Annotated in this window: 115 protein-coding genes, 2 tRNA genes and 2 pseudogenes (2 of these 119 cut by a window edge); 63 read left to right on the plus strand and 56 right to left on the minus strand. The window is 61.8% G+C overall.

Annotation, left to right across the window (positions count from 1 at the left end; all coding sequences use genetic code 11):
- The 4 genes from NGM68_RS11125 to NGM68_RS11140 all read left to right on the plus strand — a co-directional run.
- Positions 1–142 carry the final stretch of an HVO_0476 family zinc finger protein gene (locus tag NGM68_RS11125; RefSeq protein WP_252698199.1) on the plus strand. The gene continues 512 nt to the left of window position 1, outside the view, so 142 of the gene's 654 nt are visible here — the last part of the coding sequence; its start codon lies off the left edge, out of view; the stop codon is at positions 140–142.
- A 1-nt stretch (position 143) separates the two neighbouring features.
- A complete protein-coding gene (locus NGM68_RS11130; RefSeq protein ID WP_252698200.1) occupies positions 144–794 on the plus strand; it encodes a protein-L-isoaspartate(D-aspartate) O-methyltransferase in 651 nt (216 codons plus the stop codon).
- Positions 795–931: 137 nt separating this feature from the next.
- Positions 932–1,891: a class I SAM-dependent methyltransferase gene (locus tag NGM68_RS11135; protein ID WP_252698201.1), complete on the plus strand. Its 960-nt coding sequence runs from the start codon at positions 932–934 to the stop codon at positions 1,889–1,891.
- 53 nt (positions 1,892–1,944) lie between these two features.
- Complete coding sequence (locus NGM68_RS11140) at positions 1,945–2,676, plus strand: protein-L-isoaspartate O-methyltransferase family protein (protein WP_252698202.1); 732 nt, start codon at positions 1,945–1,947, stop codon at positions 2,674–2,676.
- Between the two features lie 93 nt (positions 2,677–2,769).
- On the opposite strand, the gene NGM68_RS11145 is transcribed toward NGM68_RS11140, so the two are convergent.
- From NGM68_RS11145 to NGM68_RS11155, 3 genes are all read right to left on the minus strand, one after another.
- The gene (locus NGM68_RS11145) at positions 2,770–3,222 is read right to left on the minus strand and encodes a DUF7382 domain-containing protein (RefSeq protein WP_252698203.1); all 453 of its coding nucleotides are present in this window, start codon (positions 3,220–3,222) and stop codon (positions 2,770–2,772) included.
- A gap of 208 nt (positions 3,223–3,430) precedes the next feature.
- Positions 3,431–5,551 carry a bacterio-opsin activator domain-containing protein gene (locus NGM68_RS11150; protein WP_252698204.1) on the minus strand — a complete coding sequence of 707 codons (2,121 nt, stop codon included), beginning with the start codon at positions 5,549–5,551 and terminating at the stop codon, positions 3,431–3,433.
- A gap of 298 nt (positions 5,552–5,849) precedes the next feature.
- Positions 5,850–6,287, minus strand: a complete 438-nt coding sequence (locus NGM68_RS11155) for a hypothetical protein (protein WP_252698205.1) — start codon at positions 6,285–6,287, stop codon at positions 5,850–5,852.
- A gap of 105 nt (positions 6,288–6,392) precedes the next feature.
- Between NGM68_RS11155 and NGM68_RS18250 the strand changes: the two genes are divergently transcribed.
- Positions 6,393–7,730 carry an ATP-binding protein gene (locus NGM68_RS18250; protein WP_311136037.1) on the plus strand — a complete coding sequence of 446 codons (1,338 nt, stop codon included), beginning with the start codon at positions 6,393–6,395 and terminating at the stop codon, positions 7,728–7,730.
- A 49-nt stretch (positions 7,731–7,779) separates the two neighbouring features.
- Here NGM68_RS18250 and NGM68_RS11165 read toward each other — a convergent pair whose 3' ends face one another.
- Together NGM68_RS11165 and NGM68_RS11170 are read right to left on the minus strand one after the other, a co-directional pair.
- Positions 7,780–8,385: a hypothetical protein gene (locus NGM68_RS11165; protein ID WP_252698206.1), complete on the minus strand. Its 606-nt coding sequence runs from the start codon at positions 8,383–8,385 to the stop codon at positions 7,780–7,782.
- Positions 8,386–9,065: 680 nt separating this feature from the next.
- Positions 9,066–9,138, minus strand: a tRNA-Asp gene (locus NGM68_RS11170).
- 355 nt (positions 9,139–9,493) lie between these two features.
- On the opposite strand from NGM68_RS11170, the gene NGM68_RS11175 reads away from it, so the two are divergent.
- The 10 genes from NGM68_RS11175 to NGM68_RS18195 all read left to right on the plus strand — a co-directional run bounded on the left by NGM68_RS11175 (position 9,494) and on the right by NGM68_RS18195 (position 20,012).
- Positions 9,494–9,721 carry a DNA-directed RNA polymerase subunit H gene (locus NGM68_RS11175; RefSeq protein WP_252698207.1) on the plus strand — a complete coding sequence of 76 codons (228 nt, stop codon included), beginning with the start codon at positions 9,494–9,496 and terminating at the stop codon, positions 9,719–9,721.
- A complete protein-coding gene (locus tag NGM68_RS11180; protein WP_252698208.1) occupies positions 9,722–11,290 on the plus strand; it encodes a DNA-directed RNA polymerase subunit B'' in 1,569 nt (522 codons plus the stop codon).
- A gap of 3 nt (positions 11,291–11,293) precedes the next feature.
- Complete coding sequence (gene rpoB / locus NGM68_RS11185; protein WP_252698209.1) at positions 11,294–13,123, plus strand: DNA-directed RNA polymerase subunit B; 1,830 nt, start codon at positions 11,294–11,296, stop codon at positions 13,121–13,123.
- Between the two features lie 3 nt (positions 13,124–13,126).
- Entirely contained in the window at positions 13,127–16,090 is a 2,964-nt protein-coding gene (locus NGM68_RS11190) for a DNA-directed RNA polymerase subunit A' (protein WP_252701417.1), read from the plus strand.
- A complete protein-coding gene (gene rpoA2 / locus NGM68_RS11195; protein ID WP_252698210.1) occupies positions 16,083–17,288 on the plus strand; it encodes a DNA-directed RNA polymerase subunit A'' in 1,206 nt (401 codons plus the stop codon). Before NGM68_RS11190 ends, rpoA2 begins: the two co-directional genes overlap by 8 nt.
- 107 nt (positions 17,289–17,395) lie before the next feature.
- Positions 17,396–17,815, plus strand: coding sequence for a NusA-like transcription termination signal-binding factor (locus NGM68_RS11200; protein ID WP_252698211.1), 420 nt, complete (start codon positions 17,396–17,398; stop codon positions 17,813–17,815).
- Positions 17,816–18,011: 196 nt separating this feature from the next.
- Complete coding sequence (locus tag NGM68_RS11205) at positions 18,012–18,440, plus strand: 30S ribosomal protein S12 (protein WP_252698212.1); 429 nt, start codon at positions 18,012–18,014, stop codon at positions 18,438–18,440.
- Between the two features lies 1 nt (position 18,441).
- Positions 18,442–19,050 (plus strand): 30S ribosomal protein S7, encoded by a 609-nt coding sequence (locus NGM68_RS11210; protein ID WP_252698213.1) that lies wholly within the window; start codon positions 18,442–18,444, stop codon positions 19,048–19,050.
- Between the two features lie 111 nt (positions 19,051–19,161).
- Positions 19,162–19,725: a HalX domain-containing protein gene (locus NGM68_RS11215; protein ID WP_252698214.1), complete on the plus strand. Its 564-nt coding sequence runs from the start codon at positions 19,162–19,164 to the stop codon at positions 19,723–19,725.
- A 158-nt stretch (positions 19,726–19,883) separates the two neighbouring features.
- Positions 19,884–20,012 (plus strand): DUF7503 family protein, encoded by a 129-nt coding sequence (locus NGM68_RS18195; protein WP_256469879.1) that lies wholly within the window; start codon positions 19,884–19,886, stop codon positions 20,010–20,012.
- 6 nt (positions 20,013–20,018) lie between these two features.
- On the opposite strand, the gene NGM68_RS11220 is transcribed toward NGM68_RS18195, so the two are convergent.
- Positions 20,019–22,091, minus strand: coding sequence for a CHAT domain-containing protein (locus tag NGM68_RS11220; RefSeq protein WP_252698215.1), 2,073 nt, complete (start codon positions 22,089–22,091; stop codon positions 20,019–20,021).
- Between the two features lie 43 nt (positions 22,092–22,134).
- Positions 22,135–22,851: a DUF7504 family protein gene (locus NGM68_RS11225; protein ID WP_252698216.1), complete on the minus strand. Its 717-nt coding sequence runs from the start codon at positions 22,849–22,851 to the stop codon at positions 22,135–22,137.
- A 408-nt stretch (positions 22,852–23,259) separates the two neighbouring features.
- Between NGM68_RS11225 and NGM68_RS11230 the strand changes: the two genes are divergently transcribed.
- Entirely contained in the window at positions 23,260–26,313 is a 3,054-nt protein-coding gene (locus NGM68_RS11230) for a PAS domain-containing sensor histidine kinase (RefSeq protein ID WP_252698217.1), read from the plus strand.
- A gap of 143 nt (positions 26,314–26,456) precedes the next feature.
- Here the strand turns inward: NGM68_RS11230 and NGM68_RS11235 are convergent, their stop codons facing one another.
- Positions 26,457–27,227, minus strand: coding sequence for a DUF5781 family protein (locus NGM68_RS11235; protein ID WP_252698218.1), 771 nt, complete (start codon positions 27,225–27,227; stop codon positions 26,457–26,459).
- Positions 27,228–27,516: 289 nt separating this feature from the next.
- Here NGM68_RS11235 and NGM68_RS11240 point away from each other — a divergent pair, with 289 nt between their 5' ends.
- From NGM68_RS11240 to NGM68_RS11250, 3 genes are all read left to right on the plus strand, one after another.
- Positions 27,517–29,703, plus strand: a complete 2,187-nt coding sequence (locus NGM68_RS11240; RefSeq protein ID WP_252698219.1) for an elongation factor EF-2 — start codon at positions 27,517–27,519, stop codon at positions 29,701–29,703.
- A 310-nt stretch (positions 29,704–30,013) separates the two neighbouring features.
- Positions 30,014–31,498, plus strand: coding sequence for an NCS2 family permease (locus NGM68_RS11245; protein WP_252698220.1), 1,485 nt, complete (start codon positions 30,014–30,016; stop codon positions 31,496–31,498).
- An 83-nt stretch (positions 31,499–31,581) separates the two neighbouring features.
- The gene (locus NGM68_RS11250; RefSeq protein WP_252698221.1) at positions 31,582–31,836 is read left to right on the plus strand and encodes a glutaredoxin family protein; all 255 of its coding nucleotides are present in this window, start codon (positions 31,582–31,584) and stop codon (positions 31,834–31,836) included.
- Between the two features lie 85 nt (positions 31,837–31,921).
- Here the strand turns inward: NGM68_RS11250 and NGM68_RS11255 are convergent, their stop codons facing one another.
- The 5 genes from NGM68_RS11255 to NGM68_RS11275 all read right to left on the minus strand — a co-directional run bounded on the left by NGM68_RS11255 (position 31,922) and on the right by NGM68_RS11275 (position 37,070).
- On the minus strand, positions 31,922–33,355 hold the full coding sequence (locus NGM68_RS11255) for a pentapeptide repeat-containing protein (protein ID WP_252698222.1): 1,434 nt from the start codon (positions 33,353–33,355) through the stop codon (positions 31,922–31,924).
- Positions 33,356–33,560: 205 nt separating this feature from the next.
- Positions 33,561–33,734 (minus strand): DUF1059 domain-containing protein, encoded by a 174-nt coding sequence (locus NGM68_RS11260; RefSeq protein ID WP_252698223.1) that lies wholly within the window; start codon positions 33,732–33,734, stop codon positions 33,561–33,563.
- Positions 33,735–33,895: 161 nt separating this feature from the next.
- Positions 33,896–34,363, minus strand: coding sequence for an SHOCT domain-containing protein (locus NGM68_RS11265; RefSeq protein WP_252698224.1), 468 nt, complete (start codon positions 34,361–34,363; stop codon positions 33,896–33,898).
- Between the two features lie 74 nt (positions 34,364–34,437).
- A complete protein-coding gene (locus tag NGM68_RS11270) occupies positions 34,438–36,534 on the minus strand; it encodes a DHH family phosphoesterase (RefSeq protein WP_252698225.1) in 2,097 nt (698 codons plus the stop codon).
- A 266-nt stretch (positions 36,535–36,800) separates the two neighbouring features.
- Positions 36,801–37,070, minus strand: a complete 270-nt coding sequence (locus NGM68_RS11275; protein WP_252698226.1) for a hypothetical protein — start codon at positions 37,068–37,070, stop codon at positions 36,801–36,803.
- Between the two features lie 300 nt (positions 37,071–37,370).
- Here NGM68_RS11275 and NGM68_RS11280 point away from each other — a divergent pair, with 300 nt between their 5' ends.
- From NGM68_RS11280 to NGM68_RS11290, 3 genes are all read left to right on the plus strand, one after another.
- Positions 37,371–38,093, plus strand: coding sequence for a metal-dependent hydrolase (locus tag NGM68_RS11280; protein WP_252698227.1), 723 nt, complete (start codon positions 37,371–37,373; stop codon positions 38,091–38,093).
- A gap of 58 nt (positions 38,094–38,151) precedes the next feature.
- Positions 38,152–38,643 (plus strand): SHOCT domain-containing protein, encoded by a 492-nt coding sequence (locus tag NGM68_RS11285; RefSeq protein WP_252698228.1) that lies wholly within the window; start codon positions 38,152–38,154, stop codon positions 38,641–38,643.
- A 92-nt stretch (positions 38,644–38,735) separates the two neighbouring features.
- Entirely contained in the window at positions 38,736–39,131 is a 396-nt protein-coding gene (locus tag NGM68_RS11290) for an OsmC family protein (protein WP_252698229.1), read from the plus strand.
- Positions 39,132–39,157: 26 nt separating this feature from the next.
- Here NGM68_RS11290 and NGM68_RS11295 read toward each other — a convergent pair whose 3' ends face one another.
- Both NGM68_RS11295 and NGM68_RS18405 read right to left on the minus strand, forming a co-directional pair.
- Positions 39,158–39,541, minus strand: coding sequence for a DUF8050 family protein (locus tag NGM68_RS11295; protein WP_252698230.1), 384 nt, complete (start codon positions 39,539–39,541; stop codon positions 39,158–39,160).
- Positions 39,502–39,630 (minus strand): annotated as a pseudogene (locus tag NGM68_RS18405) (hypothetical protein); the annotation flags it as partial. The pseudogene NGM68_RS18405 and the gene NGM68_RS11295, both read right to left, overlap by 40 nt.
- 135 nt (positions 39,631–39,765) lie before the next feature.
- On the opposite strand from NGM68_RS18405, the gene pcp reads away from it, so the two are divergent.
- The 3 genes from pcp (at position 39,766) to NGM68_RS11310 (ending at position 42,139) form a co-directional block, all read left to right on the plus strand.
- Positions 39,766–40,392 (plus strand): pyroglutamyl-peptidase I, encoded by a 627-nt coding sequence (gene pcp / locus NGM68_RS11300; RefSeq protein WP_252698231.1) that lies wholly within the window; start codon positions 39,766–39,768, stop codon positions 40,390–40,392.
- Positions 40,393–40,475: 83 nt separating this feature from the next.
- On the plus strand, positions 40,476–41,645 hold the full coding sequence (gene thrC / locus NGM68_RS11305) for a threonine synthase (protein ID WP_252698232.1): 1,170 nt from the start codon (positions 40,476–40,478) through the stop codon (positions 41,643–41,645).
- A gap of 206 nt (positions 41,646–41,851) precedes the next feature.
- Positions 41,852–42,139 (plus strand): DUF5808 domain-containing protein, encoded by a 288-nt coding sequence (locus NGM68_RS11310; RefSeq protein ID WP_252698233.1) that lies wholly within the window; start codon positions 41,852–41,854, stop codon positions 42,137–42,139.
- A 150-nt stretch (positions 42,140–42,289) separates the two neighbouring features.
- On the opposite strand, the gene NGM68_RS11315 is transcribed toward NGM68_RS11310, so the two are convergent.
- Complete coding sequence (locus NGM68_RS11315) at positions 42,290–43,138, minus strand: lipoate--protein ligase family protein (RefSeq protein ID WP_252698234.1); 849 nt, start codon at positions 43,136–43,138, stop codon at positions 42,290–42,292.
- A 241-nt stretch (positions 43,139–43,379) separates the two neighbouring features.
- Between NGM68_RS11315 and NGM68_RS11320 the strand changes: the two genes are divergently transcribed.
- Together NGM68_RS11320 and NGM68_RS11325 are read left to right on the plus strand one after the other, a co-directional pair.
- Complete coding sequence (locus NGM68_RS11320) at positions 43,380–44,282, plus strand: serine/threonine-protein kinase RIO2 (protein ID WP_252698235.1); 903 nt, start codon at positions 43,380–43,382, stop codon at positions 44,280–44,282.
- Positions 44,283–44,459: 177 nt separating this feature from the next.
- Positions 44,460–44,987 carry a hypothetical protein gene (locus tag NGM68_RS11325; protein WP_252698236.1) on the plus strand — a complete coding sequence of 176 codons (528 nt, stop codon included), beginning with the start codon at positions 44,460–44,462 and terminating at the stop codon, positions 44,985–44,987.
- 112 nt (positions 44,988–45,099) lie between these two features.
- Here NGM68_RS11325 and NGM68_RS11330 read toward each other — a convergent pair whose 3' ends face one another.
- From NGM68_RS11330 to rtcA, 4 genes are all read right to left on the minus strand, one after another.
- Positions 45,100–46,521: a dihydrolipoyl dehydrogenase family protein gene (locus NGM68_RS11330; protein WP_252698237.1), complete on the minus strand. Its 1,422-nt coding sequence runs from the start codon at positions 46,519–46,521 to the stop codon at positions 45,100–45,102.
- A gap of 175 nt (positions 46,522–46,696) precedes the next feature.
- Positions 46,697–47,842: a hypothetical protein gene (locus tag NGM68_RS11335; protein ID WP_252698238.1), complete on the minus strand. Its 1,146-nt coding sequence runs from the start codon at positions 47,840–47,842 to the stop codon at positions 46,697–46,699.
- 154 nt (positions 47,843–47,996) lie between these two features.
- Complete coding sequence (gene kdgK1 / locus NGM68_RS11340; protein WP_252698239.1) at positions 47,997–48,950, minus strand: bifunctional 2-dehydro-3-deoxygluconokinase/2-dehydro-3-deoxygalactonokinase; 954 nt, start codon at positions 48,948–48,950, stop codon at positions 47,997–47,999.
- A 118-nt stretch (positions 48,951–49,068) separates the two neighbouring features.
- The gene (gene rtcA, locus NGM68_RS11345) at positions 49,069–50,178 is read right to left on the minus strand and encodes an RNA 3'-terminal phosphate cyclase (protein ID WP_252698240.1); all 1,110 of its coding nucleotides are present in this window, start codon (positions 50,176–50,178) and stop codon (positions 49,069–49,071) included.
- Between the two features lie 151 nt (positions 50,179–50,329).
- Here rtcA and NGM68_RS11350 point away from each other — a divergent pair, with 151 nt between their 5' ends.
- The 4 genes from NGM68_RS11350 to NGM68_RS11365 all read left to right on the plus strand — a co-directional run bounded on the left by NGM68_RS11350 (position 50,330) and on the right by NGM68_RS11365 (position 53,385).
- Positions 50,330–51,628: an MFS transporter gene (locus tag NGM68_RS11350; RefSeq protein ID WP_252698241.1), complete on the plus strand. Its 1,299-nt coding sequence runs from the start codon at positions 50,330–50,332 to the stop codon at positions 51,626–51,628.
- Between the two features lie 55 nt (positions 51,629–51,683).
- The gene (locus NGM68_RS11355; RefSeq protein WP_252698242.1) at positions 51,684–52,223 is read left to right on the plus strand and encodes a GNAT family N-acetyltransferase; all 540 of its coding nucleotides are present in this window, start codon (positions 51,684–51,686) and stop codon (positions 52,221–52,223) included.
- Positions 52,224–52,373: 150 nt separating this feature from the next.
- Positions 52,374–52,727, plus strand: a complete 354-nt coding sequence (locus tag NGM68_RS11360; RefSeq protein ID WP_252698243.1) for a hypothetical protein — start codon at positions 52,374–52,376, stop codon at positions 52,725–52,727.
- Between the two features lie 124 nt (positions 52,728–52,851).
- A complete protein-coding gene (locus NGM68_RS11365) occupies positions 52,852–53,385 on the plus strand; it encodes a hypothetical protein (protein WP_252698244.1) in 534 nt (177 codons plus the stop codon).
- A gap of 182 nt (positions 53,386–53,567) precedes the next feature.
- On the opposite strand, the gene NGM68_RS11370 is transcribed toward NGM68_RS11365, so the two are convergent.
- Positions 53,568–54,866 carry an RNB domain-containing ribonuclease gene (locus NGM68_RS11370; protein WP_252698245.1) on the minus strand — a complete coding sequence of 433 codons (1,299 nt, stop codon included), beginning with the start codon at positions 54,864–54,866 and terminating at the stop codon, positions 53,568–53,570.
- A 96-nt stretch (positions 54,867–54,962) separates the two neighbouring features.
- Between NGM68_RS11370 and NGM68_RS11375 the strand changes: the two genes are divergently transcribed.
- Both NGM68_RS11375 and NGM68_RS11380 read left to right on the plus strand, forming a co-directional pair.
- Positions 54,963–56,048, plus strand: coding sequence for an ABC transporter ATP-binding protein (locus NGM68_RS11375; RefSeq protein WP_252698246.1), 1,086 nt, complete (start codon positions 54,963–54,965; stop codon positions 56,046–56,048).
- Positions 56,045–56,860: an ABC transporter permease gene (locus tag NGM68_RS11380; RefSeq protein ID WP_252698247.1), complete on the plus strand. Its 816-nt coding sequence runs from the start codon at positions 56,045–56,047 to the stop codon at positions 56,858–56,860. Before NGM68_RS11375 ends, NGM68_RS11380 begins: the two co-directional genes overlap by 4 nt.
- Before the next feature lie 18 nt (positions 56,861–56,878).
- On the opposite strand, the gene NGM68_RS11385 is transcribed toward NGM68_RS11380, so the two are convergent.
- Entirely contained in the window at positions 56,879–57,166 is a 288-nt protein-coding gene (locus tag NGM68_RS11385; RefSeq protein WP_252698248.1) for a DUF7562 family protein, read from the minus strand.
- Between the two features lie 151 nt (positions 57,167–57,317).
- Here NGM68_RS11385 and NGM68_RS11390 point away from each other — a divergent pair, with 151 nt between their 5' ends.
- Positions 57,318–57,797: an RNA-binding protein gene (locus NGM68_RS11390; RefSeq protein ID WP_252698249.1), complete on the plus strand. Its 480-nt coding sequence runs from the start codon at positions 57,318–57,320 to the stop codon at positions 57,795–57,797.
- Positions 57,798–57,854: 57 nt separating this feature from the next.
- Here NGM68_RS11390 and NGM68_RS11395 read toward each other — a convergent pair whose 3' ends face one another.
- Both NGM68_RS11395 and NGM68_RS11400 read right to left on the minus strand, forming a co-directional pair.
- Complete coding sequence (locus NGM68_RS11395) at positions 57,855–58,616, minus strand: DUF1028 domain-containing protein (RefSeq protein ID WP_252698250.1); 762 nt, start codon at positions 58,614–58,616, stop codon at positions 57,855–57,857.
- A 79-nt stretch (positions 58,617–58,695) separates the two neighbouring features.
- The gene (locus tag NGM68_RS11400) at positions 58,696–60,231 is read right to left on the minus strand and encodes a S8 family peptidase (RefSeq protein WP_252698251.1); all 1,536 of its coding nucleotides are present in this window, start codon (positions 60,229–60,231) and stop codon (positions 58,696–58,698) included.
- Between the two features lie 189 nt (positions 60,232–60,420).
- Here NGM68_RS11400 and NGM68_RS11405 point away from each other — a divergent pair, with 189 nt between their 5' ends.
- Positions 60,421–60,777, plus strand: a complete 357-nt coding sequence (locus NGM68_RS11405; RefSeq protein WP_252698252.1) for a cell division protein SepF — start codon at positions 60,421–60,423, stop codon at positions 60,775–60,777.
- 58 nt (positions 60,778–60,835) lie between these two features.
- Here NGM68_RS11405 and ilvA read toward each other — a convergent pair whose 3' ends face one another.
- Complete coding sequence (gene ilvA / locus NGM68_RS11410) at positions 60,836–62,047, minus strand: threonine ammonia-lyase (protein WP_252698253.1); 1,212 nt, start codon at positions 62,045–62,047, stop codon at positions 60,836–60,838.
- A gap of 351 nt (positions 62,048–62,398) precedes the next feature.
- On the opposite strand from ilvA, the gene NGM68_RS11415 reads away from it, so the two are divergent.
- Positions 62,399–63,796: an MATE family efflux transporter gene (locus NGM68_RS11415; protein ID WP_252698254.1), complete on the plus strand. Its 1,398-nt coding sequence runs from the start codon at positions 62,399–62,401 to the stop codon at positions 63,794–63,796.
- A gap of 157 nt (positions 63,797–63,953) precedes the next feature.
- On the opposite strand, the gene NGM68_RS11420 is transcribed toward NGM68_RS11415, so the two are convergent.
- Together NGM68_RS11420 and NGM68_RS11425 are read right to left on the minus strand one after the other, a co-directional pair.
- Positions 63,954–64,901 carry a formyltetrahydrofolate deformylase gene (locus NGM68_RS11420; RefSeq protein WP_252698255.1) on the minus strand — a complete coding sequence of 316 codons (948 nt, stop codon included), beginning with the start codon at positions 64,899–64,901 and terminating at the stop codon, positions 63,954–63,956.
- Positions 64,902–65,085: 184 nt separating this feature from the next.
- Positions 65,086–65,685: a DUF8159 domain-containing protein gene (locus tag NGM68_RS11425; RefSeq protein WP_252698256.1), complete on the minus strand. Its 600-nt coding sequence runs from the start codon at positions 65,683–65,685 to the stop codon at positions 65,086–65,088.
- A gap of 89 nt (positions 65,686–65,774) precedes the next feature.
- Between NGM68_RS11425 and NGM68_RS11430 the strand changes: the two genes are divergently transcribed.
- On the plus strand, positions 65,775–67,037 hold the full coding sequence (locus NGM68_RS11430) for a cation:proton antiporter (RefSeq protein WP_252698257.1): 1,263 nt from the start codon (positions 65,775–65,777) through the stop codon (positions 67,035–67,037).
- Between the two features lie 190 nt (positions 67,038–67,227).
- Here the strand turns inward: NGM68_RS11430 and NGM68_RS11435 are convergent, their stop codons facing one another.
- Positions 67,228–68,223, minus strand: coding sequence for a radical SAM protein (locus tag NGM68_RS11435; RefSeq protein ID WP_252698258.1), 996 nt, complete (start codon positions 68,221–68,223; stop codon positions 67,228–67,230).
- A 210-nt stretch (positions 68,224–68,433) separates the two neighbouring features.
- Entirely contained in the window at positions 68,434–68,754 is a 321-nt protein-coding gene (locus NGM68_RS11440; protein ID WP_252698259.1) for an antibiotic biosynthesis monooxygenase family protein, read from the minus strand.
- Between the two features lie 292 nt (positions 68,755–69,046).
- On the opposite strand from NGM68_RS11440, the gene NGM68_RS11445 reads away from it, so the two are divergent.
- The 5 genes and pseudogenes from NGM68_RS11445 (at position 69,047) to NGM68_RS11465 (ending at position 72,868) form a co-directional block, all read left to right on the plus strand.
- Positions 69,047–69,877 (plus strand): helix-turn-helix transcriptional regulator, encoded by an 831-nt coding sequence (locus tag NGM68_RS11445; protein WP_252698260.1) that lies wholly within the window; start codon positions 69,047–69,049, stop codon positions 69,875–69,877.
- Between the two features lie 109 nt (positions 69,878–69,986).
- Positions 69,987–71,429 (plus strand): FAD-binding oxidoreductase, encoded by a 1,443-nt coding sequence (locus NGM68_RS11450; RefSeq protein ID WP_252698261.1) that lies wholly within the window; start codon positions 69,987–69,989, stop codon positions 71,427–71,429.
- Positions 71,422–71,868 carry a rhodanese-like domain-containing protein gene (locus NGM68_RS11455; RefSeq protein WP_252698262.1) on the plus strand — a complete coding sequence of 149 codons (447 nt, stop codon included), beginning with the start codon at positions 71,422–71,424 and terminating at the stop codon, positions 71,866–71,868. The genes NGM68_RS11450 and NGM68_RS11455 overlap by 8 nt, the downstream gene beginning before the upstream one ends.
- 12 nt (positions 71,869–71,880) lie before the next feature.
- Positions 71,881–72,474 (plus strand): annotated as a pseudogene (locus tag NGM68_RS11460) (GNAT family N-acetyltransferase).
- A gap of 190 nt (positions 72,475–72,664) precedes the next feature.
- Positions 72,665–72,868, plus strand: coding sequence for a DUF1330 domain-containing protein (locus NGM68_RS11465; protein WP_252698263.1), 204 nt, complete (start codon positions 72,665–72,667; stop codon positions 72,866–72,868).
- Between the two features lie 363 nt (positions 72,869–73,231).
- Here NGM68_RS11465 and NGM68_RS11470 read toward each other — a convergent pair whose 3' ends face one another.
- From NGM68_RS11470 to NGM68_RS11495, 6 genes are all read right to left on the minus strand, one after another.
- On the minus strand, positions 73,232–74,839 hold the full coding sequence (locus NGM68_RS11470; RefSeq protein ID WP_252698264.1) for a spermidine synthase: 1,608 nt from the start codon (positions 74,837–74,839) through the stop codon (positions 73,232–73,234).
- Positions 74,840–75,008: 169 nt separating this feature from the next.
- Positions 75,009–76,208: a redox-regulated ATPase YchF gene (locus NGM68_RS11475; protein ID WP_252698265.1), complete on the minus strand. Its 1,200-nt coding sequence runs from the start codon at positions 76,206–76,208 to the stop codon at positions 75,009–75,011.
- 85 nt (positions 76,209–76,293) lie between these two features.
- Positions 76,294–76,569 carry a hypothetical protein gene (locus tag NGM68_RS11480; protein ID WP_252698266.1) on the minus strand — a complete coding sequence of 92 codons (276 nt, stop codon included), beginning with the start codon at positions 76,567–76,569 and terminating at the stop codon, positions 76,294–76,296.
- A 98-nt stretch (positions 76,570–76,667) separates the two neighbouring features.
- Positions 76,668–77,438, minus strand: coding sequence for a hypothetical protein (locus NGM68_RS11485; protein WP_252698267.1), 771 nt, complete (start codon positions 77,436–77,438; stop codon positions 76,668–76,670).
- A 253-nt stretch (positions 77,439–77,691) separates the two neighbouring features.
- The gene (locus NGM68_RS11490; protein WP_252698268.1) at positions 77,692–78,666 is read right to left on the minus strand and encodes an ArsA family ATPase; all 975 of its coding nucleotides are present in this window, start codon (positions 78,664–78,666) and stop codon (positions 77,692–77,694) included.
- 7 nt (positions 78,667–78,673) lie between these two features.
- Positions 78,674–78,970, minus strand: coding sequence for a DUF7990 family protein (locus NGM68_RS11495; RefSeq protein WP_252698269.1), 297 nt, complete (start codon positions 78,968–78,970; stop codon positions 78,674–78,676).
- Positions 78,971–79,073: 103 nt separating this feature from the next.
- On the opposite strand from NGM68_RS11495, the gene NGM68_RS11500 reads away from it, so the two are divergent.
- Positions 79,074–80,363 (plus strand): CobW family GTP-binding protein, encoded by a 1,290-nt coding sequence (locus NGM68_RS11500; protein ID WP_252698270.1) that lies wholly within the window; start codon positions 79,074–79,076, stop codon positions 80,361–80,363.
- 51 nt (positions 80,364–80,414) lie between these two features.
- Here the strand turns inward: NGM68_RS11500 and NGM68_RS11505 are convergent, their stop codons facing one another.
- Positions 80,415–80,732 (minus strand): hypothetical protein, encoded by a 318-nt coding sequence (locus NGM68_RS11505; protein ID WP_252698271.1) that lies wholly within the window; start codon positions 80,730–80,732, stop codon positions 80,415–80,417.
- A 58-nt stretch (positions 80,733–80,790) separates the two neighbouring features.
- Between NGM68_RS11505 and NGM68_RS11510 the strand changes: the two genes are divergently transcribed.
- A complete protein-coding gene (locus NGM68_RS11510) occupies positions 80,791–81,021 on the plus strand; it encodes a DUF8107 family protein (protein ID WP_252698272.1) in 231 nt (76 codons plus the stop codon).
- Positions 81,022–81,265: 244 nt separating this feature from the next.
- Here the strand turns inward: NGM68_RS11510 and NGM68_RS11515 are convergent, their stop codons facing one another.
- On the minus strand, positions 81,266–81,487 hold the full coding sequence (locus tag NGM68_RS11515; RefSeq protein ID WP_425493564.1) for a DUF8007 family protein: 222 nt from the start codon (positions 81,485–81,487) through the stop codon (positions 81,266–81,268).
- Positions 81,488–81,611: 124 nt separating this feature from the next.
- Here NGM68_RS11515 and NGM68_RS11520 point away from each other — a divergent pair, with 124 nt between their 5' ends.
- Positions 81,612–81,998, plus strand: a complete 387-nt coding sequence (locus NGM68_RS11520) for a cupin domain-containing protein (RefSeq protein ID WP_252701418.1) — start codon at positions 81,612–81,614, stop codon at positions 81,996–81,998.
- A gap of 5 nt (positions 81,999–82,003) precedes the next feature.
- Positions 82,004–82,639 carry a DUF8052 family protein gene (locus tag NGM68_RS11525; protein ID WP_252698274.1) on the plus strand — a complete coding sequence of 212 codons (636 nt, stop codon included), beginning with the start codon at positions 82,004–82,006 and terminating at the stop codon, positions 82,637–82,639.
- Between the two features lie 245 nt (positions 82,640–82,884).
- Here NGM68_RS11525 and NGM68_RS11530 read toward each other — a convergent pair whose 3' ends face one another.
- The 3 genes from NGM68_RS11530 to NGM68_RS11540 all read right to left on the minus strand — a co-directional run bounded on the left by NGM68_RS11530 (position 82,885) and on the right by NGM68_RS11540 (position 86,891).
- Positions 82,885–84,735, minus strand: coding sequence for a carbon starvation CstA family protein (locus NGM68_RS11530; protein WP_252698275.1), 1,851 nt, complete (start codon positions 84,733–84,735; stop codon positions 82,885–82,887).
- A gap of 301 nt (positions 84,736–85,036) precedes the next feature.
- Entirely contained in the window at positions 85,037–86,110 is a 1,074-nt protein-coding gene (locus tag NGM68_RS11535) for a pyridoxal-phosphate-dependent aminotransferase family protein (RefSeq protein WP_252698276.1), read from the minus strand.
- A gap of 115 nt (positions 86,111–86,225) precedes the next feature.
- Positions 86,226–86,891 carry a class I SAM-dependent methyltransferase gene (locus tag NGM68_RS11540; RefSeq protein ID WP_252698277.1) on the minus strand — a complete coding sequence of 222 codons (666 nt, stop codon included), beginning with the start codon at positions 86,889–86,891 and terminating at the stop codon, positions 86,226–86,228.
- A gap of 108 nt (positions 86,892–86,999) precedes the next feature.
- On the opposite strand from NGM68_RS11540, the gene NGM68_RS11545 reads away from it, so the two are divergent.
- Positions 87,000–87,662, plus strand: a complete 663-nt coding sequence (locus NGM68_RS11545; protein WP_425493618.1) for an HAD family hydrolase — start codon at positions 87,000–87,002, stop codon at positions 87,660–87,662.
- A gap of 528 nt (positions 87,663–88,190) precedes the next feature.
- Here the strand turns inward: NGM68_RS11545 and NGM68_RS11550 are convergent.
- The 4 genes from NGM68_RS11550 to NGM68_RS11565 are packed head-to-tail and all read right to left on the minus strand — an operon-like array spanning position 88,191 to position 89,998.
- Positions 88,191–89,228 (minus strand): tyrosine-type recombinase/integrase, encoded by a 1,038-nt coding sequence (locus NGM68_RS11550; RefSeq protein WP_252698278.1) that lies wholly within the window; start codon positions 89,226–89,228, stop codon positions 88,191–88,193.
- Positions 89,225–89,464, minus strand: coding sequence for a hypothetical protein (locus tag NGM68_RS11555; RefSeq protein ID WP_252698279.1), 240 nt, complete (start codon positions 89,462–89,464; stop codon positions 89,225–89,227). Before NGM68_RS11555 ends, NGM68_RS11550 begins: the two co-directional genes overlap by 4 nt.
- Entirely contained in the window at positions 89,457–89,747 is a 291-nt protein-coding gene (locus NGM68_RS11560; protein WP_252698280.1) for a hypothetical protein, read from the minus strand. The genes NGM68_RS11555 and NGM68_RS11560 overlap by 8 nt, the downstream gene beginning before the upstream one ends.
- A complete protein-coding gene (locus tag NGM68_RS11565) occupies positions 89,744–89,998 on the minus strand; it encodes a DUF7389 domain-containing protein (RefSeq protein WP_252698281.1) in 255 nt (84 codons plus the stop codon). The genes NGM68_RS11560 and NGM68_RS11565 overlap by 4 nt, the downstream gene beginning before the upstream one ends.
- 646 nt (positions 89,999–90,644) lie before the next feature.
- Between NGM68_RS11565 and NGM68_RS11570 the strand changes: the two genes are divergently transcribed.
- Positions 90,645–90,893, plus strand: coding sequence for a winged-helix domain-containing protein (locus tag NGM68_RS11570; protein WP_252698282.1), 249 nt, complete (start codon positions 90,645–90,647; stop codon positions 90,891–90,893).
- On the opposite strand, the gene NGM68_RS11575 is transcribed toward NGM68_RS11570, so the two are convergent.
- A complete protein-coding gene (locus NGM68_RS11575) occupies positions 90,894–91,688 on the minus strand; it encodes a hypothetical protein (RefSeq protein ID WP_252698283.1) in 795 nt (264 codons plus the stop codon).
- A gap of 340 nt (positions 91,689–92,028) precedes the next feature.
- Between NGM68_RS11575 and NGM68_RS11580 the strand changes: the two genes are divergently transcribed.
- Complete coding sequence (locus tag NGM68_RS11580; RefSeq protein WP_252698284.1) at positions 92,029–92,424, plus strand: type IV pilin domain-containing protein; 396 nt, start codon at positions 92,029–92,031, stop codon at positions 92,422–92,424.
- An 11-nt stretch (positions 92,425–92,435) separates the two neighbouring features.
- Positions 92,436–92,939, plus strand: coding sequence for a type IV pilin domain-containing protein (locus tag NGM68_RS11585; RefSeq protein ID WP_252698285.1), 504 nt, complete (start codon positions 92,436–92,438; stop codon positions 92,937–92,939).
- A gap of 165 nt (positions 92,940–93,104) precedes the next feature.
- Here the strand turns inward: NGM68_RS11585 and NGM68_RS11590 are convergent, their stop codons facing one another.
- Positions 93,105–93,524: a hypothetical protein gene (locus tag NGM68_RS11590; RefSeq protein ID WP_252698286.1), complete on the minus strand. Its 420-nt coding sequence runs from the start codon at positions 93,522–93,524 to the stop codon at positions 93,105–93,107.
- 221 nt (positions 93,525–93,745) lie between these two features.
- On the opposite strand from NGM68_RS11590, the gene NGM68_RS11595 reads away from it, so the two are divergent.
- Positions 93,746–94,333 (plus strand): tyrosine-type recombinase/integrase, encoded by a 588-nt coding sequence (locus tag NGM68_RS11595; RefSeq protein WP_252698287.1) that lies wholly within the window; start codon positions 93,746–93,748, stop codon positions 94,331–94,333.
- A gap of 51 nt (positions 94,334–94,384) precedes the next feature.
- On the opposite strand, the gene NGM68_RS11600 is transcribed toward NGM68_RS11595, so the two are convergent.
- Both NGM68_RS11600 and NGM68_RS11605 read right to left on the minus strand, forming a co-directional pair.
- On the minus strand, positions 94,385–95,215 hold the full coding sequence (locus NGM68_RS11600) for a hypothetical protein (protein WP_252698288.1): 831 nt from the start codon (positions 95,213–95,215) through the stop codon (positions 94,385–94,387).
- A 161-nt stretch (positions 95,216–95,376) separates the two neighbouring features.
- A complete protein-coding gene (locus tag NGM68_RS11605; protein WP_252698289.1) occupies positions 95,377–95,565 on the minus strand; it encodes a DUF8053 family protein in 189 nt (62 codons plus the stop codon).
- Positions 95,566–95,686: 121 nt separating this feature from the next.
- On the opposite strand from NGM68_RS11605, the gene NGM68_RS11610 reads away from it, so the two are divergent.
- The 9 genes from NGM68_RS11610 (at position 95,687) to NGM68_RS11645 (ending at position 102,010) form a co-directional block, all read left to right on the plus strand.
- Positions 95,687–96,121, plus strand: coding sequence for a DUF8023 family protein (locus tag NGM68_RS11610; protein WP_252698290.1), 435 nt, complete (start codon positions 95,687–95,689; stop codon positions 96,119–96,121).
- A gap of 13 nt (positions 96,122–96,134) precedes the next feature.
- Positions 96,135–96,260, plus strand: coding sequence for a hypothetical protein (locus tag NGM68_RS18200; RefSeq protein WP_256469881.1), 126 nt, complete (start codon positions 96,135–96,137; stop codon positions 96,258–96,260).
- On the plus strand, positions 96,261–96,800 hold the full coding sequence (locus tag NGM68_RS11615) for a hypothetical protein (RefSeq protein WP_252698291.1): 540 nt from the start codon (positions 96,261–96,263) through the stop codon (positions 96,798–96,800).
- On the plus strand, positions 96,800–98,734 hold the full coding sequence (locus NGM68_RS11620; RefSeq protein WP_252698292.1) for an Env/VP5 family phage fusion protein: 1,935 nt from the start codon (positions 96,800–96,802) through the stop codon (positions 98,732–98,734). The genes NGM68_RS11615 and NGM68_RS11620 overlap by 1 nt, the downstream gene beginning before the upstream one ends.
- Positions 98,735–98,736: 2 nt before the next feature.
- Entirely contained in the window at positions 98,737–99,294 is a 558-nt protein-coding gene (locus NGM68_RS11625; RefSeq protein WP_252698293.1) for a DUF8063 family protein, read from the plus strand.
- Positions 99,291–100,085 (plus strand): hypothetical protein, encoded by a 795-nt coding sequence (locus tag NGM68_RS11630; RefSeq protein ID WP_252698294.1) that lies wholly within the window; start codon positions 99,291–99,293, stop codon positions 100,083–100,085. Before NGM68_RS11625 ends, NGM68_RS11630 begins: the two co-directional genes overlap by 4 nt.
- Positions 100,082–100,291: a hypothetical protein gene (locus NGM68_RS11635; RefSeq protein WP_252698295.1), complete on the plus strand. Its 210-nt coding sequence runs from the start codon at positions 100,082–100,084 to the stop codon at positions 100,289–100,291. Before NGM68_RS11630 ends, NGM68_RS11635 begins: the two co-directional genes overlap by 4 nt.
- Positions 100,288–101,469 carry a hypothetical protein gene (locus NGM68_RS11640; protein ID WP_252698296.1) on the plus strand — a complete coding sequence of 394 codons (1,182 nt, stop codon included), beginning with the start codon at positions 100,288–100,290 and terminating at the stop codon, positions 101,467–101,469. Before NGM68_RS11635 ends, NGM68_RS11640 begins: the two co-directional genes overlap by 4 nt.
- A gap of 157 nt (positions 101,470–101,626) precedes the next feature.
- Positions 101,627–102,010, plus strand: a complete 384-nt coding sequence (locus NGM68_RS11645; protein WP_252701420.1) for a PD-(D/E)XK family putative nuclease — start codon at positions 101,627–101,629, stop codon at positions 102,008–102,010.
- 53 nt (positions 102,011–102,063) lie between these two features.
- Here the strand turns inward: NGM68_RS11645 and NGM68_RS11650 are convergent, their stop codons facing one another.
- The 6 genes from NGM68_RS11650 to NGM68_RS11675 form a co-directional block, all read right to left on the minus strand.
- The gene (locus NGM68_RS11650) at positions 102,064–102,564 is read right to left on the minus strand and encodes a hypothetical protein (RefSeq protein ID WP_252698297.1); all 501 of its coding nucleotides are present in this window, start codon (positions 102,562–102,564) and stop codon (positions 102,064–102,066) included.
- A 756-nt stretch (positions 102,565–103,320) separates the two neighbouring features.
- The gene (locus NGM68_RS11655) at positions 103,321–104,985 is read right to left on the minus strand and encodes a DUF7845 domain-containing protein (protein WP_425493565.1); all 1,665 of its coding nucleotides are present in this window, start codon (positions 104,983–104,985) and stop codon (positions 103,321–103,323) included.
- A 393-nt stretch (positions 104,986–105,378) separates the two neighbouring features.
- The gene (locus NGM68_RS11660; RefSeq protein ID WP_252698298.1) at positions 105,379–105,585 is read right to left on the minus strand and encodes a sigma-70 region 4 domain-containing protein; all 207 of its coding nucleotides are present in this window, start codon (positions 105,583–105,585) and stop codon (positions 105,379–105,381) included.
- Positions 105,575–105,943, minus strand: a complete 369-nt coding sequence (locus tag NGM68_RS11665) for a hypothetical protein (RefSeq protein WP_252698299.1) — start codon at positions 105,941–105,943, stop codon at positions 105,575–105,577. The genes NGM68_RS11660 and NGM68_RS11665 overlap by 11 nt, the downstream gene beginning before the upstream one ends.
- Positions 105,940–106,176: a DUF7563 family protein gene (locus tag NGM68_RS11670; protein WP_252698300.1), complete on the minus strand. Its 237-nt coding sequence runs from the start codon at positions 106,174–106,176 to the stop codon at positions 105,940–105,942. Before NGM68_RS11670 ends, NGM68_RS11665 begins: the two co-directional genes overlap by 4 nt.
- Positions 106,177–106,344: 168 nt before the next feature.
- Positions 106,345–106,418, minus strand: a tRNA-Tyr gene (locus tag NGM68_RS11675).
- Between the two features lie 117 nt (positions 106,419–106,535).
- On the opposite strand from NGM68_RS11675, the gene NGM68_RS11680 reads away from it, so the two are divergent.
- The 3 genes from NGM68_RS11680 (at position 106,536) to ftsZ (ending at position 108,699) form a co-directional block, all read left to right on the plus strand.
- A complete protein-coding gene (locus NGM68_RS11680; RefSeq protein WP_252698301.1) occupies positions 106,536–107,102 on the plus strand; it encodes a double zinc ribbon domain-containing protein in 567 nt (188 codons plus the stop codon).
- A gap of 215 nt (positions 107,103–107,317) precedes the next feature.
- On the plus strand, positions 107,318–107,497 hold the full coding sequence (locus NGM68_RS11685; protein ID WP_252698302.1) for a ribbon-helix-helix domain-containing protein: 180 nt from the start codon (positions 107,318–107,320) through the stop codon (positions 107,495–107,497).
- Between the two features lie 2 nt (positions 107,498–107,499).
- Positions 107,500–108,699 (plus strand): cell division protein FtsZ, encoded by a 1,200-nt coding sequence (gene ftsZ / locus NGM68_RS11690; protein ID WP_252698303.1) that lies wholly within the window; start codon positions 107,500–107,502, stop codon positions 108,697–108,699.
- Positions 108,700–109,099: 400 nt separating this feature from the next.
- Here the strand turns inward: ftsZ and ncsA are convergent, their stop codons facing one another.
- Together ncsA and NGM68_RS11700 are read right to left on the minus strand one after the other, a co-directional pair.
- The gene (ncsA, locus tag NGM68_RS11695) at positions 109,100–110,068 is read right to left on the minus strand and encodes a tRNA 2-thiolation protein NcsA (protein ID WP_252698304.1); all 969 of its coding nucleotides are present in this window, start codon (positions 110,066–110,068) and stop codon (positions 109,100–109,102) included.
- Positions 110,069–110,274: 206 nt separating this feature from the next.
- Positions 110,275–111,404 carry the 3' portion of a TIGR00341 family protein gene (locus NGM68_RS11700; RefSeq protein WP_252698305.1) on the minus strand. Its footprint extends 250 nt past the window's final position, so only the last 1,130 of its 1,380 coding nucleotides appear in the window; its start codon lies beyond the right edge, outside the window — the gene reads right to left on this strand; its stop codon occupies positions 110,275–110,277.

Raw genomic sequence — 111,404 nt, forward strand, 5'->3', positions numbered from 1 at the left:
AATCGACGCGTTCGTCGTCCGCGGCGATGCGGCGGGCTACGACCGTGATCGGTACGAGATGCCTGGCGACAGTGTCCCCGCGAAGGACGCCAAACGGATCTACGCCTACGACGAGACGAGCAGCGCCTGGTCTGCGTGGTAAGATGAACGATGGGGGTGTCGAAGACGACCGACGTAACGACCGCGAACGGATGGTCGACATCGTCGCCAGCCACACCGACATCGAGGACGACCGCGTACTGGACGCGCTTGCGGTCGTTCCGCGCCACGCATTCGTTCCTCCCGGCCGTCGGGCCAACGCCTATGACGACCGCCCGCTGCCGATCGGCGACGGGCAGACGATTAGCGCCCCGCACATGGTCGCCATCATGGTCGACCGTCTCGCACTCGAGCCTGCCGATCGAGTTCTCGAAATCGGTACCGGCTGTGGCTACCACGCGGCGGTTACCGCCGAATACCTCGACTCCGGGACGGTGTACAGCGTCGAGTACAGCGACGACCTCGCCGACCAGGCTCGCTCGACCCTCGAGCACCTCGGCTACGATAACGTCGAGGTTCGAACGGACGACGGCCGGGAGGGCTGGCCCGAACACGCACCGTACGACGCGGCCTACCTGACCTGTGCCGCCCCGTCGTTTCCCGACGCCGTCGTCGAGCAGGTTCGACCCGGCGGCCGACTCCTCGCCCCGCTCGGTACTGGCAGCCAGACGCTCGTGTTCGCGCGAAAACGCGAGGACGACACGCTCGAGAAACGTGATGGCGAGGCCGTTCGGTTCGTCCCGATGCGTGGGTAGCCGGGTCGAGTGGTTCTCGAGCGGTGGATATCGAGTGGGTCTCGAGTGGTGCGCATCGAGGGGTACGTAACCCGCACACGCACGGCCGAATAGGTGGGTTTTCGATCCTGGAACTCTCGCGCTTATACACCCTCGTCATGTCTACTCCCACTCCATCCCTCGAGGTACTGCTCCTGTTGCGTGCCGCCCGCGAAACGGGTGCCCTCGAGGCGCTGATGACCAGCGCGGAAACGCCCGAAGCACTCGCCGCCGAGACGGATCTGACGCCCCGAGCAGCGACGACACTCGTCTCCGTTCTCGAAACCGAGGGGTTTCTCGAGCGGGTCGACGATACGTACGAGCCGACGAACCGCTCGCTCGGCTTCCTGGCAAAAACGGACGTGCGATCGATCGGATCGCTGCCGGCGACGCTCGATCGACTCGATCGCAGTCTGGAACTCGCGTCGACCATGCGGGGTGACGATCCCGATGCGATGACGGACATCGAACGGCGCAACCGCCTCGGCGCACTGGCGGCCGTCGACGAATCGACCGTCCGGGCGATTGTCACCGAACTGGTTCACGTCGCGCCGGACGCACGGCGGGTGCTCGAGATCGGCGGCACACCGGGTCGACACGCAGCCGAGTTTGCCGCCCGTGGGTTCGACGTGACGGTGTACGACCGGCCCGAACACCTCGTGGCTTCCCGTGGTGTTCTCGCCCCTGCGGACGTCGAGACCCTCGAGGGGACGATCCCCGATGGACTGGCTGATACCCTCGCAGGTGTCGATCGATTCGACCTCGTCACCGCGGTCGAGCAGAGCCATCGCTTCGGGCCGGACGCGAACGAACGACTCATCGAAGCGGGCATCGGCGTGCTACGGCCCGGTGGTTCGCTGGCGCTGGTGACACCACTCGAGGGAGATGCCGCGAGTCGGGCGACCGTCGACGCGCTCACAACGACTGTCGAGGGACGCTGTCACGCGTCTGAAACGTACCGAGGGTGGCTCGAGACGGCGGGGCTCGAAGCCGTCTCAATTCGTTCGGTTCCGGGTGCGGCGGTGCACGTCGTCACCGGTCGAAAACCGGATGCCACCTTCCCTGCTGGCGGTCAGTAGGTCGCTACTCGCGCAAGCGAGTCCTTGATTACCGTCGCGCTGATAGCCTGCCTATGGAGCTGTCGGTACTGCGGGAGGACATGGTCGACGGCCTCATCCACGAGTCGAAGGGCGTCCTCGAGGACGAGGCGGTCGCCGCCGCGATGAGTGACGTCCCACGCCACGCGTTCGTCGACGACGACCGGGCAGCGTACGCCGACCGCGAGCACGAGGTGCTCGGCACTCGCGTGCTCGCACCCAGCACGGTCTGCCAGCTTCTCGAGTCGCTCAACCCTCGACACGGCGATTCCGTCCTCGTCGTCGGCGTCGGCGTCGGCTACACGGCCGCCGTCCTGGCTGAACTCGTTGGAGAGACGAACGTCCACGCCGTCGACATCGCGCGGCCAGTCGTCTACGAAGCCCGAAACAACCTCGAGCAGGCCGGCTACGGGGGTGTCCTCGTCGACTGTCGAGATGGGGCCCGTGGTCTCCCCGCGTACGCGCCGTTCGATCGGATCCTCGTGGAAGCAGCGACGGTTGCACCACCCCGGCCCCTGCTCGAGCAACTCGGAGACGGTGGCCGGCTCGTCTATCCACACGGAAGCCAGCCCCAGCATCTCGAGGCCGTCGATGCCGATGGAACGACCGAGCAGTTCGGAGTTGTCTCGTTCGAGCCGTTGCTCGTCGACGGCGAGCAGACCGGTGCGGTCGAACGAAATCGGATGGCTCGAGAGGACGTCGAACACGCGACTCGACGGGCGGCCTCACGAACTGGGTGGGAGCGTGAGTGGATCGAGTGGGACTAAGAGCGATTCCTGGATCCTGGGGCTATCGAGCGCTCCCGCTTCCGCTCGAGTGCCTCGACAGTTCCACGAATCACTATAACCCGAGGCCGAATGTTAGTTCTCGATGACGACGATCTCGGTGTTGTCCTGTTCGTTCACGTAGTCGGTGTTCGTCGGTGGGACGACGTCGATCGCTAACGAGCCGGTTCGCTGGCCCTGTCTGAGTTCCGGGTCGAGCGAGAGCGTTACCGTCCCATCGACGCTCGTCTCGCCTTTCACGGCGGTGTCGAGCCACGCATCGTCGCTCATGACGATGACGGTCGCGTCCTCGACCGTGTTCCCATCCTCGCCGACAACCGTCAACTGGACGTCAGTCGTCGTGCCCGCATCGATCGTCACGGGATCGACCTCGACGTCGACTTCGGTTTCCGCGAGCGTGCCGATTCCGCCGAGCATGCTCATCATGATGGCTAAACTGGCGACGCCGACGACGAGGACGATGATCAGGCGGATCGGCAGCCCCTCGATCGCTCGCTCGTCGCTGGCAAATCGGGTGAATGTTCGCATAGCCCGTTTGGCCGCCCTCTGGTATATAAACTCCCGACTCGATGGTGACATCGCTCAGCGAACTGATCCGCGTTAAAAGTGGGGTGGGGGTTTGGGGGGGGGGGGGGGGGTGGCGACAGTCTGTCTCAGATCGCCAAGTAATCGTATGGATGGGAGGTGGTTAAAAATACTGTCTAATCGTTTCGTACCTCTTAATTGGGATCACTAATTAATTAGAGTCGTCGTCGAACACCATCGAAACCAGCTTTCGCTGGGCCGCTCGCAAGTGGTAGTGGTACGTCGGCGGCGTGATGTCGAGGGCGGCCGCGAGGTCCTCACCGGTACTTTCGCGTGGCCACTTGAAGAAACCGCTATAGTGGGCCGCCTGAATAGCCGCTCGCTGTTTGTCGGTCAATCGATCCTCCAGGCGGGACTCGAGTTCCGGCACCGAGGTCGTCGATGTCGTTTCTCGTCTGGCGGTCAACTCCGTCTCCGGGTAGCGCTCCTGGATCGATTCGATAAGCGAACGCGTATCGATCTGGCCCGGTACCGAGAGGACGATGGCGGTCGAGCCGTTGGTCGTCGTCGCGGCGGTGACGCGGGCGTCGTACTCCCGAAGGGCCTCGATAAAGGGAGTCGGCGCCGTCGTACACTCGAACAGGCTCGCGTCTTCGCCCGCAGAGACGACCGAAATCGACTCGATCGCCGCCCACTCGGTGGCCAGCTCGAGCACGCCGTCGACCGGCGGATCGTCGATCGAGACGAACAACACGGTTTCGTCGGCTCTGTCGATGATGCCTTCGAGGGACACGGTGCGTCCGATAGCCTCGCTGATGCGATTGAACAACAATCGCTGACTCGCACACTCGAGTTGGATCTCGAGTCGGCTATCGGTCAACATCGCCTGGGTTCGCTCGACCGACCGAATCGCGTGGCCGATCGTCTCCCCCAGTTCCCCCAGCACTTCTCGCTCGCTCTCGCTGATCGCGTTCGCCTGCGGGGCGTGAACCACGCAGGCTCCGTATTCACGTTCGGCATCCACCAGCGGGACGGCGATCACCGTCTGGTAGCCGTAGGTGAGCGCGCCTTTTCGCCGATCGTTCCACTCCGGATCGTCGAGAACGTTCTCGACGACCTGAACGGATCTGGTCTCGAGGGCGCGGTCGATGAGCGTCGACTCGGGGGCAAGGGTTCCCTCATCGCGAAGCCGGTCGATGTAGGTCACGTCGATCCCCTCCCAGACGATCGGTGATGGAGGCGTCTCCTCGCTCGAGGCGACCCAGGCACACAGATATCGATCCGTATCTGCGAGTCGCTCACAGACCGTTTGCTCGATGTCTTGGCGTGTCGACGCCTGGGCGATACCCCGGTTGATCGCCCGGACGATCTCGTTCGTGTGATTCAGTCTCGTTAGCTCCTCGTTTTGCTCGGTGAGCGTCCGGTCGTGCTCGCGGAGCAACTGTTCGCGCTCGGCCCGGTCGAGGGCAGCCTCCGTGTTCGCCCCCAGAATGTAGAGCAACTCCCGCATCGTCTCGTCGAACCCGTCAGTGTGTTCACTGGCCGCGGCGACGACGCCGTGGGTGCCGAGCGGGACGATGAGTTCGCTCCGGCTGAGCGGTTCGAACGACGCGCCGCTGGCTTCTGCGTCGACGGTCGGATAGTACGCCGGTTCCCCCTCTGAAAACACCTCCCAGATCAGGCCGTCCCCTCGGCCGATCGAGGGTTCGGGTGTCAGCCGCTGGCGCGTTTCGGCCGTCGACGCGACGTGGGACAACGACCCTGCCGTCGGTTCGAACTGATAGGCGGAGACGATCGGTACCTCGAGGATCGTCCCGGCCGTATCGACCGTTGCCTGATAGATTTCGGCTTTCGTCCCCGCGCGCATGAGGTCGCGCGTCGTTTCGTGAAGCGTCGTCAGCGTTCGTTCGTACCGCCGTTCGCTCTCCCGGAGCTCGGTCTCCGTTCGGTACTGTGAGACGGCGTTCGTGATCTGATTGGCCAACAGCGTAAAGCGGTCGCTTCCTGGCTTCTTCTGGAGGTACTGGGTGACTCCGGCCGCGATCGCCTCGCTCGCTATCTCTTCCGATCCTTTCCCGGTGAACAAAATAAAGGGGAGATCCGGATCGCGTTCGCGAACCGCCTCGAGAAACTCGAGTCCGTTCATGCCGGGCATGTCGTAGTCGCTCACGATGCAATCGATCGGCTCGGCGTCGAGGGTTTCGAGTGCCTCGGTGGCTCCGCCGACTGCCGTTACTTCGAATCGGCTCTGCTCGCGCTCGAGCATCGTCGCGGTCAGGTCGGCGAACCCGGACTCGTTGTCGACGGCGAGGACGGTGATTGGTTCGGTCACCGAGGATCACCGCTGATTCGCCGTCGCAGTCGCACTCGTACTCGACGTCGCACGGCGAGGGACGGACGTACTCTCCGACGGTGACAGTCTCGACGCACCACGACTCTCATCAATGAGAGGAAAACGGGCACCCTACAAAACTATTAGGTAGTTTGACCGTGGCGGTGTGCTGTCACTCGATTCTGCTCGAAGTGCCGGTGCGTGTAGAGTAGTGCGTATCAGGGATTGTAGAGTAGTGCGTATCAGGGAGTGATGTATGGTGCGTATCAGTGAGTGAGCCGTGGGTGAAGTGAACGCCTCAGATCCGCTGCCTGCTCGTGAACTCGCGCCAGTGTCGTAGCCCCCAGATGCCGAGGCCGGTACAGATGAGCGCCGCTGCCAGAAAGTAGACGATCAGGTGTGAGGAGACGAGTTCGCTCGGATTCCGTACGCCATAGGAAACGCCTTCGGTCGCGAACGCGACCAGTATACCAGCCCCGAGGGCGATACCGGAAGAGGCGATGAGAACGGTGAGTCCATCGACGTTCCCTTCGTCCAGCCGCCAGAGTGCGACGATGAACGCGATCGCGGTCGCCAGCACGTAGTACGGGACGCGACCGTTCGAACCCGCCGTATCGCCCGAGAGCAATGCCACGAGTCCGACGAACCCGGCAGTGAGAACGAGCGTGAACCCCATGACGACGAGAAGGATGCGTTCTGGAAGCCGATTGCGTAGCGATTCGACGTTCATAGTCATACCGTGTGTGGTGAGCCAATGGGTAAAAAACCTCTAGGCGAGCGTGACAGTCACCGAACGGGCACGAAACATTTAACTGATGAGTACGTACCCGGTCAGTATCCGATGGCCAAATCGATGGAACGGTTCACGGTTTCGAACGACGGCTTCGCCCTTCCCGTGACAGACGTCCTGACGGGGCGAGGGTTCGTGACCGGAAAGTCCGGCAGCGGCAAGTCGAACTCCGCCAGCGTGGTGGCAGAAGAGCTGCTTGACCGGGAGCTGGGGCTGTTGATCATCGACACGGACGGGGAGTACTACGGCCTGAAAGACGCGTACGACCTGATTCACTTCGGCGGTGACGATAGCTGTGACGTACAGATCGGCGTCGAAGACGCACCACAGGTGGCCGAAGTCGCCCTCGAAGACAACGTCCCGGTTATCCTCGACGTCTCGGCGTACATGGACGAGGACGAGTCGCGCGAAATCCTGTACGAAGCGATCAAAACGCTGTTCGTCGAGGAAAAGAAACACCAGAAACCGTTCTTGCTCCTCGTCGAGGAAGCCCACGAATTTATCCCGGAACGCGGTGCGAGCGACGACCTGTCCGAGATGCTCATTCGGGTGGCAAAGCGCGGGCGAAAACGCGGTCTCGGCATTCTCGGCATGTCACAGCGTCCGGCCGCCGTCTCGAAAGACTTCATCACGCAGTGTGACTGGATCGTCTGGCATCGACTCACCTGGGACAACGACACCGCCGTCGTCGATCGTATTCTGGGCGAGGAGGCCGCCGAGACGGTGCAAACGCTCAACGACGGGGAAGCGATCGTTCTCAGCGACTGGGACGAATCGGTTCAACGCGTCCAGTTCCGGCGCAAACGGACGGCGGACGCGGGATCGACACCGACGCTCGAGCGGGCCCGCGGCTCGAGCGCGGAACGGAGCGAACTGATTCGTCGACTCGGTGGGGAGGTCGACTCCGAGGGGCGTCCTGACGACGAGACTGTTCCCTCGGAGGAGCCTCCCGACACGGAGGACTCGAGCGATAGCGAGACCGAACTGCCGACACAACACACGTACGACGATGGTGACGCGACGCCGGTTGCACACGAGCAACCGGCTCGACGCGACCCACACCGCGTCGCCTCCCACCCGCCCAGGAGAGAGACCACCACTCGCGACCGCCGTCTCGGCCGGAACGATCCGGAGGAGTACGATCCGGTGTGGGAAGTCGGGGACATGGTGATCCACCTGTACGAGGGGATCCGGCGACGCCATCGACGCTTCGTCCACCGTGTGGAAACGGTGTTGGTATCCCGGTTTGGGCCAACGACCTACGTCGAACCGGCCCAACGTGGCGTCTCTCCGTCCCGATCGGCCCGCGTCTGTTCGGTGGTTGCCAGCGTTCTCGTCGTCTCGTTCTATCTCGCAGTGGTACTCCTGTTGATCGCGCTGGTTTCGTAAGAAGGAGTTCGCCGTTTTTCGGCCCAGCGATGGCGTGGTGAGTGTCGGCTTATTCGGATTTGTCCTCGAACGTCCGATGAGAACGGGCGGCGTAGACCGGGCCGGCGACGGTCGACGAGAGCACGATTGCGATGATGAACCCCCCACACAGCGCAGCGAGTGAGTACGTGGCGAGTTGGCCCTCGACGTATAGCTGGAGACACCAGCCCACGAACAGGACGAGCGCTCCGCCGAGGATATACGTGAACGGGTTGGGATTCCACGCGGAGTCGCTATAGGTGCGCCAGCGCGCGTCGCTACCCAGACGGGCGGTCGACCACGCCGAGAGGAAGAGGAGCGTACCGAGGAGCACGTAGGCGACGACGCCAGCGATCCCGCCCGCTCCCGTATCGAACACGCCAGGGCCCAGGAGTATCGCTATGGCGACGTACGCAACAGCGAGCACGAACGGTGCCAGTAACACCCGGTCGTCGACCGGTGATGCGACCGCGCGCCCGCTGACCGATGTGTCACCGTCTTCGGCTCGAGCACGCAACTCGCCGATCTCGATGCCGATTCGGCGCTCCGTGATGTCCGTGAACCGAAGACAGCTTTCCCCGTCTTCGGAAGACGTGCGTCGAACCCCCGACGGGCTGTCGTTTTCGGTTCTTGTCACGGCAGATCACCCGCGTTCGTGCCGTCGGTAGTGGCCCACGTTTCTCGATTGGATCGATACGGCTGTATGGTGGTCTCTTCCCCCGCTCCCCAGGGATGTACGTCGTCGGTTTCTGGTGGCTTCGGTGATGACATGGTTCTCTCTGTGTTGTCACCGGCGTCCGTCCGCGTGTCGATAACCGCCGGACGAAGTTGCCACTCCACGCAACAAGGCTTATTACGGTGGAGAGAGAAAACCAAGGTGTTCCACTCCCTTCGGTTTTCTCGGTGGTGATTTTCTTCTAGCCTCGGCCAAATGGATACACACTCGCTTTAATCTTATTACATTATTATAACATGTGTGCGAGCATGCAATTGGTTCTCTGTGAATCTTTCTCTCGGAGTCATAGGCGTCTGGTGGTTTTTCTGGAACTCCTTGTCTTCGGGAATCCAACTACTCTGTAAATGATATATTGGCTAGCACGACGGTTCCACGCCGAGTCCAACGGAACGAACTCGGATCGTAAGGAGAACCCCCTCTCGCGTTCCTGCTCGAGGCGGGGATTGAGTCGCGATCGTAAGTGATGATTCGGATTACGGGCGATGATTCGCGATCCGGGCGAGCTGCTCCCTGACGTCCGTTCCAGTGGATGGGTCGACAACCAGCGCTCTCTCGGCTCGTGAACGTTGAGATCGGAAAAGCGCCCGAGGCGGGATTTGAACCCGCGTCACGACCGTGACAGGGTCGTATGATGGGCCACTACACCACCCGGGCTTGCTGCAACTCATCGTTTCCCGGTCGGAGTATTAAGGCTTTCCAATCACTGCCGCTGTGGTAGGCCGAACCGCAACACGATTGACCGATGTGGGCGGGCGTCTCGAGCCACCGCGCGTCCGACACACCGACTCCGTCGCCACATAGTTTGGTGAGGTGTCACGTCTCCACAAAGGTTTTGGCGGGTCGTGCGATAGCTACCCATATCTGCGTGGCCGAGTCGATTCGAATCGGCCAGTCCGGCTAGGCGTGCCTGCGGAGGGCAAGTTAGAAACCGTTAAATGCCCTCCGCCGATACGTCCCTGTAGTATCTCGTGACAGCCGCTTCTCTCCCGGTAGGCCGGACCAACAACACATGGTAGACGTAAGCCAACACGAACTCGTGCCAGAGCACACCATCCTCGACGAAGACGTTCTCGAGGACGTGCTCGACGAGTACGACATCGACCGCACAGACTTACCAAAGATCAAACGCACGGACAAGGCGCTGCCCGACGAGGCCGAGGTCGGCGACGTCATCAAAATCGTGCGAAACTCTCGAACGACGGATCAGGCCGTCGTATACCGACTCGTGGTGGAATAAATGGAACTGGATCGAACACTCAGACGGGACATTTCGCGGGAGTATTTTTCGAAAGAACGCCTTGCAGAACACCATTACCGCTCGTTCAATGCGTTTTTGACGCGCGGGATGCAGGAGGTCGTCGACGAGAAGGCGACGATCGACACGGACATCGGCGACAAAGAGGGCGAAGAGCCGGTGCACGTCGAACTCGGTGACGTCCGCGTCGTCACGCCGCGTGTGCGCGAGGCCGACGGCTCCGAGGAGTTGCTCTACCCCCAGGAGGCACGTCTGCGCAACATCACCTACTCCGCGCCGGTGTTCATGGAGATGAGCATCGTCAAGGGCGAGGAGGGAGACCAGCGTGTCGTCGACTCCACCGAGACGAAGATCGGTCGGATGCCGATCATGGTCGGCTCCGAGAAGTGTAACATCGCGGGCTTCTCCGATCAGGAACTGATCGAGATCGGCGAAGACCCGGCCGACCCCGGCGGCTACTTCATCGTCAACGGCTCCGAGCGCGTGTTGATGACCAGCGAAGACCTCGCGCCCAACAAGATCCTCGCCGAATACGACACGAAGTACGGCGACGAAATTCAGGTCGCCAAGACGTTCTCCCAGCGACGGGGCTACCGTGCACTCGTCCTGTGTGAACGGACGCGAAACGGGTTGCTCGAGGTATCGTTCCCGTCAGTCTCGGGCTCGATCAACTTCGTCACGCTCGTGCGCGCGCTCGGGCTCGAGTCCGACGAGGAGATCGTCCACAAGGTCTCGAACGACCCCGAGGTCGTCAAATACATGCTCGAGAACCTGGAGGAAGCAGAAGTCCAGACGAAAGAGCAGGCGATCGAGGCGCTCGGGAAGCGCGTCGCGAGCGGCCAGGGGAAAAACTACCAGCTCAAGCGGGCGAACTACGTAATCGACCGGTACCTCCTCCCGCACCTCCACGAGGACGGCGTCGACGAGGAGGACGTTCGGATCAACAAGGCCCACTACCTCTGCCGGATGGCAGAAGCGTGTTTCGAACTCGCGCTCAACCGCCGCGAATCCGACGACAAAGACCACTACGCGAACAAGCGCCTGAAGGTCAGCGGCGACCTGATGCGTGATCTGTTCCGGACGGCGTTGAACAAGCTGGCCCGGGACGTGAAGTACCAGCTCGAGCGGGCGAACATGCGAAACCGGAACCTGTCGGTGAATACGGTCGTCAGATCCGACGTGTTGACCGAGCGTCTCGAGCACCCCATCGCCACCGGGAACTGGGTCGGCGGTCGTTCGGGCGTCTCACAGCTGGTCGATCGAACTGACTTCATGGGCGTCCTTTCACACCTGCGTCGCCTGCGCTCGCCGCTGTCGCGCAGCCAGCCCCACTTCGAGGCGCGTGACCTGCACGCGACCCAGTGGGGTCGCATCTGTCCCTCCGAGACCCCGGAGGGGCCGAACTGTGGACTGGTGAAGAACTTCGCCCAGGCGATGGAACTCTCCCAGCACATCGAGGACGAACAGGATCTCAAACGAGAGCTGGCGTCGATGGGTGTCGAAGGCATTCCGGGTATCGAGGGCGTCGAACGAACAACTGCGGACGACTAACACATGAGTAGCCAACAACGAGAAGCCAAGGTGTACGTCAACGGGTCGCTGGTGGGTACCCACCCGAACCCGAACGAGCTAGCCGAACAGATTCGCGAAGCGCGACGCATCGGAGACGTCTCCGAGATGGTGAACGTCTCAGTGAAAGAGCGCACCCGCGAAGTGATCGTCAACGCGGACGCGGGACGCGCCCGCCGACCACTGCTGGTCGTCGAGGACGGCGAACCGCGCATTTCGGACACCGAGATCGAGGCGCTCCGAGACGGCGACCTCGAGTTCGAGGATCTGGTCGACCACGGCTACGTCGAGTTCATCGACGCCGAGGAGGAAGAGGACATCTACGTCGCCGTCGACGAGGATGACCTCACCGACGATCACACGCACCTCGAGATCGACCCCTCACTTATTTTCGGGATCGGTGCCGGGATGATTCCCTACCCGGAGCACAACGCCAGCCCCCGTATTACGATGGGGGCGGGGATGGTCAAGCAGTCGCTCGGGCTTCCATCGGCGAATTACCGAATCCGACCGGATACACGCCAGCACCTGCTGCACTACCCGCAGCTGTCGATGGTCAAGACCCAGACGACCGAGCAGATCGGGTTCGACGAGCGTCCCGCGGCGCAGAACTTCGTCGTCGCCGTCATGAGCTACGAGGGGTTCAACATCGAGGACGCGCTGGTCATGAACAAAGCCAGCGTCGAGCGTGCGCTCGCTCGCTCGCACTTCTTCCGCACCTACGAGGGTGAGGAGCGACGCTACCCCGGCGGTCAGGAGGATCGATTCGAGATTCCGAGCCAGGATGTCCGTGGCGCTCGTGGCGAGGAGGCCTACACCCACCTCGACGACGACGGCCTGGTCAACCCCGAAACGAACGTCGACGAGAACTCCGTGTTGCTGGGCAAGACGTCCCCACCACGGTTCCTCGAAGAACCCGACGACATGGGCGGTCTCTCGCCCCAGAAACGCCGGGAGACGAGCGTCACGATGCGTTCGGGCGAATCCGGCGTGGTCGACACGGTCACCCTGATGGAAGGTGAGGACGGCTCGAAGCTCTCGAAGGTGTCCGTCCGTGATGAGCGGATTCCGGAACTCGGAGACAAGTTCGCCAGCCGCCACGGCCAGAAAGGGGTCGTCGGCCACCTGGCACCGCAGGAGGACATGCCCTTCACCGAGGAGGGGGTCGTCCCCGACCTGGTCGTCAACCCGCACGCCCTGCCGTCGCGGATGACCGTCGGCCACATCCTCGAGATGATCGGCGGCAAACTCGGTGCGCTGGAGGGACGTCGCGTCGACGGAACGCCGTTCCTCGGCGAGGACGAGGACGAACTGCGCGGCGGACTCGAGGAGAACGGGTTCAACTCCGCGGGCAAGGAGGTCATGTACTCCGGCGTCACCGGCGAGAAGATCGAGGCCGAAATCTTCGTGGGCGTCATTTTCTACCAGAAACTGTACCACATGGTCTCGAACAAGCTGCACGCCCGCTCGCGCGGGCCGGTGCAGGTGCTGACGCGCCAGCCGACCGAGGGTCGTGCCCGCGAAGGTGGGCTGCGTATCGGTGAGATGGAACGTGACGTGTTCATCGGCCACGGGGCGGCCATGACGCTGAAAGAACGCCTGCTCGATGAGTCCGACCGCGAGTTCATCCACATCTGTGGACAGTGTGGAATGAGTGCCGTCGAGAACGTCGAGCAACGACGCGTGTACTGTCCGAACTGCGACGAGGAGACGGACATCCACGAGATCGAGATGAGTTACGCGTTCAAGCTCCTGCTCGACGAGATGAAAGCACTGGGAATCGCCCCACGACTCGAACTGGAGGACGCCGTCTAAATGATACGAAACAGCACACCGAAAGACATCGGATCGATCAACTTCGGGCTCATGGAGCCCGAGGAGTACCGGGAGATGAGCGCGACGAAGATCATCACCGCAGACACCTACGACGACGACGGCTTCCCCATCGACATGGGGCTCATGGATCCCCGTCTCGGCGTCATCGACCCCGGGCTCGAGTGTAAGACCTGCGGCAAACACTCGGGGTCGTGTAACGGCCACTTCGGCCATATCGAACTGGCGGCGCCGGTGATCCACGTCGGATTTACGAAACTCATCCGCCGACTCCTTCGTGGGACGTGTCGGGAGTGTTCACGACTCCTCCTGACCGAGGACGAAAAAGCGGAGTTCCGCGGACAGATCGAGGAGTACCGCAAACTGGGCCACGACCTCAACGACGTAACGAAGGCGGCGATTCGCCAGGCACGAAAGAAGGATCGCTGTATGCACTGCGGTGAGGTTCAGTACGACATCGAACACGAGAAGCCGACGACCTACTACGAGGTACAGCAGGTTCTCACCAGCGAGTACTCCCAGCGCATCGCCGGTGCGATGCAGGGCAACGAGGAGGAAGGCATCGATCGAACGACGCCGGACGAGCTGGCCGATAAAACCGACATTGATCTCACCCGAATCAACGAGATCCTTTCGGGATCGTTCCGCCCGCGCGAGGGTCAGCGAAAGGCCATCGAGAAGGCCCTCGACATCGACCTGACCGAGGAGGATACGAACAAGCTGATGCCCTCGGACATCCGGGACTGGTTCGAGGCCATCCCCGACGAGGACATCCGCGTGCTCGGGATCGACGCCGAGCGCTCTCGACCGGAGTGGATGATCCTCACCGTCCTCCCCGTTCCACCGGTTACCGCTCGCCCGTCGATCACCCTCGACAACGGCCAGCGCAGCGAGGACGACCTCACCCACAAGCTCGTGGACATCATCCGGATCAACCAGCGGTTCATGGAGAACCGCGAGGCCGGTGCGCCACAGCTGATTATCGAAGACCTCTGGGAGCTGTTGCAGTATCACGTCACGACGTTCATGGACAACGAGATTTCGGGGACGCCGCCGGCTCGTCACCGTTCCGGACGCCCGCTCAAGACGCTCTCCCAGCGTCTGAAGGGCAAGGAGGGCCGGTTCCGTGGCTCCCTGTCGGGGAAGCGTGTGAACTTCTCGGCTCGTACCGTCATCTCGCCCGACCCGACGCTCTCGCTGAACGAAGTCGGTGTGCCGGATCGCGTCGCGACGGAGATGACCCAGACGATGCTCGTCACCGAGCGCAACGTCGAGGAGGCTCGACGCTACGTCGCCAACGGCCCGAACGGTCACCCCGGTGCGAACTACGTGCGCCGACCGGACGGTCGCCGACTCAAAGTAACCGAGAAGAACTGTATGGCGCTCGCTGGCATGTCCGAGGAGGGCGGACTCGAGAGCGCCCAGACGGTCGGACCTGGATGGGAGGTCAACCGGCACCTGATCGACGGCGACATCGTTATCTTCAACCGCCAGCCGTCGCTCCACCGGATGTCGATCATGGCCCACGAGGTCGTGGTTATGCCGTACAAGACGTTCCGACTGAACACCGTCGTCTGTCCGCCGTACAACGCCGACTTTGACGGCGACGAGATGAACATGCACGCCCTCCAGAACGAGGAGGCCCGCGCCGAGGCGCGCGTACTCATGCGCGTGCAAGAACAGATCCTGAGCCCGCGCTTCGGTGAGAACATCATCGGCGCGATCCAGGATCACATCTCCGGGACGTACCTGCTGACGAAGGACAACCCGCGATTCAACGAGACGCAGGCACTCGACTTGCTCCGGGCGACCCGGATCGACGAACTGCCCGAACCCAGCGGGATTGACGACCAGGACGAACCGTTCTGGACGGGCCGAGACGTCTTCTCCGAACTGCTGCCTGACGACATGCACCTCGAGTTCACGGGCACCGTCGGCGACGACGTCGTCATCGAGGACGGCCAACTCGTCTCCGGGACGATCGCGGAGGACGAAGTCGGCGAGTTCGGTGGCGAAATCGTCGACGCGATCACCAAGCAGTACGGCAACACTCGTTCGCGGGTGTTCATCAACGAGCTGTCGACGCTTGCGATGCGGGCGATCATGCACTTCGGGTTCTCGATCGGGATCGACGACGAGACGATCCCCGCGGAGGCCGAAGCCCGCATCGACGAGACGATCGAGGACGCATACGATCGCGTCGCGGAATTGATCGAGGCCTACGAGCGCGGCGAACTCGAGAGCCTGCCCGGTCGGACGATCGACGAAACCCTCGAGATGAAGATCATGCAGACGCTCTCGCGTGCGCGTGACAACGCGGGGAACATCGCCGAAGAGCACTTCGAGGGCGACAACCCGGCGGTCGTCATGGCCGAGTCCGGGGCGCGTGGCTCGATGCTCAACCTGACCCAGATGGCCGGCTGTGTCGGCCAGCAGGCGGTTCGAGGCGAGCGCATCAATCGCGGGTACGAGAACCGGACGCTCAGCCACTACAAACAGAACGACCTGTCGGCGGAGGCTCACGGTTTCGTCGAGAGTTCCTACACGGTCGGTCTCGGCCCACGGGAGTTCTTCTTCCACGCGATGGGTGGCCGCGAAGGGCTGGTCGACACGGCAGTCCGGACGTCGAAGTCCGGCTACCTGCAGCGCCGTTTGATCAACGCCCTGTCGGAACTCGAGACCCAGTACGACGGTACCGTTCGGGACACCTCCGACACCATCGTCCAGTTCGAGTTCGGCGAGGACGGCACCTCGCCCGTGCTCGTCTCCTCCGGCGAGGATCACGACGTCGATGTCGAAGGAATCGCCCAGAAGGTACTCGACGAGGAGTTCGACTCCGCGTCCGAGCGAGAGGCGTTCCTCGCCGGCAAGCAGACCGAGACGAACCTTTCGGAGCACGCCGACAGTCGTCGTGTCGCCCCGCCCGAGGAGGTGACCTCCGATGACTGATACGAAGACCGTCTTCACCCAGGACTACGACGTCTCCGACGACGTCATCGCCGTCGTCGAGGACAGCGAACTCCCACGGCGACTCAGAGACCGCGTCTACGGGGCGCTCGAGGAACGTGGCGACGTCACCGCCGAGCAGGCCCAGGACGTCATCACCGCCGTCGAAAACGACTACGTCGAGACGCGGGTCGATCCGCTCGACCCCGTGGGCACCGTCAGCGCCCAGTCGATTGGGGAGCCAGGGACGCAGCTGACGATGAACACGTTCCACTACGCGGGTGTCGCAGAGATCGACGTCACGCAGGGGCTGCCTCGGCTGATCGAGCTGGTCGACGCCCGGAAGACGCCCGACACGCCGATGATGACCGTCCACCTCGAGGACGAGTACGCGACCGAGCGCGAGAAGGCTCACGAGGTCGTCTGGAAGATCGAGGCCTCGAAAATACTCGCGCTTGGTGACGTGTCGACGAACGTCGCCGACATGCGCGTCCAGATCTCGCTGAATCAGGACACGCTCGAGGAACGGATGATCACGGCCGAGGAGGTCGCCGAAATCATCCAGGACAGCCTGGGCGTCGAGACGGTACAGCAGGGGACGACCGTCGAGTTCGGCCCCGAAGAGCCCTCTTACCGCGACCTCCTCCAGCTCGTCGAGGAGCTTCGCGACATCACGTTCAAGGGAATCGAGGATATTTCGCGGGTCGTTATCCGCCGAGAAGAGATGGACGACGACACCGAGGAGTTCGTCCTCTACACCGAGGGATCGGCCTTCGGTGACGTGCTCTCGATCGAGGGCGTGGACGCCTCCCGGACGACGTGTAACAACATCCACGAGATCCACCGCAACCTCGGCGTCGAGGCCGCTCGCGAGGCGATCATCGAGGAGACGAACAACACGCTGGCCGAGCAGGGTCTCGACGACGTGAACGTCCGTCACCTGATGCTGGTCGCCGACATGATGACCAACGAAGGGACGATCGAATCGATCGGCCGCCACGGCATCTCCGGGTCGAAAGACTCCGTGCTCGCACGAGCGGCGTTCGAGGTGACGGTCAACCACCTGCTGAACGCGGCGATCCACGGCGAGATCGACGAACTCCACGGCGTCACCGAGAACGTCATCGTCGGCAAGCCGATCAAACTCGGCACCGGTGACGTCGACCTTCGGATGGGATCGTCGCCGAACAAGGCGGACTGAGACGAACCGTTGTAACGGTTCTCGAGGTGATTGCCACTGTGTGTTGACAATCACCGCCAAACGACGACACCGGTTCTTATGAACGCGGCCGTTCTTTTCTCTCGTCAATGACGATCACACTCGAGGACGACGCCCGGCAGTTCATCGCCCGATTCGAGGACGTCTCGGGCGTTTCGGGACGCGACTGTCTGGTTTCCGACGATCGGCTGGTGATCGTCGTTCCCGCCGGCACGCTGGGGGAGGCGATCGGTGCGCGCGGACAGTACGTCAAGCGGTTCGAACGCCAGACCGGGCGCTCGGTTCGGCTGATCGAGGGTGCGACCGACCCCGCGTCGTTCGTGGCGAACGCGCTCGCGCCGGCGGCCGTCCGAAACGTCACGATCAGCGAGAACGACGACACGGTCGCCTACGTCGAGGTGCTCGAGGGCGACCGTGGGGTCGCGATCGGGACGGGTGGCCAGCGGATCGAGGACGGTCGCCGTCTGGCAGAGCGCCATTTCGGAATCGACGACGTGCAGTTAGTGTGAGCGGGTTCCCACCGTCGAAACCACCGCTTCGGATCGGGTCGACGGGGACGATGGCTGCTCCAGACACGCCTCGAGCGACCTCCGTTCCCGACGAAACGCGCTCAGATCTCTCGAGAGCTATCGATAAAGCGTTCTCGTGGCGTTTCGACCGATCCAAAAGGGGATGCTTAAGTGTCTCCGTCGGATATCGATTCGCATGGCAAACGGCAAATACGCCGCGCGGAAGCTCCAGAAAGACCGCCAGAAACAGCGGTGGTCTGACTCGGACTACGCGCGCCGAGCACGCGGCCTGCGCGAGAAGTCCGACCCCCTCGAGGGGGCACCACAGGCCCGCGGTATCGTTCTCGAAAAAGTCGGCATCGAAGCGAAACAGCCCAACTCGGCCATCCGAAAGTGCGTCCGTGTCCAGCTGATCAAGAACGGCAAACAGGTCACGGCGTTCTGTCCCGGCGACGGGGCGATCTCGTTCATCGACGAACACGACGAGGTCACCATCGCCGGTATCGGTGGGGCGAAGGGTCGTGCGATGGGTGACCTCTCCGGTGTCAACTACAAGGTCGACAAAGTCAACGGCGTCGCCCTGCTCGAACTGGTTCGTGGCAACGCGGAGAAACCGGTGCGATAACATGAGCGAACAGGAACAACCCGAACCCGAGGCTCCGGCCGGCGGCGGCGACCTCTCGGCCAAGCTCTTTGGCACCTGGGACGTCTCCGAAATCGTCTACAACGACCCCTCGACCGAGCGCTACCTCTCGGTAACGCCCATCGCCCACACGGCGGGTCGTCACGCGAGCAAGCAGTTCAAGAAGTCCGAGATTTCGGTCGTCGAACGCCTCACCAACCGGCTGATGCAGACCGAGGAGAACACGGGCAAGAAACAACAGACGCTGAAAATCGTCCGTGACGCCTTCGAGATCATCCACGACCGCACCGAGGAGAACCCCGTCCAGGTACTCGTCAGCGCCGTCGAGAACGCGGCTCCCCGCGAGGAGACCGTCCGCCTGAAATACGGTGGGATCTCGGTTCCCAAAGCCGTCGACGTCGCTCCCCAGCGACGCGTCGACCAGGCTCTGAAGTTCATCGCCGAGGGGGCATACAACGCCTCGTTCAAGACGCCGACGTCGGCCGCCGAGGCCCTCGCGAGTCAGCTCATCGGTGCCGCTAACTACGACGTCCAGACGTACGCCGTGAGCCAGAAAGAAGAGAAAGAGCGCGTCGCGGCTGCTGCCAGATAAGCGCGTTTGCGGGCGGTTTTTGCGGTCGGTTCGACCGTTACCTCGAGCGACGTCGCTCGACTGGCGAGTCTTTTCTTCAAATTTATGTGATCTCGGCGGAGGTACACGTACGTGCTGCCATCCGACCCGCCACGTGTGTTCGTCGTCCACTCGAACGTGGCGGCGGCCGTCATCGACTTCGAGTCGCTTCCGTTTTCGACTCGATACGCTGACTTCGAGCGCTCGATCCTCGAGCAGTTCGACCCCGAGGACGACGTCCTCGTCCTCGAGTGGGCCCTCACTGCTCCGGACGCGCGTGGCGTCCTCGATGCCGCAACCCAGCAGGTACCAGCGACCCGGACGCTCGCGTTGACGCCATCGGTTCCGGCGGACGATCCGATCGACCGTGGGGCCGACGAATATCTGGTGACGCCCGTGACCGCCGACCAGTTTCAGTCGACGGTCGAGCAACTGGTTATCCAGCACGCCTACGAGGTGACGCTCGACGAGTATTTTCGACTCGCCACCGAACGGGCGGTGCTAAAGAACGAACTCGATAGTGGCGTTGATGTCGGCGATCGATACGAGGCGGTCACGGCGCAGCTGTGTGCGTGCCGACAGCGTGCGGAGACGCTTCGGCGTGGGCTTTCGGAGACGGGATTCGACCGGACGTTGCGGAAATTATTGGACGACTGAGGTTTCACTCCGTTATCGAGACGAAATCGTCTCGCCGTTTGGTTTTTCTATATTTCTATCACATTTAAATATTCATATTCGTGAATGGTACTATGGATTCTGGGTGAGATATATTAAAATAAATTTATTACGGGTCGGTACCATGGCTCATACGTACTATGACGGAACTCAGCGACTACCTGAAGAACCACCCACGAATGATTGGCGTGCTGTTTACGGCGATGCTGTTGTTGTCTCAGGCGGGAACTGTCGTTGCCGGGAACGGCACGACCTACGGCGGCCCGTAACTCGACTCAGTGATTCGTCAGTGCAGTCTCGTGTGACCAGAGTAACGTATCGTTCAGCACAATCGGGATCTCCTCGAGGCTCAAAAACGCGTCGAGCTGTGTCGCCGTCACCGTGAACGGGCCAACGTTCCCGGGGGTCAAAAAGTAGGAGTTAGTCGAATCGAGATAGGGCATATAGAGCGCACCTTTTCCCATTCCCGTCGGCACGTACAATTCGAGTTCGACCTCGAACCCCTCGTCAGCTGGCTCGATCGTTGCGAACGTTGGCGTTCCGGTCTCTGCCTGCGCGATCGTCGTCAACCCGTCGCCGACGAGCCGGTACTGTTGGCCGACGAAACTCTCTTTGCGAGCGATTTCGAGGGCTGCGTACAGTGGATAGCCGCGATTTAACAGCCTGGCGAGCTGGCTCCCAACGCTAATTGCGCCACTGTTGATCACGTCACCGAGGGTGACGACGCCACCGATGCTGCCTGCTTCGATCAGATACAGTCCCTGGTTGTGTGACTGGCAGGCGTTGAGCAAAAACGCCTTGGCACCGACGTGCTCAAGCGACGAGGCGGACAGTTTTCCGTCTGTACACTGAAATCCTCCCTCGTCGATGTGGCCGATGTAGTGGAAGAAGTCGCTGTCGTCGGCGAGCACGGATTCGAGTTCTGCCTTCGTCAGTTCGTAGTTCACCGAAACGGAAAACGGTAGCTCCTCTCGGTCGCCGTAGATGCCGTTGACGGTCTCGAGTTCCTCGCGCATCTCCGGATCGTTACAGACGACCGCAATCTCGATGGGATCCGTTCGTGGTGTTCGGCCGTTGCTGTGATAAAAGGCTGACACCGGTGTCGTACTCACGATCTCAGCCGATCGATCGCTTCGCCACGATTGGGTAATCGTCGGCATCGTCGGCGGCTCGACGTGCTCGGCGTCGGTCGTCGATCCCCGGTCGGAGTCGGCGCTGCGCACGAACGAACCGCGCGTGAACGCTTTGATGGCGGTGACTTCCTCCTGGTCGGTGGCCGTCTCAGCTGTTTCCGTCTCCTGAATCCGAACGATCGCCAGATCGTCGGTGACGAACGGGAGAAACGAGATGGCGTCGGCCGTTGGCGGCAGGTGGGTCTCGAGTCGCCACTCCGGGAGGTGTGGTTCGATCGTTTCGAACGGGACGCCCAGGTACGTTTCGACCTGCTCGTGAATCGGTCGGTCGTACGTCGCTGCAAGATCGAACTCGAGATCCGGTTCGACGGCGTGTCGTTCCTGGAGCGGGACGGGCGTCGTCCCCTCGGTGCGAGCGACGCAGTCGAGGAAAAACAGGTGTTTCAGGGTTTGCTCGACGGTCGCCTCGAATCCATCGGCGCCGCTCAACGAGTGCGTGAAGCCACCCTCGGTGACGATCTGCGGGTTCGGCCCGGGACGTACCGCTGCGCCGAGATAGTACGCGAGCGGCGTTATCACGTAGATGTCTTCCAATCGCCGTGGTACCTCGATCGTGACGCCGGTGTCGGGTCGTTCGAGCGAGTCGGGTATGTGAAGTTCGTCGCCCCGTTCGAGCGCAGGTGGGTGCCCGCGTAGCGTCGGATACGATCGCTCGGGCGTCGTCGTCTTGAGTGCCGACCCGAACATGGTGACCGCTTCCATCACGTCGTCGGGGTCGCTGGTCGTTGTGATCGTCGTGGCTGGTCGGGTGTGATAGGATCGAACACCGATGAGAACGGGTGTGTCCTCCTCGAGACTGATGTAGGTTCGCTCGGTATCGAAGTACAGATGGATCGAACTCTCTACTCGGATGTAGATTTTGAACGGTGCCGAGATGTCGAGTGTGTACTGTCCGTCCTCGAGGGCGGTCTGCTCGATGTTCCCGATGTCGTCGAGCATGGCTCCGTTCTCGTCACGGACGTGAGGGAGATCGTTCGTGGGGAGGGTAATCGCGTCGGTCGTAATCTGAACGGCCGCGTCGACTGGAAACTGGATACGTTCCGGTGCTACCGGTTCCGGCGATACCGAGCGGTGTGTCGTCAGCTGATAGCGATGTCGCTCGATACGATCGATTATCTCGAGACCATCCGTAATCGGTTCGAACGTTGGCTTCATATCGCGTAGGGGGCTGTCGTTGCGTGTAGCCGGTCAGCCTCGGTCACAGGTGTTCCGTGGGGATCCAACCAGAGGTGTGGTCGTCGTCGAGAATCCACTGTTCCTGCCACGCTTCGTCGTGCTCTCGTAGGACGACCGTGATGTCGAAAAGCGGTTCGAGTACGGAGACGATCAGGGCATCGTGGGCCGCCGGGACGTGGTAATGAATCATCCCGTTGGCTGCTTTCACCCGCCCGTTGAGCAAGTGAACGAACTGGAAGACGGCCTCCCGGCCGTACCGCTCGAGTAACGGCAACAGCGAGTCGACGCCGATACGAAGGGTTCCGGGCTCAAGGGCCTCGTCGTCGAACGCGTCGATAGCGTTCGAGATGGCGATCCCGATGTCGCCGAGGGTGTCGGGATGAGTGGCTTCGTCGGTGTCGGAGGGAGATGGCGGCGACGTCGGACTCGTGAACACGGAGGGAGCAACGGTCGTACCGCGGGTGACACCGTCGCCGTCGTATTGAATGATGGTCGTCTCATCGACCGAGTTCGCCTGGTGGATGTGTTCGTCGATACCCTCGCCGGTCGTCGTCACCAGAATTCGGCGACGCTGTTGTTCGGCATCGTCTCCGAGGAGTCGACTGGTGACGTGCTGACGCTGTCGCTCGCCCACCGAACCGACGACGAGGACGCTCGAGCCGTCCCGCTTCAGTCGCTCGAGTGCAGTAGTAAACGACGTACCGGTGGGATCGAGATTGTTCATAGTACCGGAAGGCATCAGTTGTACGTCTCAGCCATAGGGGGTATTACCCATTAAGCGTTCTGGGTGGTGATATCCCGTCGAACGACGGTATTGGTCTGGTGTCCATCGCAGCGTCATCTCTGAACCTGCTGGTCGTCGGCGCACGATTGCCTCAGCAGCTTCGATGTCGGTACGTCCTGCCGATTCCCGTCTCATACTGCCGATTAATGGCAACCGTTCCAAAGGCCATCTCTGTTGTATTGTTTCGTCGTGACATGCTCGGGCAGTCGTGCTGATTACATAGCGTGAATCCGGTGGGCAACGAATCCCGGTTCCGATGTTCGTGACCCCATCGCTATTCTCCGCCCCCGAACACCGAGACGCAGTCACTCGTGAATCACGACCAGCACGGGTTTTATCGTCAACCATGCATACCACGTAGCTATGAGTAAGCGAACGGACGCGACAGGATCTCCTTTCTGGGCGGATGACGTCGACGACTCTCTGGCGATCCATCGTTTCCAGACGCTCGTTAATATCGTCGACGATGGAATCTATCAACTCGATGCTGCCGGTCGATTCGTCGCAGTTAACGATGTCATCGTCGAGCTGAGCGGCTACACCCGGGACGAACTCCTCGGCGAACACGTCTCTATTGTGCTCCATGACGACGATATCGAACGAATCACGCGTGAAATCGCCAGATGCATACGGAGCGACGAGCGGTTGACCGAAACGTTCGAAATCACACCCCGAACTGCCTCCGGTGAGGCCCCGGATTGTGAGCTACGGGTGAGCCTGCTCGTCGACGATGACACGTATCAGGGATCCGTCGGAATCGTCCGTGACGTGACCGACAGAAAACGAAGGAAGGAAACGCTCGACGAACGCGAACAGCAACTCGAGCGCGAACGCGACCTAATCGATCGAATTCTGGAGACGAGCCCCATCGGGATCCAGGTGCTCGACGCTGACGGGAATATAACTCGCATGAACGAGCATCTCAAGGATATCCTCGAAATTCCCGACGGGAAAGCGGACACGTACGACCCGTCACAGCGGACGGTTTACGACGAGAACGGGAGCGAAGTCACGACGGACGAACACCCCTTTGCGCGAACGCTCGAGACGGGGGAGCCGGTGTACGACGAAGTCTTTCAGATCGAACTTCCGAGCGGCGATTCACGGTGGCTCTCGGTCAGTGCAGCACCGCTTTTCGATGAGGCCGGCGGGATCGATCGTGTCATCGCGGCCGGCGAGGACATTACCGATCTCAAAGAGCGAGAACGGGAACTCGAGACCGAATTAGACGAGGTATTCGGACGAGTTTCTGACGCATTTTACGCAGTCGACGATGAGTTCCGGTTCACACACGTCAACGATCAAGCAGCAGATCTCCTGCAACATCCCAAAGAAGCGTTACTCGGTGAGACGCTCTGGGACGTGTTTCCGACTGCCGCAGAAATCGACGAGGTGTGGGGCGCGTTTCACACGGCCCGGGACACACAGGAGCCGACCAGCTACGAACTCTACTACGACACGCTCGACTTCTGGGTCGAAGCAAATCTCTACCCGTCCGAAACCGGGATTTCGGTCTACTTCCGCGACGTGACCGAGCGGAAGGAGCGCGAACGCGCCCTGGAGGAGTCCGAACGACGCTACCGCACGCTCGCGGAGTATTTTCCGAACGGGCTCGTCACGCTGTTCGATCACGACCTCGAGTATACGCTCGCGGCCGGCCAGGGATTCGACTGGATCCCCGTCGAGCCCACCGATCTCGAAGGCCGGAGCTTCTACGACGTCTGGCCCGAGGAGACAGCGAGTGCGCTCGAACCCGCGTTTCAGGCAGCACTCGACGGTGAGGAGGCATCGGTCGAACTCGAGTACGCCGGTCGCGAGTGGGTGCTCCACGGCGTGCCGATCACCGACGAGCGCGGTGAGGTCTTTGCCGGCATGACGATGGCCCAGGACATCACGGAACAAAAAGAACGCGAGCGCTATCTCGAGGATGCGAAGGCCCAACTCGAGGCAGCGACCGAAGCCGGTGCGGTCGGCACGTGGGAATGGCACGTCCCAGAGAACAGGTTCGTTACCGGCGCTTCCTTCGCCAATACGTTCGGCGTCGATCCCGAAGACGCACGGGAGGGTGTGCAACTCGAGCGGTTGCTGTCGTCGATTCACGACGACGATCGTGACCGGGTCGCCGAGCAGATCGAAGCGGCCGTAGACACCTGCGGTGACTACGAGGCGGAGTATCGCGTCTGGAACGCTGCCGATGAACTTCGGTGGGTCGTGGCTCGTGGCCACGTTGAATGCGACGAGGATGGCACTGCGGGAACGTTCCTCGGTGCGCTCACCGACATCACTGAACGAAAACGTGCCGAGTTACAGCTTGAGCGAAACAACGAGCAGTTAGAGAGGCTGTTCGAAATTCTCCCCGTCGGTGTCGTCGTCGCGGAACGAGACGGCGCGCTGATCGAGGCGAACAACGCCGCCAGGGAAATCTGGGGCGGGGATGTGTTCGACGCCGAGTCCCTCGACGAGTACGAGAAGTACCCCGTCAGGTGGGCTGACACGGACAAGCCGGTCGAGCGAGAGGAGTGGACGATCGCCCGAGTACTCCGAGGCGAAGCGGTCACCGATCCTGCCGTCTTCGAGATCGATAGCCAGAATGGCGAACGCAGAATCGTGAGCGTCCGGGGAATGCCTGTCAGAGATGAACACGGGACGATAACTCGCGCCGTGATCACGCTATCGGACATCACTGAACGCCGTGAGTATCAGCAAAAAATCGAACAGACGATCGAGCGACTCGAGGCGTCGAACGAACGCCTCGAACACTTCGCATACGCTGCCTCACACGACCTGCAGGAACCGTTGCGGATGATTTCGAGCTATCTTCAGTTGATCGAGAATCGGTACGCCGACGCGCTCGATGAGGACGGTGAAGAGTTTCTGGAGTTCGCCATCGATGGTGCGGATCGGATGCGTTCCATCATCAAGGGACTGCTCGAGTACTCCCGTATCGAAACCCAAGGCGATCCGTTCGAGCCGATCGACCTCGAAACCGTTCTCACCGACGTCCTCGAGAATCTTCGACTCCAACTCGATGAAAGCGACGCCGACGTTCAGATCGAGGCACTCCCTCATGTACACGGTGACGCCAGCCAGTTACACCAACTCTTCCAGAACCTCATATCGAACGCGATCGAATACAGCGGCGACGAACCGCCGACAATCCATGTCGACTCGGAGAGGGAGGACGGGAAGTGGATCGTCTCGATCCACGATGAGGGGATCGGTATCGACCCCGACGACCAGGAGCGAGTGTTCGAGGTCTTCCAGCGCCTCCACAGCCGCGATGAGCACGACGGGACGGGCATCGGACTGGCACTGTGTCAACGAATCGTCGAGCGCCACGGTGGCGAGATCTGGGTCGATTCCGAACCCGGTGAGGGGTCGACGTTCTCGTTCACGTTGCCACCAAGTGACGCCTGAGCGGCCTCTACTGAGCGATCACTGCTCGTTACAGACCGACACTGTGCGACTCGCACTGTGTATTCAGCACACGAGATGTATCAGCGACAGCTGATTTCGACAGGACTACCAATCCCTGCCAGTCTCCCGTCGCTGGCTCTCGATCACTCTGCGGTTTGCCCGTTCCCGCTTGAATCGACGTCGACGTATGCCCGCGTGAGTTCCACGAGCGTCTGGCGGTACGCTCGAGGGGTCGGGTCGTGGCTCAGGTCGCGAAACTGCCGGCGGAACGTTCCGAGATCGACCTGTGGGGCGTCCATCGCCGCCGCGTGGGCGAGATCGTACAGCCGGTGGTCGGCCTCGAGCAGGCCGTGTCGCTCGGCGAGTGCGAGCGCGAACGCGGCGTTGACCGCGGTAATCTCGGGATCCGAAGCCGGTGAATGGCGGGAGCCCGGAGGTCGGAGAGTCGACTCTGCGGGGCGATTTGCGAGTGCCGCGGCGAGTGAGGACTCGAGAAACGAGAGCAGCTTCGTTCCGGGGCCGACCGAGAGCGTGATGTCGTCGGCGTAGATGTCCTTCGCGTGGTTGGCGATCTGGTAGCAGTGGGCGAGTTTTCGGCGCTCGACCTGCTTTCCGGCGAGGGAGAGGTAGAGCGCCTCCTCGGTCGACTGGACGTGAGAGGGGTGGCCCTCTTCGTGGCGAGCCATGTGGGCGAACTCGTGTAAGGCGAGTTCGCGGGCCATCGCCGAGGAGGCGGTCTGGCTCGAGATGTTGAGCACGTGGTGGTCGTCGTGGTGTCCGGCCCAGGTTCGCTCGTCGGGGTCGTCCTGGATTCGAACGTACACGGGGCGTGAGAGATCCTGTTCGGTCTCGAAGAGATCCCGGGCGCCGAGAAAGGGTGCCGCAGGGCCAGCACCCTGTATGCGGAGCTCCATGTGTAAAAGTATCATGGGCTGGGCGGGTATGGCTCTTGCGGGGGTTTGCTCTGGACGGACTGGGCGGTTACTCGATTGCGGGGTTTTGCTCAGGGCGGAATGCCGGCCGCTCGAGGCGCGTTTCTGGCGCGGACTGAGCCGTTCGTGTGAACGCGCGTACCGAGAGCTCAACGTGTGAGCTATTCACTCACGCAAACGTGACGTATCAGGCGGTACGGTGGTTTCAGGGATGGTTCCAGCCGATTCGAAACAGCACCCTTTTGACCCCGCTGCCGGTAGGGGTTCGTATATGGGCCGACGCAAGAAGATCGTTCAAGAGTGTGAACGGCTGATGGGCAACCCGGAACACATCCGGAACATCGCCATCGCCGCTCACGTTGACCACGGTAAAACGACACTTTCTGACAACCTCCTCGCGGGAGCGGGCATGATCTCCGACGACACGGCAGGTCAGCAACTCGCGATGGACACGGAAGATGACGAACAGGAGCGTGGGATCACCATCGACGCGGCGAACGTCTCGATGACCCACGAGTACGACGGAACCAACCACCTGATCAACCTCATCGACACGCCCGGCCACGTCGACTTCGGTGGCGACGTCACCCGTGCGATGCGTGCCGTCGACGGTGCGCTCGTCGTCGTCGACGCCGTCGAAGGTGCCATGCCCCAGACCGAAACGGTGCTGCGCCAGGCCCTTCGCGAGGGCGTCAAACCGGCGCTGTTCATCAACAAGGTCGACCGCCTCATTTCCGAGCTGCAGGAAGGCCCCCAGGAGATGCAAGAACGCCTCCTGAAGGTTATCAAGGACGTCAACGACCTGATCCAGGGCATGACCGAGGAGATGGACGACGTCGACGACTGGACGGTCTCCGTCGAAGGCGGTACCGTCGGCTTCGGATCCGCGCTGTACAAGTGGGGTGTCTCCATGCCCTCGATGCAGCGCACCGGCATGGACTTCGGTGACATCATCGACCTGGAGCAGGCCGACAAACGCCAGGAACTCCACGAACGGACGCCCCTGTCGGACGTCGTCCTCGACATGGTCTGTGAGCACTTCCCGAACCCGGTCAACGCCCAGCCCCGCCGTATTCCGCGTATCTGGCGCGGTGACGCCGAGTCCGATCTGGCAGAACAGATGCGGGTCGTCGACGAGGACGGCGAGGTCGTCCTGATGGCCACCGACATCTCGATGGATCCTCACGCCGGCGAAATCGCGTCCGGCCGTGTCTTCTCGGGTACCCTCGAGAAGGGCCAGGAGCTGTACGTCTCCGGCGTCGCGGGCAAGAACCGCGTCCAGTCCGTCGGGATCTACATGGGCGGCGAGCGCGAGGAAGTCGAGAAGGTTCCCGCCGGGAACATCGCGGCCGTCACCGGCCTGCGCGACGCCATCGCTGGCTCGACCGTCTCGAGTATCGAGATGACGCCGTTCGAGTCCATCGAACACATCTCCGAGCCCGTCATCACGAAGTCCGTCGAGGCGAAGACGATGGACGACCTCCCGAAGCTCATCGAGGCGCTCCGGCAGTTCTCGAAGGAGGATCCGACGATCCAGATCGACATCAACGAGGACACCGGCGAGCACCTGATCTCCGGGCAGGGCGAACTCCACCTCGAGGTCATCACCCAGCGGATGGAGGCCAACCAGGGCATCCCCGTCAACACCGGTGAGCCGATCGTCGTCTACCGCGAGGCCGTCCAGCGTGCGAGCGACCAGGTCGAGGGTATCTCGCCCAACCGCCACAACCGCTTCTACATCACCGCTGAGCCGCTCACCGAGGAGCTGATCCAGACGATCCAGCTCGGTGAGGCCTCGATGGACATGCCCGAACTCGAGCGCCGTGAGGCGCTGCAGGAGGCCGGGCTCGACAAGGACACGTCCCAGAACGTCGAACACATCCACGGGACGAACATCCTCATCGACGACACGAAGGGGATTCAGCACCTGAACGAGACGATGGAACTCGTCATCGAGGGGCTCGAGGAGGCGCTGGACAACGGCCCACTCGCCAACGAGCCAGTTCAGGGTACCCTGATTCGGCTACACGACGCCAAGCTCCACGAGGACACCATCCACCGTGGTCCGGCACAGGTCATCCCGGCGACGCGTGAAGCGGTTCACCGATCGCTGATCGACGGTCACATCAAGCTCCTGGAGCCGATGCAGGACGTCCGTATCGACGTGCCGAACGACCACATGGGTGCCGCCTCCGGCGAGATCCAGGGTCGCCGTGGCCGCGTCGACGACATGTACCAGGAGGGTGACCTCATGGTCGTCGAGGGCATCGCGCCCGTCGAAGAGATGATCGGGTTCTCGAGCGACATCCGCAGCGCGACCGAGGGTCGTGCCGCCTGGAACACCGAGAACGCCGGCTTCGAGGTCATGTCTAACTCGCTCCAGCGCGAGACCATCATGGAGATCCGCGAGCGCAAGGGCATGAAACTCGAGTTGCCGCAGTCGATCGACTACATCTAAGGCAGCTCGCTGTTTTACAGATTTTTTCTACTCGTTTCTGTCCGTTGTTCTCGAAGCGTCCTCACGAGCTCGAGTGGCGTCGCCGCCCGTGTGGTCGAGTGCGCCCGTCTCCAGCGCTCACCCCGCTCACTTGCAGGTAGTGGGTACTCAGTCACGTTCGTCGAGTTGTGATCCGCTGTGTCGGGGTGATTGAGTCCGGACTCGAGAACCGGCCCCGACCTCTTAGCAGCGTCACATGTATGCAGGGTCGTGGACAACTCGAGACATAAAGGTTTAAGCACACCTCATTACATATGCTCGAACATCCAACATGGGGGTTAGCGAAACGATCGCGGAGTACTTCGACTTCGCGGCACACGAGACGAGCCTTCGAACCGAGCTGATCGCCGGGGCGACGACGTTCCTCGCGATGGCGTACATCATCGTCGTCAACCCGTCGATTCTCGTTCCCGCAATATTCGGCGCGCCGCCGGGCGAACTGTCGCCCACGTCGGAGACGGAGATTGCCGGCGACGTCTACACCTACACCGAGGTGTTTCAGATGCTCGCGGTGGTGACGATACTGGCATCGATTGTCGCCATCGCGGTGATGGCGTTCTACGCGAACCGACCGTTCGGCCTGGCTCCCGGCATGGGGCTGAACGCTTTCTTCACGTTCACGGTCGTGTTGATCCTCGGCGTCCCGTGGCAGGTCGCCCTCGCGGCGGTCTTCGTCGAAGGAATCATCTTCATCGCGCTCACGGCCGTCGGTGCACGTCGATACATCATCGAACTCTTCCCCGAACCGGTCAAGTTCGCCGTCGGCGCCGGTATCGGTATCTTCTTGCTCTTTCTGGGGCTCCAGGAGATGGAACTCGTCGTCGCCTACGACGCGACCCTCGTCAACCTCGGAAACGTCCTCGAGAGCCCGATCGCGGCGTTCTCCCTCGCCGGTCTGACGCTGACGCTGTTGCTCTACGCACGCGGGGTTCGTGGCTCGATCATCATCGGTATCCTGACGACCGCGATCGGTGCGTGGCTCGTGACGCTCCTGGGGCTGGTCAGCCCTGGCGTCATCACGCCCGAACAGCCGTACGAGGACGTGACGAACGAGGGCCTGCTCTCGGTGCTGACGTCCGTCCAGTACGACTTCACGCCGCTCGTCTGGGGCTTCGTCGAGGGGCTCGGTATGATCGTGGACGACCCGCTGGTGTTCGCCCTGGTGGTCTTCACGTTCTTCTTCGTCGACTTCTTCGACACGGCGGGGACGCTCATCGGCGTCTCCCAGGTCGGCGGCTTCCTCGATGAGCAGGGCGATCTGCCTGAGATCGAGAAGCCGCTGATGGCCGACGCAGTCGGGACGACGGCCGGCGCGATGATGGGGACGTCGACGGTGACGACCTACATCGAATCCTCGACGGGGATCGAAGAGGGTGGCCGCACCGGATTCACCGCGCTCGTCGTCGGCGGATTCTTCGCGCTCTCGTTGCTGTTCGTGCCGCTGATGAGCGCGATCCCGCAGTACGCGACGTACCTCGCGCTGGTGGTCGTCGGGATCATCATGCTCCAGGGGGTCGCCGACATCGACTGGCAGGATCCCGCCTGGGCGATCGCTGGCGGTCTAACCATCACCATCATGCCGCTGACCACCTCCATCGCAAACGGACTGGCAGCCGGGATCATCAGCTACCCGCTCGTGAAGGCGGCGATGGGCGACCACCGCGACGTCTCGCTGGGGCAGTGGCTCCTCGCGGTCGCGTTCGTCGTCTACTTCGTGATCTACTTCGCGGTACAGGCCGGTCAGTTCGGGTTCTGACGGCTGGCGACGCTGTTTTGGCGATGACGGCACCACCTCCCGCTACCGGAGGGCTCATTGCTTGTCCGTTCGAAGGCCTGGACATGGCAGCAATCACCCTCTACGAACTCCCCGGCTGTCCGTTCTGTGCGAGCGTTCGATCGAAACTCGACGAACTCGACCTCGAGTACGACGTCGTCGAGGTGTCGGCGGCCCACAGCGCCCGCACGGAGGTCGAGGAGGTGAGCGGCCAGACCGGCGTTCCGGTGCTGACCGACGAGGATCACGACGTCCACGGGATGGCCGAAAGCAGCGACATCGTCGGGTATCTCGAGGAAACGTACGGCAACGGCGCCTGAACCTGCGTCTGAGCCTGCGTCCTGTTCTGACTCGATCCGTCCACCACAGTCGATTTCTCACTCGATTCGTTCACCTCAGTCGCTTTCACTCGATTCGTCCGTCACACGTGCCCGTCTCACACGTCGAGCCATCAGTCCAGGTCGCGCCGGTGAGATCCGAGCCTGAAAACGACGTCCCCTCGAGCGTCGCCCCGGTGAAGTCCGCGCCGGTGAGGTCGGCATCCTCGAGGTAGGCATCGGTGAGATTCGCCCCGGCGAAGGTCACGCCGGTGAGGTCGGCGTTCCAGCAGTCGGTGCCGACGAGCGTCGCTCCCGAGAGGTCGGCGCCCGACAGATTGGCGAGAAAGAGTTCGGCGTTGGAGAAGTCGACCCCCGCGAGGTTCCGTCCGGCAAGGTCAGCTTCCATGAGTTCGACCCCGGCGACCGTCGCTGCTTCGGTGAGATCGACTCCCTCGAGCGTCGCCTCGAACAGGTTCGCACCCGTGAGATCGGCGTTCTCGAGGCTCGCGTCAGTGAGGTCGACGCCATAGAGGGTCGTATCGGCGAGGATCGTCTCGGAGAGATCGTGGCCCGAGAAATCGCGTTCACGGAGATCAGCGCCGGTGAGGTCGGCCCCGCCGAATCGGACGTCCTCGATCGTCACGTCGGAGAAGTCGACCTCGGCCGCCGTCACGCCTGCGAGGTCGATCGATGCAAGCGTCGCGTTCTCGAGCGTCGCCCCGGATAGATCGGCGTCGGTGAGCGTGACGTCTTCGAGTGTTGCCCCGGAGAGGTCGGCATCGACGAGCGTCGCTTCGGAGAGGTCGGCGTCGGTGAAATCGACCGACTGGAGGGCGGCCTCCCTGAGCGTCGCATTCGAGAGGTCGGTTCCGGCGAGCGACTGTCCGACCAGGCGCGCCTCGTCGAGCGAGGTGTACTCGAGGATCGTTCCCTCGAGGACGGCCGTAGTCAACGTCGCGCCTGTGAGGTCGACGCTGGTGAGGTCGGCATCGGTGAAATCGACCGAATCGAGTCTGGCATCCGTGAAATCAGCGGCTCTGAGGACGACGCCGCTGAGGTCGACATCGCTGAGGTCGAACCCGGCGAACGTTTCCCCCGAGAGGTTCGCCCCTGTGAGGTCGGCATCGAGGAGGGCACTCAACAGGTACTGGGCTCCGCGCAGGTCGGCGCGTTCGAGGGAGGCCCCCTCGAACGTCGCGAGAAAGAGGTTCGCGTCCCGGAGGTCGGTTTCGACGAGGGAGGCGTCGGTAAGCGTTGCTTCCGAGAGGTCAGCACCCACGAGATCACAGCCCGAGAGGTCGGTACCGCTGAGATCCGCGCCCGCGTGGACGCGGTGATCGTTACAGCTGACGCCGCTCGAGCGAAGCGACGAGAGACAGCCTGCGAGCCCGCCAACGGTACCGACGGCACCGGCGCTGGCGACGCATCGGAGGAGCCGTCGTCTTGTGGAGCGGGACGTCTCCTTCGATGGGCTCGTTCGTCTGGTCTCTCTTGTCGTCTCTGCGTTGGAGTCTCGCATGGGCACTTCGAGGTGGTCGTGTTCGTACGAAGACGGGGAACGCACTCGACAAATGTTTTCTGGTCTGACGAGTCGTGTCCTCGACGTGGTGTCGTTTCGCTGTTTTCGAAAAAGGAGTGGTCACTGGGAGGGACTGTTGTGGTGGTCTCTCGTCGGTGGCTAACCCGAAAAGGCACTCACCGGTACCCCGTTTCAACAGCCCGTATCAGACGGTCTGGAGGTATTCGTCTCGGAGTTCATCGTCGGAAAACTCCTTCCCGTGTGCGTCTTTCATGTGGCTTCTGGCCAGTTCGATTGCTTCGTGTTCGTCCTCCGACTGGATAATGAATCGGCAATCCGACTCCGCTGATTCACAGTCGAGCTTGTGTGCGTGTCCCATGGATACTCAGCCCGGAACAATGTCGAATGTTACCGGACAACACAGTACGTACGCCGATCCAATACTTAGCGCTTTTTGACGGAAAACATGTGCGAGCAGTACGGACAGTCAATCGACGGATCCAGTCGATTTCGACCCGACTCGACGACACTGATCCCGCCTCACTCCCGTTCACGGCTCAGTCTCCGTTCGTCGTTCCGGTCGGCAGAACCGGTTCCATATCGCGATTCGACGTCCTCGAGCGTCTCGACGTCGAGCAATCGCTCGAGTTTGTGTTCGAACTGTTCGTCTGAGAGCTCTCCGCGTGCGTATCGCCGTCGAATGGTCTCGAGGGCGTCTTCCTCCGGAACGTGGCCGTCGGGTGCGGGTGGCGCTCGGTTGTCGGCCGCGTGGTCGTTCCGGGACGATGCCGGTGTCTCAGTGTCCTCCTCGAGTTCGCCCTCCCACTCCTCGTCGTCGAACAACATCGACACGGCTGGAATCACGGCGACGTACCCGACGATGAGCACGGCGAGCCACAGATTCCCGCCGATATCGCCAACCAGTAACCCGAGCCAGAGGCCCGTGATCAGCGTCGACGTGATCGCCGTCGCGTTCTGCGCGAAGCGATCACCGAGAGATACCGTCATACCGGACTCTGGACGGGCGCGAATCAAAGATGTTTCTCCGAGCAACACGAGTGGTCGAAAACGAGTCCAGCCGATCAGGCGAGTGTCTCGCCGATCTGCTCGAGGGCGGCTTCGCGAACCGCCTCGCGCTCGCCCGAGAGGAACTTGACGTAGCCGTCTCGGCCACCGACGACGTGGACACCGGCGTCGGGAACGGCTTCGGTCAGCGCCTCCCCGAGTTCGCGGACGTCGAGGGCGTCGTCGGCGCGGACGTGTAGTTCGTCCTCACCGACGCCGAGGGTGACGGACTCCGAACCCTGGCGGTGAATCGCATCGAGCAACAGGGTCGTCGTCGGGAAGTTGAACCGGTGGATGAACGCCGCCGTATCGAGGACGGCGATCTCGAGGTCGTCGACCGACCGCGTCTCGAGGTTCTCCCGTGCCGTCTCGAGTTCGGTCTCGAGCTTGGAACGGAACTGTTCTGAGACGTGGGCTGCGAGGTTGCCGTTCTGTGGCCCGTCCTCGCCATCGCCGTCGAACAGCAAGTCAGCCACGAGTTCGCGCTTGTCCTTGTAGGACTGGTAGTACGCCTCGAGGGCGACGGCTTCCCGTCGCTCGGCACACGCGTGCTCGTCGTAGCCCGCTCGCTCGGCAAGGTCGGCGTAGGCGTCGGGGACGTCCGACCAGAAGCTCACCGCGGGGAGGTGCTCGAGGTCGCCGCGCACGTCATCGTTGACGTGGGCTGCGACGTTTGCGGCGAGGGCCGTCGTGGTAACGGTCGAGAGGTCGACCTCGCCGTCGCTCGCGAGCGACGGCGAGACGGCGATGGAAACGGCGTCGGTGATCTCGTTGTCGGCACGGCTGTCGTCGATCACCAGTCGGTCGACGCCGTAGATGTCGAGCAGTTCGTAGCCATCACTGGAGTCGACCGTCGCACCGGCGTCGATGAGGATGACCAGCGGAAGTGGCTCGTCGTGACGCTCGTGTGCCTCGAGCATCGACGTGACGTCGCCGGTGGCGGCGTCCATGTCGTACACCTGGCCGTCGAGCGGTCGCCGCTCGAAGTAGTGGTAGACGGCGTCGTCGCGCGTGTGCTTGTCGGTTATCAGCGGCAACACCGCCCGTTCGATCGCGGCGCCGGCCACGTAGCCGTCGGCAGTCGCGCTGTGGCGAACGACGATCGGGCGTGCCTCCATGACCGCACGACGGATCTCCGTCGCCGTATCGACGATCTCGGTTTCGACCGCGTCGATCGCGTCGTCCTCGACCAGTGGGGCGACGATCGTCGGTCGGGCCTGTTCTTCGATCGCGTCCTCGAGGCGGTTGGCGACGGAGTCGGCCTCCTCGCCGTCGAGTACCTCGAGGGCCTCAGTTTCGACCTGAATGTCGCCGTGGTGGCGTTCGACCTCGCCCTCGAGGGCGACCACGTCGTCGACCTCGACGGTCGGGTACGCGCGAACGCCGGCCTCCTCGAATGCGGCACAGTCGACGGTGCCGGTCTCGTCGCTGAGGGTGAACACGGTGGGGCCGCTCGTCTGGCGGACGCCACTGATCTCGCCTTCGAGGCGGACGACCGAGCCGACCTGCGTGTCGATCGAGTCGACCGTCGTTCGGTTGAGTTCGGCCGATGGGGTCGGTTCCTCCGCGCTTTCGGTGGTGCTTTCGGTAGCGGTGGCGCTCGCGCTTGCAGCGCCGCCTGCACCACCACGAGTGACCGGATCGGTCGCCGATGGAGCCGGTTCCGATGAGGGTGGCTCCGAAGTCGTTGGTGGTTCGTCGTCGACGGCTTCGTCCGTCTCCTCGCCGTCTCGCTCCTCCGGGAGCACGTCGCCGTCGGGAGTCTGGATGACCTCCCCACGGAACTCACGTGGTGCCTGGCGGATCGACCAGCCGAGGTCGACGTTGCCGTTGTCTCTGACGTCCAATACTTGTACGTACACCGAATCGCCGGCCTCGAGATCGAGACTCTCGAGTCGTTGATCCAGTTCACTTCGATGGAGCAAACCCGTGACGTGGTCTCCAATGTCGACGAAGAGACCGAAGTCAGCGTAGCCGTCGACCGTGCCCCGGTAGTACCGGGATGAAACGAGTTCCGAGGGAGAGCCACCTTCGAATTCGAAGGCGACGTCCTCCTCGTGGAACTCACAGACATGGCCGTCGACGGGCTTGCCACAGATGATACAGTTACCCATCTATTCATAACAAGCAGGTTCGCCCTAAAACGGTTGTCGAAATACGTTCGCCAGCAAATCGAGGATCGATCGACGGTTGGTTTTCACTCGAGCGCGCCGCGACCGTGGCGCATGCTGGTGTTTTTCGATCCCGTTCGATCGTGCGTGGTCGATTGAATGGTGTCCTGTCCCTTGAGCGGCCGTCATACGGTCGGTTGGAACGTTTTCCCGGTGATCGCTGTCCCCCGTCATGAGCGATCACCGGTACGAGACTACAATCGACCGTCTCAGTCGTCGTCGAACACCGGTGACTCCGCCTCGAGCGCCTCGAGGTCGGCGGCGATGGCGCGGGCGTCCTCGGGGAAGAGCGCGGCTTGCAGTTCGTTGCCCTCGTCGTCCTCGAAGACGAGTTTGACGCGTTTGTCGCCGAACTCCCGAGCCTCCGCGTGTTCGACGTCGAAGAGCTTCGCGGTCGCGGCCTTGTTCGTCGGCCCGACGTTCTTGATGGAGCCGTCTTTCAGTTCGATCATGAACGCCTCGAGTGAGAGCGTGAGCATACCACTCCTACGCAGTCGGTGCAAAAAAGCCACGGCATCGCCGCGCCGTCAGGCTGACGATACCCGATATTCCCTGTCGGTTTTCATCGTGACCGCTTGGTGTGTCAACGGATGCGGTCAATAGTGGTGTCGGCTTGACCGCGTGGTGTGTCTACGAGTGCGGCCAGTGTGGTGTGCACATGGCACATATATAAATATGGGAGATTGTACAGCCCTGCAGACACCTCCTGGGACGATACTGCACCAAAGTGGGTGATCGAACCCAGTTTTATGATGATAACGTGAGTAGTACCGACCGCAATGGAACTTACCTGGCACGGCCACTCGACGTGGTACGTTTCCGTCGGCGGAACCGACCTGTTGATCGATCCGTTCTTCGACAACCCAAAGACGGATCTCGAGCCCGACGACCTCGAGACGCCGGACTACGTGCTCCTCACGCACGGGCACGCCGATCACATCGCTCACGCCGAGGCGTTTTCAGCGGCTACGCTCGTGGCGACGCCAGAACTCGTCTCCTACTGCCAGGAGGCGTTCGGCTTCGAGGATGCCGTCGGCGGCATGGGTATGAACATCGGCGGCACCGTCGAGTGCGGCGACACCTTCGTGACGATGCATCGGGCCGACCACACCAACGGTATCATGACCGAGTACGACGTCGACGCGGGGATGCCCACCGGGTTCGTCATCTCCGATACGAAGCCGACCCAGGTCGAAGACGAAGCCTCGACGACGTTCTACCACGCCGGCGACACCGGCCTGATGACCGAGATGCGGGAGGTCATCGGGCCGTACCTCGAACCCGACGCCGCCGCGCTCCCCATCGGCGATCACTTCACGATGGGGCCGTGGCAGGCCGCCATCGCCGCCGACTGGCTCGACGTCGACTACGCCTTCCCACAGCACTACGATACGTTCCCGCCGATCGAGCAGGATCCCGACGACTTTGCTCGCGAGGTGAAAGCAGCGGGAAGCAGCGCCGAGGTCGTGGCGCTCGAGGGCGACGAGACGTTCGAACTGTAGTCGTCGGTTGCGATTCGGCCACCCGTATTTAGTAGTCGAGACACGTCGTGGAACGTGTATGGCAACCGACGCCCCCACGTTCGTCAGCGAGGATCTCTGGCTCTTCGTCGCCATCGCGACGTTTTTCCTCGCCGGTGTCCTCGCCATCCTCGGCCTGCAGACCGTCGTTGCGCTGGTGACTTTCGTCGGCTGGTTCTTTCTGACACCGGTCTTTCTGTTCTGGGGCGAGGAGATTTCTGCGTGGCTCTACGGCACCGACGACGAGAACCGAAGACAGGTGGCTCGAGAGGGTGACACCAACCGCGACTACGACCACGACCACGACCACGACCGCAACCGTACCCGACAACGAAACCCACCAGACGACCCACTCGAGCAACTCAAACACCGCTACGCGACGGGCGAACTCTCCGATGCGGAGTTCGAGCATCGCCTCGAGCGACTGATCGAGGTGGACGACCGGTACGAACGACGTGACGGTCGCGACGCCGCCGACCCCAGCGCGGTCTCGGATCGATCAGACCGCGAGTTCGAACGCGAGCGAACCTGACACTCGCTGCGATGGTCATGGGCGCGTGCACCCGGCGAGACCCGTCGGAGAAAACAACGTTTACGCCGTCGGCTCTCGAGAGTACGGATGCAATGGCAAAAGACGTCACCACCACCTCAGAAGAAGGATTCGCCTCCACGAACCAGATTCGCGACTTCGAGGTCACGATCGACGCGACCGGCGAGGACGCACCGGACACCCTCGAGTCCCTGCTCGCCGCTTACGGCTCCTGTTACGTCCCCGCCCTGCGCGTCGGCGGCCAGCAGCGCGGCGTCGACGACCTCGGGAAAGTCGAGATTTCGGTCACCGGTGAGCAGAACGATGACGACAAACTCGAGTCGGTCAGCTTCGACATTCGCGTGGAAGCCGACGTCGACGACGAGACCGGCCAGAAGATCATCGATCGCGCGAACGAGCTCTGTAAGGTGTACGACGCGGTCAAATCCGACCTCAAGGCCGAGTGCACGATCGAAGGTAACGCGTTCTAGCTGGCCGGGAATTCGACGATCGCGAATCAATTTTCGAGGGCACGTCGCAAGTGACTCTGACCGATCCAGAGCCAGGCGGCAACGCCGAGTGCGTGCACCGCCGCGACCGGGTACGCCGTCCGGTTCGGATCGACGCCGAAGCCGGCGGACATCACCACCGCCGTCACCCCGACGAGTCCTACCAGTCCGGCGGTCACTCGGCCGTCGGCGTTCCACCCGAGCGTCCGGGCGCCGGCCCAGAGCACCGCCAGCCCGTAACAGAGCGTCCCCAGCGGCCAGTACTGGAGTTCCGTCGGCCGGGGCCCCGGCTGTTCGTAGAATACCAGATTGGGGTGACCTGTCCCGTCTCGAGGACGACGGTTCCCCAGGGAAACAGCAGCGTCGTCCCCGTCGTCCGGATGACGACCCACGGCACGAGGGCGAGCGAGAGCAAGGCAAGCCAGGTTGCGACGCTCGAGGCCATTTGCCCGCCCCCGCTCGAGTTTGTGCCGCCGGTCATTGCCCACGACACCACCGAATCGGCATGGGTATCCCTCGGGACGGATGGGAAAAAACGTGCCGACGCGACCCGCTCATCCCCGTCTCCTGACCCACGACCCGAGACTTCTTACCCTCGCGCTCGAACAATTTTCCCATGCCACGGATCCTTCTGACGGGCTACGAACCGTTCGGGGAGTTCGAGACGAACCCCGCCCGCCACCTCGCCACCCGCCTCGACGGCACCGACCTCGGCGGGGCGACGATCGTCGGCCGCGAACTCCCGGTCGCGTTCGAACGGTCGAAACCGACCCTCCTCGAGTACGTCGAACGTCACGACCCGGCCATCGTCCTCTCGCTGGGGCTGGCCGGCGGCCGTCCGGCGATGGCCCTCGAGCGCGTCGGCATCAACCTCCGCGACACCGTTGGGATCCCGGACAACGACGACCGTGAGGTCGTCGACGACCCGGTCGAACCCGGCGGGCCGGACGCCTACTTTTCGACCCTTCCCGTTCGGCGGATGTGCGAGGCGATGTCCGACGCAGGGGTGCCGACGACGCTCTCGACCTCCGCCGGAACCCACCTCTGTAACGACGTCCTGTATGCGACCCGCCACTACGTCGAGACGAACGCCCGCGAAATCGCCTCCGGATTCGTCCACGTTCCGTTTACCCACGAACAGGCTGCCAGGCGCGACGACTGCCAGCCGAGCCTGTCCCTGGAGACGATGGCCCGGGGCCTCGAGGTGGGGCTGGAGACGGCGCTCGAGGCTAGTAAACTATAGAAATTATAGTAATTTACTTCGACATCCATACCATTCGCCTGTATTCCGGGACTGCCTTCGTCTCTCGCCCAGAAGGGAAACTAATGGCTGCGACTCAGCGCACCTGCTACGCCTGCGAGCGCACGTTCGATCGGCCTCGAGCCCGCTGTGACTGTGGCGAACCGCTCTGGCTCCCGATACAACCGCTCGCCGAGTGGCCTCCCGATCCGCGGGTATCGGGCTCGATCTGGCGCTACGCCGACGCCCTCCCCGTAGCGCAGCCGCCGGGCGACCTCGAGCCAGGCGGGACGCCGCTGTGGCGCACCCCGTCCCTCGACGCGTACGCGGGTGCGCGGGTCTGGTGTAAGGACGAGGGTCGAAATCCGACGGGGAGCTTCAAGGATCGAGGCAGCGCCGTCGGCGTCGCCGCGGCCCTCGAGGCCGGGTACGATCGCGTGGGGACGGTCTCACACGGCAACATGGCCCTGAGCACGGCCGCCTGTGCCGCTGCCGTGGGGATCGACTGTACGGTACTCGTCCCCGCCGACATCGCTTCGGATCGCCTCAGCGCCATCGCCCGATTCGAACCGGAGATCATCCGCGTACGCGGGGACTACGGCCGGCTGTACCACGACGCCCTCGAACGCGGCCGCGAGCGCGACATCGCGTTTCTCAACTCCGACGTCCCCCGCCGCGTCGCCGGGCAGAAAACGCTCGCGCTCGAGCTACTCGAGGCCGGGCCCGATCTCGACGCGATCGTCCTCCCGGTCAGCAGTGGCGGCAACGCGAGCGCGGTCTGGAAAGCGCTGCTCGAGGTTCGGGCTGCTGGACTTCTCCAGGACTCGGCGCTGCCACGGCTGTATCTCGTTCAGGCGGCAGCCTGTGATCCGATTGCGCGGGCGTTCCGCGAGAACGAAACGATTGTCAAGGCACTATCCGAGGCCGATGAGACCATCGCTTACTCTATCGCGAACGCCGATCCGCCCAGCGGTGCCCGTGCACTCGCCGCCGTTCGCGACATCGGTGGTGTCGTCGTGTCCGTCGACGACGACGCGATTCTGGCGGCTCAGACGCGACTTTCCCAGAATGCGGGCATCCGCGTGGAACCGGCTTCAGCGACGACGCTCGCGGCTCTCCGCAAACTGACGGCTCGTGGGGAGATCGAACCGGCGGAACGGGTGGCCTGCGTGCTGACCGGCCGGGGGTACGGCGAGGGTGGCGCTGAACCCGAGACGACCGTCGTCGATCGATCCGACCTGTCGACAGCTCTCTGAGCGCCGTTTTCCACCTGAACGGACGAGTGAAACCGACGGCGACCATCCGGTTTTACTCGTCGGTCGATGGTTCGAACGGTACTGAGGATCGACCTCGTGATTACCAGTGCCACCAGCGCTCGAGGCTCGAGAACCCCCACTCGCGATAGTTCCAGTCTCCGGGAGGTGACACAATACTCTTATCACCGGAGCGTGTACGTTCGGGCATGGCAGACAAACCAACCTCCGGTGAGATCCTTGGCGTCCCGTACAATTTCGAGCGACCCAGCTTCGGCCGGATGCTCTCGTCGTACTGGCAACCGGGCAAGGGGATGCTCGTCGAGAAGCCGTTCGGCGTCGGCTACACGCTGAACCTGGCGAATTGGCGCTCGTGGATCGTCGTCCTCGTCGCCGGTGCACTCCTCTGGCAGCAGGAGAAAGGGCCCAGCGAGCCAGCGGAATCCACCAAAGACGAACCGGTCGAAGTGATCGTCGACGACGACGGCGACGACTGATACGGTTTGCTGTAGTCTCTTACCAGTGATTGCCGACCCGGTAGGGTAATCACCGACAAAAAGGGACGGCAAACCGTACGACACCGCCTCGAATCGATCGGTTTCTCGTCTTTTGTGACGCGCGGCGTACCTACGCTCGCCAGTGACTGCTCACTCGAGCCCGCCGGGCGCGTCGAGCACCTCGCGGTCTCGAATCCAGGCGCCCGCACCGAACTTTCGATCCGCGAGCTCCGTTGCGGCCTCGAGTTCGGATTCCCGCCACGATCCCTCCGTCGCCCCACACCACTCCCCGAGGGCGTCCTCGAGACACTCGCAAGCCTCCACGCGGTCGATTCCGGCCTGCTCGTGGATGCTCGTCACCCGATCGGTGAACGTTCCGGTTTCGAGATCGTCCGTCGCGAAGACGCCAATGTGCGCATCGGGCTCGAGGTCGAAACTGAGCGAACCGTGCTGGATGACGACGTCGCGCTGGCGGTACTGGGCGTTGCCGCTGATCTTTCTCGAGGTAGCGTTGGGATCGCTAACCGGTGCGACGATGTCGTGGGCCGGGTGGATGTCCCGGAGGTAACACGACGGTCTGTAGATCGCGTCCTGTTTCGCCCCCGCGAAGTCGGCGTCGACGCCCATCCGTGAGAACGAGTCGAGAATCGGTTCACAGAACAGCGCGTAACAGTCCATCAGGTCGCCGGGCACCTCCGCGGCGGGGGCGACGATGGTGTAGGAGATATCGGCCGTCGCGTCGTGGTAGATCCCGCCCCCGCCGGTCTGACGTCGGGTAACGCCAATGCCGTTCTCGGCACAGAACTCCCAGTCGACCGTCTCGGGTGCCTGCTGGTAGCCGAGTGAGAGCGTACTCGGCTCCCAGTCGTAGACGCGAACGGTTCGCAGGTCGTCCTCGAGTGCGGTTCGGGCGGCGACCTCCTCGAGGGCCATCTGGATGGCTCCGTTCCGGGGGTCGTCCCTGATCAGTCGCCAGTCGCGATCGGTGAGGGCGGTCATGGCTGATCCTGCGACTCCGATCGGCAAAGGGATTCCGACGTTCGGGTCGGTGACGGCGTGCGATCGGATCTCTCGCGTGGACACGCGTCACGGCCTCTATCGGTCACCGTTCCTGAGTTCCCTTCGCGAACCTCTACAAGATTTCCTATCGCATTATATGGTTTATCAACCTCCATTCACCGCTCATTACGCACTCGAGGCGGTCGTGAAGACCTTTACGTGCGCACCGGCTACCACGCGCATGGTGCGGAACGTCGCCGAGCTGTTGGCGGAACTCGACTCCGAGGACTTCTATCTCCTCTCGGGAATCGAACAGGGAATGCGCTTTTCGGAGTGGGTACAACGCGAGAAGCTCCCGAAGTTCTCCGGACTCACTCCAGAGGAGGTGGAGTATCGTCTCGAGCGCTGTCTCAAACGCGGTTTGATCGAGAAAAAGACCATCCAGTACGAAGGCTACACCCTGCAGTTCGAGGGGTACGACGCCCTTGCGCTACGGGCACTGGTCGAACGCGACACGATCGCGGAGTTCGGCTCGCCACTGGGCGTCGGCAAGGAGAGCGACGTCTACGAGGTCAAATCCTACAAACCGCTCGCGCTCAAGTATCACCGCGAGGGCTATACGAACTTCCGGGAGGTACACCGTGAACGCGATTACACGTCCGAAAATCGCCACGTCTCCTGGCTCTACACGGCCCGGAAGGCGGCCGAGCGGGAGTACGAGGTGCTCGAGACGCTCTATCCGGACATTTCGGTTCCTCGACCGATCGACCAGAACCGACACGCCATCGTGATGGAGAAGATGCCGGGGGTCGAGCTCTCGCGAACTCGCCTCGAGGACGACCAGGTACTCGGCGTGCTCGAGTTGCTGTGTTGGGAACTCACGCGCGCGTACGAGTACGGGTACGTCCACGCGGACATGAGCGAGTACAACGTCTTCGTCGCCGAGGACGGCGTCACGATTTTCGACTGGCCCCAGGCGGTCTCGACCGAGCACGAACACGCCGGGGAGTTCCTGGATCGGGATCTCACGAACCTGGTCGGCTACTTCCGGCGCAAATACCCCCGGATCGTCCCGGACGACCTCGAGAGCGACGCGATTGCGGCCGAGATCGCTGCTGGTTCGTTCGAGTCGATTCCCCGATAAGGCGGTGATAAACTTCATTTCACGATACCAAACGATCTGGTTCGATTTCTCGGGAAACCTGCCGTATGCGGACGGGATGACCCTAGCACCTGAGTTCGTCGTTGCTCGCGCTCGAGTCCGCGTTCCGTTCCGGTGAGGGAAACAGTTTTTCCCGCTCCCAGTGAGTTGCACACGACGATGGGACGCATCGACGCCCTCCAGGCGACGTGTCATCGCTACGGACCGGGGCGACTGCCTCGAGCAAACGAGCCAGCAGTCGGAGCCGGGTACGCGGCCGCGAGCGCAGCGGCCTGTGTCGCGGTGGTGTACGCTGGCGTCGCGACCGGACTGGACGGGGTCGGGTTGAGTGCGACGACCGAACTCGTCAACGTCGCACTGGCCGCGCTCGCGCTCCCGTTCGTCGTTCCCGCGGCGTTCGGCGTCGGGCACCTGGGGTGGCGGTGGCTCTCACCCCGTTCACCAACGACCGGACTCGTCGTTGGGTTGCTCGGGACGCTCGCGACGTACGGCGTCTTTCTGGTACTCATCGGGGTTCCGATCACGGCCCTGGAGGCGGTATCGGGAGCCGATCCCGTTCGAGCGGCGGTCTTTTCGTGGGGCGTGGTCTATCTGACGGCCGTTGAAACGTGGTGGGTCGCGTTCCCGGTCGGCGGGGTGAGTGGCGCAGTGTACGCGGTCGTCGTCTCACGACCGGACGACAGCTGATTCGACCTGACCAGTCCTTATTTAGCCAGGTCTGCTCTTACCCAGGAGCCCACTGGTATCCCGTGCGTTGTGGAACGTGGCCCCGTCGGCCGCGGCCGCCGTCCGTATCCGGTTACGTCTCGAGTTCGGCGACCGCATCTCGAAAGAGCCCGTCGAGGATTTCGGGCGTCGTCGGATGGTAGGCCCGATCCGGGAGCTCGCGAACGTCCAGACCGAGTTCGACGACGACCTGCATCGTCTTCGCCATCACGTCTGCGTGGAGGTGCAGTCCCTGGTAGCCGAGGACGGTTCCGTCGGCCTCGCTGACGATCAATGTGGCCACGCCTTCGGGATGATTTTTAGTCTTGAAAACGCCATCAGCGGAGGCCTCGCGGGTGACAACGACCGTCTCCATGGTCGATTCGCTGGCGGTCTCCGGCGTGTGACCGATCCGGGCGACCGGATAAACCCCCAGCCCGGAGAAGATGACGTGGTGAGGGACGTTTACGTAGGGCTCGAGTTCCTCCCCACGGGCGTGACGCAGGACGTTCGCTCCGGCGGCAAATCCTTCTTCCTTGGCGACGTGGAGGATCGGCTCCCGACCGTTGACGTCACCGACGACGAACGTTCGCTCGTCCGCCGTGGCCTGCATCGTCGACCCGACCCATCCCTGTGTCGCCTCGAGCGCGGTGTTCTCGAGTCCCAGTCCGTCGACGTTCGGCTGCCGACCAGTGAACAGATAGAGGGTGTCGGCCTCGCGGGTCGTTTCGATGCCGTCCTGATCGACGGTCAGGCGGACGCCACCGTCGGCCGTTCGCTCGATCCGTCTTTCGTCGGCGTTGGTCAGGATGTCGACGTTGAAGTGATCGCGATAGAGGTCGAGTATCGTCTCCCCGAAGGCGGGATCGAACTCGTCGAGGGGGTGGTCGTCGTGTTCGATTACGGTGAGGTCGACGCCGCCAACTTCGCTGAGGTAGGGGACGAGTTCGAGACCGATGTAGCCAAAGCCCATCACGATGGCCGAGTCGGGGAAGGTGGTCGCGTCGAGAACGTCCGCGCTCGAGTGGAACTCGACGTCTTCGATGCCGGGGAGGTCGGGAACGTTGAGACTTGATCCGGTGGCGATCACGACGTAGTCCGGTTCGATCGTCCGGTCTCCGACAGCGATGGTTCGGTCATCGACGAATCGGGCGTGTTCGTCGAAAAAGACGACGTCGTCGCGCTCGGCGAGGTCGTGGACGTGCGACCGACGGTGCTCGGCGAACCCGTGGATGTGGTCGTCCTTCGTGGCGACGACGCGCTCGGGGTCAACGGCTGGGGCACCCATGAGCCGGTCGTCGTGTCTCGCCTGATAGCGGTGCTGGGCGGCCGAGAGGACGTCCTTCGAGGGCATACAACCCTCGAGAATACAGAGACCACCGCCCGGTTCGCCGCCGTCGATCAGCGTGAGGTAAATCTCGTGACCTGATTCGTCGGCACGCTCGAGGAGTTCGTCGGCCGCGGCGACACCAGCGCTGCCGTAGGCACCGATAATCGCGACGTGGAGTTCGTCCATAGCGGTGTTACCGTGCCCGGGTCAATAGACGTTCGCTCGGTCGTGCGTTCGCGGTGCCGACACGCGAAACGGTCGCGTCCTCGAGTACGTCGGTCAGTCACCGGGCGAGCGGCCGCGCGAGGATCGGTTCAATACACACTACGGAGAGCCGAAGCGCCGTCCGAGGTGGGGTGGGCTACTGTCGGAGTCGGACACCGACACCGGCACCGAGAGCGAGGAGCGCGGCGAGGGCACCGAAGCCAGGCAGTCCATCGTCGGTGCTGTCGGCACCACCGTCGTCGCCCGCGCCGATCGAAGCCGTTCGCTCGGAGAAGTGGTTGAACGCGACGTAGACGGTCGCTTTCGTTTCGGATTCGGCGTGTTGACTAACCATGTACGCCGACTCCTCGCCACCGATGGCGCTCTCGAGTTCCGACTGCGAGGAGGCCTCTACAGCGGCCTCACCGTCGACGCGGACTTCGAGGTTCTCGAGGGTTCCCACCGCTTCCTCCTCGACGGTCGTTATGACGATCGCCCCCTCGCTGATGGCGCGGTCGACGACGACCTCGATGTGCTGTTCGCTCTCCTGACGGGCTTCGACGGCGGTTTCCTCGCCGTAGCTGACTGTATCGGCGACTGTCTCGCCGTCTCGCACGTCGACGTAAACTTCGGCGGCGGCCGAGCCGTCAGCGATGCGCTGTTCGTCTTCTTTGGCCTGGTCGTCACGTTCGCCCTCGGCGTACGATCGGAACACGAGCGTCGACTCTCTCTCGAGGCTCGCGACGACGTCACCCTGCTCGTTGACGGTCACGTCACCGTCGCCGACGACGAGGAAGACGCCGTTGCGGGTGTCGCTTTCGACGACCACGCGGTTGTCGCCTTCGGCACTCGCCTGGGCGTTCCCGTCGAGTTTGGCCTCGACGACCTGTGATTCGTCGCCCGCGCTGACGACCAGGTGGCCGCGTTCGGTGTCGTGGGCCGAGAGCGACGCGCCGCTGTCGGCGTCGATCTGGGTCGTCGTCTGGGACTGGGCGGTGATCGAGAGACCAGCACCACTGATATCGACGACAGCGCCGAGATCGATCGACGCGTCGGCACCCCCGTCGACCTCGCTCTGGGAGTCCACGGCGACAGACGAGAAGAGGGTCTCGCCGTCGACCGTGTAGTCTGTAACTGCATTTCCGGAGGCCTCGAACGCGAGGTACGTACCCGCGTACGATTCGTTCGAGGTCGTCGTTTTAGCCGATTCAGCCGTCGTGCTTGCACCAACACCTGCGGCACCCACCAAACTAACGATCAACAGGGTCGCGAGAATGACGGTCGCGACTGCGTTACGGTTCATTGCATCCGTTCTGTTGAACGGCTTCTTAAAGGGACTTCTGACAAAGCCGTCCAAACGACGGTCTCACGGCAGTCACTTTCACACACGATCGAGTATCGAGTATCGATCATCGATCGAAATCGTGATCCTCGAGCGAGGGCGCTTTGCGCCCCGATCAGCGCGAAATCGCTTCGCTGTCGTCGGCGACGACGGCGTCGACCTCTTCTTTCGTGACCAGCGCCGCGTCGCCAGGAATCGTTCGCTTCAGGGCAGCCGTCGCCGCTGCGTACTCGAGCGCGCGACCGACGTCGTCCCCCGAGAGTCGCCGGGCGATGAATGCCCCGGTGAACGCGTCGCCGGTGCCGATCGGGTCGTGGGTTTCGGTCTCGTACGCATCGTGGTCGTGGACGACGTTGTCGTGCCAGGCGAGTGCGCCCTGTGCGCCCCGGGTGACGACGACCGTCCGGAAGTCGAACTGCGAGCCGAGTTTGTGGGCGAGCTGGCGCGGATCGCCCTCGTAGCCGAGCACCGTCCGGGCGTCGCGGGCGGCGATGACGAGGATGTCGATGCCGGGGAACAACTTCGTCAGGGTGTTCCGGGCCTCCTCGGGCGTCCAGAGCTTGCGCCGGTAGTTGACGTCGAAGGCGGTGGTCGTCCCGCCCTGTCGAGCCGCTTTCAGGAGCTGCGCCGTCGTCTCGCGCAGGGTAGGCGAGAGCGCTGGGGTGATCCCGGAGGTGAAGAACACCCGTGCGTTCTGGATCAGGTCGATGTCGAACTCCTGCGGTTCGGCGGTCGTGACCGCCGCGTCAGACCGGTCGTAGATCACGTTCGTGCCACGAGGTTTTCCCCCGTGTTCGAGGTAGTACGTTCCCTGGCGTCCCTCCTCGCTCCAGACGATGTCCGTGTCGATGCCGTACTGCTCGAGTTCGCCGACGACGCGCCGGCCAAGCGGGGTGTTGGGCAGTTTCGACGTCCACGTCGAGACCGCGCCCAGCCGTTCGGCGGCGACGGCGACGTTGCTCTCGGCACCGGCCGCGCGAACCTCGAACTCGGAGGCCGTCTCGAGGCGTTCGTGGCCGGGCGGGGAGAGCCTGAGCATCGTCTCGCCGAAGGTGACGACGTCGCTCACGCCGTGCCCTCCGGCACCGATCGAGCGGTGACCTGTCTATCGCGCATGGCTCGTCAAACGAAGGGGTGTGCTATAAGTTGTGGCGTTAGTGCCACTGCTGGCCGCTCGTCGGGCCGTCTCACGTGAGGCCGAGCCCTCGAGTGCTCACGACCGTCGTTTTGCCATCAGCTTCCCGCTCGAGGTCGACGCCGAACGACTCGAGCAACCGGGTACTCGTCTCGACGTGATCGGTGACCGTCGGTACCCGAATCCGGCCGCCCGCCAGCGTGAGGTGATCGAGTAGCTGGTCGGCGAGATACCGGTCGACCGTGCCGTCGGACTCGAGAAATGCCAACGCTTCGTCCGCAGCGTCTTCACCGACTCGTTCGGCCGGTTTCCCGGGTTCGCCGAGGGCGGAGAAGCCGGCGAGCGGCCAGTCGGTGCCCGTTCCGTCCTGCTGTGCCTCGCGCTCGAATGCGAGCCCCAGGACGATCACCGACCCCGGACAGTGACTCTCGGCGACGGTTTCTATCCGTTCGATGACCTCGAGGGATCGGTTTTCATCATCGTCCTCGAGTGCAGGCCGACCCTGAAGCCCGCTCCGAAGCCGTTCGAGCGCCCCGCCAGCCTGCCGCCGGCCGACGTCAGCATCGGCCAGCGAGGCGGCGCAGGTCGAGTAGACCCGGACGCCGGCGATCCGTCCACGCCGATCCAGTTCGAGGGGATCGAACGCCGACGGGGCCAGCTGAAGCCGGAGGCGACCCCCGCCGGCCGGATAGAATCCGCGACGGTCGACCTCGAGGGACGCCTGGAGTCCGTGGCGGCGCAACAGCGGCAGCTTCACGTAGCGGAGGTAATCCAGCGGCGGCGACCAGGCGACGTCCGTCCCGCCCGTCGCCGTCAGCGTCAGGGGCGCCTCGAGCCGATGGGTCAGTGGAAGGAGACTGTCGATCAGGAGAGTGAGACTGGCGGCAGTACCGACCTCGACGGTGTACTCGCCGCCCGGGATCGCCCCCGCGAGTCCGGGGTCGAACGTGACGGTCTCGGCCTCGAGTTCGGCCCCCGATACGTCGGCGTCACAGATCGTTGCCATCGTCTCGAGGACGGCCAGGTGCTGGGTGGCGAGCCCCGGATCCGGACGGTTTCCCCGTACGGACTCGAGTCGAACCGGCTCGCCGGTGAGTGCCGAAAGGGTGAGCGCACGGCGGAGGAACTGGCCGCCGGCGTCGCTGCCGTCGAGCGTGTGCATAGCTGATTCCTCGATAGCGGCCGGGAAAATAGTTCGTGTCGGCTGAACGTGTGGTTCGTGTCGGATGGGCGAATAGAGCTCGCCGGGTGGGAGAGCCACAGAACCGCCGGTATCTGAACCGTTAGGTGCCTCGAGCCGAGACGGGAGACCGATGCGAGGCTGGCGCGACCCCCTGACCCGTCGATGGCTGCTCTGGGGAACCCTCGGTATCGTCTTCCTGCTCGTCAACATCTATCGGCTCTCGACGGCCGTCCTCGCCGAGGAGTTGATGGCCGGCTTCCAAACGACGGGCGCTCAGCTCGGCACGCTCCACGCGATGTTCTTCTGGATCTACGCGCTCATGCAGCTACCGACGGGGATCCTCGCGGATCGAGTCGGCCCACGACGAACGGCCGCCGCGGGTGGCCTCGCGATGAACGTCGGCGCGATCTGGTTCGCGCTCGCCGACGGCTACGTGAGCGCGCTCGGGGCTCGAGCCCTGGTCGGATTGGGCGCGAGCGTGATCTTCGTCTGCATCCTTCGATTCTGTGCCAACTGGTTTCGAGCCGACGAGTTCGCCACTGTGACCGGCCTCAGCTTTGCCGTTTCGGGGTTCGGCGGCGTCCTCGCGACGACGCCGCTGGCGCTGGCCGCTGGCTCTGCAGGCTGGCGGACGACCATCGGCGCACTGGGCGTCTTCGGGATCGCCTTCAGTCTCGTCGTCTACCTGGTCGTTCGCGACACGCCCGAACGGGCGGGCTTCGAGCCGATCGAGGGCGTTCCCGGCCAGCCGACGCTCTCGACGGCCGCGGTTCGTCGCCACGTTCGATCCGTTCTCGCGGATCGAGTCACCTGGGTGGTCAGCCTCCTGCTCTTCTGTACGTCCGGGCTGAATCTGACGCTGTTCGGACTGTGGGGGGTTCCATACGTCGTCCAGACCTACGGCGTCTCGGTGACTTACGCGTCGATGTTCACGCTCCTCGGTGGCGTCGGCATGATCGTCGGCCCCCCGGCGCTCGGTTGGCTGTCCGATCGCCTCGAGCGCCGCGTCGAGTTGATGGTCGCGGGAGCCGTCATCTACACGGCCGCCCTCGGCCTCATCGCCCTCCTCGGCAAACCGCCGCTCGCCATCGTCGCCCTCGTCTACTTCCTGGCGGGGGCGTTGCTGGGCGCGTTCGTCCTCAGTTACGCGCTCGTCAAGGATCGTCACCCCGCCAGTGCGAGTGGGATCTCGACCGGCGTCATCAACGGCGCGGCCTTCTTCGGGGCGGCCATCCTGCCGACGGCGATGGGCTACGCCCTCGACAGCTACTGGACGGGCACGCTCGAGGCCGGCGTCCGCGTGTATACGGCCACGGGTTACCGAATGGCGTTCGTCATCGCGACCGGTGCGGGGGCCGTCGCGCTTGCGTGTTCCCTCTGGTTGTATCGTTACCAGCGGCGTCCCTCCACCTCGCCCCAGCAGGCGTGATGCTGACGAGTGTGGCCACCTTTTTGCGACCTACAACGAGACTCTCGAGCAATCAATGGGCGACATCCACCACATCCGTCCGGCGACACCCGGCGACGCCGCTGCCATTCGTTCGGTGGCTCGAGCGAGCTGGCACGCGGCTTACGACGACTTTCTCGGCCGCGAGACGGTCGACGCGGTGACCGACGACTGGTACGCCGTCGATCGCCTGCGGGACTCGATCGAGGCGGCGGAGAGCCACCTGTTCGTTTGCGACCTGGCGGACGCCGACTGGGGGAGTGATCGTTCCGTCAACGACGTCGCCGGATTCGTCCACGTCAGCCCCTGGGCCGGGGAATCAGGCGTCGGCCACCTCAAGCGGCTGTACGTCCACCCGGATCACTGGGGCCAGGGTCTCGGTACCGCGCTCCTCGAGCGTGGCGAACGCGCCCTCGAGCAGGCTGGGTACGACCGGATTCGTCTCGAGGTATTCGCCGAAAACGGCGACGGCGTCGGGTTTTACGAGGCTCGAGGGTACGGCGGGGTCGACGAGGAGTGCGAGACGCTGGGCGGCGAGACGCGCCACCTACTGATCCTCGAGATGGGGCTCGAGTGACTCGCGGTATTTTTGGTGTGATGAGCGTGTATACGACAATACTACATAAGATGTAGTCAAGATACAAAAGATGTAGTTTAGGCTGGAGCGGCCACCTTGCACATTCCGGACGCACGTCTTAGTGTCACTCCGTGGTTGACGCTGGCGACCATGCTCGTTCACCTCCAGCAGTACAAACACGAGGAAGTCCAATTCGACGACAACCGCACGACCGGCCGATCACAGACCGAGGACTCCGTCGACAAGGACGCACAGGCGTACTTCGGGGAATCCGTCGAACAAATGGACGTCGAAACCTGGGAAACCGTCGAGTACGAGGGAGACCCGATCCAGCGTCGCGACGTCACGCTCACCGGCGTCACCTCCGTGTCGGTGCCCGACCGACCGCTCGAGGACGAGGGCGATGCGCCGCTCCCGGGAACCACGGTACAGGTACACGTCGACGGCGGCATCGAATCGCTCGAGCAGGCGGTGATCGTCGAGGTGCAGGATTCGGAGGTGTAGGACGGCACCGTCACAGCGAGTCGGCCGTCGTCTCGGCCTCGAGCCTCAGTGTAGCGTCAACAGCGAACTTGCGTGTACATCTTCCCGCGATCAAGCTACCAACCTCACTTCATTCTCTGAAATCGTGCAAGATCCACAGCCCGAATGTTGCACGACAGTCAGGTTGATTTGCGATGGTGGAGAGCGGTCAGTTCAGGTGAGGAACACAATATTTGAGTGTTTATCAGTCGAACGAACTATCAATGCCCTCTCGACGAAAAACACTAATTGCCAGTATGCGGTTATAAGTTCTACGCTCGCTGGTTGTCTGGATATTCTCGAAACTGATGGTTCTGTTCAGGAGGTTATCGTAGACCTTCGCAATGCAGAGTCTGACGAATCTCACACATTCCATCTCGCTCTCGAACTTGAAAACGAGATCATGGACTGGGAGTCACATACTGTTGCGTCGGGCACCGATGAACTGGTTACAATTGATCCATCTGGTGACACATCTCCCGTAGGTCTCCACGGAGTCGTCGATGATTTTGCAGATGATATTCGTTTTTTCGGAATAGATGATGTTGAAGAAGATTTTTGCCTTCGATTGAACTTTTGGTCTTCTCATCCCATTCGCGAGCGTCCCTTGATTGACCAATTAGCTGATATCGAATGTTGACAGGCTTTTCCCGTGCAGTTCGCACCTGTAGTGAGCAGGTGGTTCACCGATTTCGGAGTGAAAAAATGGGGTCGTCGTGCTGCACTCATCCTCTGAGTGTTGTAGGCAGTGAATATCAGATACCAGTCCTATCGGCCACAATTTGATCTGGTTGACTCACAAATTGCGGATTGGGACTCCACTCAGATCGTCTTCTCCGCTTCCGCCTCGTCGACGACCTCGAGGCCGCGATTGTTGACGGCCATCGGATCGAGGCCGACCTCCTGCAGGAACCCCTTGTACTCGCGCTCGCAGGTCTCGGCCGCCTTCTGTTTGTCGCTGGCGCGATCACAGAGCGCTATGAGGTTCTCGGGGACGTCGTTCTGGTAGACGATCCAGTGGTTGATCAGATCCGACAGCCGCCGGATTGGACTCGTGAAGTGGCCGTAAATCTCGAAGTTGAGCGCGTGATGGCCGCCGAACGGATCGTTCATGTACTTCGCCCGGGGCATCACCTTCATCACCGCCCACTGGATCTTATCGAGTTGGCGACCCGGCGCGGTCTCGAGGGTCGCGTTGACTGCCTTTCGGGGCTCGTCCCACGTATCGCCGGGGATGGAGACGCCGTCGAGTTCCTGGATCTCCTGGAGCGCTTTCGACCACTCGTCGGGGGTCGGCTGGGGGTGGACGCGGTACATCGCCTCGACGCCGCGCGACCACATCAGTTCGTGCGTGACGGCCTTGTTCGCCTTGAGCATACACTCCTCGATGATGGTGTGGGCGCGGTCGCGACTCGGGTTCAGCACGAGGGAGCCGTCCTCCTTGCGGATTTCGTGCATCTCGTTGGCGACCTCGAACACCAACGAATTCTCCTCGTGCAGCGGCGCGTCGGGATCGTCCAGGCGCTTTTCAGCCTGGGCGTAGGTGAGCCGTTCGTCGGATTCGATCACCGACTTGTAGATGTCGATGGACTCGTATGAGAGGGTCTCCTTGTCGAGGTGCATCTCGACGGTGTGGGCGAATCGCTCCTCCTGGGGTACCAGCGAACAGACCGACTCCGCCAGCACCGGCGGGAGCATGTGGATGGTGTAGGCGGGCAGGTAGACCGTGTTGCCGCGCTCGACGGCCTCGGCCCACATTGCCGACCCGGGGTGGACGTAGTGGGTCACGTCGGCGATGTGCACCCAGAGAACGTACTCCTCCTCGCGCTCTTCGATCGAGATCGCGTCGTCGAAGTCCTGAGCGTCGATCGGGTCGGTCGTCCACGTCGTCAGATCGCGGAGGTCGCGGCGCTCGTCGATTTCGTCGTCGATGTCGCCCTGGACGTCGCCGGAGAGCTCTCTGGCCTCATCGAGCACCGGTTCCGGGAACTCGTCGCGAATCTCGAACTTCTCGAACAGCTCCTCGCGTTTGTTCTCGAGGTGTCGTGCCAGCTCCTCGGAGATCTGAACGGGGCCTTGCCCCTCGGCCGTGCCGGCTGCGGCCTGTGCGTCGTCGCTCATACCCTCGCCTACGAAAAGGAGTGCCAAAGACGTGTCGGGACTCCCGTCGTGAGGTCGATGCCAAAAATTATATGTTATCCAACACGATGGTGTGTGATGACAACGATTGCCCTCCACGGCGTCGAGAAACGCTACGGCGACGTCGCCGCCCTCCGCGGCATCGACCTCGAGGTCGAATCCGGCGAGGTGTTCGGCTTTCTGGGGCCGAACGGCGCCGGAAAGTCGACGACGATCGACATCCTCTTACGGTACACCCACCCCACAAGCGGCTCCGTCACTGTGCTCGACCACGACGTGACGACCGACCCCGTGCCCGTCCGCAAGCGAACCGGCATCCTCCCCGAGGGATACGCCCCCTTCGAGACGATGACCGGCCGCGAGCACGTCGAGTACGCCATCGAGGCCAACGACGCCGACGACGACCCCGACGCCCTACTCGAGCGGGTCGACGTCGCCCACGCGGCCGACCGCCAGGCCAGTGGCTACTCGAAGGGAATGACCCAGCGGCTGGGCCTGGCGATGGCGCTCGTCGGTGAACCGAATCTGCTCGTGCTCGACGAACCCTCGACGGGACTCGATCCACACGGCGTCAGGCTCATGCGTCGGATCGTCCGCGAGGAGCGCGACCGTGGCGCGACCGTCTTCTTCTCGAGTCACATCCTGGAGCAGGTCGAAGCCGTCGCCGACCGCGTCGGCATCCTCCGCCACGGCCAGCTCATCGCGGTCGATACGATCGACGGCCTTCGAGCGGCCGCCGAGACGGATGCGGAACTGGTTGTGGACGTGACGGTCGACGGCGGGGCTGGTCGCGTCGCCGGCGATCCTGGCCCTGGTACGGGCACGGGTGCGGAACCCGGCACGGAACGCGACAGAACCGCGAGTCTCGAATCCGAGCCCAGTCTCGAACCCGACCTCGAACCCGACCTCGAGGCCGGCACTACTACCGATCTCGCATCCGTCATCGCGGCCGTCGACTCGATCGACGGCGTCTCGAGCGTCCGCCGACGGGACGACGCCCTGGTCGTCGGCTGTACGGCCGAGACGAAACTCGAAGTACTGGACACGATTCGTGACGCCGGCGGGGAGATAACGGACTTCACGACCGCGGAGGCGTCGCTCGAGGAGCTGTTCGTCTCCTACACGGAGACCGAGCCGTACGCGGAAACGGAGGGACAGCGATGAGCTGGCGCCTCGTCGGAAAAAAGGAAATTGGAGACGCGATCCGCAACTATCAGCTCTACGCGAACGCGCTCATCTTCGTCGCCGTCTTCGGCGGCTTCGGCTACCTGTTCGCGCGGGACGTCAGGCGGTCGGCTGGCGTCGACCCCTCGATGGCACCCGATCCGATCGAGTTCGTCGGCCTGCTCTCGTTTTTCTGCATCATCATGATTCCCGCGGTCGGGCTGATGGTCTCCTACGACGCCATCGTCAAGCGACGCGCCGGCGGGCAGTTGGCGCTATTGCTCGGAATGCCTCACGACCGCCGGGATGTCGTCGTTGGCTCGCTCCTCGGTCGGTTCGCCGTCTTCGCGGGGTCGCTCCTGGCAGGAATCGCGGCGGCGTTGGTAGTACTCCTGGTCTTCGGCCTCTCGCCGCCGTTCGGGGCGCTGGTAGGGTTCACCATCGCCACCGCCGGACTGGGGCTGGCCTACGTGGCGATCGGCATCGGGCTCTCAGGGTGGATTCGGTCGCCGACGTGGGCGGCCATCGCGGCATTCGGCGTCTTCATGCTGTTCGTGTTCGTCTGGCGGGTCGTCCCAGACGGCGTGGTGTATCTGGTTTCCGGATTCGAGATACCCACCGAGATGCCCTGGTGGCGACCGTACGTGACGACGCTCTCGCCGAGTGTGGCCTACGAACGCGTCCTCGACGCCTACGTCTTCGACGAGGCACGGGAGGGGTATCCGACGGCCTTCGGTGCCGTCGTCTTGCTGGGGTGGACGGTGCTCGCGCCGCTGGTCGGCTACCTTCGGTTCGATCGGACGGATCTCTAACTGGCTACCCTGCCTACCCTAGGACTCCTCGACCCGCCGTCGCTCCTCGAGTGCACACACGTACCGCCGGAGAAACGCCTCCTGTGAGTACTCGCCGGCCTCGAGTGCGACCAGCTGATCCTCGAGTCCCTCGCGGCCGTACCGGCAGAGCTCGCTGTCGCAGGGTTTACACAGGTGCTCGAACGTCTTTCCCTCGCGTTCCCAGCGATTGCCGTGCTTGTCGTACTCCCGGGCGTCGGCTCGAGCGACACGCGTCCCACAGGCGATGCAGGTAACCGTCTCGGTACGCCACCGCGAGAGCCACATACCTCGGCTATTGCCGTGTGCATACTTAGCAATTATCACGGCCTGCCTGACGGTCAGGCTGAGTGGGGGGCTCCCCGAGAACGGGCCGCATACTGTGACTTCACGAAACGGAACGGGTCGTTTTATAGCGCAACCGCTCGTCCACGAACCCATGGAGGTCAAATCGCGACACCACCTGCGGAGCGATGTCGTTTCAGAACTCGAGACGGCGGTCGCCGACGGACTCGGCGTCACGCTCGAGGGCGACGCCTACGAACGCGTCGAGTTCGAAGACAGCGACTGGGAGGTCGTCCTCGTCGACGGCTCGCCCGAGATCGCCTACTTCGACGCGGAGCCGTTTCTCACCGTCCGCGGCGCGAACGCCTACGAACCCGACCGACGAATCGTCACCGTCGACGCCGGTGCCGTCTCGTTCGTCTCAGACGGCGCGGACGTGATGCGTCCGGGCATCACCGAAGCCGACGGCGAGATTGCCCCAGACGACCTCGTCCTCATCGCGGAGGAGTCCCACGGAAAAGTGCTGGCGGTCGGACGCGCTCGCGTCGACGGCTCGCAGATGGTCGGCAACGAGGGCAAGGTCGTCGACTCGCTTCATCACGTCGGCGACGAACTGTACTCGTTTTCGGGGTAGGCTCTCGAGTCACTCGTCGCGTCATCCAATCCATAGTTGGAGCCCAGCCCCGACGCCTCACTCTCTGGCAGCATCGACGTCGTCTTGCTCTCCCGCGTCCACGTCGCCCTCTTCGCCAGCGTCGATGTCGTCCGCTTCGTAGGCGTCCTCGTACTTCTCGAGCGTCTTCTCGTACCCCTCCACCGCCAACTCGTAGGTCTCCCGGAGGTCGGCGATCGGCTCGAGGCTGGCGTCGACCCGGAGGTCGTTGTAGAACGGCTCGAGTTCGGCCGCCTCGGTGGTCTCGACGACGACGGCCGTACTCTGGACGCGCAGTTCCTCGCGTTTGTCGCCACCCTCGGTATGTCCGGCCGCAAGCGCATCGATCAGGCGCTCGGCGAGCGGTTCCTCGCCGTCCCGTGCGTTTTCGTAGGCGTCGGCCGTTGCCTCTATTACCGACTCCCCAGTCAGCAGGTTTCCGGCGACGGTGTAGCCCTCGCCGCTCGTGTGCCCGAACCAGTCCTTGCAATCCTCGCCCGAAAAGGTGTACGTTCCCTCGCGGTCGACGCCGTGGAGCTGTCGGTTCGAAGCGCCGTCGTCGGCGTTGAGCAGGGCCTCGAGAGCATCCTCGACGGCGAGGCCGTCGTCGATGTAGGCGATTCCCTTCCGACCGAGGTCGACGTTGACCAGGCTCTGGGTGGCGACGGCGCCGTTCTCGCTGGCGAACGGACAGAGGGTGCCGACGCCAGGCAGTCGCGTTGTCACGGCGACGCCGAATCGATCGTGTTCGTCGCCGTCGTCTCCCTCGTAGGTCTCGTGGACGCAGATGCTGAACGTCATACGGCTGTGGTCACGCACTGCGGTGGCAAAAAAGAGAACGTCTCGGCAGGCCGGAACGGGGATCTCTGGAGATCCCGAGTTAGAAGTCCTGCGTCTCGCTCGTCTCGTTCCCTGCTTCGTCGGTCACCGTCAGCCGGACACTGTCGGGGTCGTCACGCGTGCGAACCTCGTGTTCCCCGGACGCACTCGAGCCACTGACGCTCGAGGTCTGGCTATCGAGCACGCTCGAGCCATCGAGCAGTTCGGTCGTCACGGTGTCGAGATCGCCGTCCTCGTCGGAGACGGCCCAGTCGACGTCGGCGCGCGACCAGGGGCCGCTGCCTCGAGCGGCCACGTCGAACTGGTCGATGTCCGGTGCGTTGTCGCCGGTGTCGTCGCCGTCGTCGCCGTCGTCACCATCATCATCGTCACCATCGTCTCCCTCGATTCCCAGCGAGTTGGCGACGTTCAGTCGACCGGCACCCTGCTCGTTGTCACCGAGTCCGATGTCGTCGGCGCCGTCTTTGAGCACCTGTCGAACCTCGCTGTGGTCGTAGCCGGCGCCGATGAGCGTCGCTGCGGCACCGGAGACGTGTGGACAGGCCATCGACGTCCCGGAGAACTCGGCGTAGTCGTCTCGGGGAACCGTCGACAGGGTATCGACGCCAGGGGCGGCGAGGTCGACTTCCGGACCGGTCGAGGAGAAGTCCGCGAGATCGTCGTTCTCGTCGCTCGCGCTGACGGCGATTACTTCGTCGTGGGCGGCGGGGTAGCCGACACAATCGGTACAGGGGCCGTCGTTACCCGCGGCTGCAACCTGCACTTTCCCCTGTTGGTCAGCGTACTGGACGGCGTCGTGGACGACGTCCGATGCGTCGCCACCGAGGCTCATGCTGAGAATGTCGACCTGGTTCTGGTCGGCCGCCCAGGTAATCCCGGCCGCGACGCCGTCCCAGGAACCGCCACCGGAACAGTCGAGCACTTTGACGGCGTGCAGTGTCGCGTCGGGGGCGACGCCGAGCACGCCCTCGCCGTTATCGGCCGCGGCGGCCGTCCCGGCGCAGTGACTCCCGTGGTCATTGTCGTCGTCCCAGACCTCGAGACACTCGTCGATATCGTTGCCGCCGCCGAAGGGACCGCCACCACAGTCGGCGTCACATTCGGCGTCGTCGGCCGCCCAGCCTTCGCCGAGGTTCTCCGCGAGCGTCTCGTGCTGGGGATCGATCCCCGTGTCGATGACGGCGATGTTCGCGCCTGCGCCAGTTTCGCCGTCGCCGATGGCGACGTCGGCGTCGACCTGCTCGATGCCGTAAGGCGTCGTCTGCAGGGCGTGCATCCGACCGTTAGGCTCGACGTATCGAACGTTCGGACTGTTCCCGAGCGCCTCGAGTGCCGCGTCCGAGAAGCGACCCGAGACGGCCTTCCCTATTCCACCGAAATCGAGTTCGAAGCGGACGCCGTTCGCCTGCTTTTTGGCGACATCGAAACTAGCGCCAGCCTCGAGTCCGACGATATACTCGTCGTCGTTCTGCGCGGTTGCTTGCCCGGCGAGTGCGGTCGTTGCAACGCCTGCACCGACACCCTTCAACAGCGTTCTTCGGGATACGTGTTCACGTGACATGCTATTATCAGCCACACTCACTGCCATCCCATCTTAGAATATAAAGGTTTTGTAATTCCATGCTAAATATGAAGTGGTACCCGGACAGAAAAGTTAAGAAGTTATAATTAAGTCGATTACATTTTCACGTTGATAAAATCGAAAATGGTCTGGGGAAGGCGTCTGACGTAAGAACTATACTCACGGCGCGAAACCGTTGACCCTATGGGATTGATGAGCAAAATTCTCGGAAGTGACCAGAGTCGAACCGCCGACGAGTACGTCGAACTCGACCTCGACGACGTCAGCGCTTCGGCTGGCGATGCGGCTATGTCCGTTCATATCGCCGAAATCAGCGGACAGGTCGACGCCATCGACATCAAAGACGCCGTCTACGACGGCGATATCGTCATCGCGGACATCACGCGTCTGCGAACGAAAGATAGCACGACCGAGCACATCATCGACGAACTCCGCCAGGTCGCTCGCGAGGTCGACGGGGACATCGTCCAGAAGGGCGACGATCAGATCATCATTACGCCGACCGGTATCCGCATCGGCCGCGAAAAACTGGGTCGCTGACTCGAGATCCATTCACTTCGCCGGAGTGGCACGGAGCTAATCGCTTCCTCAGATATCCTCAGACCAGTACTTCGACCGCGTATCCGTTCGACTCGAGCGCCTCGATCAGCTCCTCGACGTGATCGTGTCCTCGCGTCTCGAGGTCGATCTCCACTTCGGTGTCGCTCATCCCGATATCCCGTGAGGTGCGATCGTGCTGGATCGCGTAGATGTTCGCCTGGTGGCCCGAAATAATTGCGAGTAACTCCTCGAGCGTTCCCGGCCTGTCTTTGAGCACCGTTTTGAGCTTGAGATAGCGGCCTGTCTCGACCAGGCCGCGGACGACCACCGTCGTGAGCATGTTCAGATCGATGTTGCCCCCGCACAGTGCCGGGACGATCACCTCGCCCTCCTCGTAGTCGAAGCGATCGAACAGCAACGCCGCCAGCGGCACGGCACCGGCTCCCTCGACGACCGTTTTCGACCGCTCGAGCAGGTGAACGACGGCCATGGCGATCTGTTCGTCGGTGACGGTGACGACCTCGTCGACGTACTCCTGGATGATCGGGAACGTCCGCTCGCCGACTCGGCGTGTCGCGATCCCGTCGGCGATCGTGTCGACGCTATCGATGGTGACGACCGACCCCTTCTCGAGTGAGTCGGCGACGCTCGAGGCACCGGCTGACTGGACGCCGACGATGCGCGTATCGGGCTTTCTGGCTTTGATCGCGGTCGCGATACCGGCGATGAGGCCCCCGCCGCCGATCGGGACGATCACGGTGTCGACATCCGGGCAGTCCTCGAGGATCTCGAGGCCGATGGTTCCCTGCCCGGCCATCACGTACTCGTCGTCGAAGGCGTGGACGTACGTGCGACCTTCCTCGTGTTCGATCTCGTGTGCACGCTTGGCGGCAGCATCGTAGTTTGCCCCCGAGAGGACGACCTCGGCTCCGTAGCTCCGGGTCGCTTTGACCTTCGCGATGGGGGCGTGTTCGGGCATGACGATCTTCGAGTCGACACCGGCCCGCGTGGCCGCCAGCGCGACCCCCTGGGCGTGGTTTCCAGCACTGGCTGTCACGACACCTGCTGCCTGTTCGGCCTCCGAGAGGGTCTGGATGCGATTCGTCGCTCCGCGGATCTTGAACGCTCCCGTCCGCTGGAAGTTCTCGAGTTTCAGGGAGACCTCCGCGCCGGTCATCGCGGAGTAGGTGTGTGAGTACGTCAGCGGCGTGTGTCGCGACGTCTCCCGAACCCGTTCTCGGGCCTCGAGGACGTCCGAAAGCTCGAGCATACACGCAGGTACTCGACAACTGGGGTAAAGGATTGCTGTTGGCGGTCGGTCGACACACGGTCGTTCGCGTCGCTCTGTCGGTTGGGTTACAAAAGCGCGCTGCCGGGCGCAGACAGCACGACAGGGAATACAGGGTATGCACGGCGTGTGACGTGCGACTGTATACGAGCACCCGAGATATATAAATCTCATGCCCGCGGAGTGAAAGTGTAATCGACAGACTGCGCCGGGTTGAAACGGCTGTCTGACGGTCAGACGACGCCCGTCATTCGGGGGTCGTTCTCACGGTTTCGTTCCCGAGTGTTTTGCTCCTACCGGAGGTATAAACGACCCCCGGCGGGTTCGGTTCGTATGGGCTCGAGTCCGGACGCCACCGAAGCGCTGAGCGCGCGCGTATTCGCGGTGTGGAAACGCGTGCTTGCGCTCGCCTGGCCGATCATGGCCGAGCAGACCACGCGCACGCTGATGCGCACGGTCGACATCATCGTGACGGGGCTGCTCTCGCCGGCCGCGATTGCCGCTATCGGACTCGCCGACCTCTACGCACGGCTCCCGCTACGGATCGGGCTCGGCCTCGGTGGCGGCGCCATCGCCCTCTCGAGTCAGGACACCGGTAGCGGCGCGACGAATACGCGAGACGAGGCGATCACGCAGGCGATCCTCCTTGGGGCGATTACGGGTGTCCCGTTCATGATCCTGGGCGTTCTCCTAAGCGAATTCGCGATCGAAATCCTCGGCGCTGAGGCCGACGTCGTCACCTACGGTGCGATCTATCTCGCAATTATCATGGTGACCGCACCGGCCCGCCACGTCGGCATCATCGCGGCGCGAGCGCTTCAGGGAACGGGCGATACGGTCTCGCCGATGGTCGTCAACGTCATCGCGAACCTCCTCAACGTGTCCGGTTCGGTCGTCCTCGGCCTCGGCATGTTCGGTGCACCGCGTCTCGAGGTCGTCGGCGTCGGCCTGGCGACGGCCGCAGCGAACGTGTTCACCGCGCTGGCCCTGCTCGTCGTCATCGCCGGCCCCTGGCGCCAGAGTTCCCTTGTCAGGCCGACCGACTGGGTCATCGCCAGGCAGTTGCTCACCGTCAGCGCGCCACGAATCGCCGAGGGGCTGGTCGCGACGGTCATCGAGTTCCCGTTCAACTCGATCCTGCTCATGATCAGCACGGAGGCCAACGCCGCCTACCAGGTCGGTCGTCGACTCTACCAGCAGATATCGAGCCCACTTTCGCGGGGATACAACGTGGCCGCGAGCATCGTCGTCGGTCAGTACCTCGGGGAAGGCGACCCCGAGGCGGCCCGGTTCAACGGCTGGGCCATCGCCGGCCTGGGGCTGGCGACCGTCGGGGTCATCGGCGTCGTTCTCGCGGCCTTCGCCCACCAGTTCGTCTACATCTTCACCACCGACCCGGAAACGGTCGGCCACGCCGTCACCTTCGCGCAGGCGTACGGACTCAGCGCTCCGTTCCTTGTCGTCTACATCGCCATCGCCGGTTCGCTCCAGGGTGCCGGCGAAACGTTCATTCCGTTTCTCGCCCGCTCGAGCGGCCTCTTTCTGTTCTACCTGTGTTTCTCCTACGTCACCGCTATCTACCTGGGCTACGGCGTGCTCGGCGTCGCTGCGGGCGTGTTCCTCTACTACCTCTGGGCGCTGCTCATCGTCGGCTGGGCGTACGTCCACCGCGACTGGGCCGGCAAGGCCGCCCGAATGATGGCCGAACGCGGCACCAGGGCGGACGATTGACGGGGACGATTCTCACGGTTGCCAGTGATTTTCGGCCCATGCGGATCACCGACGGAAGTGACGACACCGATCTCGCTCATAGCGATTCGTGGAAGTCCTGTGACACTCGAGTGGTAACGGCTTGCCTCGAGTGTCTCGACAGTTCCACGAATCACTCTCAGTCATCGCCCAGCGCACTCGTGAGTCCATCGACCGGCCGATCCGGCGTCACGTCCTCGAGTTCCGGCGGGAGGCCGAGCTGGTAGCCAGTGCCGTTCTCCCGCACCGTCGTCCTGCCACGGTGAACCGACACGTCGCCGTTGAGGTGAAGCTGCACCGCCTCGAGCAAGGCTTCGGCCTCCAGTGGCTGTCCCCGGGCTTTCATCGCCGCGAGGTCGGCGTCGTCGGGCACGTCGAACGCCCGCTGGGCGATGACCGGCCCCTGGTCGAGATCCGTGGTGACGTAGTGGGCGGTGACGCCGGCGACGCGAACACCCTCCTCGATCGCCTGTCGGTAGGCCTCCGCACCGGGGAACGCCGGCAACAACGACGGGTGGACGTTGATGATCCGATCCTCGTACCGGAAGACGACGTTCGGACTCAGAATCCGCATATAACGGGCGAGTACGATCAGGTCGGCGTCGTACTCGGCGAGCAATGCGAGGAGTTCGTCCTCGTTCTGCTGCCCGTTCTCCCCGCCGATGTCGTGAAACGGCACGTCGTAGTGGTCGGCCACCGGCTCCAGCGTGTCGTGGTTCCCGATGACGACGCTGATATCGGCACCGAGCCGGTCGTTCGCCCAGGCCTCGAACAGTGCTTCGAGACAGTGGCTCTCCTTCGTCACGAGGACGGCGATTTGCTGGTTGTCGCGATCGGCGGGGAATCGCACCTGGACGTCGAGCCCCAGGTCGTCGCCCAGTTCCTCGAGATCGGCTCGTAACGTGGCCTCCGTACAGCCCATATCACTGGTGTCGACGGCGAGGCACATCCGGAAGACGCCGTCGCGAACGGCCTGATCCAGATCCTCGATGTTGCAGCCGTGCTCGAACAGCAGGGTTGTCACCCGGGCGATCAACCCGGTGTCGTCTCCCCCGACGACCGTGATCTCGGTGAGGTCGGTCGTCATAGATACCACCGTCGACGCGGTCGCCGACACGGGTGTTGCTCGAGCGTTCGCTGAGACATTAGCTCCGTCTCAGGGATCCGGTGGGCAAAAACCCTCTTTTCGACGTACGATTTGCCAGCGCGTTTTTCGCCACGGCTCCACCTGACGGGGCCGTAATACGTCGGTTCGGGCGGAAACCGGATCGCTATTCCTCCGGCGAGACGCCGACCTCGGGCGGATGACGCTTCGACTCGACCGTCGTCGCCACGAGTTCGCCGTACTCAGCCGCGGAGAGGTCGCCCGCGTTGAATCGGGCCGCCCAGTCCGTCTCGACCGTCGCGCTTCCGAAGGAGGCCGGTGCGGCGTCGAGAATCGTGATCGCGAGCGCCGCGAAGTCGTTCCCGTTCTCGATGAGGGCGGCGTAGGCGCCGGCTATCGGGGCGACGTCGTGGAGATTACCCTCCTCGTAAAGCAACGTGTTCACGTACTCGATCGAAAGGACGTCGCTCACCTGTTCGACGGCTTCGACCTCGAGGGCGTACTCGTCGAACGCGGCCGCGAACGCCTCGACATCGTCGATGTCCTCGTCGGCCATCTCCTCGATGCGCTCCGCAAGGATGTCGGTTCGTTCCCGAACCGGGAGTTCCGGCGACAGGTCGGTGGTCGGCCACTTCGTATTCGGCGGCAATTCCTGGCCAACCTCCTCGGTACAGCCCGCGAGCAACGCGGCGCTGGCGAGTCCGCCGAGACGCAGGGCTCCTCGTCGCGATATCCTCGTTCGATCCCCCGGTGGTGAGTCTCCCATGTCACGGAGTACCGGTTTCCGAATCAACGTCTCTGTGCTTGCTACTGTCGGGTTTCCATTTTTTACGCGTCCTCGTATTGAGCGTCTACGTGACGCTCGAGTTGTACGATATCGGCCTGGTCGTGATCGGAATCGTCCTGTTCGGCGTCGCCGTGCTTCCGCGTTTCGCCGCGGGTCGAGCGATTTCGCTCCCGATTGTCTTCGTCGGCTTCGGTATGCTCGCGTTCGGGTTACCCGTCGGATTGCCGCCACCGGATCCACTCGAGCAGGGGGAGACCACGGAACGGTTGGCCGAGTTCGGCGTCATCATCGCACTGATGGCGGTCGGCCTGAAGATCGATCGGCCGCCGGGGCTTCGCGAGTGGTCGTCGACGTGGCGTCTGCTCGCTATCACGATGCCGTTGTCGATCGCGGGGGCGGCATTTCTGGGGTGGTGGTACGTCGGCCTCCTCGCACCGACGGCGATACTTCTCGGGGCCTGCATCGCCCCCACGGATCCCGTGCTGGCGTCGGAGGTGCAAGTCGAGGAACCGGGTAAAGGTCAGGAGGAAGAACTCTCAGAAACGGGGTTGAGTGGGAAGGACGAGGTTCGGTTCGCGCTCTCCTCGGAGGCCGGCCTGAACGACGGGTTCGCGTTTCCGTTCACGAACCTGGCGATCGCCGTTGCACTCGTCGGCCTATCGCCGACGAACTGGGTAGGCGAGTGGATACTCGTCGACGTGGGATATCGGATCGTGGTTGGTGTCGCACTGGGCGTCGTTCTCGGCTGGGTCACGGCCAAGTTGGTTTTCGCGACCGAACCCGAGACCGAAATCGCCGAATCCGTTCAGGGACTCGAGGCGGTCGCCGGAACACTCGTCATTTACGGCCTTACCGAGTTGGCCGGCGGGTACGGGTTCATCGCCGTGTTCGTCGCTGCCGTCACGATCCGCGACTCCGAACGCACCCACGAGTACAACGAGTCGCTGCACGAGATCAGCGAACTCGCCGAACAGATCGCGATGGGCGTGATCATGGTATTTTTCGGCGGCGCTATCGTCGGCGGCCTCCTCGCTCCGCTCACCGTCGAGGCGTTGATCGCCGCCATCGCGATCGTGTTTCTCGTCCGGCCGCTGGCCGGGGTGATCGGTCTCGTCGGTTTCGACGCCGACTGGTCGAGTCAAGGGGTGATCGCGTTCTTCGGCATTCGGGGAATCGGCTCGTTCTACTACCTCTCTCACGGCCTGAACGAAGCCGCGTTTACCGACGCCGATCTCCTCTGGGCGTTGGTCGGCACCGTCGTCGTGATCTCGATCGTCGTCCACGGGATTACGGCGACTCCGGCCGTTAATCGGGTTCGGCGCTCGGACTGAGTTCTCGAGTAAAAAAGCGCACGCTCACGACGTTTCCCGGCCGGCAGTGACCGTACGCTAGCGGCGTCCGCTCCACCACCTGCCACATGCACCTTTTTCCGGTCGGGATTCGCTCGCGACACTCGCTCACCACTCCCGCAAAAATCTGCACCAAAAACGCTCGCTCACGCCGTTCGCTCGCGGTGCAACCCTACACCAGCGGCGTCCGCTCGACAACTTGCCCATCGTACGTCGGATACTGCTCGACGATCTCCCCGTCGTCGACGTCCCCTTCCTCGATCATCTCCTCGAGCAACCACCAGGCAATCTCGACGTGATTCGACTTGATCGTGTAGAACTCCTCGGGAACGCCCAGGGCCTCGAACCGGGTGGGGTCGGCGCGTGTCTTTCCGTACACCAGGGTGCCGTCATCGGTGATGTCGTCGAACTCCCGGCGAACCGTTCGCGCCATTCGCTTGAGTCGCCGTCGGTGCTGGGCGGCGTCCTTGAACACCGAGGTGCAGAAGTACACCTTCGGATGGTCGCCCATCACCTCGAGGATGCCGTCCCGGTCGTTGTCAACGGCGCTCATGTGCCCCTCCTTGAGTTCGAACCCTTTCTCCTGCATCCGGCGGAAGTTCCCGTGGGACATCTCGAACTCGTTGACGTTACAGAAGTCGGCGGCACCCTCGTCGAGGAACTCGAGGAACTCCGTCTCGGCGCGGATGCCGGGAATCTCGAACGCCGGCGTCAGCCCCTCCTCGCGCGCAATGTAGAGGATTTCCTCCCACTCGGTGCCGTGGAGGTCGCCCCACTGCTCGAGGGGCGGGTGAAAGCGGATCTCGTCCAGGCCGGCCTCCGAGAGGCGGCGCATGTTTTCGCGGCCACCGGGGATGCCGGTGTAGAGGTGGGTGTGGTGATCCTCACCGAACTCCTCTTTCAGCAGGGAGAGGTAGTGGCAGGTGCGCTCGAGGGCCTCCTGTGGCTCCCCGCCCGTGATGGAGGTGCCGAGGGCGTTCATCCGGTGGGCCTCGGTGAGCACGTCCTCGTCGTCCTCGACGAGGCGTTCGTTGGCGTAGACGTCGGTCACGTTCTTGCGGGTCTCGCCGAGCGGGCAGTAAAAGCAGTCGCGCTGATCGCAGTAGCCGTACACGAACAGCACCATCTTGCCGCCTTTCGCACACTGCTCACAGCCCTTCGAGATCATTCAATAGCCATTCTTGCGCCTCGAGGCTCAAAAACTGTGCGAATCGGTGGAGGAGTGAGTGGGACTGGCACGGCACTGTTGAACTCCTTCAGAAGTGATTGCAGGAGGGTACTGAATATTGATTGCAAGGGGGTACTGAATACGGAGGCTGAACGCAGCAAACGCCGAACATGTGTTTTGGACAGGTAGTAATGTGAGATGAATGGTATCTTACTGCGGTGGGTCTGCGTCATCACCGAAGCCACTCCCGTACGCGTCGATGATTTCTGTGATGGTAACCTCGTACGCATCGTACCACTCCGTCCAGCGGGCTTTCGCCGTTTTGTGGTCTGCATCCGTCCCAAACGACTCGAGTGCATCCAGCGACTCCCAGTAGTAGGCAACGAGAATCTCCTCACTCCCGGGGGCGTGCCACGTGCGTTTGCCACGATACCCGTCTGTCCCTTCGGCGACTGCCTGTATTGCATCGTTCAGCTCGTGGAACTCTTTGTCGTATGCTCCCGGCTCGAGACGGAACGTAACGAGATACATCGATACTGCCCCTTCTGTTCACGTCAGCAAAGGCGTTCTCTTCTGTTTACGCACGGCCATGATACAGGTGCGGTCTCGTGACCGATTTGTGTCCTGTCTCTTTTGGAGGCTCGACGAACTACCGATCTGCTGTCAGAATCGGCGTGCAACATACGGTGATTGGATGAACCAAATTGAGATTCGTTTGTTCCGATCGGTCTGCGCTGAAATTGCGTCAGTAGATCTTCCCGGGCGTACCCATCATTGCGGATGTTACCTGAACCATTAATGAGTGATAACACATACCATGACCATGGATGCGACACCAGACGATATCGAATTTCTCGTCACCTCGGATCACCGCGTAGCCGTACTTGGTACACTGGCCACGGGGCCGAGTGACCGTGATGAGTTGCGATCCGCAACGGGAGCTTCTTCACCAACCATAAGCCGGATACTCGCTGACTTCGAGGAGCGCAACTGGATCGAACGGGAAAGCAGGATGGCCCAGCTGACGGGCCTGGGCGAGTTCGTTGCCGACCGACTATCGGAGTTCGTGGATGCGATGACGATAGAGCAACAGCTGCGAGAGGTCTGGCACTGGTTACCTCACGAATTCGATGGATTCAGTGCTGAGCTATTTTCGGACGTTGACGTCACATACCCGGGTCCCGGTTATCCCGACAAGCCGACGGAACGCCGGCTCGAGCTGATAACGGATACATCTACGTGGCGCGGGGTTGGAGTGGCGATGTTGGGATTACGGACGTTAGAGGCCTCTTTCGATCGGTTCCTCGACCAGCAAGATAAATTCCAGTGTGAGTACATTTATTCGCCGGAAGTGTTCGAGGAACTCTTGTCGTGGGGGGACACAGAAACCATCATGGCGGCCGCTGATAGCGAAAGCTACACCGTGTTGCTCCACGATGATCTGCCGATCGACGATCGATTCGAAATCTGTATCTTCGACGATCGGGTGACCATCTGTTGTTACGATCACGAGAAGGGTGGATTACAGGCGCTCGTCGAAACGTCCAGTGCCGACGCGCGGAGGTGGGCGGAGTCCTACTACGATCGGTTCCGTACGGAATCCCAGCCGCTCGAAGACGGCTACGAACGCGGATCGCTACCGTCGCTCAAGTAGTCCGAATCGCCGTCCGTCGACCGGTCTGTGTTTCACGACGTGAAAGATTTTAGGCAGTGAAATTCTTTCAGCGGGAATCTATAACGGTTTCGCGGTCGGATCGTCTCGCATGGTGTCTGACGCAGATACAGACGACCCAATCGACAAGTTCGATGCGGACGTCTTCGGCGACGTCATACGGCCCAAGGATTCCGACTACGAAGAAGCACGTTGCGTCTGGAACGGCATGATCGACAAACAACCCGCCGCAATCGCCCGCTGTCGAGATGTCGCCGACGTCATCGCCGCGGTCGCGTTCGCCCGCGACGAGGGCCTGGTCGTCGCCGTTCGTGGCGGCGGACACAACGCCGCGGGTCTCGGAACCTGTGACGGCGGGATCGTCATTGACTGCTCCCCAATGAACTGGGTCGACGTTGACCCGGATGCACGGCGCGTCCGCGTCGGCGGTGGTGCCACCTGGCGAGACGTCGATCACGCGACCCAGTCGTTCGGACTGGCCGTTCCTGGTGGGGTCGTTTCCCACACTGGCGTCGCGGGCCTCACACTCGGCGGCGGATACGGCCACCTCCGACGAGCGTATGGGCTGACCTGCGACAACCTCGTCTCGGTCGATCTGGTCACCGCCGACGGCCGCTTCCTGACCGCCAGCGAGGATGAGCATACCGACCTCTTCTGGGCGGTACGCGGGGGCGGCGGTGCCTTCGGCGTCGTGACCGCCTTTGAGTTCGAAGCACATCAGATCGGAACCGAGTTGGCCACGGTCGAGACGTGGCACCCGATCGAGGACGCGACGGCGGCCTTCGAGACCTGGCGCGACTTCGTCGAGACCGCGCCACGAACCGTGAGCGGCGAAGCGATCATCTGGGGGGTTCCCGAGGATCCCCACTTCCCGGAGGAGTATCACAACAAGTCGGTTGCCATCATCACCGCCGTCCATTCCGGCGACGACAGAGAGGGCGAGGAACTCCTCCGCCCGCTTCGGGAATTCGGCTCGCCATTGTTCGACTTCAGCGGTCGAACGCGATACCTCGACCTCCAGCAGGGGTTCGATCCGTTTTTCCCGGCCCAGAAGCACCGGTACTACCAGGGATCGGTCTACCTCGATTCGCTCGACGACGACACAATCACCGACATCGTCGACCGGGAGGGATCGCGTCCGGATCCGAGGATCCTCTACTACGTCTGGAACCTGGGTGGTGCGATCGCCGACGTCCCGGAACACGCCACGGCCTTCAGCGGTCGAGAGCATCCGTACCTCCTCGCCCTCGACTGCAAGTGGGATGACCCCGAGGCAGACGAGGCGGTTCTCGACTGGGCGCGATCCTTCCAGCGGGACATGGAGATCCACTCACCGGGCGGGGGTTATCGAAACTTCCCTGGACTTGGCGAGGCGGACGACATCGACTCCGAGCGGTCACCCCGAGGCGACGAGACGACCGACCGATTAATCGAGTTGAAAGACCAATACGACCCGACGAACGTATTCAGCCGCAATCACAGCGTCAGGCCGTCCGAATCGGAACGGGCTGACGGAGGCACAGGCCATGAGTGAGACCGACCAGCGTAGGCCATCCAGGGTACAGCGGCCCCGGCACAAGAATGGTGTCAAGCCTGGATACGAGGAGTTGGTTCGCGCGGCCGAAGCCAGCGTCGGGACGTATACGCCAGCGGAAGCGATCGATATGGTCGGCGAAACCGGCGTTCTCTTCATCGATGTCCGCGACGCTGTCGAGCTGTCTGACGGGATGGTTTCCGGAGCCATCCACGCGTCCAGGGGACGGCTCGAGGCTCATCTGGATCCCGACAATCCACGGTACGTGTGTGAACTCGACGACGCGGCCGAGATAATCTTCTACTGTGCGAGTGGAGCGCGTTCGGCACTCGCTGCCCAGCGGGCTCAGGAACTGGGATACGATCGCGTTCGGTACCTCGATGGTGGGATCGCCGCGTGGACGGACGCTGGTGGACAGAGACAGGCGATCGATAACTGAAGTTGAGATTGAATGTTTCCCGAACACATCGAGACGGAACGACTCAGATTCGAACGAATCTCCCACGATACCGTCGACGTCTTCGAACTTCACGAACTTTACGCCGATGGAGACGACGCGGAGGAGCTGTTCGAGTACTGGGATTCGTCGCCCCACGAGACGGTGAAAGAGACGTACGACTACGTAGACGAGGCCGAACAGCTATGGGACGACGTTGAGGGGGCGAAGTACGTGATCCGACCGAACGAGGGAGAAGACGGTGCGGACGTCATCGCCGGAACGACGGGACTGTAGCCGGACTGGAAAAACCGATCTGCGAACCTTGGTATTCTTCTCGAGAAGCGATTCTGGGGCCGGGGGTACTCCGGCGAACGAGCCGACGCCCTGCTCTCCGTGGCGTTCGACCGACTTGATCTCGAACTCGTCGTCGCCGCCCACATCGACGGGAACGAGAAGTCTCGACGGGCAATCAACAAGTACGTCGAACGGTATGGAGGTCAATACGAGGGTCTTCTCCGGAATTGGATTCCGCTGACGGACACGGTTGCTGACGTTCATAGATATGCCATTTCACGTGAAGAATATCTTGAAGCGACCGAATACTGAGTAGTTATCCTGCATTGAACGATCACTACTTTCGAAGACGATGCCGAGCTTCGTGCAACATTGCGCTGTAGGCAGCAACGCCAGAACGATCTGACAAATTTGGGACAATCGAAGTAACAGACGCCTAAACACGCTGTGCGGTGTGATAACGTGCCTGTCGCTTGCCGATGCCGGCCGTAGCGGCGACATCATGCCCAAAGAGTACGTCCTATCGGGTAAGGGAATCGCGGACATGAATCGGTATGTGAACGAGTATCTTCCGGCCACACGAGCCACCGTGGATGAATACGGCGGCACGTTACTGATCTACGAATTCGACCCTGAATCGGTCGAAGGCGAATGGGATTATGCCCACACCATCGTTGCCGAATTTTCATCCGCGGACGCAGCGTAAGAGTGGTGGAACGATGAGCCATCCCAATCTGAGGAACTCGATCAGATGCGCGACGAGGTTTTCGACGACGTCAAGATCATATTTACACCAGAATTCACGCCTGAAGACCTGCAGTGAGTTCTCCCTCAACACATTCCTTCTCGAGTGGATTTAGCGAATCACTGAATTGGGTGGTGCTGCATTCCGCGCTGTGTATGCAGCATAGTTGCCAAACCCTGTTGACAGCTATGGAATTCAACAGAGCCACTGACACTGACGCTGCCGCTGGCGCTACTTGCCACCGATACTGTCGCTGTTGGTAACGCTGACGGCGTCACCTGACGATGAACGGGCTCCACGCCCCCGACTCGAGCCGACCCGCACTCAGTCCGCACTCGAGGGTGAGGCCGAGGCTGAGGTCGCGTTCGTGCTCCCTGCCCCTGGCGTCGTGTCGGTCTCTTCGATCACGTACTGCTGGCCCAGCATCGGATCGAGCAACGCGTCCACGGCCGCCCGGTCATCTTTGAGAACCGGTACGTCGTCAGTTGCCGGTTCGGCCATGGCGTTGTCTATTTCGTCAGTGAGGTCGATTGGCAGGGTTCGATCCTGGTTCCGACGCTCGAGGTCGGCCGCTGAGAGCCGCATCTCGTCTTTCGTCGCGATCAACTGGATGTTCTGCACGGCGGGGGCGTCGGAGGTGCGGAAGCTGTAGACGGTCGGGAACACTTCGTCCATCGTTTTGTACTGGGCGCGGTAGAACTCCGAGGCCGAGCCATCGGGGGCGGAGATGACGTTCGCCAGCAGGATGCCGTCGTCGCTCAGGCTGTCGTCGACGAGCGACATGAACTCGAGCGTGGTCATCTCGAAGGGAACCTGGTCGCGTTTGAACGCGTCGAGGACGATCACGTCGTACTGCTCGTCGCTGTTGTAGAGGAACTGGCGACCGTCGCCCTCGTGCGCTCGCAGGTTGTCGGATTGCTCGAGGCCGAAGTACCGCTCGGCGGCGGCGGTCACCTCGTGATCGATTTCGACGACGTCGATGGTCACGTCGTAGTATTCCTCGAAGTGCTGCGGGCCGGTGTAGCCCCCGCCGCCGATGAACAACACGCGGTCGACGTCGTTCGGGTCGTCCGCGAGCAACATGGTCAGGTGGAAGTACCGCGTGTAGGTGAACACGTTCCGGTCGGGATCCTCGAGGTCGGTCGCGCTGTGGCGAGCACCGTCTAAGTACATCGTCCGGACGTCGCCGTTGTCGACCACCTCGAGTTGCTGGTGGGGGGTCTGGGTCTCGTAAACGATCTCGCCGCGGGGGTCGAGACCGAGGGAGGCGCTGCTGGTCGAGGCGACGAGCAGGATGGAGATGGCGGCGACGGCGACCACGGTGCGTTTCGATGGACGAGGAAGGCTCAGTACGAGTGCGGTTCCGACGAGAATTACCCCGAAGAGTAACCCGATTTGATCGACCGACATCGCCGGGATGAGGAGGTACGTGGTCGCGCCGGCACCGATGATGCTCCCGATGGTTCCGAGGGCGTAGACGTGGCCGGAGGCCGCGCCGATCCCTTCCTTGGTCGACAGCTCGGCGGAGTAGGGGCTGATGAATCCGAGGAGGTACGTCGGCGGGCCAAAGAGGATGATGATCGCCGGCAGTGATGCGTACCGCGGCGAGAGCGGGATCGTCGCCGTGTAATACAGCAGCATGTCGCTGGCGTAGATGACGATCGCGATGTAGACGGCCGTTCCCAGCAGGAGCCAGGTCATCTGGCGGTTCGACGCCGTATCGGCTAGTTTTCCACCCTGCCAGTAGCCCAGGCTGAGCGCGGCGAGAAAGACCGTCAGCAGGCCGCCCACGGTGTATATGTGGCTGCCGAACTGCGGGGCGACGATACGTACGGCGAGGATCTCGAGGCCCATACTCGTCACGCCGGAGACGAAGACGGCGAGCTCCGGTTTCGAGAGGCGGTAGGGCTCGAGCGACCGCGGGAGATCCATTAGCTGTGTCCAGTCGGCCCATTGGTGAGTACTTGTTGCATCTCGACGAACGTCCCGTCGATACATCTCACAGCTGGACGGGCATCTCGGTGCGGCAATTGCGTACGCGTCTCGCCAACTCGAGACGCTACGAAAACAATCGACTGCCGGTCGGTCAGTCGCCCCGAACTCAATTCGTCGTGACGACTTCGATCACGTCCCGTGGCTCGACCTCGTACTCCTTGCCGAGCTGGCGGTTGCTCCGGCAGTCGATGGCGTAGAGGAAACCGTCGCCGATATCGGAGTGCAGGCTGTAGGCGAAGTCCTCCGCTGTCGACTCCGGCGGGATCAGATAGCAGTCGGGCAATACCTCGCCGCGTTCGTTCCCCAGGCCGTTCGCCCCGCCGGGGAACACCGGGATGACGCCGAGCACGTCGAACAGCGCGGTCTCGAGCGCCGCTTGGACGCCCGTCGCACCGTACTCGGTCACGAATTCGCGAATCTGCTCGAGTCCCTGCTCCTGTTCGGGGGAGACGTCCCCAGTAATTTCGAAGTCGTCGTCGCCGGGTCGGTAGTCGACGACGCCGGCCTCGTCCGCCGTCTTGAGCGCCTTTTCGGCGTGGGCGCTGCAGGGAACGATCGTGAGGTGTTTGTACTCGGGGTCGCTCGTGATCGCTTCGAAGTTGGCCTGCGCCTCCGGGGTGTCCATCTTGTTAGCCGCGATCAGCATCGGCTTCGTCGTCTTGCGGATTTCGCGGGCCAACTCGAGTCTGTCCGCGTCGTCCCACTCCTCGGGGTCGAAGCCGATCCCCACGCGGCGGATCAGGAGCTTGAGCTCGTCCTCGTTCGTTTTGAACGCGCTCATCTGCTCGGCGAGATCGGCCTCGATGGCGTCGTCCTCGGTCGTGTACCCCGAGGCGTAGCGCTCGATCCCCTTCTCCAGAATGCCGAGATACCACTGGTCGAGTTCGGTCTCGAGGAAGTCGATGTCCTCGCGGGGGTCGTGGCCCTCGGTGGGTTCGCCCTCGAGGGTCGTCTCGCCGGCGAAGTCAACGACGTGAATTAGGACGTCGGTTTCGTTCAGGTCGGTCAGGAACTGGTTACCGAGGCCGTTGCCCTCGTGGGCGCCGGGGATCAGCCCGGCGACGTCGACCAGTTTCGTCGGGACGAAACGAACGTCGCCCTCGAGGTAGCCGACGCTGGGGGTCGACACTTCGCCGAATTCGGGGGCGGCGTCTTCGACCCGGACGTATGCTTCCCCGACGCTGGGGTCGATCGTGGTGAACGGGTAGGCCCCCTCGGGGACGTCGTTCATCGTCGCCGCGTTGAAAAAGGAGGACTTGCCGACGGAGGGTTTGCCGACGAGTCCGATCCGATAACTCCTGCTCATTGTCAGTCGTGAGAGCGTATCGACTAAACGGGTTTTGATTCGTTCCTGCTATGGCATGACTGGACGTGACACGCTGGGTCTGTGGCTACACGAGGGCCTTCCAACTCCAGGCCCCAGTCGCAAGCACGACGACCGCGATCACTGCGAGAACGGCCCACTGCCCGCCTTCGGCTTCGGTGAACGGTACGGGAACCTCGATGAGGCCGGTCGCCTGTAGCATGGCCAGCGCGAGCACCACCATCGTGAAGATCGAGACGACGGCGACGGCGAGCCAGTTGCGTGCCATCCACCGTCCTTCCTGGCGGGCGTCCTCGGAATCCTCCGTCGGCGTCTCCGTCGGCCGATCGTCTGGTTTGCTCATACGCGGTCTAGACTCGTCCCCGCCCTTACCGTTGAACCTGCAGGTTCAGGGCTCGAGGACCGTGGCCTCCAGCGGGCATCGTCCGTCGTGCGCCCCTCTCAGGAACCGTGCTCGAGACTGGACTCGGCTTCGTCCAGCCAATCGGGTTCGGCGGGGCCGCCCTCGTTAGGTTCGATTTCGACGAAATGTTCGAACTGGTGATACTCGGATTCGGCCGGAATAATCCCCTCGACGTGGTAGTACTCGACGAGTCCAGCATCGGTGAGGAAGAGCTCCACCGAGAGGTTCTCATACGAGTCGAACGTCGACGCGGTTCCGGTGAGTCGATAGTGACCTCCCTCACGTTCGACGGTATCGACTACCTGGGCGACGTCGGCGAGCGATATCGGCATCGCCGGGTCGACGCCGCTTTCGGATTCCTCGACGTACGTCGTGTTGCCGTCTTCGTCCACGAGTTTCAGCACCGTTGTCTCGCCATCGTACCAGCGCTCTCGTGTGGTGTAGCGGTGATGTGACTCCGCGACGGGGCCACCGATTTCGACGTCGACCAACGCGGGCGCGCCGCCGCCAGCGACGCTTCGCGTTTCGACCCACGTCTCGATGCGCTCTCCGGACTCGTTTTTGAACGTGGTCAGCCGTTTCTCCCGATGGGGCTGCGCATCGAGTTGCTCGCGGTGTTCGGATTCGAGTGCGATGCCACTCGTTAGTTCGTCGTCTGCTATCCCGGCTGGCTGCTCGGTTTCGAATTCGTCCCCGGTGAACGCGTCGTCGACCTCATAGGGCTCGCGGTCGTCGCCGTACTCGAGCGCCTGGCACCCTGCCGTCGTGACGAGGAGGGCGATGACGACGACGATGGCGATACGAGGCATCTGTACGCGTTTTGACCAGTCCTGCAGTAATAATAGTTGTCCTGCTAACGTATCGGGTCGGTAGTTTTCTCAAAATGAACGGTTCGAACGACGTTCCGGACGTCGACGACCGGGTCTGCAGTCTGCTCTTGACGCAGTCCGGGACAGGGAACTCTCGACTTGGCGTGGGCAGGAACAGGGAACTCTCGAGGCGGATCCGTGTCGAAGTTCCACCTGTCTGTCTCCGCTCGAGATCATCGGTCGTGTCCGGAACTCAGACGGACGTCGGCGCTTCGACGCTCGTCTCGATCTCGAGTTCCTCGGCGACGTCGGAGAGGAGATCACCCTTGACCTCCGCGACACGCCACCCGATCTCGGCCACCAGCGGCGGCTCGAACGTCTCCCGGATCGTCTCGAGATGGGCGCTTTCGGTCTTGACGCGCTCGCGAAGGTAGCGCGCCCCGCGGCCGTTCTCGTCCGGATCCGGTTCGGGCGTGAGTTTGTTGGCGATGAGACCTCGAACGGCGAGGTCTTTCTCCTGGAACTCCTCGATCGAGCGCTCGGTCTCGTTCAGGGAGAGTTCGTCCGGGTTCAGCACGAGGAAGAACGCGGCGTCTTCGCGCAGGGCGGTGCCGGCGTACTCGAAGAACGCCTTCCGTCCCTCGAGGCGGGCGAGGACGGGATCACCCTCCATGACGCGACGGGGTTCGTTCTTGCCGATCGCCGCCTTCTCGAAGAGGTCGATACTGGTTCGTCGCTTGTACATGAGCCGGTCGATCCACTGCTCGAGCAGCTCCGGGAGGCCCAGCAGCCGGAGGGTGCTCCCCGAGGGGGCGGTGTCGAAGACGACCCGATCGTACTCGTCGGAATCGCGCATCACGTCCACGAATCGGTCGAACAGGGCCGACTCGTAGGCGCCGGGGGTGCCGTGGGCCATCTCGAGCTGGCGGTTGATCTCGTTGACCATCGCCGCCGACACCTGCTCGGAGAGATCCTGCCGAATCTCGTCGAGGTGGCGGATGACCTCGTCCTCGGGATCGAGTTGCATCGCGTCGAGTCCCTCGATCCCCTCGACGGGCTGGGGGGTGTCGTCGAACGGCTGGTCGAACACGTCGGTGACGGAGTGGGCCGGATCGGTCGAGACGACGAGCGTCCGCAGGCCGTCGCGAGCACAGCGAAGCCCGTAGGCACACGAGACGGTCGTCTTACCGACCCCGCCTTTGCCGCCGAAGAAGACGAATGGTTCCATGGTTCGATCAGAAGTGATACTGCTGGCCCTTTCGCTCGAGGAGCGTCCCACGATCCCACAGCCGTCGCTCCCAGGCTTCGAACTCGTCCTCGAGGTAGGGGAGCAGTTCGGCGGTGTAATACGAGACCGGCGAGGGGATGCCGAACGCGTCGGGGAAACACGCCAGCATGAACGCGTCCTCGGCGTCCTCGGCTTCCTTTTCGATCTTCTCGTAGGCGGGGTGGGAGATCAGTCCGTGATAGAACCCACGGAGCCACTCGTCGAGGATCGCCCGGTATCGTTCGATCCGGTCGGCCAGTTCCATGTCAGTACATGCCATCCGGGCGGCTAAAAGCTGTCGAGGGTTCCGTTCGGGGTGCGGTATCGTGAGGGTCGCTTTCAAGACGGTTCGGTTCCAGTGACTGCGTATGGATACGGATATGGACGGGGGCATTCCGGTCACGATTCTCTCGGGCAGCCTCGGAGCCGGGAAAACGACGTTGCTCAACCAGCTGCTGTCGAACGCCGGCGATCGAACGCTCGCGGTGCTGGTCAACGACATGGGCGAGGTCAACGTCGACGCCGAACTCGTCGCCGAGGGCTCGGAACTCGACCTCGAGGACGGCATCGCCGAACTCTCGAACGGCTGTATCTGCTGTGAGCTCCAGGACGACCTCGAGACGGCCGTCGTCAGGTTGGCCCGCGACCGTTCGTTCGATCACCTGATCGTCGAATCCTCGGGGATCTCCGAGCCTGCTCCGGTCGCGCGGTTGTTCACGACCGAGTCACGCGTCGCCGCCAAATACACGGTCGATACGCTCGTGACCGTCCTCGACACGCCCGCGTTCCTCGAGGCGTTCTCGGGGGAGGCGGTTCCAGAGCGCCGCGGCGAGGACGACGACCGGCCGCTCTCGGATCTGCTCGTCGAACAGGTCGAGGTGTCGAACGTCGTCTTGCTCAACAAGGCGGATCTGTGCTCGGACGCCGAACTCGAGCACGCGGCGGAACTCGTCCGGGCGCTTCAGCCTGACGCGGAGACGATCCCAACCGAGTTCTCGGCCGTCGACCCAGACCAGTTGCTCGGTCGTGGTCTGTTCGAACAGGAGCGGCTGAGTGACCTCCCCGGGTGGAAGCGGGCGCTCGAGGCTGGTCACGATGACGGCCACGAGCATGGTCATGGTGGCGATGACGGGGACAGGCACGCTGATAGTCACGATGACGGCCACGAGAACTCCCACCACAAGCACGAACACAACCACTACCACCCCGACGAGGTGTACGGCGTCTCCTCGTTCGTCTACCGTCGGCGTCGCCCCTTCCACCCCGACCGATTCGCGGCGTTCCTCCGCGAGCTTCCGCCCGAAATCGTCCGCGCCAAAGGTACCGCCTGGCTCGCCGACAACGAGATGCGCGTCGCCATCGCCCAGGCCGGGCCGTCCGTTCGCGTCACCGCACAGGGGCCGTGGATCGCGAGCCTGCCCGCCGTCGAACGCGACATGTACCGCTCGAGCCGGCCCGAACTCGAGTGGGACGACGAACACGGTGATCGACGGACGGAACTCGTCTTCATCGGTACCGACTACGACGAGTCGGCGCTCAGGGAGTTGCTCTCGGCGGCGCTCGTGACGGACGGCGAGTGGGGCGAGTCCGTGGACGAGCCCGATAACGACCCGTTCCCCGTCGAACAGGGCGGTGAATCCGTTCTTCGTGAGCCCTGACCGAGGCTGACAGTTCCGAGGCTGCTTGTTTTCGGTGTCACGGCACGCCGGTCAGAGCATTAACGGAATCGCGAGCCCAATCATCAGAACGGCGAGGACGAGCATGAGGTAAAACAGCCGGACGGCACGGACGCTAGCGGGAACGACGCCAACGGTTTCCGGCCGCGCCGTCCAGACCTGCCAGTAATACGAGCCGAACGCGACGGCGAGAAAGAGCGCGAACGAAACGCCGACCGAGAGCTCGAGTCCTGCGCCCAGGGCTTGACCGTACAGTGGGCCGAACGAGAGCACGAACATGAAGGTAAGCCCGACGACGACCAGAAACGGGACTGGGTCGACGGGCGTCCCCTCGTGGTTCCGAAGTCGCATGGGGGACGAACACCGTCGAGCGCCAAAGAGCTAAGTGTCGAACGAACCGTTCTCGAGTATGAGCGATCCGGAGGCGGATGAGAAATCCAGGGGGTTCAGCGAGGGGCTCTCCTCGTCACAGGGCGATATTCGCGTTCTGTTTGTACTGAACGCCCTCCTATCGACGCTGTTTGGCTGGACGATCATCTGGGGACTGTCGTTGCTAGGGATGGCCGAGTACTCCCTCATCAACGTCGCTACGGCTGCGATCGTCCTGTTTGCGTTGACCTACGCGGTAACGATGTCGTGACGTGGGAATCGATCACTGGCAACTCGGTTGGCGCTCGCTCGAGTGGACGGCACGTAAACGCGCTCGCTCGAGTATCGAACGTCTTCTCATATCGGCGGCTATAGTAGCCGCTGTACGTCAGTACACACCTGATCGCCAGACGTATCGGAGATCAGTGTGTAATCCGTTTCAGTTGTACTACACTAACGGTGGACACCACTCCTGATCGAGTTGCCGTCAATCTTGGAACCGGAACTGGATCGGGCTACCGTCCGTAAATAATCCGCTGTACACTCGCATCGATGCGACTCGTCACGCGACCGGCCCAGGCGCCAGGGGACATCCGCCGAAGTGTCGCGTCGTCAATCTCGATCGCCTCGCCGGCGAACGGATCGCGATCGGCTGCCTTCTCGTCGTCAGAGCCGACGGCGTCGACGACGGTCGACATCGAACACCGGCCGCACGATTCGGTTTTCTTTCCTCCCATGGGCGTTCCTTGTATGGTAGTACGTCTCACTGGGGTAAAGTGTACCGCCTCGAGTGCAGGCACGGGGTTCGTGGAGGCTGCATCCACCGACGCCTATTTGCTCCCCGAAGCGAGTACCTGTGGTATGGGATACCGAGTCGTCGATCCGGAAACGGTCGACCCCGCTCCGGATCGCCCGTGTGAGTGCCGAAAGCTGTCGGCGGCCGCCGGCCTCGAGGCAATGGCGCTCAACCGGTTTCGTGCCGATCCGGGCGAGGAGATACCGCTGGCCTACCACTACCACGACACCCAGCAGGAGGCGTTCTACGTCGTCGATGGCACGCTATCGGTCGAAACGCCCGACGAAACCTACACCGTCGAGCAGGACTCGCTGTTCGTCGCCGATCCCGAGAGCCCCCATCGGGCGTACAACCCGGCCGATGCGGACGAGGCGGTGACGGTGCTTGCCATTGGTGCCCCACCAGCTGACGACGACGCACACGTGTACGATCCCGAGAACGAGAGGGCGTGAGTGAGATGAGTAACGAACCGGACGCACCCGAAGCCGACGACCTGCCCGAAGCTGACGACCTGCCCGACGACCTCTGGGCGGAGGTTCCCGAGTGGGACGACGAGTACCTCGACAGAGTCGCTCACCGACTGATCTACAGCTACGACCTCGAGAAGGACTACCGCCTCGAGGGGGAGCGCTGGGATCTCTACGGCGAGATGCGCGTCGTTACCCAGAAGCAATTCTTCCATCCGGCGTTGAGCTACGCCGACCACGAGGCCGAGGAGTACCTATTCGCTCGTCGTGCACCCCGACCGACCGTCCGCGACCTCGAGCGCCTCGTTGACCTCGGACACGAGGTGGCCGACGAGCAAATCGTCGCCGACGAGGAACACTTCGGCACGGACGTGAGCTTCGTGCTCGTCGCCGACGAATTGACCGACGACGTCCGCGAGTACGTCTCCGGCTTTCGCGACCGGACGCTGTTGAAGTTCGGCTACTACGGCCACTACGACGTCAACCTCGCCGTCGTCGTTCCGGCGGACGAAGACCACGTGGCCAGCGAGGCCGCCGACGTCGCCGAGGCGTTCACCCTCTGGGCGGACGTCACCACGCCCGAGGAAGGCGTCCTCTCACGGTTTGCGAAACGGTTCTGGCGGTAGCCGGTCGTTCGGACGCGATCGGTGAAGGTGGTCGCTCGAGCGTGGTTTTACGAATGGAGTGGTATGGTATTCCGGCCGATTACGTGCTTTGCGGTAATCCGAGCCCGTGTCTGCAGTCGCTTCTCCGGAGACTGATTCTCGCGATTCCTCGAGCCTGTCGTCGTCCACCGATATGAGTGCATAGCGGCGGCTCGAGTGTGCAGCTTCCAAAAAATGCGTTAGTCGGTTGTCGGTGTTCAGTCTTCTCAGTCGTCGCCCGGCGCGGCAGGCGTTTCTGGCCCGCCGCGAACGTCGCGGATGTTCTGGTACCCCAATCTGACGAGCGCGAGCGCGAGCGTGATCAACACGAGTCCGATCCCCATCTGCACGATCGACGAGATGAACGCTTCCGTGGTCTCTGCGCCACCCTCGATCAGGTTCAGGTAGAGGTTCTCGTAGAAGATCAGTACCAGCAATCCGAGAATGGTGATCGTCACCATGATCGCCATCGGCACGCCGGTCGAGATGAGCTGTTTGCTGTCGTCCCAGTTGGCGAGCCAGACCGTCGCGGTCAGGAGCGCCAGTGCGGCGAGCAACTGGTTCGCGCCGCCGAACAGCTGCCAGAGCACGACCCACTGCCCGGAGATGACGAGCAGGTAGGCGGGAACGATCTGAACGAACGGGTTCGTGTATCGACCGCGGGCGAACGACGCTGGGTCGCCGCTGAGCCCTTTGTCGGTCATGCCTGCGGGTGTGCCGACGATCTCTTCCATCATGTATCGACCCAGCCGAACGGCCGTGTCGGTCGAGGTGAGCAGGAAGCTCACGAGCACGAGCGCCATGAACACGGCACCCACCGTCTCAGGGATGCCGAGGCTCGTGAAGATGACGCCACCGCCCGCTGCGAAGTTCGGCAGTGCAGCACCGATGCCGCCTGCAACATCAGGTAAGCCCGCCACTGCGAGGGTTACGAGGGCGACCGCGGCGAGCAGTCCTTCACCGAGCATCCCGCCGTAGCCGATCAGGCGAGCGTCGGTCTCCTTGTCGAGCTGTTTGGCGGTCGTCCCCGAGGAGACCAGCGAGTGGAACCCGCTGATCGTCCCGCAGGCGATGGTGATGAACAACAGCGGGAACAGCGGTACCAGTCCGGCTGCTTCCACGCCCCAGAACCCTTCGAATGCGCCGATCGAGTCGGCGACGACGAGCGGTTCCGACGAGGTTCCGAGGAACGTGCCCACGATGATCGCGATGATCGCCCCACCGACACCGGTGTACAGCAGGAACGACGAGAGGTAATCGCGCGGCTGGAGCAACACCCACACCGGGAGTGCACTTGCGATTGCCCCGTAGATCATGACGACCGGGATCCAGGCGGCCGTGTTGCCGCCGAGGTCTGCTGCGCCGGGCACCCAGGAGCCGTCACCACTGAGCAGCACCGTTAGGTTGTCCAGATCAGCGGCGCGCTCGGTTGTTGGCTCGAACAGTGCGACCGGGTACTGGATACCGACCCAGACGGCCGCGAACACACCCAGAACGAACAGGATCGTCCCGGGGATGAACGGTGCTCCGAGCTGGTACAGGTAGACCCCGAAAACCAGCGCGAGCGCGATGTAGAGGAACGATGCTGTCGTCACCTCTGGATACGCGTTGAATACAATGCCCACGACCAGTGCGAACACGGCCACGACCAGAATAATCGTCAGGAACGCGAACCACAGCAGCATGTTCTTCCCCTGTTCGCCCACGTACTCGCCGATCATGTAGCCGATCGACTTCCCCTCGTGTCGCAGGCTGCCCGACAGCGACACGAAGTCGTGAACTGCCCCCATCAGCGGGTTTCCGATGGCGATCCACAGCAGGGCCGGTACCCAGCCCCAGATCGCACCGGCCGTGATCGGGCCGACGATCGGTGCCCCGCCCGCGATACTCGAGTAGTGATGCCCCAACAACACCGGTTTCTTCGACGGGACGTACTCCTGGCCGTCCTCGTACTTGTGCGCCGGTGTCTCCCTGTCAGCGTCGAGTTCGACGAACTGCGCAAGGTACCGTGAATACCCCACATAGCCGACAGTAAATGTAACCAGTACTGCGGCAACGATCCATATCACCTGTGTCATGCTACGTCTACCCACACCCAGTGCGTTCAAATGCCTTAATAGTTGTTTATTTTTCCGCGTTATTTCAGCTGATATTGTGTAATACACCCCCTGCTTGAGTCAGGTTGCTTACTCGTTTGATGTGTTCCGAGTGGCAGTTCGCGGAGTAGCACCCTTCTCCCCGGCTTCACTTCCCACTTCGTTTCGGCTACTCTGGTACGAACGCGAGCCTCGAGCGTGCTGCGGTAAAAATGAGTCTCTCGACGTCGGTATTCGAGACAAAACTGGACAACTGTAAAACTACTCTCTGAGAGCTGCGTATTCAATTCAGCACTGCCTCGAGTGCGTCCATCGTTTGCTCGACGTGGTCGAGTCGGGCGTTGTGCCCCATGTGCCCAACTCGAAGGATATCGTCCTCGAGTTCGCCGAGTCCCGTCGAAAGGAGGATCCCATGTTTCTCACGCACGCGCGCCTGGAGATCTGTGGCCTGACCGGGCACGTCGAGTGCCGTTACCGTCGGCGAGGCCAACGCTTCGTCGGCGGGGTATACGTCGAGTCCGAGTTCCGTTGCCCGCTCGCGACACCGTTCGGCGGCGACCTCGTGGCGTTCGTACACCGTTTCGAGCCCCTCCTCGAGCAACAGATCGGTCGCCGTATCGAGCGCGAGCAGGTTCGAGACGAGGTGGGTATAGGGGAACCACTCCTCCTCGAGGACGTCCCGCCAGGGCGCGAGGCTGGCGTAAAACGAGCGGGGCTCGACGGACTCGATGCGCTCCCAGGCGCGGTCGCTGATCGCACAGACGGTGAGTCCCGGCGGCGCGCTGAAACACTTCTGGGTCGCCCCCAGCGTGACGTCGATCAGGTCGGTCGGGACGGGTGTCCCCCCGAGGGAGGAGACCGCGTCGACGACGCTGATGACGTCGTGGTCGTCGAGGGCCTCGAGCACCGGCTCGAGATCGTTCAACGTTCCCGTCGGCGTCTCACAGTGTACCATCGTCGCGACCTCGTACTCACCGGACTCGAGTTCGTCCTCGACCGCCTCGAGGTCGATCGGCTCCCGCCAGTTGCCGCCACAGACAGTGGCCTCGCCGTCGTACAGCTCGACGAAGTCCGCGAATCCCTCACCGTAGAGACCGTTGGCGATACACAGCACGTCGTCACCGGGTGCGACCAGCGAGGCGACGGCGGCCTCGAGCCCGAGGATTCCCTCGCCACCGAGGATCGCGATGTCTCCCTCGCCGTAGAGTGGCTCGAGTTTCTCGGTGAGGTCGCGGTAGAACTCGACGAATTCGGGTTCGACGTCGGGGTTCCAAGTCGGTTCGCTCATTCGTTCGCGGACGCGCGTGGGCACCGCCGTCGGGCCGGGCGTCATCCGAAGAAGGTCGTCCGTATCCATACGCTACGAGAGACCGGCAGCGACAAAAGCAGCGGTGGTTACGGCGATTCGGTCGAGGCACGCGATCACCGGCGTCGCCGTGACCGTCACCGCCATCGTGACGCAATCATCATCGTCATCGTCGACGTCGCAACCGTCCCCGATAGAACGGGCTGGCGGGAAAGACACCCAGTCGAACGCGCTCGAGCTCGAGCACCTCGAAGGCCTCGTGGGCGACGAACAGGTCGACCGTCTCCCGGGTGACGTTACAGCCACCCGCCAGGTGGTTCCAGAGCGGGTTACAGAGGTCTTGCCCGCGCTCGCGCCAGCCGTCGGCCCGGACGTGCTCGAGGAACCGGAATTCGCCGCCGGGGCGGAGCACCCTGGCGACCTCCTCGAGGGCGGTTTCGGGATCGGCGATGGTACAGAAGACGGCACTCGAGAGGACGACGTCGAAACTGGCGTCGGGATAGGGAAGTGCCTCGGCGCGCGCGTCGCGGATGTCCACGGAGAGGCCGACCTGCCGGGCCGTTTCGATTGCCTGTTTCCGCATCGTTTCGTCGGGTTCGACCGCGTGGTACTCGATCCCCTCGCCGCCGGTCGCCTCGAGGACTGGTTCGAACATCCCGCCAGTGCCAGCGCCGACGTCGAGCACGCGTCCGGAGAGATCGGCGGCGAGGTACTCGCGGTGAGGTGCAAACAGCCACTCCATCGGCGTCATCGCGCCGTACAATCGGGAGACCCAGGGGTGGTCGATCTCGTCGGTGTCGGCCGCTGGCTGGTTCGGCGTGTTTCGGGACATTCGTGGATCGTGGCCCGTATCTACACCCGCGAGCCAGGTAGCCGTTGGGGGTGGGTCGCGCGTCTCGAGACCGAAACGATCATCGGCCTGGCCGAAACACGTCAGGAAGTGACCACGTACGACACCGTGTTGTTCGACAGTGACGGGGTACTCGTGACCCCGCCGCCGGCGGAGACGCAGGCAACGGCCACGCGCGATGCGTTTGCGGCGATGGGCGTCGACGACGTCGATTCCGGTGTGATCGACGAGCTCGTCGCTGGAGTCTCTCCCGACCGGGTTCGGGAGCTCTGTGGGCGGTACGACCTCGAGCCCGACCGCTTCTGGACGACCTGGGAGGATCACGACGAGCGATCCCAGTTCGAGCAGTTCAGAGCCGGGCGTCGCGACTGCTACGACGACCTCGAGGCGATCGACGCCATCGCGCAGCCGTGTGGCGTCGTCAGCAACAACCACCACAGCACGATCGAGTTCGTCCTCGAGCACTTCGACCTCGAGCCCTGGTTCGATCGGTACTACGGGCGGCCGAAGACCCTCGAGAGTCTGTCGCTCCAGAAACCCAACACCCACTACCTCGAGCGCGCGCTCGCGGACTTCGAGGCGACGAACGCGTTGTACATCGGCGACAGCGAGCACGACGTGACCGCGGCCCACGACGCGGGCATGGATTCGGCGTTCGTCCGGCGGCCCCACACCGCGGACGTTTCGCTGGCCGTCGAGCCGACGTACGACGTCGACGGGTTGCTCGAGGTGGCGTCGATCGTCGCCGAGTGAGTCGGTCTGGCATCGTTTCGGTGTGTCTGTCGGGATGACCATCTTCCTCGAGTGACCTCCATCCAGGTTTTCAGGGGGATTGAAGTCCCCCCTATCCCCTCGTAGTGGTGGGGTGATCGCCATGCGCGACCACAACCGCGTTGTGGCCGTGTGTGATCGCTGCGAGGCAGCCTACGCAGCGAAACAACTCGTGAACGGACGCATTCGCCCAATTGGGACAGATACCTGTTCCTGCGGATGTACGCAGTTCCGAGCCATCAGGTGAATCGCTTCGCCGCAACTACTGCGAACGCCCTTTTACGCGTCGACAGTTCGGGTAGCGACGGTTCGGTTTTCACTCTGCTCGAGATACGCGTGCACATTTCGCCCCTGTTCGACCAAAAGTGAATCTGCCGGTAGAGGTCGCATTACCTCCGTATACATAGGAATTCCTCTCTGCTACAAAACGGCTGGATAGGAAGTCCGCTCTCCCCGTATGGGCGTTCGTTGAGGTCGATGCCGTCTGTCGATAAACTTGGTGTATTCCGATCATAGTTCAATAAACCTCCGTCGCTGCTCCGCTTTTTGGCGCTCGCTGCGCCGGTCGTAGTGCTTGTCAAGAATCTCCTCGCTCGCGTTCATCCGATCGGCGACGAGCGTTCGATCCTCGTCTGCCAACCGGTGAGCGGTTACCCGACCGCTCCGAACGTCATGCGGTGATCGAGCCGACGGGCACCTGCTCATCTTCCCGTTGGACGTGTACTCGCAGGTGTCGACGTCCTTTTCGTGAGGACACTCCACACCGCGCCAGCACGGCCGAGTTACCCGGTACAGCGTGTCACGACACGCCGAAATGGAAACCCGGCCGAATCTCGTCGTCACGAGCGGTGCGCGTCCATACTCGTCGGTCACGCTCTCTCGAGGCCCGTTGATGTAATCGTCGAGGACTCCCGCGACGTGTGCGCCGATGGCGTTCCATCGCTCCCCGTTCTCCTTGTTCTTGAGCGGCGTATCGCTCTCCGGTCGGTGAACGAAATGAATCGCCGGGCCGTCCGCTCGAGGGCGATCGCCCTCGAGGTCGACGTCACCGATGTCGAGCGCGCGGAGTTCCCCGACTCGGCACCCGGTGTGCCATAGTAAGAGGACAATCACGTGACGACGACTCGCGTATTCGTATTGCTCGAGCCAATCGAGGATTTCAATCGCTCGGTCAGGATCGAGCGTCGAAGCGCTCACGTCGTCGCCGTCGCTTCGAGGCAGCGGCACCTGGTCGTACAGGCTTTCTCGAACCGCGTCGATCTCACCACAGAACCGAAGGAACGCGCGCATCGTCGCCATTTCGCCGCGGAGAGTGACGTTCTTCAGTTCCTGGCCGGAGTAGCCGCCTTCGCGTCGCCAGACACGGTAGGCGTACATATCGCGACCGGACAGCTCGTTGAGGTTCGCAATTCCCTCCTCGTCACACCACATCACGAACGCGCGAAGACGGTAGGTTTGCGCTTCCATGGTGTTTTCAGCGGCGTCGTCGCGGGCCTCGAGGTACAGATCGACTGCCTCGCTCGGGCTGATCGGCTCGAGACCGCTCACGGTGAACTCGCCTCCGCCCGACCGGTTTCGACGAGTTCCGTGCGTTCGTCCTCGTCGAGTCGTTCGGCGATGAGTTCGACCATCCAGGCGGCATCGGCTCGGCGCGCTGGCCCAAGCCCACAGCCCACACTCTTGACGGCCTCTGTCGACGTCTTCTCATCGGCGAGAAACGTCGGGAGTGCCGCCCGGGCGACGTCCGTGACTCGTGCCCAGTAAAACCGCTCGTGCTCAGTCATCGGATTCACCCCAGTTGTCGGCGCGTCCCCAGGTAGCGCTGTAGTCGCGGTCACCGTCTTCGAGCTGGTCGCGCTCGAAAAGCCGGTCTTGAATCCACGTCTGCAGGGCTGTTCCCGACCGATCACGGGGCGGCCCCTCCGGACAGTGGTGTTGATCGACTCGAGCCGACAGGTCGTCCATGCCGGCGACGATCTCGACGAGTACCGCGTTCTGGTAGCGGAGTTCGGTGGCGATCGCTTCGAGGGCGTCGGCCTGGCGCTCGAGGGCTCGATCGTCGCTCATGCGGCACCCTCTTCGAGCGTGGTTTGATCGTCGTCGAGAGCGGCCCGGTCGCGAACGGTTTCGCCCGATGGTTGTACACCGCGCAGATCTTCAGCCCAATCCTCGAGCCGTTCGCGAACCTGCTCGACTTTGTGATCCAGTTCGTCGACACTCGCTGCGGAAACTTTCGCACGGATCTTGTCGCGGTCGTCCGTGCTGGTTCCCCGCGTGAGTTCGACTGTGATCTCGAGGGAATCGTTTTCGTCGCTCACGCGTGACCACCTCCGTTTTCGGGCGTTTCATCGACCTCTCCCGGTGAAAGGATAAGCTCAGACCGGGAGACCATTTCGCCGGTCTTGCGATCGTGCAGCTCGTCAAACTCGGGATCGACGTCGGCCCAGTTGCTCGCGCATTGCTGGCACCAGAAGTGGAAGTTCGTCGGCTCCCACGATCGGTGCCCACGCGGGCACACGTACCGCCATCGATCCGTGCGATCCGCTAAGCGGATCTCCTGCTTATTCGAAGGCATCAGCCGGACAGATGGCCGGGGGTATAAAAGCGGTCGGCCAAATGCCCGTAGTGAAAGTGAAAGTGATTGTCGTCGCTGTCGATACGTCACCGCTCGAGCGGGAGAGTTAACCCCCCGCAGGTTGCGTCTTTGCATGGTTTCCGTACCTGGATTACGGAGGCCAGCGAACCGGTGGCCCAAACACCGGGTTCGCAGCTTTTCAGGAACCCGACCAGCCAGCGGCGGGTTCGTCTGGCGTCCGTTGCTCCCCTCGAGACACCACATCCACTTATAGGTTAGCGTATTTACGCTACTAATATAGCTCATATGAATCACACTATCAGCGAAACGACCGGAGTTAAACCGTCTGAGTGGGATGGACGGACTGAATGCGTCCCAGGCCCGAGTGGATGAGTTTGAAAGACGGACTGATCCTCGAGTTCCTCGCTGAACACGATCTCGAGCTTCCGGCAAAGCCGTTGTACAAGAATCTCAACCGCCACGGCCACAAAATTGGGTATTCGACCGTTCGCCAGCGGCTAAACGAGTTGGAGGCACACGGGCTGATTCAGCGCGTCGGCGAGGGTGGGTACTACGAGATCTCGGACAAAGGACGGGCGTGGATAGCGGGCGACCTCGAGGCCGACGACCTCGAGTAGCTACCGAACGGTACCAAGTTCTCGAGCAGCAGCTGCAGAAATAGTGAAGCCGCGATCTTCGGCGGTCACCCGTTCGCCGGTGACGTCGGCGATCAACGATGCCATCTGTTCGTGGTAGGATCTGTTCCGATTTTCGTGTACCTGGAGCGTGGCTTTCGTTTCGAACTCTCGTGCTCGATTTTCGAGGTAGCAGACGACGAACAGCCGTTTCACATCGTCAGGGGCACCGTCGAGGTAGCCGGGCAACTCGAGGCGTTGTTCAGCTTTTGGGCCGAGCGGTGCCCCGAGCGTAACCAGCACGCGCCCGAGAACGGTTCCGTGGGCTGATGGGCGGGCTTCCGTCGCCCGGCCCTGTTCGGTTTCGCGGATGATTTTGTATTCTACGCCGACCAGGTCGAGGGCGTCGAAGACGTGAGAATCCTCGCCGCGGTGGTTGATGGTGAACGATGGGCTGTAGGTCTCTTTGGCGATCGAACCGCCGGAGAATACGTCGGCGACGAGTGCGTTCAAGCCGTTGAAAACCGGATCGTCGTAGGTGAGATCGAGCCAGCCGTTTGCTCGAGCGCGGTCGATACAGCGGACGACGTCGGGTTTGCCACCGTCGTCGATCCAGGTTCGAAGGCGAGAGCGTGGTAGCTCGAGGGCCGATGCCGTGGCACCTGACCCGACATCGTGTCTCGAGGAGTATCTGGTGGCCTCGCGGTACTGTTGGACGGCTTCCCAGGCGTTAGGATAGCTGCCGCCGTCGAAGGTGCGCGCGAGTTCTCGATCGGTGACGAACACGCGATCACTCATTGGTAGGAGTAGGTGGGGCAGTGGGTATCACGATTTGGGTTTCCGGCGACGATTTCGGAAATCGATGGACGTGGTGGCTTCAAGGCACCGCTGTAAGACTTCTATGGGTGGCTGATTATCAGTTTTGAAAGTGGTTCAGTTGTGGTGACAGTCATTTCTTTAGACCTAGCCATAGCCTTTATTATACAGGCCTGAGGTTCGACTATCAGCATCCGATGTGTACGTGAGAAACTGACGGTGGAGGTTGGTGCGGTAGCATCCCCCGACCCCATCCGTCGCTTGGAGGATTCGGCCTCCACACAATAAGGGTTCTCATCGTTCACAGGTGCTGTGAAATACTATGCGTATGGAAAGCAAATTCGAAACCGAAGACGAATCGTCCAGCCGGGCGGTATCGCCGGTCATCGGGGTTATCCTGATGGTCGCGATCACCGTGATTCTGGCTGCAGTGATTGCGGCGTTTGTATTGGATCTTGGTAGTTCAGCAGGAGAATCAGCACCGACTGCAAATTTTGAGTTTGATGGGGATCAAACTGTAACCCATACTGGTGGTGATTCTATTGATCCTGATGAGTTGTCCGTCGTATATGATGACAAAGACGAATCATGGGATAATGGTGATCCTGTATCCGCGGGAGATTCACACAACCTAGCTGAGGATCCAGGCGATAATGAGATTCGAATTGTGTGGGAATCTGGAAGCAGCTCACAGACTTTGGCTACACTTAACGATTAAAACCAAAATATATGAAATTAAGTCAAAAACTCATTGGCGACGAAGAGGAACGAGCGGTTTCACCTGTGATAGGTGTCATATTGATGGTGGCTATCACTGTAATTTTAGCTGCTGTTATCGCAGCATTTGTCCTGGATCTGGGTGGAAGTGCTGGTCAAACGGCACCAACCACACAGTTTGAATGGGACGAATACGAAGATGAAGATGATTACTATATAGCTATTACACACACTGGCGGGGACAACATTGAACTATCGGATATCAATATAGGAGGTGATTTCTCTGAAAGCGATCTTAATATGGAGAAGAGTACTAATGGTTTAGTTGATGCTGATGGATTAACCGACGAAGAAATGAGTGCTGGAAATACCTTGGTCTTTGACCGAACTGAAGGTGGAGCAGAGGATCCAGATCTTACCGCCGAAGGTAAAACTATTTCCTTCAATTGGGAAAGTGATGGCACATCTTCAACGCTCAGTGATTATACCACTCGGAATGATGTAGGTGAGGAATAAGAAAACACCTAGCTAATCCACTTTTTATATTCTTTGTCCGATAACGTCTAAATCTCGGACGATTAAACGTCTCTGTCTGGGTGAAACAAGCCAAACAATATTCTCGATTCGTTGGGTTCGGTAGCTCAGATTTACGTTACGCTCAAATTAAATAGTGATATCACACTACGAAAGCTCGTCCAAGCAGTTCCAGCCGGGAGGTGGACTTGCACTATTAATCGGTTGGAGATCATGATCAAAAACTCCAACACCCGATATGTATGGGTCGTATTCACCATACGCGGTTTCCTCAGCTTTAATCGTCAGTGGAAGGTTAGGTTCGTCAATCGTATAAAATCCTGTACCAATGAGACCATCTTCCAAGAACACGAAACTGAGTTGAACCTGAAAGACATCGTGTGGCCTGCCGCGGATGTGTACTGTAAAACAGGATTCGTATTGGATTACAACTCCTCCTTCGGAAGTGGTGTCTCGATCCGATGCTCTTCCACGATCTTGGGCAGAACCGACGCTTGTTGCTCCCACAACGCCACCACCAATTGCGAGTAACAATGATCGTCGAGCCATGTTGGCATTTGATGCCATAGATCACACTCCACCACTAAATGTGAAATAGCTTTCATAAGATGGTGATTTAGTACATCCAAATATATTACATAAGCGGCTATACTGAGAGATGGATGTCATCGGATTCTTTGTCCGATAACACCCGAATCTCGGACGTAAACCGGCCCGATCGGGTCGGTCATCCCACCAAAACACTCACTATCCACCGGGTTGCCGTCCGCATTACTCGCAACCCGGACATGAATCTTCAGCAACATCGCAACCGCGACGACATGAAAGTCTGGCTCAGCCAGACCGAAGTTGCACAGCTCCTCGAGACCGCTTCCAACACCCAACAGCGACTGGCTTACTCACTGGGTGCTCGCTGTGGGCTCCGGTCTCACGAAATTCTCGACGTCTCACCGGAAGACGTCGTCGACACTGACGCCGGAACGATGCTTCGTGTCTGGCACGGGAAAGGCGACAAGTTCCGCGAGACGCCCGTTCCACGTGACCTGGCGACGACGATTCGGACAGTGGCCGACGTACGGGATGCGTCGACTGATCAGCCGTTGCTCGAGATCTCGTCCACCAGATCGCTCCGGCGCTGGCTCAGTCAGACCGCTGGAGAACTCCACCAGGAGACCGGCGACGACGGCTGGCTGTATCTCGGGATGCACGATCTCCGGCGGACGTGGGCGACCTCGCTCGCGAGCAACGACGTCGACCCGCTCTTGGTGATCGACTGGGGTGGGTGGAACGATCTCGAAACGTTTCTCGAGCACTACCGTGGGACGTACTCGCCGAAGGCTCAGCAGCGGGAACGTGAAAAAGTTGACTGGCTCTGAACATTTGGGAGAATATGGTGAAATTGATAATTCATTACAACTATTAAATCCTTATTCTGGTGTAGTTCTCCTTTCCTCTGGAACAGAGTCGATGTTGAAGATGATAAGCGAGATTAAGTTAAGCAACATACCAAATTCAGCTTGAGCTCGTTTTTCGCCGTGTAATACTGTATTTCGATTCTTTGCTAAATGTCCATAGACACGATTTGATGGGACATTGCTGAAAAACTCCGCGTATGCTTCACGGAACTGTTGCATTCGAGAACTAAGCGGCTCATCAGCTGCATCCTGTTCAAGATGCCAAAGTAGATGACCAATATTGTTACACTGTTCATTTCCCGAATAATGATCTATAGATCCGTACCCCAAAATAACTCGACCTGGTCGAACTGTTCCGTTTTTCTCGATATCTTTCCGGCAAAGGCTTTTCACTATCCCTTCCAACGTTGGAAAAGCCATATAGCGTGCCAAAAGAGACGCATTGTTCAGGACAAACTCTTGATTTGATCTCTCGTTCCAACCAAACTCTCCACCGATGGAACCCCATGGATCGGCGAGGATCGCACGAACAAGTAATTCTACATTTTCAACGAGTTCTTCGTAGACCGGATCATCTTCTTGAGTCACCTCTTTAATAACAAATGCAGCTTCTTTCCACACTGCATCGTGATCTGGTGTACGTTGTATTTTCATAAGCCGAACAAGTTCAATAGGGAGACGACCAAGATCCTCTATCGATAATCCACTCACTTCTGGAAGATCCTCTCTATTAGAAATGAGACATTCTCTTTCCAAATCTCCCTGATTGTAACCAATAAATCCTTCTCCACTGCTATTTACAACTCCTTGAAAAGGGTAGGGCCGCTTTTCAGTGCCAAGCATTCCCTCCGTAGGGTAACTCTCAAGATACCTCCTGTACGAAGCTTCGATCTCAGCCCAGTAACTCCTCATTTTGGGCAATATGACTCTATGGCCACATATACTTCACTGAGTTTAGAATCTGGCCGACATTCAATGTAGGTTCAACCTCAAATAGAACAAATTTACTCCTCAAAGATGCCGTCGACGAGTTCGACAGTCCACTTTCCCTCGTCAACGTGGCAAATGTGCGCGTGATATTCTCCCTCGAGTTCGCCGTTTTCGCCAAGTAGTCCCTCAATTCGAAGATCGTCTTTCGGGAGCGTAACACCGGCTGAGTTCTGATCGAGCTGGCGTAATTTGTTCAGTGCCATGGATGGCGGGCAACCCGCCTTGGTATAAAGCTTGCTGACAGTCTGGTTTGCCAAGGGATACCCGAGGTTCCGCCAAGGGAATACGGAGTTTTTCGACAGATGGGGGTGGCGGTTCGCGGGTATGGCACTTAGCCTACCTGCGAACATGGTACCCTCCGCCGTCAGGCGCGAGGATGGTATTGATTTGATCGACAGCGTGCTTGCGCCGCTGTTCGTACTTGCATCGGTCTCGATGGTCGGCGTGGTCACGATCGCGCTGAACGCCCCGTTCAACATCGGGATGGATGCGGCGCTCTACAGCGCTCACGGCACCACGATCACCTACGCGTTCATCGTCTCGATGCTGACGCTCGGGACGGCGTGGATCACCAACGGCCAGACGACGATCGAGGACTACACCGACGTGGAGACGGTCGTGTTGCTCCTGGCGGTGATCCTCAACATCCTGTCGGCGCTCGTGCCAGCAGTGAATCACGTGGTCAGCACCATGTGGTACGTCGGCTGGTTCATCGTGCTCCTGAACGCGGCGGCGTTCTACCTTATCGCCTACAAATAAACGAGGTTCACCAATGCAATTCCTACAATACAACGGTTCGAAAGCGGAGTGGTACGATTCGACGATCACCGGCTACATCGTTACGGCCTCGGCGATCTCGATCGGTCTCAGTGCGGTGATGGCCCTGGGGGTGATCTAAATGCGGCCCACGCCCACGGCTGGCCGGGTGCTCTCGCTCGCGGTGATCGTGGCGGTGCTCGGCGCTGGCCTCCTGGTCGGCCTCGGCGCTGCCGACGGCCTCGAGGAGCTGATGAACGAGACGGTCGAGGTCGATAGCGAGACCGATCCGCTCACGCTGGCGGTGGAGTTCTCCGACGACTTCAACGACAGCGAAACGGACGTTGCGACGGTTGAAGCGACGTTCTACAACGAAACCGAGTTCAACGAGAGTGGCACGAACGCCACGGCGGCAAACTCGTTCACTGTCGACGGCCAGGAAACTGAGCGAATCGTCGAGGACGTCTATTTCGAGGACTACCCGGAACTCGAGTACGATACGGAATACCGCCTGGTTGTCGAAGGTGACGAGGAACAGGTCGATACCGTCGAACTCGAGGGCGGACTGATCGGCGGCGTGATCGTCGGCGGCGGTGACGCCCAGCCCGGCTTCGGTGTCGGGGTGGCGGTTCTCGCGCTGGCGGTAGCGGGCGCGGCGGCTCGCGTCCGCGGAGGTGAGTGATGTCGGAGAGTGACGATCGCGGCGGCGACCCTGAAGCCCATGCCCATAGCCCACGGCCCATCGAGTTTCAACAGGGGGTAACACTCGACCGCCGTCGGTTCATGCGGAATGCAATGGTTGCGGGGGTGGCAATGACCGCTCTCGGATCTGGAGCTGTAACGGCAGAGGAGGATGGTGATGACTGGTCGGACGCTTCGCCATTCACTGTCGGTGGTATGCAGGTTCTCCTCGGGAACCTCGGCTGGCTTCCTCGTCGGGCTGCAACCACCAACGGTACTGCGTTGTGGGATCAGTTGCACGCGACGGCGTTAGAGTTGGAGATCCGGAGGAATTCCTTCATCGGGTCGATTGAAAATGACGCCGAGATGCTTCCCTACTATCTCCGGCTCGACATGGCGAACGCGCTGGTTGAGGCGGCCCCTGATAACGATAAGCCGACGACGGAGCAGATTGTGCTCGAGGTTCTCGAGGACGAGGTATCGAACTTGCTCCTGAATCTGTTCAACTACTGGACGGTAGACTACCTGGGGGCGATGCGCCGGATTAAATGGGCGTATGACGACGATACGGGAGACATCAATTTCAACGACGTGTTCCGGTCACAGTCGATAAACTTAGAAGACGGCTCGATAATCTCTGAGTCGCTGGATTGGGGCAACCTCCCGCTTAGTTCGGCAGACGTTTGGGCGGGCGTCATGGAAGAATACCTCTCTCGACAAGAGGAAGAATATGACGACCCAGACACCGATCTCGATGAACACGCCGAGTTCCATGATTACGGTTGGGGGGACACATGGGACTTCCCACTCGGAATAAAGCTCGTTCTCCCAAACAATGACGAAGTGTCGGTTCCGGGCCTGTGGGGCGGAGAGAACTCTGGCGACGACCTCAACGCCACCGTTAACTTCCTCCCGACCGCCGACCTGTCCTCGAGCCGATGGCTGGAAGGAACGTATGCCGGTGACGACCGTAACTTCTGGCTCCCTGAACACAATTACGAAATCCTACACGGCGACCAAGACATCCCCCGACCGCTAAACGATTCATTCGATGACGACTGGCTATACCCGGCACACTATGGGATTCACGTCGCTGAAAGAGAGCCTGGTGATGATCCGATCGGAAACGTAGCACTGCTCGATTCGAGGCAGTTTGTTGAGGCTCATCACGCGATCATGGAGACCTACACCACTGAAACGGGCAACATCGCTACGATGGTGGACAATCTCTATGACCTCGCCGCGGATGGCGAGATCACTGCTGAGGAAGTAACCAGCGGGTCAGCAATCATAAAAGCAGCTGAGGAAGAGGAAGACCCCACATGGCAACACTACGCGGGATATTACCGGGCGGTCGGAATACCCGAGGCTGATTACCCGACGACTATCGACCTCGGTGGTGTGACGGCAGTCGGTAAACTGTTCTGGACGAATCCAACCGCAGACGGTGATGATGATCCGAGCATTCCGGTCGGTGACGTGATCGACCCGAACGAACTCACTGGCGAGATACACGGAGCGCTGGAGATCACAGACATTGAAACTGATGATCCAATGCTCGATGATACAAATGTGAATGTCGGAGACGTATCGACGTTCTACATTGACAGGAACTTCAAAATCACCGAAGTACATCTTGACGGGCCGGATGACGAACTCACGTTCCCCGAACGTGGATTGTTTGAACCGGACGATGACACTGACGACATCATCGATGCCCTACTTGCTGCTTACGAACAGGAGCAAGAAACACGTGAAGGAGACACCACGTTGACAGTCAATGTTGAGTCTGATGATGACGGCTCAGGTATTGGCTTCCCCTCGTTCGGCTTCGGTTCCGACTTCGGCAGCGGCCTCCTCGGACTCGGGATAATCACCGGCGTTGTCCTCCTGGTGGTATCGTTCGTGACTGACCTCCTCCCCTGGACTCGATAGCCATGAAACGCATTTTCATTTTCGCCACAGCGATAGCGGTACTGCTGGCGATGGGCATGGGCAGTATGGGCGCGGTCGTCGCCGAGGAGAACGCCACGGCGAACGAATCCGTCGTCGAGGACGAACTCGAGGCGACCGACGACTATCACCAGGCGATCGACACCGAAACGCGGATCACGGACTGGAGCTACACCAGCGGTCGGTTCACCCTCACGATCGAGGCCGACGAAACCACTCGCGTCTCCCTCACGGAAGCAGGCACGTTCGAGGAAGGCACGTCGTCGTTCAACTACGACGAGGTACGCCTCGAGGAAGGCGAGAACACGATCACGTTCGCGGTCGCCGATCGGGACGGTGCGGCGGTCGCCGTCGCCACCAGACAATCACTCAGCCAGGGAACTGGCGCGATCGTCTCCACCGGGATGGTCGAACAGAACCCGTTCCGTCACTTCGGCGGTGAGTCCGGACTGTTCTCGGGCGTCATCATGACCGTTTCCCTCGCCGGACTCGGGAGCTGGTACGTCGTCCGCTCGGAGGATAGCGGGGTGATCGAGGCATGACCGACACGAGCGGCACCTTCGGATCGACGGCAGACCGGATCACGTACGTCCTCGCTGAAGGCCAGTTAATCGCACTCGGGGTGATGGTCTCGCTGGGTGCTGCACTCATCTGGATACGGCCATCGGTTCCCGGTATCCCGCCGATCGTCTTCGGCTGGTTCGCCGCGCTCTTACTCCTGGGGCCGCCGCTGCTGGCGCTGTTCATCACCGGCGCTCGAAAGCTCCGAAATCGACGAATGGTGGCCTGCCACCACATCAATGGCGTCGAGGACATCCGTGAGAAGTACTACGTCGAACCGGAGGTGTGGGCGAACAAGACGGTCGAGGGGCCGTCTCCCTACGTCGTCAACGACGGCGAGGCGTTCGAAGTCCGCGAGTTCACTTACCACGAGGATACGGAGGATCTGATTGTGAGCGGCTGTTACCAGTCGAATATGGCCGACTCGAAGCTCGTCACTCTGAAGGCGATGCTCGAGGACATCCACGGCGACCTGATCGAGGACTCGATCGCGCTCAACAAACTGCGCGGTCGGATCAGCAAGATGGGCGTCGAGATCGAGAACGACACGATCAACTACCATTCGGAGGCCGACGAGCGGGGGCTTATGGGCGCGAAAAGCAGCGTGAAAGAGCGCTTCGAGGCCGCCCGATCGGAGGCCGACAAATGGGATAGCGACGAGATTCGCGACGTCGACGACTACGCATTCGACTACGATCCCGCCGCGAACCCGGAAGGGATCACGCTCGAGGCCTCCCAGGAGGCCGCAACTGACGGAGGGACGAACTCATGAGATACATCCACGACGGGAAGCTTCGAGACGTAACGATCGATCCGCCCCCGCTTTTCGTCTTTGACGAGGTACAGACACGCGCTCGAGGCCGAACCTATACGGCGGCACTCTTCGCGTCGACGTTGGCGAAACAACGCCGGATGGAGAACCCGCCGCTGTGCATCGGCCACGAGGACGACAGCGAATGGAGGTGGTCTGAATCATGACCGACAACAACGGAGCCGACCAGCAGGCACTCTACACGACTGCACAGGCGCGCGAACACCAGGAGGGCTACAGTGACCGGGAAAACCGCGAGATCCACGACCACGGCGGTATCATCCGCGATGAAATGGTCTCGAGGGCGCTGTCGATCCGGGCGATTCACTACGATCCGCTCGAGGCCGACCGCCCCGACAAGATGCCCGGTCAGTGTAAAGACCTCCAGAAACACCGCGACATCCGCATGGTGGAGGGAACTGAAACCTTCCGCCAGGCACTCGAGAACGGCGATATGCCGACAATCAAGCACATGGTCGGCGACACCTCCCAACGGGCGGACGTCTCGGGCATGAAGGCGATCGGGAAAGTAGACAACCTCATCGACGGCCCCGCGCCGGTTGTCGTCGTCCTGGGCGAAATGGGCGCGGGAAAGACCGATTTCGCCTGTTTGCTCGCACAGCGCTGGCGGGATCTGAACCGGTCGGACTCGCTCCTGGGGACGAACATCCAGTCCCTCGAGGAGAAGAACCGCTGGGTCGACGACGACGGCGACGTCCAGGACGGCTGGATTCCAGACTACGGCACCCTGATGGAATGGGTCGAACAGGACGGCGACCCGCTCGAGCACAGCCAGCGCCCGAAGCTGTTCATCGGTGATGAATTCTCCAGCTCGGCCAGTGGCCAGGGCAAGCAAGGCTACGAAACTCGGATGAAGATGGCACCGCTGGTGTACAAGATCCGCAAGTACGGTGGCGCGCTGATCTACATCGCTCACGGCGAACGGTCGATCCATCCGATGCTCTGGCGCGTCGGCACGATCGTCAAGAAGGTGAGCCAGAAGAAAGCGATCATCGCGGACTCGATTAGCAACGCCAAACTCGCCGGCATCGAGGGCGAGATTGAGGGCATCCCGCCGACGGACTTCCGGTACAACACCAAGGAAGCCAGCGATTGGAGCTGGTCGCGCTACGGTGACGAAACCGACGAGATGAACGCCGACGAGGCCGCTCGTCTCACCGCGCTGTGGACGGTCATTCGCTGTAAGGAAGAGGGAATGACGAACCGTGAAACCGCCCAGTTCGTCCCCTACAGTCACGGCTGGGTGGGATCTCGCTGGCGCGAGTACCGAGATGACGGCAAGCACCTCGATGCCATTTCCAAAGTGAACGAGGTTATCGCATGACCGCGCCGCGGTGGATGGCTGGATACGGATACCGACTCCCCTTTACTCGAGGCCCACGCCCATCGCTCGCTCCTGGACGGAGCGAAGCGACCGATGGGCGGTCGTCGAGACGGGCGGAGGAGTTTCTATATATCGGCGCGCGATGCGCGTGGTGTCCGTGAATCGCTCGAAGCGAGCGAACCACTTCGGCACGATCTGCGAGAAGCGGATGGCCAGGAAGCGACGGTTCGAACTCGAGCGCTCGAGCTGGCACGACGCGAAGTTTGGGAATGGGACTCCGGTGGAGATTAAGAGTACGATGCTCGAGCACAGCGATGGGCAACCGGGAAATTTCAAAGTCTACAAAGCGTACCACGACCGGCTTCGGAGAGCGGACGGCTGGTACTGTTTCGTCGTCTATCGGCCACATGGGCGCTCGGGACTGACGATCGTCAAAGACAGGATGTGCAAGGCCTCGAGTCTCCCGTTACTCCGATGGCACGGAGGCGGCGATCACCGCGATACTCAGCAGGCGAAAATCCCATTGAGGTATGTTTTTTGACAAATCCCTGTTTTCGAGCACTAACGGTTAATGGGAAGTGAATACTTAGTAAATCACGGTAGTATTAACCCTACAATGACTCCAATTCCTAAAAATAGCACGAGCCAATTAAAGTAAATGTATTTATTGCACTTTACCATCCCCTTTCGGTTTTTGTCGGTCATATTCATTTGCTCAGATGCTAATTCTTTGAGAGAGTTGTGATAATTGTCTTTAGATTCAACAATCATCTCATATTCTCTGAGTTTTAATCCTGTGTAATAAATCCCAGTGTTGTTGTGAATATGGATGGTCAGAGAAACCATGAAAATAGACATAATACAAACAGCGGACAAGAAAAGAGCGGCATATGGTTCTTCTTCGACGATTCCGGTCGTGAAGAGTGTAATCGCAAAACCAAATACAATAAAATGATACCTGATCAGACTCAGCAACGTGCTTCTTTTATTTTGAAGGGCATCAGTTTGCTTTTGGAAAGTCTTTCCTGTTTCCTTGAGTGCCTGTTCCCAAAACCGTTCAACGTATTCATCCCGATTTCTATTTCTTTCGGACATGTGACTAAAAGAGAACTAATATCGAATAAAACCACCTTTCACATCCTCCGTGAATCACAGCATTGTCTTAGGATGAAAAATCTTAGCAGAAGTAACTATCCCCAGTAATGAGCGTATTTTCGCTCCTCGAGTTGGGTTAGTACTTCATAGGGAGAAAGGCCGTGCTGATTCGCGATCTCGGTAGCCAATTCGATTGCGTGGCTTTCTGTCGGGGTTCTCTTATTCTTTCGAGCAAGTTCAACCAGAGCCTGTACAATGAGCAAGTCGTCTTGTGGATGACGCATGATAGCTGCTTTTGGCCGCCCCTTTACTGATAAACCCTCGTAGGACAATTCGGCAATCATGCCTAGCGAGGTACCAACACTAGCGACTGGGGGTATGAGCCGTCCGTTTCCAGCCGATTGACCAAACCTCGAGCGCGGCGCGCGTTCTGCGCGCCGCAAGATTACCCTGCCCCCTTAGGGGCACTTACCGTAGGGGTGCTTGACAATGGCGGTGGGCGGGACAACCGCTGAAACGCCCGTATTCGCAACCCACAACCCCGCTATTCACGGTCTTCCTCGTGCCCCGAGACGGCGAAAACTGGCCGATTTTCGGCGCTCACCGTTCGTATACACCTTGGTGTAAGTGAAATTGCTACCAGAAACACAATGTGTTTGATTGGAATGTAAGAACTACTGTCAAAAACGGGTGAAAAGAAGGACAGAGACCGAATGCTGTAGCTATCGACCGGGCAAACCCAGGGTGGTTCCGGGCCTACCGGAGTCGATCTGGTAGCGGATCAGCCCGAACGCGGATGTCGCGATCGTCGAGCCGCTGCCGGTCGTACTCCTGGGCGATGTCCGCGAGCGACGCACTCAGTTCCATGAGGTACATGAAGCCGATCTCACCACCGTTGCTGGCGTCCCTGGCGGCTTCCTCGTCGGGTGCGTCCGAATCCTCACCCGAGTGCTCCTGTTGCTCCTCGCGGCGCTCACGGCGCTCGTCCGCCCGCTCGTTCATGTCTTCGGCCATGTCGTCGGGACGGACTTCGCGAACGATCTCACGAGCCCGCTCGAGGACAGCCTGGCTCACGAATACCACCAGGACGGGATTCCCGAGCCGCTTCACGACACCGGCCTCGGACAGCCGGGCAACGTGGTAGCGGATCGTCGACCTCGCCAGCCCAGTGCGCTCCTCGAGGCAGTCGTAACTCGCGCCGGTCTCCTCGCTGATCACCCGGAGGATGTCGTAGACGGACGTCGTCGACTCTTTCAGCGCCTCGCGGTAGATCTCTGTAGCCAGATCCTCGTACCGACGTCGAAGCATCTGTCGGCGGCCTGTCGGCCGCTCGAAGCTGAACGGCGCGGCAACCGGCCCATCAAAGTAGTCGTCGCCCACGAGGTCAGACCGGCGGATTCCGGCCCATTGCGCATGCGTCGCGACGACCGTACGCAGGTGATCCATTACCTCATCCCAGTCGTGAATGTGAGGTAGCTTTCCGCGGTCGACACCCGAAAACGACGCCTCGAGCTTCGGATGGGCGAACGGATCGCTCCGCGGACGCTCGTGCCAGTCTTCGATCTGGTAGATTTTGAGCTCGGTGCTGTATCGTTGCGGATCGAACCCCAGCAGGTTCCACCGATCGCTCTCGACGATCGCCTCGAGCCAGCCTTCTTTCACGCGGCGCTGTCGAGCGTCGATCTCGGACTCGCCACCCCAGTCGATGAGCTGCTTGGACTGGTCGATCGTCTCGACGGCGGCGGCCTTCTTCTCGAGGCTGAACCGAATATGTGCTTCGGCTTTCGCCATTCGACGAGAGTCAAAAACACGGCTATCCAGGTCGAGAGCGTCGTCACCGTAGATTTCCCGGAGTGCATCGTACATGCGGTTCTCGATTTGGAATGGATCTTCAGCCCACGTCGTCCACCCGATCACGCGGGTTCCCTCGCCGTGGGGGCACTCGAGCGGATCACCCGATTTGTACACCATGTCCTTATACTGGGGCATGATCTCGACGTGCAACGCTATCGCGGGCTTTCGAAGCGTTGGCTCGCCGTTGTCGTCTACACCCCACTCTCGAAGCTTGATGTGCTGTTCGTAGAACGCTCTGTAATCGTCTCCGTGGCCGGTACCGGCCTTCCAGCGTGAGGACGTGAGTTCGAGCGCGTAGTCACCTTCGGGCAACCAGTCGGCCTCGAAGTCGTCCACGGCAACGTGTGGCTCGTTCTCCGGGCTCCCAACGTTCTCTCGCCAGTAGTCCAACGCTCGAGCATACAGGGTGCCGCGTTCGCCAGCTGGCTTTCCCCGATCGCGTCGCTCGAGGTCGGCGAAATTGTTCATGACACCCGCGCCGTGCGCAACTGGCTCGGGGAACGTCTCCTGACATGTACCGGTGACGTTGCTGTAGTCTTCCGGCCCAACCGGATTGTCGACGCTCACAGCGGCCCACCTCGAGCACGGCGAACGTCTCGAATACAGTCTGTACAGAGGCGACGGAGCCCATCAACGGGTTCATCACAGCGTTCACACTCGTTGTTTTCGACGAGACGGCTCACTGGGATCGACCCCCGTTGGATCGATCATTACCCGTGTGTAGTGTCCAACTCTTAGGTAGGGCCTTACCAGACCCTACTAATGTTGGCACAGTCATTATAATCGAACAGTCCTCGGAAACAGATGTTGTGGAAAGTATCCTCTGTCCGGATTGTGGCGAGGAGAATTGTAGCACCCTACTTGAAAAAGGAGGGAAAATAGCGCTCAAATGCACTAATTGTGACCATGATTGGATTGTGAAGCGTTGAACAGTGCCGCCCGTGCAGTGATCGTTTTCGTTCACGCAATCCCACCTCCGTCCTCGAGGCGGGCTTCAGCACGCGCGAGTAGGTTCCCGATCGTGCCGGGCCTTCGGTCGGTTCGGCGAGCGAACTCGCGAACGCCGACGTCGTTCTCGCGACAGGCGACGTACGCTTCGCGTTCTGCGTCGGTGAGTGGCGAGAGATCCGGCCCAAAGTCCACCAAGCTGGCTTGCTCACTCGACACGCTCGCTCACCTCCCGTTCCGGCGTTGCAACGTGGCGAACGTGTCCGTCTGAGAAACGTACCTCGACACCTCGCCAACCGTCGACGAACCCATTCCCACCTTCGCCGTGGATTCTCAACGGCATCACGATCGGGTACGGATGACGATCACACTCCCAGCCGAACGTCACCAGCTCGTCGAAAGCGACGGCCAGCCGAACGTTGACGAGGTCGGGCTTCGCAATGCGCTGAGATCCTTTCGTCTTCGGGACGGGATGACCACATTCAGCGCAGATCGGGATGCCGTCGACGTCTCGAGCGGGTTCGCGCACCACTGTGGGCGGCATGATCCCGTAGCGGGACAGTCCGGCGCGACTCAAGGCGACTCACCCCCGTGACGACCGGGCGACGTCTCTGGATCGGGAATCGCGACGTCGACACCCGCTCCGCTCCCGCGGGACAGCCGTCGGTAGGAATCGCACTCGCCACAGCGGTGGGCGCGGTCGCGATCGTCACCGAACACCCGAGTGAACTGGGTGGTTACGTGGGCTCCACAGTGACGGCAGGTCGATCCGCTCGAGGGCGACCAGTGGCTTACTGCCACGATGACCACCTCGGATTTCCACTCCTAATTTTACGTGAGGGAAGCGACCCGCGACTTGTTTCACGTTCAAATCCACTTTTCGCCCCTGTTCGCGCAAAAGTGAATCTGCCGGTAGAGGTCGCATTACCTCCGTATACATAGGAATTCCTCTCTGCTACAAAACGGCTGGATAGGAAGTCCGCTCTCCCCGATTTGAACGGGGGGCAAGTCGATCTACAGTCGACTGCTCTACCAGGCTGAGCTAAGAGCGGTCACTCATAGGTAGCAGACGAAGCCGGTATAAGGGTTATTATTTGCCCCGTGAGAGACTCGAGTCAGGCCCGAGGGAAGTTTCATATAGGATGCGTAATAATATGGTCGGTAACGGTATGGGAAAGATCACGTTCCGCGCAGACGACGACCTCGTCGACGAACTCGAGGCGTTCGACGCCTCCAAGAGCGAGGTCATGCGCGAGGCACTGCGAACGTACCTGGACGAACACGCGACGGGCGACGTGGAGGTACGTTCGGCGAACGAGACTGCCGGTGAGAGTCTCGACGCCATGCTCACGGAACGGATCGATACCCTGATAGCGAACAGACTGGGGGAGCAACCGACGCCACAGGCCAACGGCCAGGACGTCAACGTCACCATCTCCCTCGAGGGCGATGGTACGATCTCCTCCGCCCGCGCGAGTGACGATCGAACGGCGGCCGACCCACGGGCGTCACCAGCACGTAATACGTCCGAGCAGAGTCAGGCGCAGTCGCGTACGTGTGGACAGTGTGGAACCGGCCTCGCGTCAGATCACGTCTTCTGCCCGAACTGCGGGGAAAAGGCCACGCATCGCGTGTTCTGTGACTGCGGGGACGAAGTACGCTCGGACTGGGCGTTCTGTCCCGGCTGCGGCCGGCGAACACCCGCAGCAGACGTGCTCGACTCGAATCAGCCGTGACTGTCATACGATCGCGATAGTCGTAAGACGAAAACAGTCACTTGCTCCGATAGTTTTATTATGCAATAGCCTGTTGGCTTCAGTCGCGTAAGACGATTGTCTTACACCGGGTGGGAACCACCCTAAAACCGCCATACCCTGGCTGGTTTTGTGTGTAAGACGCGTTGCGTCTGACAGGGGCGCGCGCCGTCTTACCTAACAAGGGGAATACAACAATGGAGCGTGTGACACTGCGAATACCGAAACAGCAGATCGAGGAAGTCGAACAGCTGGTCGAGACTGGCGAGTTTCCAAATCGGAGCGAAGCTATCCGTTCGGCCGTTCGAGAAATGATTAACGAACAACACGATGGTCGCCACGACCAGCCCGGAAAACGTGGCTGGGCGAAGGTGTAACGATGCAGGATATCGTTCAAGACGCCCTCGAGAACGCCGAACAGGAAGCTCGAGATATGGACGCGTCACTCGATGGAGACGAGTTCGGGGATCCCCGGATCGTCATCATCGGCTGTGGTGGTGCCGGGAACAACACCATCAACCGCCTGTACAACATCGGTGTCGACGGCGCGGACACCATCGCCATCAACACCGACAAACAGCACCTGAAGATGATCGAAGCCGACACGAAGATTCTGGTCGGCAAATCGCTCACGAACGGGCTGGGGGCCGGTGGCGATCCGGACATGGGCGAGCGTGCAACCGAGATGGCCCAGGGCACGATCAAAGACGTCCTCGGCGATGCCGACCTCGTCTTCGTGACTGCGGGTATGGGCGGCGGTACCGGTACCGGCGCTGCCCCGGTCGCGGCGAAAATCGCGAAAGAACAGGGCGCAATCGTCGTCGGGATGGTCTCGACGCCGTTTAACGTCGAGCGTGCGCGGACGGTCAAAGCCGAGGAAGGCCTCGAGCGCCTGCGCGAGCAGGCCGACTCGATCATCGTCCTCGACAACAACCGGCTGCTCGATTACGTCCCGAACCTGCCGATCGGCAAGGCGTTCTCGGTGATGGATCAGATCATCGCCGAGACCGTCAAGGGTATCTCCGAGACGATCACCCAGCCGAGCCTGATCAACCTGGACTACGCGGACATGTCCACGATCATGAATCAGGGCGGCGTCGCAGTGATGCTCGTCGGAGAGACCCAGGACAAGAACAAGACCGAGGAGGTCGTCCGCGATGCGATGAACCACCCGCTGCTCGACGTCGACTACCGTGGCGCGTCGGGCGGACTGGTTCACATTACTGGCGGCCCCGACCTCACGCTGAAGGAGGCCGAGGGCATCGCAGACAACATCACCGAGCGCCTCGAGGCCAGTGCAAACGTGATCTGGGGCGCGCGCATCCAGGAGAACTACAAGGGCAAGGTGCGGGTCATGGCGATCATGACCGGCGTCCAGAGCGCCCAGGTACTCGGGCCGAGCACCCAGAAGCAGGCCGACAAGTCGCGTGCCAGCCTCGAGGGGCTCTCGGACGCTGACTTCGACGCCAGCAAGAACGTCTCGAACCAGCAACCCACCGGCGCCACGGGCTACGGTGCCCAGAGCGACGGTGGCCGTGACGAACTCGAGCGCAACAACGGCCTCGACGTTATCCGGTAACGAACTGACGAGTACGGGAGTTGACTGCTCCCTGCACCAGCATCACCGTGCAGTCACGATCACGAAACGCGACGGCTGGTTCGTGCGGCGAGGTGGACACACCACGTCCGCACGACCGCTGACACACCAACACCACCGACAACGGCCGTCGCTTTTCCTGCTTTCACCCACCTCGAGTGGCGACCATACCCCGTCCGGTGCACCCTGACGGTGTTTGAGCTGTACACGCGGAGACCCGCTTCTCGAGCGGACGCCCGCTGATACTCGAGTCCGTCGAAGCGGCCAGCACAACGATCGCCGATTCGAACAGAAACAGATTGACCATCGCACCCGCGTAAACACAGGAATAGACCTCCACACCCGCGTAAACGCTGGAGATATCACCTCGATCCACGGGATGTCAGACCGCGTGAATCGCCTCGAGCAGCGAGCACTTGCGACAGATATCGCGCGTCGTCGTCGACCCGCACTCCGTACACGCCTGCAAGTCGACGTCGTCCCCGTCCTCGGCGTAGCGGTCGGCGACGATACCGGCGAGTTCTTCGTAGCCGGAGATGATCGAGTGGCGCGTCCCCGGATGGTTGTCCTCGAGACCGTAGAGGATCTGCTGGATCTCCCCGCGGTAGGCTTCGCTCGAGTGTGGGCACTCGGTGATGTGAGCCGGCAGATCCCGCAGGTGGGCGTAGAGGGCGACTTCTTTCTCGGGCACGTCTCGGAGGGGTTTCGCCCGGGGGACGAACGCCTCCTGATCGCTGCGTTCGGAAAGCGGGCCAAGACTGGCGTCGAAGTGTTTCGCGATCTGGGCGACGTCGCCCTCGAGGATGTTCATCAGGGCGGTCTGGGCCTCGTCGTCGAGGTTGTGACCGGTGAGCATGAGGTCGGCGTCGAAGCGGTCGGCGTATCCCGAGAGCAGGTCGCGCCGGAAGACGCCGCAGTAGGCACAGGCGGCCATGTTTTCGGGGTCGTCCTTGACGACGTCGTCCATTCTGACGTCGAACTCCTCCTCGTAGCTGACGACCTCGTGGCGGATGTCGAGGTCGTCGGTGAGTTCGAGGCAGGCGTCCAGGCTCTTATCGCGGTAGCCCTCGATCCCCTCGTGGATCGTGAGACAGACGAGTTCGATCCGGGGATCCTCGTGAAACGTCTCCGAGAGGATCTGTGTGAGGACGACGCTGTCTTTGCCGCCCGAGAGCCCGATCACCCACGTCTGTGGGTTCTCAGGTGTGGCGTCGCGCGGAACCAGGTCGTCGCGGCGAATCCGCCGCCGAACCCGTTTCTCGACGGACTCGAGGAAGTGATCTTCACAGAGGTGGGCCCCCGAATAGGCGGCGTGCATCACCGCGGGTTCCGCACACCGGTTGCAGTTCATCGACTCGAGGTAGCGCGCTCGGGGGGAAACGCGTTTCGCTCTCGAGTTCGATCCCGCTCATTTTCGAGTCCGGTCACGCTCGAGTCCCACCCACTTTGCGCTTCAGTCACGCTCGCGTGTCGTTCGGAGGCGTCGCACAGGGCTCGAGAGTAGTGCCGACCGGGCACTTCTCCGTAAAACGGTGTCGTACGACCGGCCGACGACAGTCAGGCGTGTTCCGTTCGTGTGACGACGACCACGTCCATCGCGTCGGCTCGATCGGTATCCGATAGCTGGCCTGCGGATTCCCCACCGTCGCCTCCCCGCTCTGCAGCGATCACGAACCGAACCTCGACGACCGGTTCGTCGGTGTGCATCGCGACGGCGTCGTAGATGCGGTCGGCCAACTCCGGCACCTGGCCGGGGTCGGTGCCGGAGACGGTCACGACGACGCGATCGATCGACCGAATCGGGTAGTCGTCGTCGAGTCTGACCTGGACGGATTCGACCTCGAGATCGTCGTATGCGGGCTCCTCGAGCGCTGCCTCGATTTCTTCGTCCGCGGTCGACGTCAACTGTGTCGCGTGGAAATCGAGCATGGTCACGCTGAGCAGCGGTGCGGCGAGGACGACCAGCCCGATACCGAAGATCGCCGCGTACGTGTAGGTTGGTCTGCGAGTCGGTGAAACCTCGAACAGTCCCTGCGGCCGGTAGCCGGCAATCCACAGGGTGACAAGCGCGGCGAGATTGATCGAGAGGAGGTTGACGACGACGAGGAGTGTCGCTCCGGCCGCTGCCCCGTACATCCCCCAGGCGACGGTGATGCCGACCGCGGCGGCGGGCGGGATGAGCGCTGCGGCGATCATCACGCCGACGATGGCTTCCGAAAAACCACGCGTCAGGCTCAGTATGCCGGCGACGCCGGCCCCCAGCGCGACGAGCAACGAGAGCAGGTTTGGGGAGACCCGTTCTTGCAATTCTGCCACGACGACGATGTCCACGCCACCCGGTTCGAGCCCGGCGAGACGGGCGACCGTGGCGAGGCCAACCGAGGCGGCGACGACGATGGTGACGCCGGCGACCTGATAAGCGAAACCGGTCGACCTGAGGTCGTCGTCGCCGGTGACGATGCCGACGTTTGCAGCCAGGGCGGGTCCGATCAGCGGGGCGATGACCATCGAGCCGACCACGACTGCGGGCGAGTCAGCCAGGAGCCCCGCCGTTGCGACGACAGCGCTGATGAGTAACATCGTGACGTAGATCGAAAACGTCGGGGTGAGTTCGTCGGCTTTCCGCCTGAGCACCTGCCGAGAGGTTCGCTCGCCTCTCGTACCGCCGTGACTGTGGTGGTCGAGCA

The sequence above is a fragment of the Natronosalvus vescus genome, from assembly GCF_023973145.1.
Lineage (GTDB): Archaea > Halobacteriota > Halobacteria > Halobacteriales > Natrialbaceae > Natronosalvus > Natronosalvus vescus.

Bases quoted from the DNA above. Each gene is read 5' to 3' on its own strand.
- NGM68_RS11130 (WP_252698200.1), top strand. From the start codon at position 144: ATGAACGATGGGGGTGTCGAAGACGACCGACGTAACGACCGCGAACGG.
- NGM68_RS11135 (WP_252698201.1), top strand. From the start codon at position 932: ATGTCTACTCCCACTCCATCCCTCGAGGTACTGCTCCTGTTGCGTGCC.
- NGM68_RS11140 (WP_252698202.1), top strand. From the start codon at position 1,945: ATGGAGCTGTCGGTACTGCGGGAGGACATGGTCGACGGCCTCATCCAC.
- NGM68_RS11145 (WP_252698203.1), bottom strand. From the start codon at position 3,222: ATGCGAACATTCACCCGATTTGCCAGCGACGAGCGAGCGATCGAGGGG.
- NGM68_RS11155 (WP_252698205.1), bottom strand. From the start codon at position 6,287: ATGACTATGAACGTCGAATCGCTACGCAATCGGCTTCCAGAACGCATC.
- NGM68_RS18250 (WP_311136037.1), top strand. From the start codon at position 6,393: ATGGCCAAATCGATGGAACGGTTCACGGTTTCGAACGACGGCTTCGCC.
- NGM68_RS11175 (WP_252698207.1), top strand. From the start codon at position 9,494: ATGGTAGACGTAAGCCAACACGAACTCGTGCCAGAGCACACCATCCTC.
- NGM68_RS11180 (WP_252698208.1), top strand. From the start codon at position 9,722: ATGGAACTGGATCGAACACTCAGACGGGACATTTCGCGGGAGTATTTT.
- rpoB (WP_252698209.1), top strand. From the start codon at position 11,294: ATGAGTAGCCAACAACGAGAAGCCAAGGTGTACGTCAACGGGTCGCTG.
- rpoA2 (WP_252698210.1), top strand. From the start codon at position 16,083: ATGACTGATACGAAGACCGTCTTCACCCAGGACTACGACGTCTCCGAC.
- NGM68_RS11200 (WP_252698211.1), top strand. From the start codon at position 17,396: ATGACGATCACACTCGAGGACGACGCCCGGCAGTTCATCGCCCGATTC.
- NGM68_RS11205 (WP_252698212.1), top strand. From the start codon at position 18,012: ATGGCAAACGGCAAATACGCCGCGCGGAAGCTCCAGAAAGACCGCCAG.
- NGM68_RS11210 (WP_252698213.1), top strand. From the start codon at position 18,442: ATGAGCGAACAGGAACAACCCGAACCCGAGGCTCCGGCCGGCGGCGGC.
- NGM68_RS18195 (WP_256469879.1), top strand. From the start codon at position 19,884: ATGACGGAACTCAGCGACTACCTGAAGAACCACCCACGAATGATTGGC.
- NGM68_RS11220 (WP_252698215.1), bottom strand. From the start codon at position 22,091: ATGAAGCCAACGTTCGAACCGATTACGGATGGTCTCGAGATAATCGAT.
- NGM68_RS11225 (WP_252698216.1), bottom strand. From the start codon at position 22,851: ATGCCTTCCGGTACTATGAACAATCTCGATCCCACCGGTACGTCGTTT.
- NGM68_RS11230 (WP_252698217.1), top strand. From the start codon at position 23,260: ATGAGTAAGCGAACGGACGCGACAGGATCTCCTTTCTGGGCGGATGAC.
- NGM68_RS11235 (WP_252698218.1), bottom strand. From the start codon at position 27,227: ATGGAGCTCCGCATACAGGGTGCTGGCCCTGCGGCACCCTTTCTCGGC.
- NGM68_RS11240 (WP_252698219.1), top strand. From the start codon at position 27,517: ATGGGCCGACGCAAGAAGATCGTTCAAGAGTGTGAACGGCTGATGGGC.
- NGM68_RS11245 (WP_252698220.1), top strand. From the start codon at position 30,014: ATGGGGGTTAGCGAAACGATCGCGGAGTACTTCGACTTCGCGGCACAC.
- NGM68_RS11250 (WP_252698221.1), top strand. From the start codon at position 31,582: ATGGCAGCAATCACCCTCTACGAACTCCCCGGCTGTCCGTTCTGTGCG.
- NGM68_RS11255 (WP_252698222.1), bottom strand. From the start codon at position 33,355: ATGCGAGACTCCAACGCAGAGACGACAAGAGAGACCAGACGAACGAGC.
- NGM68_RS11260 (WP_252698223.1), bottom strand. From the start codon at position 33,734: ATGGGACACGCACACAAGCTCGACTGTGAATCAGCGGAGTCGGATTGC.
- NGM68_RS11265 (WP_252698224.1), bottom strand. From the start codon at position 34,363: ATGACGGTATCTCTCGGTGATCGCTTCGCGCAGAACGCGACGGCGATC.
- NGM68_RS11270 (WP_252698225.1), bottom strand. From the start codon at position 36,534: ATGGGTAACTGTATCATCTGTGGCAAGCCCGTCGACGGCCATGTCTGT.
- NGM68_RS11275 (WP_252698226.1), bottom strand. From the start codon at position 37,070: ATGCTCACGCTCTCACTCGAGGCGTTCATGATCGAACTGAAAGACGGC.
- NGM68_RS11280 (WP_252698227.1), top strand. From the start codon at position 37,371: ATGGAACTTACCTGGCACGGCCACTCGACGTGGTACGTTTCCGTCGGC.
- NGM68_RS11285 (WP_252698228.1), top strand. From the start codon at position 38,152: ATGGCAACCGACGCCCCCACGTTCGTCAGCGAGGATCTCTGGCTCTTC.
- NGM68_RS11290 (WP_252698229.1), top strand. From the start codon at position 38,736: ATGGCAAAAGACGTCACCACCACCTCAGAAGAAGGATTCGCCTCCACG.
- pcp (WP_252698231.1), top strand. From the start codon at position 39,766: ATGCCACGGATCCTTCTGACGGGCTACGAACCGTTCGGGGAGTTCGAG.
- thrC (WP_252698232.1), top strand. From the start codon at position 40,476: ATGGCTGCGACTCAGCGCACCTGCTACGCCTGCGAGCGCACGTTCGAT.
- NGM68_RS11310 (WP_252698233.1), top strand. From the start codon at position 41,852: ATGGCAGACAAACCAACCTCCGGTGAGATCCTTGGCGTCCCGTACAAT.
- NGM68_RS11315 (WP_252698234.1), bottom strand. From the start codon at position 43,138: ATGACCGCCCTCACCGATCGCGACTGGCGACTGATCAGGGACGACCCC.
- NGM68_RS11320 (WP_252698235.1), top strand. From the start codon at position 43,380: ATGGTGCGGAACGTCGCCGAGCTGTTGGCGGAACTCGACTCCGAGGAC.
- NGM68_RS11325 (WP_252698236.1), top strand. From the start codon at position 44,460: ATGGGACGCATCGACGCCCTCCAGGCGACGTGTCATCGCTACGGACCG.
- NGM68_RS11330 (WP_252698237.1), bottom strand. From the start codon at position 46,521: ATGGACGAACTCCACGTCGCGATTATCGGTGCCTACGGCAGCGCTGGT.
- NGM68_RS11335 (WP_252698238.1), bottom strand. From the start codon at position 47,842: ATGAACCGTAACGCAGTCGCGACCGTCATTCTCGCGACCCTGTTGATC.
- rtcA (WP_252698240.1), bottom strand. From the start codon at position 50,178: ATGCACACGCTCGACGGCAGCGACGCCGGCGGCCAGTTCCTCCGCCGT.
- NGM68_RS11350 (WP_252698241.1), top strand. From the start codon at position 50,330: ATGCGAGGCTGGCGCGACCCCCTGACCCGTCGATGGCTGCTCTGGGGA.
- NGM68_RS11355 (WP_252698242.1), top strand. From the start codon at position 51,684: ATGGGCGACATCCACCACATCCGTCCGGCGACACCCGGCGACGCCGCT.
- NGM68_RS11360 (WP_252698243.1), top strand. From the start codon at position 52,374: ATGCTCGTTCACCTCCAGCAGTACAAACACGAGGAAGTCCAATTCGAC.
- NGM68_RS11370 (WP_252698245.1), bottom strand. From the start codon at position 54,866: ATGAGCGACGACGCACAGGCCGCAGCCGGCACGGCCGAGGGGCAAGGC.
- NGM68_RS11375 (WP_252698246.1), top strand. From the start codon at position 54,963: ATGACAACGATTGCCCTCCACGGCGTCGAGAAACGCTACGGCGACGTC.
- NGM68_RS11380 (WP_252698247.1), top strand. From the start codon at position 56,045: ATGAGCTGGCGCCTCGTCGGAAAAAAGGAAATTGGAGACGCGATCCGC.
- NGM68_RS11385 (WP_252698248.1), bottom strand. From the start codon at position 57,166: ATGTGGCTCTCGCGGTGGCGTACCGAGACGGTTACCTGCATCGCCTGT.
- NGM68_RS11390 (WP_252698249.1), top strand. From the start codon at position 57,318: ATGGAGGTCAAATCGCGACACCACCTGCGGAGCGATGTCGTTTCAGAA.
- NGM68_RS11395 (WP_252698250.1), bottom strand. From the start codon at position 58,616: ATGACGTTCAGCATCTGCGTCCACGAGACCTACGAGGGAGACGACGGC.
- NGM68_RS11405 (WP_252698252.1), top strand. From the start codon at position 60,421: ATGGGATTGATGAGCAAAATTCTCGGAAGTGACCAGAGTCGAACCGCC.
- ilvA (WP_252698253.1), bottom strand. From the start codon at position 62,047: ATGCTCGAGCTTTCGGACGTCCTCGAGGCCCGAGAACGGGTTCGGGAG.
- NGM68_RS11415 (WP_252698254.1), top strand. From the start codon at position 62,399: ATGGGCTCGAGTCCGGACGCCACCGAAGCGCTGAGCGCGCGCGTATTC.
- NGM68_RS11420 (WP_252698255.1), bottom strand. From the start codon at position 64,901: ATGACGACCGACCTCACCGAGATCACGGTCGTCGGGGGAGACGACACC.
- NGM68_RS11425 (WP_252698256.1), bottom strand. From the start codon at position 65,685: ATGGGAGACTCACCACCGGGGGATCGAACGAGGATATCGCGACGAGGA.
- NGM68_RS11435 (WP_252698258.1), bottom strand. From the start codon at position 68,223: ATGATCTCGAAGGGCTGTGAGCAGTGTGCGAAAGGCGGCAAGATGGTG.
- NGM68_RS11440 (WP_252698259.1), bottom strand. From the start codon at position 68,754: ATGTATCTCGTTACGTTCCGTCTCGAGCCGGGAGCATACGACAAAGAG.
- NGM68_RS11445 (WP_252698260.1), top strand. From the start codon at position 69,047: ATGGATGCGACACCAGACGATATCGAATTTCTCGTCACCTCGGATCAC.
- NGM68_RS11450 (WP_252698261.1), top strand. From the start codon at position 69,987: ATGGTGTCTGACGCAGATACAGACGACCCAATCGACAAGTTCGATGCG.
- NGM68_RS11455 (WP_252698262.1), top strand. From the start codon at position 71,422: ATGAGTGAGACCGACCAGCGTAGGCCATCCAGGGTACAGCGGCCCCGG.
- NGM68_RS11465 (WP_252698263.1), top strand. From the start codon at position 72,665: ATGCCCAAAGAGTACGTCCTATCGGGTAAGGGAATCGCGGACATGAAT.
- NGM68_RS11470 (WP_252698264.1), bottom strand. From the start codon at position 74,839: ATGGATCTCCCGCGGTCGCTCGAGCCCTACCGCCTCTCGAAACCGGAG.
- NGM68_RS11475 (WP_252698265.1), bottom strand. From the start codon at position 76,208: ATGAGCAGGAGTTATCGGATCGGACTCGTCGGCAAACCCTCCGTCGGC.
- NGM68_RS11480 (WP_252698266.1), bottom strand. From the start codon at position 76,569: ATGAGCAAACCAGACGATCGGCCGACGGAGACGCCGACGGAGGATTCC.
- NGM68_RS11485 (WP_252698267.1), bottom strand. From the start codon at position 77,438: ATGCCTCGTATCGCCATCGTCGTCGTCATCGCCCTCCTCGTCACGACG.
- NGM68_RS11490 (WP_252698268.1), bottom strand. From the start codon at position 78,666: ATGGAACCATTCGTCTTCTTCGGCGGCAAAGGCGGGGTCGGTAAGACG.
- NGM68_RS11495 (WP_252698269.1), bottom strand. From the start codon at position 78,970: ATGGAACTGGCCGACCGGATCGAACGATACCGGGCGATCCTCGACGAG.
- NGM68_RS11500 (WP_252698270.1), top strand. From the start codon at position 79,074: ATGGATACGGATATGGACGGGGGCATTCCGGTCACGATTCTCTCGGGC.
- NGM68_RS11505 (WP_252698271.1), bottom strand. From the start codon at position 80,732: ATGCGACTTCGGAACCACGAGGGGACGCCCGTCGACCCAGTCCCGTTT.
- NGM68_RS11510 (WP_252698272.1), top strand. From the start codon at position 80,791: ATGAGCGATCCGGAGGCGGATGAGAAATCCAGGGGGTTCAGCGAGGGG.
- NGM68_RS11515 (WP_425493564.1), bottom strand. From the start codon at position 81,487: ATGGGAGGAAAGAAAACCGAATCGTGCGGCCGGTGTTCGATGTCGACC.
- NGM68_RS11520 (WP_252701418.1), top strand. From the start codon at position 81,612: ATGGGATACCGAGTCGTCGATCCGGAAACGGTCGACCCCGCTCCGGAT.
- NGM68_RS11525 (WP_252698274.1), top strand. From the start codon at position 82,004: ATGAGTAACGAACCGGACGCACCCGAAGCCGACGACCTGCCCGAAGCT.
- NGM68_RS11530 (WP_252698275.1), bottom strand. From the start codon at position 84,735: ATGACACAGGTGATATGGATCGTTGCCGCAGTACTGGTTACATTTACT.
- NGM68_RS11535 (WP_252698276.1), bottom strand. From the start codon at position 86,110: ATGGATACGGACGACCTTCTTCGGATGACGCCCGGCCCGACGGCGGTG.
- NGM68_RS11540 (WP_252698277.1), bottom strand. From the start codon at position 86,891: ATGTCCCGAAACACGCCGAACCAGCCAGCGGCCGACACCGACGAGATC.
- NGM68_RS11555 (WP_252698279.1), bottom strand. From the start codon at position 89,464: ATGACTGAGCACGAGCGGTTTTACTGGGCACGAGTCACGGACGTCGCC.
- NGM68_RS11560 (WP_252698280.1), bottom strand. From the start codon at position 89,747: ATGAGCGACGATCGAGCCCTCGAGCGCCAGGCCGACGCCCTCGAAGCG.
- NGM68_RS11570 (WP_252698282.1), top strand. From the start codon at position 90,645: ATGAGTTTGAAAGACGGACTGATCCTCGAGTTCCTCGCTGAACACGAT.
- NGM68_RS11575 (WP_252698283.1), bottom strand. From the start codon at position 91,688: ATGAGTGATCGCGTGTTCGTCACCGATCGAGAACTCGCGCGCACCTTC.
- NGM68_RS11580 (WP_252698284.1), top strand. From the start codon at position 92,029: ATGCGTATGGAAAGCAAATTCGAAACCGAAGACGAATCGTCCAGCCGG.
- NGM68_RS11585 (WP_252698285.1), top strand. From the start codon at position 92,436: ATGAAATTAAGTCAAAAACTCATTGGCGACGAAGAGGAACGAGCGGTT.
- NGM68_RS11590 (WP_252698286.1), bottom strand. From the start codon at position 93,524: ATGGCATCAAATGCCAACATGGCTCGACGATCATTGTTACTCGCAATT.
- NGM68_RS11595 (WP_252698287.1), top strand. From the start codon at position 93,746: ATGAATCTTCAGCAACATCGCAACCGCGACGACATGAAAGTCTGGCTC.
- NGM68_RS11600 (WP_252698288.1), bottom strand. From the start codon at position 95,215: ATGCTTGGCACTGAAAAGCGGCCCTACCCTTTTCAAGGAGTTGTAAAT.
- NGM68_RS11605 (WP_252698289.1), bottom strand. From the start codon at position 95,565: ATGGCACTGAACAAATTACGCCAGCTCGATCAGAACTCAGCCGGTGTT.
- NGM68_RS11610 (WP_252698290.1), top strand. From the start codon at position 95,687: ATGGCACTTAGCCTACCTGCGAACATGGTACCCTCCGCCGTCAGGCGC.
- NGM68_RS18200 (WP_256469881.1), top strand. From the start codon at position 96,135: ATGCAATTCCTACAATACAACGGTTCGAAAGCGGAGTGGTACGATTCG.
- NGM68_RS11615 (WP_252698291.1), top strand. From the start codon at position 96,261: ATGCGGCCCACGCCCACGGCTGGCCGGGTGCTCTCGCTCGCGGTGATC.
- NGM68_RS11620 (WP_252698292.1), top strand. From the start codon at position 96,800: ATGTCGGAGAGTGACGATCGCGGCGGCGACCCTGAAGCCCATGCCCAT.
- NGM68_RS11625 (WP_252698293.1), top strand. From the start codon at position 98,737: ATGAAACGCATTTTCATTTTCGCCACAGCGATAGCGGTACTGCTGGCG.
- NGM68_RS11630 (WP_252698294.1), top strand. From the start codon at position 99,291: ATGACCGACACGAGCGGCACCTTCGGATCGACGGCAGACCGGATCACG.
- NGM68_RS11635 (WP_252698295.1), top strand. From the start codon at position 100,082: ATGAGATACATCCACGACGGGAAGCTTCGAGACGTAACGATCGATCCG.
- NGM68_RS11640 (WP_252698296.1), top strand. From the start codon at position 100,288: ATGACCGACAACAACGGAGCCGACCAGCAGGCACTCTACACGACTGCA.
- NGM68_RS11650 (WP_252698297.1), bottom strand. From the start codon at position 102,564: ATGTCCGAAAGAAATAGAAATCGGGATGAATACGTTGAACGGTTTTGG.
- NGM68_RS11680 (WP_252698301.1), top strand. From the start codon at position 106,536: ATGGGAAAGATCACGTTCCGCGCAGACGACGACCTCGTCGACGAACTC.
- NGM68_RS11685 (WP_252698302.1), top strand. From the start codon at position 107,318: ATGGAGCGTGTGACACTGCGAATACCGAAACAGCAGATCGAGGAAGTC.
- ftsZ (WP_252698303.1), top strand. From the start codon at position 107,500: ATGCAGGATATCGTTCAAGACGCCCTCGAGAACGCCGAACAGGAAGCT.
- ncsA (WP_252698304.1), bottom strand. From the start codon at position 110,068: ATGAACTGCAACCGGTGTGCGGAACCCGCGGTGATGCACGCCGCCTAT.